The sequence below is a fragment of the Bradyrhizobium rifense genome, assembly GCF_008123425.1.
Classification (GTDB): domain Bacteria; phylum Pseudomonadota; class Alphaproteobacteria; order Rhizobiales; family Xanthobacteraceae; genus Bradyrhizobium; species Bradyrhizobium rifense.
The window spans coordinates 57672-157841 of record NZ_VSSS01000037.1 but is presented as its reverse complement, the minus strand read 5'-3'; the positions used below and the strand labels follow the sequence as shown (position 1 = coordinate 157841).

Here is a 100170-nt window from a genome sequence, read left to right as displayed (position 1 = left end):
TCAGCGACGGTGTGCCACTCACGAAGTCGCTTTCAGCACTCGAACGCCTGCGGACGGAAAGTTCTCGCACTACCTCGTGCTTGACCGTCTCATTTTGGAGTATCCCAAAACGATCATGTGGCTCGGCCAACGTGCTGGGGATGTTCAACCGGCCGACTACAAAGCTGCTGAACGTGCAGTAAGCGTGAGTTTCGACGAGGATTTTGCAAATGCCGAACGCATCTTCGCCCTCGACGGAGTTCGGCGCGCCATGGTCGCTTATTGGGCTGATGCTCTGGCCGATCTTCGCGAGAGGAATGCAAAGAGCGTCTACGCAAGGTATCATTCCTACGATGCGGTGTCGCAGTTGCTCGAATATAAAAGAGCAAGAGACAAGGTGGTGGTAGGCGAGCGATGAAGCGATCCCTTCAACGACGGGAGCGTCTTGGGTGGAGGCCCCCCGCCAACAGCCAGCCCCGGCCGCGCCCTCGCTCAGCCCGATTGTCTGTTGTCAAGGTACTTTGCCCTGCCTCAGCCGGTTGGATCAACTGCTCGGCGATGTACTTCCGGCTCTCATGATCGCCACCGTGCGGAAGCTCGGCACGCACTTGCTCCAGGACCGTCCATGTTCGCCTAGCCTGCGGTGAGACCATGAGCTTCCGAAATCGATCTACAAACCATTGCATCAGCGCTTGTTGAGCGTGGACAAATCGTTCGGCTGACCTTCTCCGAAATGGAAGAAATACTTTGGAGAAAGCTTCCGGCAGCGGCACACAAATTCACCGCGTGGTGGAGCAAGGAAAGCTCCATGAAGGCCGGGCACATCCAAGCAAGGGCGTGGGTGAAGGCGGGCTTTCGGGTTCGAGTAAAGTCGCGTCGTCGAATTCCACCGGGTCTATCAAGATGTCCGGTTTAGCACTTGTCGAAGGCCTTCGCACGCTGGAACAGCACGGTTTGAAGTCCGGTGATGATCAACTTGTTCAACGTCTCACAATCGTTCGGCGACAGGTGGGGAAGCTGGCGCGCTGTCTTCCATTGCTCGATCGCGGCAGAGATCGCGACACGCAATTCGTCATCAGTCGGGCTGGTCATTGGTCGACCTCAATGCGATCGCCTACAGCTTCGCCCCTTTTGAAGCGGATGCAATTGAACCTTCGATGTACCGGTTGAGGGCTACTTCAGCGCGGGGGCGAACGGACGATGCGATCGGATCGGCTCGCTGCCCTATATCCGCTGCGAGTGTGATCTTGCGACCTTAGAGATCGATGGCCGTCACTCGATCACTCTGCTAACTGAGCAAAGACTTTCCCGCTCGTCCTACTCGCCCGCCCTCGCTGTTTTTGAAAGCGCTGCAAGCGAGCGTGAACCGCTTGTCGGGTGCGGCCTAGCCGTTCGCCGACCTCCTCAGCTGTGGCACCTGCGCCAAACAGCGAGAGCAATTCCGCCTCTTCGTCCGGCAACCACGGACTCGTCGATGTGCGATCGTTCGTCATTCGCGATGCCTGCAATGCCTAAATCCGCGGCGGCGCTGGCCGCCGCGGCGGGTCGGGAAAGCGAGCTGGCCGCTCTGAGCGCGGCGGCGCCGGCAAGCGGCCGGGCTTAAGCACGCGATTACCGCGCGTCATCCACGCTGCTAGACGAGCGTAGCTTCGCCTGAGAGCCGGAACGAACCAAGCGGATGCGTCCTCGTGATCCATGCCGCAGAACAATATCCATGAACCATTTAGAAAAGATTGCCGGCTGTTCCCGATCCGTAACCGATCGTAAACGATGCGATGGCAACAAACGGGCATGGAAACCGAACGCCCGCTTGGAACGATACGTCAAGGCATCGGTCGGCAGGAAAAGCGCAGGCCGCTTTTTAATCAGTTTCACCGGCAAATGCTCGATCCTCTTCGTGACCGCGATTGGGTGTCTTCTTCGAAGCTTCCCGATCATCCAGGAACAACGCTCGCTCTTTTGCGAAACGGATGGATGGAGCGACGCTCAACCGGCGAAGGTGTGGAATATCGTATGACCGAAGCCAGTCTGACAGAACTTAGCCGCCCCCGATAATCCGCAAGCCGGTGGGAAACGACGAACATGTCAAAGGCCATGGAATTGATCGTCGCTGGCTACGTGAAGGTGCGGGACCGTCGCGCGCTGACAGACTTGCTGGCACATCGTCGCAAGGTGCTCGCCCAGCTGCAAGCCGTATCAGGCATCAACCCAGAAAACGCAGTAACAGCGATCCAAGATGAATTGGCGCTGATCGAAGCCGGCCTCGAAGAACTTAAACCTCCGCCCGGTTCGCTGCCTGAGAACGAGTGGAGCTAGCGATGCGCGTTAACAAGATCAATTGGGACAAAATCGGCCGGGTAACGGAGCCGGGTCGATATAGGTGCTTTTTTGGATATCTAAACGTCACTTCAGAGGACATTGAGGTGTGGACGCGCTACCCCGATGCGACGTTCACCTTGATCACGCGGCCGACCACTGAGCAATCGGTGGGCGAAGATTACCGTCTAGGCGCGTTCGACATCGGCAATCCTGAACAGTAGGACGGTCCACCGTCGTCGCCTGGGGCACAGCCCCGACGGGCGTTGAGTGCGCGAGCCCGTCTATCCAGACCGCTTTGCCACTTCTGCGACGAGCAAGTCCCGTTCCTGCAAATGAGCCTTTTGGGTCTCAATCAGGGTGTCGAGAATGGAAAACGCGAGAGCAAGATCACGTCCCTCGCGCTTGAGCTGGGCGATGACCCTCTCTTGCTCACTGATGTGTTGCTCGCCTTCGTGAAGACGGCGTTCGGCTACGATCAAGCGCTCGCGCAGGCGCGAAAGCGGCCGCTCCTGCCTCCGCTCCGGTTCGAAGCGGGCGAGACGCCGTGGACCACACCAAACCTCGACAGGGTCGTTCGCCACCGCGGGAGAGCCCAGCTGTAGAGCCTCTTCGGCGTTATTGCAGTCGATCTCTTGCGCGTTCAGTGTCCTACCGCAGTCGTAGAGCGTGAAGATATAGCAGCGCATCGCAGTTTCGCAGCTGTTGTTCAGTCAGGAATTCCAACGCAGGCCTAGACGTTCCTTCTTGGACATTCACCGGCTCAGAACCTTCCGATGCGGCTTCTCGGTTCCCGAATTAACTTCCAGCGCGGATATCAAGCTTAATTTGACGCTTTGATTGCGGCGACGCGTCGGAGGGTTAGCTTTGCGCACCGGACATTGCCCTGTCCGGGAACACCCCAGGCGAAGCCGTCGCGCCATCATATTCGGCGCGGCGGTTTCGTTTGCCCCAGCACGCCCGCGAGTGCGATTTTGAAGAGGCCGTCAAAACAAGAAGCGCTCGATCTCGCCGAGATGCGTCGGCAGATCATCGCTGTGCGAAGCCGGCACTCAGAAAATTTGCGCGTTACGTATCTGCTGAACAGATTGCTGATCAAGATTGCATATCTCACTGAACCAGAGAGCCCTACTCACGCGGAGCAACTGCGCGAAGCGTTCACCCGAACCATGACGGATGTCGAGACCATCACGAGAGAGGACCGCACCGCGCCGCCCGGTAAGGCTAACTAGTAGATTACATTGCAGGAGGCCATTTCTGGGTCGAGCCTACCTGTAGTCGCGGAGGTGCCGATGTATCGCGTAAACGCTGCCTTCGCGGCAAGGGGCCGCCGCTGTCACAAGCGGCGGCCCCGCCCGCGGGCGGTCTAGTAAGCACGCCGCACTACTCGGGGCAGGGATGGCACTCTCGGAGAAAACCGGTGGGCAAGCGCGAGCACTGCGGCTTCGTCGGTTTCGAGCGCGATCTTCTGCGCGAGCATCACATCGCCAGCCGCCAGGGCCCGTTCGGGAACGAAACACCACCCGATCTTAGGCTGTCTTTCTTCATCAAGTTCCAAAACATTGCTCATGGTGCCCTGATGAATTCGATATCGTCGGCCGGTGTGAGAGCCCGTGACATCGAAATAACCCTCGGCATCAAACTGCGCACGCTGATCCGGAGATAGCCAATCGCGCAAAAGACGCCGCGCACGCGCTTCCGGCCCTTTTTGCTCGAAGAAGCTCCAATACAGCGAACGCAGGGCGCGCAAACGCGCACTACCGCCGACGCCGTTGCGCCTGAACAAAAACATTTGCCGTGCCGCGAGGGTGGTTAGCCGCCGACGAGGCGCGGATAGAACAGCGTCTCGTCCGCAGTCGGATCAAATGTCCGTACGGCCTTGAGATCGCCGACTGCCGTCCGAGTAGCAGCGGTAAATCCTTGGTCTGTCAACTTCTTAAAGCGACGCTCAGCCTTGGCCAGCCCCTCGAGGGCGGTTTGGTCAAAAAAGTGTCTGCTGTCGCCTGTGTGGTCCATCACGATCTGAGTAGCCATCGAAGAGAACTCCGTAAGTGCTAACCTACGGCGGAAGAACCTCGCGGCGCCGGCTGGTGTTCCTAGTCTGGGGAAATTTGCTGTGTTTCCCATTAGGCGTCCCTGACCGGCATCGACGAAGCCTGATCCGCCGCGACCTGACCGCAGCGCAGCGCACTGAACTGATCGCGAAGCGGAAGCGGCATATGGAGCCGTGCATCCGGAGACGAAGCACGGCGCAACCGGGCGCCGCGGGAAAAAGATGCCAACGTGGCGTCTTTTACTTCCGATACCGCCGCAAGACAGGAAAACCAGAACGGACCATACAGCGCGACGCGAACCGCGCCAAGGCGCTAGGCCCCGATCTGGACCGTGTTTCAAGACGTCGCGTACCAACCGACAGGACAGCCGTCGTGGCCGCGATCCTGCTCTGTTTGATCTTCAGCCCTGGCTAATCCAGCGCCCCTTAAATGGGGCGAAACGCCGTGATTGCGCAGCCGTGTCCACGGGACTGCCGGGCGGATAGGAGTCGTGCCAAAAGAGGACCTACAAGCGGACCGCCGAATTGGAAAAGCCCGCGGAGAGTAATCGTACTCTGCCGGAGCCCTGAAAGGACATGCCGTAGGGTCATGCCACCCGCAGCGGCTACGCGGTTGCCACCGATCGCGAGCAACCACCGATCGTAGTCGACATCGACATCGGCATGCCGATCGCGGTGGTGCTGCCGTTGGCGTCGACAACGACATGTCGACTATGATGATCGACGCCTTGCTGCCGAACATCATCATTCTGCTGGCGGCCGTAGTCGGAACTATATCCCACCGAGCTGTCGACGGCATTGCTTGGCTCTGGCAATCAAGTGCTCGGCGAGGCGCCCGATGATGGCATTGTCCAATCCGTCTTTCCGCCCTTGCTCCCGTACGGCGGCTACAATGTCCGGAAGCTGCTCGGCCATGGAAATCAGTCCGGCGATCACCTTGTCAGGATCGAGGCGCGTCTCGCGTGCGAATTTCTGCCAATCGCGCAAACCAATCTGGCTGAGCTTGTAATCACCGCCGATTTTCATCGCGAGCTTGATCTTCTGCAGATCGATGTCATCGTAGGGAAGAATGCTGGCGATGTCGTAGAGGGGGGCGAGTCGTACGTGAGGGCCGCCGGCCAGCAGCAGCGAATAGTTCTTGGCATGAGCATCCGTTCCCGCAATCAGCCAATTGAAGCCTAGAGCGTCGACAAACGTGTCAACGTCGACGACGCGATCCGTGGAGTAGGTGCGCAAAAGCTCGATCACGTCGGCAGGGCTTGGTCCGCCATCGTTTTGATACTTTCTGGTCGGCAGGATCCCGAGCGCCTGGCAGATATCCTCCTGGTGGACACGGACAATCTCGTTCCCACTGAACTGCCGGTCGTAGCGCTCGATGACGATGGCGATTTCTTTTCCGAAGCGCATCACCTGGGTGTCGGCGACGGGCAGACCGAGATTGCGGGCGAGTATGAGGCAGATATGTTCATTTTCCGCGTGTCCATCGAAATGGCCGGTCGGCGGTTTGAGGATATGCGTCGTCGGGATGCGCCCGGAGGGAATTCCCCATTTGCCTTTTTGCAGAAGCAAGGCGGTTTTGGGTTGGGCACCCGCAAGGCTGAATTGTCCGGTATCGCGCGGCAACCGCCAGGCGGCGTGATCCTCACGTAAGGTCTGCAGGCGTTTGGCGATCGCCGTCTCATCAAGCCATTCGACCTTGTCTTCGGCCCCGCTTCGCAAGGCCTCCAGCCGATCGGGCGTGACGAACTGAACGGCACCAGCGCAGTCCTCGCCGACATGGGAAATAAGGGCAAACACGTTGCGCGCGGACACCTGAAATCTTCGGGCCCACCGTTCGAGCACGCGTTCATTGTCGGGTAGGAGTCCCCAGAGGAAGGCCTGCACGGCGGAAGGACCGTGCTCTTCGGCCGCGAGCGGCATGGACAGCGACAGCGGATAGGCTCCTTCGGCCTGGCGCCAGTCGTTGTCATAGACAAAGGTGAGCCGGCCGCGGGCGTCATTGCGCACGCGGCCGATTTCCCGACCATCCAGCAGAGCAACAAGTTCGCTCGTCATGCCTTTTTCTTCCTGGCCTTGGCCACGATGGCGTTGATATCGACGGCTGGCCTGGTGGCCCCGCGGGCCGGCGCTTGTTCGGTGCTCGCATCCAGGCGGATGTCCAGGGCGTCAAGGGCGCGAAGGATCAGACCGAGTTCAGCGCGCGCGTGACCGTGCTCAACTTCGATCACCCATTGGCGGCTGACGCCAATGCGTTTGGCAAAAGTCGATTGATCGAGTTTGAGCTTCTTGCGCCGGTCGCGAAGGACGGCGCCGAGTTCGGCCGGTGTGCGTACGAGCATGGGATTTCCAAATGTCAACGTTCGCTTACTTTAACATATGTTGGCGTTCGTTGACAATTTGTAAATGACAGCGATCGATGACATTATAAAAAGTCATCGATCGCTGACATAGGCTCCGCAATTCACGTGTTTTCAATTGCGCCAGGCCGATCGGCACCGATATTCACCAGGGCGCTCGCACCGGCTTCTCATCGATTACGGCACCGGGGGGCACGATCGGCCACTATCGGCGACAATGTCTGAATCTATCAGGCGGTCACGCTCGAGGCGCGACTTTCCGACGGATGACAAAGGCAACGTGATCAGGAGCGACACCCGCCACCCGATCTTGGACGACGGCGTCGTGATCTACGTCGGCGAAACGATCCTTGGCCGTATCACCATCGGCTGAATCACGATCGGCCGCGGATCGACCATCGGCGGGAATGCCTGGCTGATCCGCGACGTGCCGCCGAGCAGCATGGTGACGCAGGCCACCGCGCGGAACGTTCCGAGCGGCGCCTGATCCCTAATCTCATGCCGTCACTGGCGCCTTCCACCGCATGAAGCGCCGCTCCAGTGCCTCCAGAATGGCATTGAACGCCAACCCGATGACGGTGATGCCGAGGATGCCGAAATACATCTGCGGAATCAGGAAGCTGTACTGGCTGTTGATGATGAGATAGCCGAGGCCGGCCTTGGCGCCGACCATTTCGGACGCAACCAGCACCAGCATGGCCGACGCGCTGGCCAGGCGAATACCGACGAAGATAGTGGGAAGCGCCGCCGGAACGATCACCTTGCGAAACAGCTGCTGCCGGGTTGCACCCATGGTCTGCGCCGACTTGATCAGCAACGGATCGACCTGTTTCACCGCGGCAATGGTATTGAGCAGGAGTGGCCAGGCGCAGCTATAGATTACCATCGTGATCTTCGACAGTTCGCCGATTCCGAGCAACAGGATGAAGGCCGGCAGCAGCGCAAGCGGCGCCGTGTTGCGGCAGATCTCGATGAGCTGGTTCACGAGATCGCCGAGCCGGGCATACCAGCCGACGGCCACGCCAAACGGGACAATGAATGCGACCGAAATCAAAAATCCGCTCATGGCACGCAGCAGGCTGGCGGAGACGTCATCATAGAGCTCGCCGGTTTGCGCAAGCTGCCAGCCCGCGGCGATCACCTCCGAGAAGGGTGGCAGGAACACCGGATCGATCAACCCGAGCCGCGGCGCCACCTCCCATGCCGCCAACAGGGCAATCAGCAGCAACGAGCGGTGCCCGAAGGCAGCCAGCCCGCGGGCCGCGGCGCGGATCCGGTCCACCACCGGCGATGCCGGGCTTTCCACGCTGGTGAGTGGCTCTCGGCGCTCGTGCGCAACCTCCAGCAATGTCAGCATATCGAGGCTAGACATGGGTGACCTCCTCCACTTTGCGATCGGCGCGCGCACCAGCGCCGGCGGCCAATTGTCCTTGCTGCGCTTTCAAGACTTCGTCGCGTAACAGACTCCAGACCTCGTGGCGCACGCGGCCGAACTCAGGCAGCGAGCGCACGTCGTCAGCCTCGCTGCGCAGCACGTCCGGAATGTCGATGATCTGCTTGATCCGGCCCGGACGCGACGTCATCACCGCCACCCGCTGGCCGAGCACGATGGCCTCGTCGATGCCGTGGGTGATGAAGACGATCGTCTTGCCGGTGGCGCGCCAGATTCGCAGCAGCTCGCCCTGCAGCGTCTCGCGCGTCTGGGCGTCGAGCGCGGCGAACGGCTCGTCCATCAGCAGCACCTCGGGATCGTAGGCGAGGCTTCGCGCGATCGCGACACGCTGCTTCATGCCGCCGGAGAGCTCATGCGGATAGCGGTCGGCAAAACCGGACAGCCCGACCAGGTCGAGGAAATGCCGCGCGATGTCGAGCCGCTGCTTGGCCTTGAGCCCGGCAATATCAAGCCCGAACTCGACATTCTCAGCGGCGGTGCGCCAGGGAAACAGCGCATACTGCTGGAACACGATGGCGCGGTCCCGACCGGGTCCTGCAATCGGCCGGCCATCGAGCAGAATCCGGCCGCTGGTCGGTAGCGTGAGCCCGCCCAGCAGATCGAGCAAGGTGGATTTCCCGCAGCCGCTTGGGCCAACCAGGGCGAGGAATTCGCCGGAGCGAACATCGAGCGTGATGTCCTCCAGAGCGATAAAGTGGCGGCCTGGTCCGCCGCCCTCGCCGCGCAGGACGAACTCCTTGCGGACATGCTCGAAACGGATCTTGACGGAGGTCATCGGGCCTCCGCCGTCTTTCCGGGACGGAAATAGTTGAACGCATTAGTGTAGGTGTCGGAAGCCTTGACCTGACCCGGCTTGAACAGGCCGTCCTTCACCAGCCAGTCGATCCACACCTGGATTTCGCTGTCCGAGATCACGCCGCCCTTGGACGCAACGCCCGTGCTCTTCCAGTATTTGATCGAGGAGGCATCCTCGTTGCGCTTGCGCTCGGCGATGATCTTGTCGAACCGGGCCCGCACCTCTTCCGGCGGTGTGGTCTGGGCCCATTCGACGGCCCGCGAAATCCCCTCCACCAGCTTGCGCGAGGCATTGGGATTGTCCTTTATGAACTTCTCTCGCAGCACATAGGCGCCGCCGGTGAACTGGCCGAACAGATCGGTATCGTTGAAGAGAGAGCGGATGCCACCCCGCTCCAGCGCCTTGTCGCGCAGAACACCGCCCAGCGCGCTGACCTCGACCTGGCCCTGGCGCAACACTTGCTCGCCGCTGACCGGCGGTATCGCCACCAGCGTGACCTGCCTGGCTTCACCAGCGCTGAGGCCGGACCTAGCCAGGTACTCGCGCAGCACGAACTCCAAATGTGCGCCCAGCGTGTTGACCGCGACCTTCCTGCCGATCAGGTCATGCGCGGTCTTGATCGGGCTGTCGCCCTTCACGAAGTAGCCGTAATAGGTGTTGGCGTCGGAGCCGTAGTAGCCGACCACCGCCTTGACCGGCGCCTTCGCCGCGATCAACTTGAGGATCGCCCCATAGAACGCGCCGCCGATGTCGATATCGCCGGTGACGACGGTCTGGATGTCCTGCGGCCCGCTGATGGTGTTGCCGACCCATTTGAGCTTGAGCGGGGCGAGATAGCCAAGGTCCTCGGCCAGCTCGATAAACGTCACCTGCCCGGCCGATCCCTGGTAGCGGATCTCGGTCTTCTCGAGCGGCGGCTCGGCGAATGCCGGGGCCGTGAGGCCGAGCGCCACGGCGCCCGCCAACAAAACCCGCAACGTGTTGCGGGTGGCCCGTCCCAACCCGGCGCGCCTTGCGGGAAGCAAGCGAAGTATAGCGTTCATCATTGTGACTCTCGTGAGCTAATCAGGATCAAGCGGCTTTGGCGGTCTGGGGCTTGGATGTCTTGACGCGCGTCACACTGCGGCGACCGTCGACGCTGAGCGGTACATCGCCATCGATGGTGGCCCGGCGCACAACGCGGTGCTGGTCGCCATAGTCGTTGACCGCGTAGTGTTGCGTGGCGCGATTGTCCCAGATCGCAACGTCGCCGGCCTCCCAGCTCCAACGAACGGTGTTTTCCGGCGCCGTGACATGCGACTGGAACAGGTCGAACAGCTTCTGGCCGTCGGATTTCGGCAGGCCAACGAAGCGCTGCACGAAATTGCCGAGCACGAGCGTGCGCTCGCCTGTCTCGGGATGGACGCGCACCACCGGATGCTCGGTTTCATAGATCGTTCCGGTGAACACCTCGTCGAAGTGCTTTTTGTCCGCCTCGGTCGCCCGCGTTTTCACGGCATAGTCATAGGCGTTGCTGTGAACGGCCCACAGTTCGTCGGCGAGCTTGCGCAGAGGCGCCGGCAGGCCGAGATAGGCGGCTGCCGTGTTCGACCAGACGGTATCGCCGCCGTAGGGTGGAATCACCACGCCGCGCAGCACCGAGATTTTCGGATAGGCGTCGACGAACGTGACATCGGTATGCCATTGGTCGGCGCGGCCACCGCCCCGGCCCGAGTCCAGCTCCAGGATCGACGTCGTGCCCTTGATCGCACCGACCGTCGGATGGGGCACCAGCTTGCCGAGCCTGATGGCAAAGCGCTCCTGCTCGGCATCGTCGAGATGTCCCTGGTCCCGGAAGAAGATGACCTTGTGTTCGAGCAGCACCTGATTGATGGCAAGGATGGTCCCGTCCGAAAGATCGCCCGACAGTTTGATGTTCTTGATCTCGGCGCCGAGCCTCGCCGCCCGCTTGACGATGTCGGCGCGCGGAATGGCGTTATCGATGGTTGTCGTGTTGCTCATGGTCGTGCTCTCGTCACTGCGATCCCCGTGGAAAAAGCTCCGCCATGCGCCGGTCGCGGAAACGACGGCGGAGATAGATCAAATCATTTCAGGCTAGGGGCCCTAGTCGGGCGCAACGTGCTCCGGCAGACGGCCCGAGCCGGGACATCGGTCACTGGGTTCGGATTGGAGCATGATGAAACGACCTCGCGTTGAGGCCTTTAATGGTACGAGCGATCGATCGTCAGTCAATGAAACGAAACCAGCTTTGTTTTCGGCGACAGGCAACGAACGCTTCGCCGTCGATGCTGACACTGAAATATTCGCAACGATGACCGCCCGCCCGGCTGCAAGAGGAACGTAATTAGACGCGGCGCAACGCACTTCTCGTCCAGAAACGCGATAAAATCGCCAGCTGCCGCCGCTTCTCGTTGTGACGACTGCCCTGGTTTTTCATTGGCGCTCTGCGCGCAAGCTTCATGCTTGCATCCAACTCAACAATGCAAATTCATTTCATCGACATCAGTGTGACTGCAGACGTAGAGTTTCGCTTGCTAAAGCTCCCAATGCACGGACCAACACATGAGCGAACGACGCCAGCTTTCTCTCAACTTCTTTATCTATCCGGATGGTCATCACGAGGCTGCCTGGCGTCATAAGAAGTCCGCTGCGAACCGTATCCTTGACGTCAGCTACTACCAGGAATTGGCGCAGCGCGCCGAAGCGCATAAGTTCGACGCGGTCTTCTTTGCCGATGGTCCGGCGCTGGCGGACAATGTCCGTTATGCCCAGCGGTTTCGGCTCGAGCCGATCACCCTGCTCACTGCGATCGCTTCCGTTACCAGTCGGATCGGCCTGATCGCGACCGCATCGACGACCTATACCGAGCCCTACAACCTCGCGCGGCTGTTCGCCTCGCTGGATCACATCAGTAGCGGCCGGGCCGGCTGGAACATCGTGACAACGAGCACGCCGCAGGCCGCGCAGAACTTTGGCTTGCCCGAGCATCCTCCGCATCACGAACGCTATGAACGGGCGCGGGAATATCTCGACGTCATCACGCGGCTTTGGGACAGCTGGGAGGACGACGCGCTCGTCAACGACCCCATCTCGGGTGTTTTCGCCGACACCGGCAAGATCCACGCGATCAATCACATCGGAAAGCATTTCCGCGTGCGTGGACCCCTCAACATCTCAAGGACGCCGCAGGGACGACCGGTCTATGTCCAGGCCGGCTCTTCCGACGACGGACGTGCCTTTGCAGCGCGTTTCGCCGAGGCGATCTTCACCGCGCATCAGACACTGGCGAGCGCCCAGGAATTCTATGCCGACATCAAGCGTCAGGCGCGCGCCTTCGACCGCAGTGCCGATCAGATCAAGATTTTGCCCGGCATCAGTCCCTTCATCGCCAGCACGCAGATCGAGGCCGATCGGTTGCAGGACGAGTCCAACGAGCTGATCCAGCCCGAGTTTTCGCTGACCCAGCTGCGCCAGATGATCGGTCTCGACCTCTCCGGGTTTGACCTCGAGGGCCCCTTTCCTCGCCATCTGATCGATACCGAGGGCGCCGGCGGCGTCGCCAGCCGTTTCAAGCTGGTGATCGACATCGTTGATTGCGAGAAGCCGACGATTCGTCAGCTCGTGCAGCGCCTGGCCGGCGCCCGCGGCCATTGGGTGATTGCCGGACCGCCGGAGAAGATCGCCGACAACATCCAGACCTGGTTCGAGAACGGGGCAGCCGATGGTTTCAACGTCATGCCGCCCTGGCTGCCCGGCGGGTTTGACATCTTCGCCGAGCAGGTCGTGCCCATTCTGCGCAAGCGCGGCCTGTTCCGGCACGACTACACGGGCACAACGCTGCGCGATCATTACGGCCTGAGCCGGCCGGCCAGCATCTTCTCCAACGCCATTCAGGCCATCGCATAATTCGCCTGACAACACTGATTTGACGATGTCGCAACAGAAGCCTAACGGGTCGCTTTCATTGGGTCGCCGGACGGCGAAGGCGCAAGTGAGGAGAGATTTATCTATGCTCCTCAAAGGAAGCCGGGGTCTGAGCGAGGTTCACTCCCGGTGAACCAGGTTCTCACGGATTCGGCGAATAGATCTGTCCTTCCGCGGCCGTGCCATCCAGACATCTTATTGTGAGTTGTCGCGCCGGGTTTAGCCGGTGGGAGTAATCAAGTCTCGACGGCAAGGAAGAACGACTCGGCGAAGGCGAGATCTGGACCTGCCTCGTCTCGACGCGTGAAGCTCGCGAGAAAGTGGGGGTGCTAGTTGCCCTGTTGTTCTTCTGACGAACGCCAGCACCTCAGGCGTATGGAAGTGTCTCGCCATTCAGCTCGTACGATTGCGCGGAGCTTGAAAGGGTTTGTGGGAAGCGATGTCTTCGCGCTTTCTGGGCTATGTACGTGGCAGTTACTTACGTCTGACCTGCCGCGACGCTTAACTTCTGCGTTTACATGCAAGTTTTTGAAGGATTTCACCACCGCGATTGTGTGAAATTGCGACGTATGCGTTGGAGCTCCAGCGAGAAAGTCGCATCGGGAACGAGCGGGGGGACTGCAGCTCATCGAGCTGACATCTAGCGCGTGGCCGGCCGAGTCGGTCGGCCAAACATCAATCCTCTCTGTTGAACTCTGCTGGCGCGGAACACTCTAACGATGGAGCTCCTAAGATCCGATGGCGCCGAATTTGCCTAATCGAACAACACGGCTCGGAAAGGGCTCTGCCGCGGGTCAGGATGTACTTAGGCGATTCACCTGGGAGATCAGATCTATCAATGTGTGTCTGGACGCACTTCGTTATTTCCAGGCGAATGCGCTCGGTATTACTTACTGGACCGCAAATGATGATCCTGATGGCGCTGACCGAATTGGAACGGAATGACGGGGTTCCGGTCAACGTGGTTGCAAAGTTAATGGAGGTGGGTTCGGCCTTCATCACGAAGCATTCGAAGGAGCTCGAGAATAAACGGTTTGTGCGGCGCGAGCCCTGCACGAAGGACGCCCGAGTCGTACACCTGTCGCTAACAGACAACGCTCGCAAACGTCTTGCGAGCATCGCGGCACAGCAGGAAGAGATCGATCAGTTTGTTTTTGATTATCTCGGCATCAAGGAATTCGCCAAATTGGCTAGCTGCCTCAGCGGAGTCAGGCATCGGCTGGAAAAAGCTCGCCTACAGGCTGAACTAAACTCCTGAGATGAACTGAAACAATTCAAGGACGACGACAAAGATCTGAACGCATCTTTCGCAACCCGTTCACGCGATGGACGGCGCTCTTGGCAATCCCGGTACTCTTTGGCGATGGCGCGCACGCTCCAGTGTGTTGCAGCCTTGGGCTTGCGGGCCAATGTCTGAGTGATCAACTCGGCCACCGCCTCATCCTCAACCGTGGGGGGCCTGCCGCTACGGCATCTCGTCGTAGAGCCCCTCGATCCGATCGGTGATGAAGCGATTGCGTCAGTTGCCGATCGTATGGGGGCCGACGCCAAGCCGCGTCGCCACGACGTCGTTGCTGGGCTCGCGCTCGCATGCCAGCACGATCTTCGCCCGCAATGTCAGTGCCGCCGACAAAGAGCGCGACCGCGTTATGGCCAAAAGATGCGTGCGTTTGTCGCTCGATATCGTGAGTGTCGCCTTTGGGCGTCCGGTTCGCATCGGGCAGCTCCTTCGATCAGGATACCCGAAACAACTGTAATAATTATGCTACGAACTTACGCGGACGGTACACTACCGCCGGCCTGTGCGCGAGGCACAGTCACTCATTTCTATGCCAAATCGGTTGGCTTCCGCCCGAGGAAGAACTTTCCACGGTGCTGGCCTAGCTTGTTAGGTGTGTTGCGCTCGCAAGGTCACAATTGTTCCGTTGGCCTCGAATTCGTTTTTTTGACTTCACAGGGTGGCGAGTCCGGCGTTTGATTATGGCGGACCCTGAGTAAGAGCTTTCATCTCGAAGACGCATTGAGGCGGGGTCCAAGAGATCGCTGTCCAGCGCCAGCGGTCTCTTCGTTAGCTTCATCGGGAAAGGCCGTCCGATGCCGACCCAAGTATGGGCTCTCGCCGCGTCGATCGGCTGGACAGTCGGCGTGGCCGTGATCCTGCTCTATTTGACATTCAGCCTTGGCTAATCCGGCGCCTGTTAAGGGGCAAACGCCTAAACGTCGTTGATTGCGCAGCCGTGTCCGCGGGCAAGCGGGGTGCGACCTTAAAAGGAAGATCTGCTTCCACGTGTCGTGGGGAGTGAAGCGAAACGAGGCATCACGAATCGGAGATTGAAGGGGCGTTCGCCTGAAGAGATAGCCTATGAGGATCCAACGCTCGTTCGAGCGACGCTTCTGTTGGTCGGACCATCATCCAGCAGTTTGGATAGCGCGGCGGGGCCGTATGGCAAGCCGATAACTCTGCGATAAGGATCTCGGGACCCGCAATACTGTCGGGATGATGCTCAGACTCCAACAGGCACCCTACTTCTTTAAGAACCTCGGCAGAACGGTTTCGAGGGGTACGGTACTGAGCGGTCGCCCCACCTCATCTGCGATGACCAAAACCTCCGACACCTCTGGCGTACCGCTCTTGATCGCTTCGGCTAGAAGCTCGCGCGCAGCTAATACGGCCTCATCCTCAGCCGCAGATAAATCTGGCAGCTCTGTTCCTTCCTCATCGAGCGTAATCTCGTCGCCGGCACGTACGTGAAAGTAGAAACGTCCCAAGGCGAACTCCAATTGAACAGAGACCTATTTGGTGGATTTTCGCAGACGTATACCACGCTGGGCAGGAGGCAGCGAGCACCGCCAATTGGGGCTTACGCAACAGTCGGCTCGTGAAACAGGGGTACGTTCGATGCTGTACAGTAACGACATGTCGATATTGATAAATGCAACGAGTCCCGCGTTGACGCTTAAATTCCGCGTTCGAGCGCTTCCTTCGACGGATTTCACCACATCGATGGTCCGATAATTGCGCAGCATTTGGGTCTGCAAGGCCGGTGCGAGCGCTTTGCCGAAGACATCTTCGAAGGCGGCCCCGGATCTTACGGCGGACCGATCGGCCGGTCGAGCGGGGTGCGCAGCATGGCGGTGTTGTCCCGGTCCACGTGGTGTCCAAATTGATGCATTGACCCTTCGTTCGTGACGAGCCAATCAAAGCTGCTGGAGAAAGACGGCTTCCTGGGCGCAAGCCCCCGCACACGCGATGGCCGGGTCGTACAGCTGTCGCTGACGGACAAGACTTCCAAGCATCTCGCGATGCGTCGCCGCAGAACAGGAAGCACTCGATGAATTTGTTTTTGGTGATTTCGGCACTAGCGAATTGACCGAGTTCGCTGATAGGCTCACGGCACTCGGGCATCGCCTAGAGAAAGCTTGCTTGAAAGTCGCTCTAGAGTCTTGAGGACCAAAAACAACTAAGCGCCTTGAGTGGGCGTGCTGTCTTGATCAATGTCTGATCGAATTCCAACCCTCACTATTTCCTTAGAGCAGCGCGGGCGAAGATGGTCGTGGTCGGTCTGCACGACACAAGGCGCGCTGGTTGTGACGGGTTCAGGAAGCAGCGGATCCGCTGCCAGCTATGACGCCAATAGGGCGCTTTTCTATTGCTGCAGAGCGCGCCGTATCGTTTGCGACTTTCGGCTCGAGCGATCCAAGTTGATCAAGGGGCCCTCAGATATGAGCGAATCTTGCACAAAATGATTCTCGAATGCGGAACTTTATTTTCGTAAATAGTTTCCATGCAAAGCGCTCCCGACGAGGCAAGAAAGCCAAACCATGTTTCTCCTCAACCAACACATCGACCACCGCACGCCCCTCGATGCCTCGGACGCCGACACGTTGAGCGTCGAAGCCGCTCGCGAGGTCGAGCGGTTTCTCAAGCTTCGCGATGGTCACAAGGAAACCCCTCTTATTTCTTTGCCAGGCCTTGCCCGCGAGATTGGAGTGGGTTCGATCCATCTAAAGGACGAAGGCCAACGTCTCGGGCTTGGGAGTTTCAAAGCCTTGGGCGGTTCCTATGCAGTGATCCGTCTGGTGCTCGAGGAAGCAACTCGGCAGCTCGGCCGCGATGTTGACGCGTCCGAGCTGCACACACCTGAAGTAAAGACCGTGGCAAGAGGTATGACGGTCTCTTGCGCCACGGATGGCAACCATGGCAGATCCGTTGCTCAAGGTGCCCAGCTCGTGGGCGCAAAATGCGCCATCTTCGTTCATTCAGGCGTGAGCAACGAGCGCATCGCCGCCATCGCCCGCTTTGGCGCGCAGATGATCCGTGTCGACGGCAACTATGACGATTCTGTCGTCCAAGCATCCCGAGTTGCGGCTCAAGAAGGCTGGATTACAGTGTCTGACACGTCCTGGCCTGGCTATGAGCGGATCCCGCGCTTTGTAATGCAGGGATATACCGCCCTTGTGAGCGAAGCACTACGCCAGTTGCCGGAGCCGCCGACACACGTCTTCATCCAGGCAGGCGTCGGTGGGATCGCCGCAGCCGTTGCTGGACATCTATCAATTCTGTTCGACGACGACCGCCCGTTCTTCACAGTTGTTGATCCCTCGCGGGCAGCATGCCTCTACGAAAGCGCGCGGGCCGGGCATTCTGTCAAGGTAGCTCATGGGCAATCGACCGTGATGGCGATGCTCGAATGCTACGAACCTTCGCTCGTCGCTTGGCGCATCCTTTCACGCACAGCGGATGCTTTTATGACTGTCGACGACGAGGACGCAATCAGCGTGATGAACCGTCTGGCAAATCCGAAGGATGGCGATCCCGCCGTCGTCGCAGGCGAAAGTGGTGGTGTTGGCCTTGCCGCCTTATTGAAGGCTGCTTCTGACCCGACCTTGCGTGGCAACCTTGGTCTTGGACCCAATGCACGGGTGTTTCTGATCAACACCGAGGGCGCAACAGATCCTCTCCTGTACGAACAGCTCATCGGTGCGACGCCAGCGCAAGTGACTGCGAAGAAACCGGTCAAGAACAGGTCAATGGATGGGGCGGGCTCGTGAGCCTTTCGTAAGCCGTCCCATCCGTACGCCTTGGGAGACTGGCCAGCGTTCCGCCCTTACAGAAGGCTCATCGCCGCGCAGAGGCCGGCCCCCTGCGTGGCGCAGGGCGTCGTGTCCCTTTGAGCTGGGCACGCGGATCAGCTCACTAAAAATGGGGGTTTGAGATGCGCCGGTGCTCTCTGACTTGTCGGCCGGACTCAAACCCCGCGCTACAAACCTCATCGCGAATTAATCGGGCGCCGGCAAATCGACGCTCACGCAAATTTTGTAGAAGACGCATCCGGGATACAACGGCTTGTTGCGCGTTGCCGCCGTTGATTTAACCGCGATCTCCCTGCAGCATTACGTTTCGCCCGTTGACTGGCTAAGCCGTGTAACGGCAACTTGAGGCGTGGGCCAATCTCTGCAAAACCGGCCTTCAGGTACAATGCTGAGTTCGGGCTACGGCTCCAAATGGGTTGCCTCGGCGCCCCCACTTCGAGCTGGCCCCAGCCTTTTGCCGTACCCAAGCCCACCGCAGCCTCAATGAGGCGCATCGCAACCCCAGACGATCGCTGATCCGGCACCACGTAGAGTTCGGTAATAATACCGTAGGCTCCGCCCGCAAAAAGGGCGGCGCTTTCCGACAACATGATGAGACCGACCGGGCGCGCCTCCGTGAAGGCCAGAAACCCATAGACCCGCTCTTTCATGGCCAGGAGGTCGACAACAAGCCGGGTATCTAGTCCGCCCTGCTTTTGTCCGCCCTCAAGTTCGGCAAGTAGGGCAGCAACCATGTGAGTCACCGTTGTGGCGTCATCGATAGAGACTTCACGCGTGGTCACCATGTCATATCCTCTTCCAAGTTTAACCAACATACGACCTGGTCCAGCGGCGGCATCGGGGCAGGAGGCTGCCGCAGCACCCGATCCAAAACAGATATGCCGCACGGTTGAAGGTCAGATGACGTCGTAGTTCATACCGAGGTGATAGCGTCTTTGTGTCGCTCCTAGCTAAGCTAAAAATCTCTCAGAAAATCGAAAGATACTTGTCGATTATCGTGATGGTCGCACGGAGCAGTCTCTTCTTCTTTGGACTCGCGTGTCGCCCCACATCGGGGCATCGTGTTCATGCTCGGACGTTACACAAGCGAGGCTGACCGCTTGCGAACAGGCTCACGGATTTGGACTACTCTCCCCCTCGTAGAACGCTCGAGCGGCAGGCCGACCAGCGATTTGCCGGATCCAGTCTCGAGCAATCACATTCGACGGCGCCATCGCAATGGCTGCGCGCGTCGCAGAACGAACGCTCATCGGGCCGCGGTAATGACTGAATTTACTCACCTTGTCGAAGATGCTGTTGGGCATCACGAGCGTCCCCGACCTCCTCCTTGCCTGAGATCAATGCTCTCAGAGAATCGTGGCACGCGCGAGTCCAAGGCACACTGTTTTTGGTAGTGTTTAGATAATTCGTTTTTCTAATTTCAAATCGGACGCGCCATTTGTTGCCGCGCGATGAAGAACATCACGGACGCCCGACGAACGCGTGCAACTTGGTCGTTGAGCGCGGGATTGAGGCCGGCTTCTCTCGTGTTCTCCGAATAGACAACGTCCCGTCCTGATGAGCCGGGTTCACGGCCTGCCATCGCATTGCCGTTAAATGCGTTATGAGAGCATCGTCGGGCTGTGTCGCGCGAGATCGTTTTTGTCGTTCACTTTGCATCACTTTACGATCTGTTTGATTGGAAGACCTCTTCTAATGCTTGCGGACACGCGTTACAGCGTGAGCCGGTCACGGCATTTCAGCAGAAGATCGCTTAGATCATCGATCAAGCGGTGGGCTTCTGCGATTCCAGAATCAGGTAGGTGCTGCACGACGAAGATACCGGGCTATGCGCGCCTAGCACTCCTGCCAGCGCGCAAACGGCAAGGATGGGGTAGACGTCTGAAGTAACCTACTACGTCAGTTCGTAGCCCGCCTATGACGGAGCCTGCCCGAAACGGCTCAGGCGCGATTCCTCCTCCATCATTTGATTCGGGATTACTCCATTCTGAGCCGCCGTGACATTCCGCTATCAATGCGTGTCGGCATTCCTCTGCAGCGGCGCGGTCGGAACAATGTGAACGACGTGATAGCCGTTGTCGTGCAGGTACCGTAGGAAGGCGGGCATCATCGCGGCGGTATGTGCCTTGGCGTCGTGAAACAGAATGATCCCCTTCCCCTCGGCATTCAGCCGGCTGGTGATGAGCTTCAGCTCCTGGTCTGGCGTCATTTCCTCCCAGTCGCTGGCCCACAGGTCCGCTCCGAACACGACGATGCCCCGAGACTGGAGTAGCTCGAGCGTCTTAGGGGTCGAGTCGAAATAGGGGAAGCGGAAGAACGGCGTCGAGGGCGCCATCGTCGATACGCCATGGAGCGCCGTTTCGTCGGCCGCAATCCCACGCTCAATGTCCTCTTTTGCCTTCTCGAAGCTGATCTTCGACGCCATCGAATGCGACCAAGTGTGGTGCGCCATGGTGTGGCCTTGCGCAGCGGCGCGCCGCACGAGCTCGGGAAATTGGGCCGACGACTTGCCGACCAGGAAGAACGTGGCTCGGACGCACTCCTGCGCGAGCGCCGCCAGCACCTCTTCTGTGTACGGCGGCTGGGGCCCGTCGTCGAAGGTCAGCACAACTTCGTGGTCGGCCAAGGGCAGCGTCTGGCGAAAGCTCTTCAGTCCGACCCGCGGATATGTCTTGGCGTCAACGACGAGCACGCGCGAGGTCCCGAGCGCGTCCTTACGCGGGCAGTCGGCCGCGCCCGCAGCCATGACGCCGGCAAGCACCGCCATCGTGGCGCTCACGAGGAGCAAGGTCCATCCGTGCAGACATCTGCCATCAAGGTCGTGTCCGGACGGGTGTCTGGTTGCGGCCTTAAACAAGATAGTCCTGCCGTCCTGGCTGGAGTTGCATCACCATGCCGATGGCTTCAGCCACCTCGTTTTCCATTCCGGACTAGCTGATCCGTCGCAGTGGACCTGTGCTCAGATCGGACTACTTCGCTCCCGAGCGCATCAGATTGTCTGCAGCCAGATCATTTGCTGCTTCGTCCAATCGGAATTGGTTTAGCCGCCGGCATTGTACTTTGCCGGTCTTCACAAACGTCGGCTCGTGCAATGGTCACGTTCGCCTCTACACAGTAGCCATATAGCGATATTGATTAATGCAATGGCGCGGCACTGACGCCGGAATTCCGCGTTCCGATGCCGTTTGTCGGCGGATTTCACCCACGACTGTCGGCTTGGGCCGACGGCGCTCCAGCGACCGACAATTACAGCGACTGACCGGCAATACCGTCACCTTCATGAGGCGACGATCTTCCTCGCAGAGGACATGATATCAATCGAACCGCTTAGAAACGGCGGCTTTGCCGCGGAGCCGCCAATGCTGCAGAACGCCTACTGGATGCCGACGTTCAGCGTCCTTCACCGCAGCACGACCATCGGCTCACAATTCCATATGCTCGATGTCGATCGGTTCCTCGTCGTCGGATGCAGCCCCTAAGCGAAGGCAAAGACGAGCAGGCTCGAGCAGAGCAGCGCGAGCCCGGCCGCGGTCAGTGCCAGGAAGCTTCCGGAAACAAAGTCATGATTGCGCATGAAATACCCTCGATTGCACCGCAGAAGAGAGAGCAGCAATCGCTGCGTTGCGCCGGTTGACCCGTTAGCACATAGATTAATATTCAAAACCAGCGCATTATTCCTGCTGTTGTTAGGAAGGAAAGCATTTTTCCAGCGTGGTTACGGCTCGCTCCGCCGTCTTGCGGCGGAGATAAAGAAACCGCGCATGAGAACCGCAGGAGTGTTCGGCGCTCCCGCGTTTGCAGCTCTAAGAGACTCGGTCCGATTGAACACCTAGCATTTACACGCCGATCCGAGAGCAGATGGGGTAACTTGGCTTCGGAAGAAAGGTCGAATTTCAGGCGTGGAGAGCTTGCGACGTTGACGCGCCGATTTAAGCCGCTTGAACCCTGCACAGGTAGCTGTCTAGTTCGTGCTTCAGCCGAGAGCTTTCCTCAGATAGCAGTTCGGCAGACATCAGCACCTGCATCGAAGCCGCTCCGGTATCCTTTGCGCGGTTGGTGACTTCACCGGCGCTCGCTGCCACCTGGGTCGTCCTGGCCGCCGCTTCCTGCAAATTGAACGCGATGCTCTTGCTGGTCGCCTCCTGTTCCCCGATCGAATCGACCACGGTCATGGCGATCTCCGAGATGCGGCTGATGATGACGCCAATTTCGGTAAGCGCGCCGACCGACTCAGTCGTCGCGGCCTGAATGCCGCCAATGTGCTCGCTGATCTCAACAGTCGCGTGCGCGGTTTGCGTCGCGAGCGATTTCACTTCCTGGGCGACAACCGCGAAACCTCGGCCACGATCGCCGGCGCGCGCGGCTTCAATCGTCGCATTCAGCGCGAGCAAATTCGTTTGCCGCGCGATCGCGGCGATCAGCTGGACCACGCTGCCGATCCGCTCCGCCGCGGCCGTCAAATTAACCATGCGCTGGTCGCTGAGTTCGGCCTTGCGAACCGCTCCGCGCGCCATATTGGCCACTTCTTCGACCCGCCGGCCCATATCGACGATGGTTGCCGCCATTTCGCCCGTCGCGGCTGCGACACGTTGGACGTTTTCAGACGCATCCTCCGATGAGGAGGCGACCTCTATGGAGAGTTGCCGGCTGTGATCAGCCGAACTGGTGAGGCTGCGTGCGGAGACTTCAAGTTTTGTGGAGGCGGACGAAACAGTGTCGATCACCTTGCCTACGGCGGCTTCGAATTCGCCGGCGAGCCGGGCGATATCGGCCTTACGCTGCTCGGCAGCGGTACGATCCTGTTCGGCCTTTGCGTCGAGGTCGGCCTGCGCCTTCTCGCGAGCTCTCAGCTTGAACATTTCGACTGCCTCGGCCATCTCGCCAAGCTCATCCTTTCGGCCAAGGCCCGGGAGAACCACATCGAACCGACCGTCGCCGAGCTGGCGCATGGCTGCCGTCATCGAAGCGACCGTTTTGGCAATGCGCTGGCCGAACAGTAAGGCGAGCAGGCCCACGACCGTCGTTGCAAGCCCGATCACCCAGATCAGCTTCCGACGAATTTCTTCAGCTCGCATGTCCGCAGCCCGCGAGCGCGCGTCAGCGGCAGCCATGATCTTCACGAGCGCCGGGCGGATACGGTCGTAGATCTGTGCGAGATCGTCGACCTGGTCGCTCAGCGCTTGCTGCGTCACCATGAACGACATAAAACTCGACTTATATGCGCGGATCAGTTCGAGGATCTGGGATTTCAGCTCTGCGGGTAGGCCGCCCTGAGCGAGCGCGGTTTCGAATTCAACCTCCCGGTCCGCCAGTTGATCGCCATATTTGTCTTCGCCGCGCAGCATGAAATCTTTCTCGTGCCGGCGTATCATCAGCATCAAGATCGTGAGGCGTGGCTGGTTCAGCTCTGCCAGCCGTTGCTCGACGGTGTGCACGGCCTTGCGCAGCTTGCCCTGAAATCCGTCCTCTTCGTTGAAGCCGAGGTTGCTTGCGCTGCCACGAGGTTATGAAAGCGCGTTGCATAGAGACCAATCACCGGCCGCAGGGAGGTCGCCTGCTTCAGCGGGTCATCCTCCGGCAACCCCGTCACAAATACTTCGATGCGACTCAAGTCTGCGAGCTGCCGTTCATAATTGTCCGCATACTTCTTGATCGACACTTCACTGGGCTTGCGCAGGAAGTCGCTCGCGATTTGTCGTGACTCGAGGAAGCTTTGCGACAACGATACGACATCGGCTTTGAATTGGTTGCTGTCGTTCGACGCGCTCTGGACGAGGCTCGCGCAATTCAGGGCGGCGGCGCAGATTGCACCGGTGACGAGGACCCCGGAAATCCCGAGGAGTGCCATTTGGCCGCGCAATCCAATGCGTACGCCACGGCAGCCCTTTGATTGCCCGAAAATCCTCGTAGCATTTTTACTCATTTTACCCCTTCAATAAGTTTTGCCCCAGCGCAGTGCTGGTTATCGCGAGTGCGACGGGCGCATTTCTATATGGAGCTAAACGGGAGAGGACTTCATTCGGTCGATGACAACCTGCCAATTAAATTACATTGATTTCGAAATCCTGAACTCGCAGTGTAGGTGAAGCACCATTGCTCGGCGTCGTGGCGAGCGAACTTTCCCCGACGAGGGTTGCGCCGCGATGATAGGGAGCGAAGCTCGCTGGGCAGAAACGGTCCGACGCGCTACGTAGCCTTGAGGACACGTTGCAGATCTATCAAAGGGAAATCAATTTAAAGGCCGATGAGATGCGAACTGCCAGAACAGGTCGGTAGTAGCTCACGGCGTGCGACACGTTGATCATCTTCGCATAAAAGATGCGAAACATGCGCGAAAAACGCCGCCAAGCGGCGCTCAATTCGGTTATCCGGTCACTCATGCGCGGGATCAAAGATGATTGAAGAGCTCGCAACGGTGATTCTCTCACAAGCTTGGAGCTCTCGATGAGTGATCGATCTGCTCATCTCGATGCTCCTTCAATGGCCCCTTGGGGCGTTTTCCTCCCTGACTTGGCCGCGCGTAATCGTCGCGCGGCCTTTTTCCGCATCCAACAAGGTGCGGGTCGATATGCAGGATTCAGCGGGTCTTAAACGGAAAAAACGCGTGGAACGCTGTTAGGACACGAGGCCACGCCCCGGTTGCCTCATCGAGGCTCCCTTTTTAAGTTCAGGCGACCAAGTCAAGTAAGCAGAGTATCTCTCCTCGTCCATCTCGCGTGCATTCTGTCGGCGCTATGGCCCGTAGATGACCTCGACAGATCGACTGTCTGCGAACGTCGCGGCGCCTCGCCGTGAACGCGCGATCGCCCCTCCTATTAGCCAAGCCGAGCGTTTCGAGTGTCGCCCGCCGCTCCCGAGGCTCAGTGCTGACGTCTCATCCATGACGGGACCGGATCGAGTGGCGTGCGATAGACCTCGGCGTTCTCGGGGCTGGTGACCCAAACCGTACAGCCTTTGGCCTTCAGGTCCGAATGCACAATAGACAGTTCGGTCGCGAGCTGGTCCGCTCGGTCGGAGGCAACCTCGATGTTTTCGAGAATGAGGCCGCCTTGATTCCTGTACTCCTCGTCAATCACAAGATCAAAAGAGTAGTACGGCATCCGAAGGTCTCCCATTTGATCGGATTCGTCCCTTGAGGCTCACCCTTACCTTCACTCAGGCTTCGTCAGATGGTCCAGTCGTTCGTATGGAGAGAGATAACTAGGAGCCGCATCGATTCTACAGACAAGATAGTCGGTCCTCAGAGTTCGGCTTATCTCCATCTCTTGCAGTAACGTTATCGGTTTCCTAAAAAAGCGCAATTCTCCAATCAGGGAGCTCGCATCGGCGAAATTCTGCGCCAACTCAGCAGAATGCAAAGTTTTTCCGTGCGGTCATGGCGTCAACTTTTGGGCCAACGCGGGCAAGGCAGGAGATCGCCAAAATGGCTATGTCACGCGTAAGCTCAGCATCGGTGCGGCCTCGTCCAGATAGCTCACCAGGAGCTTCACAACTGTGATCTGGAAACTCAACTGAGTGACAACATCATGTTGTCTACGCCTACCTCCACATGGTCGGTCCTTCGGAAAGGGCCTCGCGGCCGATCTGTTTGAGGCGGTCGGGCATCGTCTCACCTCTGATGGCGGCTTCCAGAATCTTCGAGGCGACGTAAGTGCGGGCGCCGGTATCATACGGCGAAAGGCTCTCGCAGACCTCGTCGAGGATCGCGCGCAGAAGCGCGGTGGTAGCGGCATCCAACATTTGGAGATCTCCCCATCCCTGGTGAGGAGGATAATGCACATTTCGCGTTTCGCGGTTCAAGTGTGTTTGATCGGGTAAGATATCTGCGACTGCCGCGCCACGCCACAGAGCGGTCTCCACCTTCTCTTTCTGCTTCTCCCAACACACGTTTTCTCGGCTTGTGCCGGTGTTCGATTGTGGCTGTCCAGCCTCGATCGCGCTTGCGTTTCGATGGACTTTACCGCATCGATGACGCGCTTGTGCTGGTCGGCCAAATCGCCGTGGCCGCCATCTTCATCGCCTGAGATGGGCGGCTAATACGTCTGTCATACCGTTCCGATGGGTCCAGCAGTCTCTTTCTGATGAAGGGGTCTGCCTTGTCCGCTAGATCGCGAATAATCCGAGCCCGGTCTCTCAAAAACTGTTCGTCCACGAAAACACCCATTCACTGCAAACTTCAGTATTCTGAGACTATTCAGTCGTTTAGTTGTGAGTCGCGCTAAGGAGTCGGCAACGACAGTATCACGTTGTCGATCAGACGTGTCGAGCCGACATAGGCTGCGGCGCATAGTGCAGCGGTACGCCGCAGAGGACTCTCGGCGGGCTTGAGCGTATCAGCGTCGACAAGCTCAAGGTACTGCAGTCGATCGACCGTATTCAACCGCTCCTTTGCGATCGCAATCAGCTGCTCCACGTCGCGCTCTCCTGAGCGAAACTTATCCGCTGCGGCGAACAGCCCACGGCTGATGGCAAGACCGCGCCGACGTTCTTCCTCGCTTAGATAGCGGTTGCGACTGCTCATCGCCAGCCCGTCCGGTTCCCGGACGGTTTGTACGGTGACGATCTTAATTGGAAGGTTGAGGTCAATTGCCATGCGGCGCACCACCGCGCATTGCTGAAAATCCTTTTGTCCAAAAAACGCGACATCCGGCTGCACCATGTTGAATAGCTTGCCAACGACAGTCGCTACCCCACGAAAATGCCCAGGCCTGAAAGCTCCGCACATTGGTTTTGCGAGCTCGCCCGGTTCGACGAAGGTCTCAAATTGAGCCGGATAGATCTCCTGTATATGCGGCGCAAAGACGATCGCAACGCCGGCATCGCGACACAGCTCTTGATCGCGCAGGAAGTTGCGCGGATAGGTGCTGAGATCCTCATTTGGCCCGAACTGAGTGGGATTGACGAAGATGCTAACTACGGTGACGTCGCATTGCGTCCGGCTGGCCGCGACCAGCGCCAGATGGCCGTCGTGTAGATAGCCCATGGTCGGCACAAGTCCGACGCGTTTATCGGCGCTGCGAACCTCTGCGAGCGCGCGACGAAGCTCTGCGACCGTCGTGATCGTTTGCATGTTGTGCTTTTACATCAGGTTGGATTGGAGGGTGTCCAGTTCGCGACCGTGTCGCGAAGGCCTTCAGGAAGCCGATAGGACTCCTGCGATGTCGGAAATGCACCGTTGCGGACATCGGCCGCCCAACGCGACAGGGCCTCCTGCAACGACTGGAAACCATTGGCATAGGCACGAACAAATTTGGGGCGATGACCTTCAGTCAATCCCAGCACATCGTGAAAGACGAGCACCTGGCCTGAGCAGCCAGGACCCGCACCGATTCCGATGGTCGGTATCCTCAGGGATTCGGTCGCTCGCTCCCCGAGCTCAGCCGGAATACCCTCCAGGACGAGAGCGAAACAGCCGGCCTCCTGTAGACGGTGGGCGTCATCGAGCAGGCGCAAGGCGTCATCGGCCTTCCGGCCCTGCACCTTGAACCCACCCATGACATTGACGCTCTGCGGAGTCAGGCCGAGATGGCCCATCACAGGAATTTCGCAATCGATCAGGGCGCGCACCATCTCGATACGCTTGGCACCCCCCTCGAGTTTGACAGCGTCGGCGCCACGCTGCAGGAAACCTCCGGCATTGCGTATCGTTTCCGCTGGGCTGAGATGGAAGCTAAGAAAGGGCATATCGGCCACGAGCAAGGCACGAGGCTTTGCGCGTACAACGGCTTCGAGGTGATGGTTCATCATCGCCATGCTCACCGGCAACGTATCATCGAATCCAAGACAGACGTTGCCGACGCTATCCCCGACAAGGATGACATCCACGATCGGATCGGCGATGCGTGCTGTAACGGCGTCGTAAGCGGTGGTCATCGCGATACGACGCCCCTCCTCCTTCCATCGCTGCAGGACCGGAATCGTGACGCGTTCAACAGGCAGCTCTGAAATGTGGCTCATCTTAGATCCCGATCCACCCCCGCATGCTTGGAGTCGGCGCTTCCTTGGAAAGGCGAGAGGAAGCTGTCAATGGGGAAATGAAAAAGGAATTACCTCTCCAGGGTCACGGACAGACGCATCGAAACCTCCAATGATCGCGCGATCATCAAATAAGAACTTCTCAGCCGTTCTTCCTCATGCGGAGCGGCTTTGGGTCACGCTTGACGCACACCGCGCGACTCAGCCCAGCTTAAGCCGAGGGAGGTCGCTCAGCCGTGGACGGCTCGTCGGCATGCGCGGCTGTGTTGATCCATGACATCGAGGCCGCCCCAACCTGAAACCAGAACGAAGCCGCACCCAGCAAGGCTGCGAGCCCAAGAGGAACGAGATCTTTCGTGTCGGAATTGGAATCGGCACGCGCTGTAAGGTACGAGAAGGCGATGTCCATTAAGTGGCAGCGTCGGTAGCAATCGTAGTTGCAATATTCTCTCCGCGTTACCACCTCTCGCACGTAACCCGGACCTAAGGACCGAGAACATTCGGTGCAGGTTCTGTCGCCACGCGGGGTTCTTTGATTCACGAGTATAAATTTCATAGCGTGGCCCCGTTAAGCCATGTATTAAGCCGCTCGCAACCAGCGAAGCCATTTATGGTCGGCCTCGCGCCGCGCCTTGAAGCGGTCGACGCATTTCTTGGAGCAAAGGGCCGTTCGCCAGCAGTAATAACGGATCAGCCCGAACCTTCCACCGCATATCGCGCAGCACCTTACTGAACCGCGGTGCAAACTATGAGAGCTGTTGCGCATTCCTCGCCTCCTGTCGGCATTAGGTGGATAGCCCCCCTTTCTTCGCTGCAGCACCATGCCCGCACGTGAAGTGCGACGCTGGCGATGCCTAGTCTCGCGGCATGTGCGGACACCGGGCGCAAGAGTTTGAGCTCTGAATTGCGCCTCCTTGGCGAAGCGGCACGCTCCATCGGGGTGCTTCGCCGGCCAAGTCTTAATTATTGACAGTAACGATATTTCCATCTTGATTAATGCAATGAGTCGCGCGTTAACGCTTAAATGCCGCGTGCGGGCGGCTTTCCTCGACGGAATTCAACTGGCGCCGATGGGGTGCGTACAGCAACTGATCTGTAGCTATATCAGTGCCACCACTTTGCCTTTACGCGGTTAAAGGACGGCAATCCGAAACCCGACGGTCGAACCTTGGGTTCCCGCTCGCTAAACGCGCCAAGCCCGCCTTAAGCTAGCGCATCGGCGGCATCTCTGATGCCGACGTAGATTTCATCAAGATCTGCCCCTGTGACGCAATATGGTGGCATTACATAGATCGTATCGCCGAGCGGGCGCAGCAGCAGATTTCGGTCTTTAAAGAAAGCCTGAAGCTTCGGACCGACACCCGCGAGATAGCCTGCATCCTTCGTTTTCAGATCGAGTGCTGTAATCGTGCCGGTCCGACGGACGTTTGCGAAGCGCGGGTCGGCGCGGAATGGCTCAATTGCCTGCTCTTGCATCGTGGCGACCGACGCCACACGTTGGCGAGATTCCGGATCTTGCCAGAGATCCAGGTTGGCCTTTGCCGCGGCGCAGGCCACTGGATTTGCCGTATATGAACTCGAATGAAAGAACGTACGCGTCCGATCTTTCGAATAATGCGCGTCGAAAATATCCGCGCGACAGAGTGTCACCGCGAGTGGAAGCGCCCCTCCCGTGAGGCCCTTCGAATAGCAGACGATATCGGGGGTGACATTAGCTTGCTCGCAGGCGAACAATGTTCCGGTGCGGCCCCAGCCTGTCATGACCTCGTCGGCAATGAACAGGACGTCCGAGGCCTCGCAGATCCGCTTCATCTCTCTTAGCACCCAGGCTGGGTACATCAGCATCCCGCCCGCCCCCAATATCAGAGGCTCCACAACAAAGGCTGCTGGAACATCGTTGCGACATACAGACTCGAGCGCATCGAGCGTTGCCTGTTCATGACCTCTCGCCGGGAACGGGATTGACGTCACGTCGAACAGCAGGGGCCTGTACGCCGCGTTGAACACACCACGGGCGCCGACCGACATCGCCCCTATCGTATCGCCATGGTAGGAATGTTGCATCACGGCGATGCGCGTCCGCTTCTTCCCGATGTTGTGCCAGTAGCCGAGCGCCATCTTTAACGCGACTTCCACGCTGGTCGAGCCACTGTCAGAAAAGAAGACATACTCAAGTCCACGGGGCGCAACTTTCAAAAGCAGTGCCGCAACCTCCTCAGCCGGATCGTGCGCATAGCCAGCGAAGATGATCTGGTTGAGCTTGCCTGCCTGGTCCTGAATTGCGCTCACGATATGCGGATGGCAATGACCATGCGTGACAACCCACCACGATGACATTGCATCTATGATACGGCGGCCATCCGCGGTGTAGAGATAAGCACCCTGCCCACGAACGACCTTTGTCATCTCGTCCTGAAGCGCGTGTTGCGTGAACGGATGCCAGATCGGCGACTTCGGCTTCGTCGTCATAGCTTGAAATGATCGGCATGGAACGAGGCTTTGAACGCGGCCTGCAGCGTGTCTGCCGTGAGGGAAGAAAGCCAGGGCAATCGCCCTAACCAACGCACCCGCCCGATCTCGCGAATTGCAATCTGAGTCTCAGCATTCCGTTTGCCAATGAAGGCAATCCCAAGAATGGGGATCTGGCGCGTTCGCAGAGCCTCTATCGACAGCAGCGAATGATTGATGGTGCCCAGTGCCGTGCTCGCGCAAAGCACGACTGGAAGCCGCCATCGCTCGAAGACATCGATGTAGAGTGTCTCGCCACTCAGCGGGACCATCAGGCCGCCAGCACCCTCAATCACTAACGGTCGATCCCCGGTGTCCGGCACATCGAGTACATCTGGCTCGATGCGAATTCCGTCAATTTCGGCGGAATGATGGGGCGACGCGGGCGTTTGAAGGCGATAACGCTCCGGCACGATGCGATCGGACGAGAGATTGCCCAGTCGCGCGACGAGCTCAGTGTCGGTCTCTCCTTCAAGGCCGGCCTGAATCGGTTTCCAATAGTTCGCGCCAAGGAGATCGGCGAGCCCCGCGGAAAAGACCGTCTTCCCGATGCCGGTATCTGTGCCTGTGACCACGATCTTCTGACTCATCGAGCTTCACCTCTCGTCTCCTCGAACAGAGCATCGAGCATTGCACGCACGTCATCCTCCCCAGCGTTGAGCGTCAGTGAAATTCGCAAACGGGCCGTGCCCGCCGGCACGGTTGGCGGCCGGATTCCGCGGATATCGAAACCGCGAGCCTTCAATGCAGAGGCAAGTCGCATCGCACGTGCATTGTCGCCAACGATATACGGCAGGATCTGCGAGGTCGAAGGACTTCGCCAACCGCGCAAACCCGCCTCCCGATGCGTGAACGCGGCCAGCTTGGCCAGACGCTGCTGCCGCTCAGGCTCATGTTGCAGGATGAAGAGTGCCTCCCGCACGGCAACAGCCATCAGCGGTGAGGGTGCAGTGGCGAAGATAAAGGGACGGCAGCGATTGATCATGAAGTCGCGCAGCACAGCGGAGGCAGTGACAAGCGCACCAGCTGCACCCAGCGCCTTGCCGCAGGTATGAACGACCAGGAGATTTTCGCGCCCTTCATAGGGGGCGGTGAGCCCCCGTCCCCGCTCGCCGTAAACGCCCGTGGCATGAGCCTCATCCACCATCAAGAACGCGCCGTACCGGTCCGCGATCGCGACCAGGTCTTCGAGCGGTGCGAAATCGCCATCCATGCTGTAGAGACTTTCGACCACGATCCAGACGCGGCCCGTTCCGCCCTCGGCCCGCCAGTCACGAATTGTGTCTTCGATCGATTGGGAATCATTATGGGCGCTTATCCGAAACTCGGCACGGCCAGCGCGCGCGCCTTCATGAATACTGGCGTGCACCAGAGAATCGAGAACAAGCAGATCGCCCCGCTGCGGCAGCGTTGTCAGGACGGCAAAATTTGCGACATAACCGCCACCAAAGAATAGCGCCGTCTCAGCCCCAAAGAACTGAGCCGCCTCTTTTTCGAGAGTTTCGTGTTCGTCGCAATTGCCGCGCAAAAGCCGCGACCCGCCGGCTCCGATCGGTGTGCCGGCTTCGAGCGCGGCGTAAACAGCCTTCTTGATACGCGGCGCGCTCGCCAGCGCCAGATAGTCGTTCGACGCAAAATCGATGCCGGCGCGCGGCTTGAGGCCACGCAGCCGGTTGTCTTCCTTCAAGGCATGCAAGGCCGCGACATAGTCGCCAACTTTGGCCCTCTGGATTGAATTCATTCTTCACTCGCACAGTAGCGGTCGATCTCGCGAAGGTTCTGATGGTAGGGAGGAGCACAAGCTTCAGCATCGGCTTCATGGCTTAAAACCTGACAAGATGCGATTTTCCCGGTCAACTACCACAACGCTCGGGCTGAACGTTTTTGCTTCCGCCTCATCAAAGGAGGCATATGCAACGATAATAATTTTGTCTCCGGGCATCGCGAGTCGCGCAGCCGCGCCGTTCAAGTCTATGGCGCCCGACGCCCGGGGCGCTTCGATCACATAGGTGCTGAAGCGCGCTCCGGTTTCGATGTTGTAGATTTCGACGCGCTCGTTGATCAGGAATCCTGCCGCGTCCAGCAGCCCACGATCAATCGAAATCGAGCCATCACTGTGCAGATCGGCTTCGGTCACCGAGGCGCGAAAGATTTTGCCTTTCATCAAGGTAATTTGCATTTATCGCCTAAACCGGAGTTTGCGCACAGCGTGCTCGTGGAACTGCTTCAATCAGGCAAGCCCGGACGTGACGCCGAGCCGGTCCAGTAAATTCGCGTCGCGGTCGCGCTGCGGGTTTTTGGTGGTCAACAGCACATCGCCGATGAAGATTGAATTCGCGCCGGCCACAATGCACAGCGCCTGCAGTTCATCGCTCATATACTGCCGTCCAGCGGATAACCGCACGACGCTCTTCGGCATCATGATCCGGGTCGTCGCGACCAGGCGTACCAGTGCGATCGGATCGGGACGCTCCGCGGTGTCATTGACCGGCACGCCCTTGACCTCGTTCCACAGGTTAATCGGCACGCTTTCCGGATGGCTGGGAAGATTGGCGAGTAGCACGAGCATGCCGAGCCGATCCTCGACGCGCTCACCCATGCCGACGATACCGCCACAACAGACCTTGATGCCGGCGTCGCGCACGTGTGCCAGTGTGTCGATGCGGTCCTGCAAGGTGCGGGTGGTGATGATCCTATCGTAGAACTCGGGCGAGGTATCGACGTTGTGATTGTAGAAGTCGAGCCCGGCTTCGGAGAGCTGGGTGGCCTGCTTCGACGTCAGCATGCCGAGCGTGACGCAGGTTTCCATGCCAAGGTCTTTAACAGCGCTGATCGTATCGCAGACCTGATCGAGATCTCGATCTTTCGGACTGCGCCAGGCCGCGGCCATGCAGAAGCGCGTCGCGCCAGCGTCCTTGGCGCACTGGGCGATGGCGACCACTTCCGCGCGATCCATCAGGCGGGTGGCTTTCAGGCCGGTATCGTAGTGCGCGCTCTGCGAGCAATAGCCGCAATCTTCGGGACAGCCACCGGTCTTGATGCTGAGCAGGCTTGCTGTTTCGACGTGGTTTGGATCGAAGTTTTTGCGATGAACGCGCTGCGCCTGCCACATCAGGTCGGCAAACCGCAGGCCATAGAGCGCTTCGGCCTCGGCGCGCTGCCAGTCATGGCGGACCGGCGCGCTGTTGCGCCCGTCATTCCGCTCCACTGCCACGGCAGCAACCATAAGTCTCGCCTTCCTTATAATAGATAATCCGGGCGATTATCTATAATGTGGCCGCCCGTTCCTGCCTGCTTTGCCTCTCCAAACATGAAACATAACCGTATGCCGAGCTCAAAGACCGCGAAAGTCTGCAGGCATTGCAGAAATCCTGCAGAACAAGTGGGGCTTATGCCGATCTTCGAGGTCGGCAATGATAGATAATCTATGATGACTGACGAGAACACGACGATTGCGGTGCGCATTGCGGAGTCAATCGGTGAGCGCATCATCAGCGGCGCGCTGCAGCCAGACGTCAAGCTCCGGCAGGATCATGTCGCGCGGGAATTCAATTCCAGCCACGTCCCGGTGCGCGAGGCTTTTCGGCAACTGGAGGCCCGACATCTTGTCGTCGCTGTGCGCCGTCGCGGTGTGCGGGTTGCCCCGCTCGACACCAATTCAGTGAAGGAGATCGCCGAGATGCGTGCTGCGCTCGAAGTGGTCGCGTTGCGCAATGCGGCTTCAAAGCTCACATCCGCCCATTTGGCACGGATCGAGCTCTCCCTGATTGAAGCAGACAATGCCCAGACCATTCAGGAGGTTGAGACGGCCAACCGCGCCTTTCACCACGCGCTGGTGGCGCCCTGCGCGATGCCGCGCCTGCTCGCGAGCCTCGATGGACTACAGCTTGCAAATTCGCGATCGGTGTTTGCAACGGCGCGCAGTGCAGGCTGGCAACCGCGGTCCAATCAGGATCACCGCCTGATTCTGCGGGCACTGCGCGCACGCAACGTCGATCAAGCCTGTAATCTGCTCGCGCGCCACATTCAAACGATTGAGCACCTTGCCCTTCCCGCGCCTGACCAGGAATGAGATCTGGCGAGGTCAGCTGCAGACAGCAAGCCATCGCGAGTCTGTCAAACGACCGACCGACTTGCCGAGCGACATAACCTGCGACGACAGCGTTGCAGCGGGGTCGATCCCAAGATAGTTATGCGATCTACTTCCGTAATCACCCAACGGCCATCCATGATTCGTCACATCGTTCTATTCACCGCCAAAGATAAGGCCGACATCGACCAAATCATCGAAGGCCTGTCGGTTCTCACCAATATCCCACATGCACGCCGGCTCGAGGTTGCTCGCAATCGCAAGACCGACCAGCTCGACAACGATATCGACGTCGTGGTCTATGGTGAGTTCGATAACGAGACGGAACTCGCAGCCTACAAAGCGCATGAGCTATACCAGGAAGCGATCAGGCGGGTACGACCACTCCGGGAGCTGCGGTTCGCAGCTGACTACAATCTATCAACGGATGCGCGTTTCGCCTCAACGACAGTGATAAGCCAAGTTACTCGGCCCACCGCGTCCACTGGCGGGGGTTAACCTGAAAATCGAATTCAAGAGCTTGCGGGTCCTTGGCGAGCGTCGCTCTCGTTGGGGTAAGGATCACAATCGGAGCGCGTCTCCCAGCACGGCAGTCCTCGGTGACTGACTGGCCGATGCACGTCCGCGAGTTACCGTGGATTGGGCCTGTCACAGCGATGCGATGTCTCGCGCATCGACCGCACCTTACGTTTCTCGATAGCGCAGCAAGGCATGAGTTGCTCGGGCGCTACTCATTTCTGACCTGCGACCCCTTTAGCACCTACATGGTCGCGAACGGACAGGCGAGTTGCAACGGAGAGGCTCTCGAGGGCGATCCATGGGAAGTCCTTCGCACCCTGCTCGCCAAGTATCCGCAAGAGCATCGCCCCGATCTCCCGCCGTTCCAAGGAGGTGCGGCCGGGTTCTTTGGTTACGATCTGAACAGGACTCTGGAGCGATTGCCGGCGCCGGCAATTCCCGGTCAGCGTTTGCCGCAATCCATCCTGCATTTCTATGACGTGGTCATCAGCTTCGACCACCGTGACGACAGATGCTGGATCGTTTCTACCGGATGGCCGGAGCAGGATCCCGCACGTCGCGCCGAGCGCGCACGCTGTCGAGCCGACGAGTTTGCAGCAGCATTGCTTGCGGGCCCAAAGACGTCGTGGAACGACTTCCCCGGCCGAACTGCCGCATGGCATTCGAACTTCAGCCGTGAGGGCTACATTGCGGCGGTACAGCGCGTCATCGACTTGATTCTGGCTGGAGAGGTCTTCCAGGCTAACATTGCGCAGCGCTTCAGCGCCCGCCTGTCGACCTCATTTGATCCTCTTGCCTTCTACTGCCAGCTGCGGTCGTTGAACCCGGCTCCCTTTGCGGCCCTCCTGCGCTACGGCAAGCTCACCATTGCATCGAGCTCGCCGGAACGATTCCTGAGGCTCGACGGACGACAGATCGAAACGCGCCCCATCAAAGGCACGATCGCGCGTTCTGCTGATTCCAAGGAAGACCAGCGTCGCGCTGAAATCCTAGTCACGTCCGAAAAGGACCGTGCCGAGAATACTATGATCGTCGACCTCATGCGCAACGATCTGTCGCGCGTTTGCACTCCGCATTCGATCGACGTTCCAGTGCTGTGCGGCCTCGAATCCTACGCCTCAGTGCACCACCTCGTATCGATCGTTACGGGTGAACTTGCAGACGACCAAGACGCTATTACCCTGCTTCGAGCTTGCTTTCCCGGAGGCTCCATTACAGGGGCGCCAAAGGTGCGATCGATGGAAATCATTGCGGAAATCGAGCGGGCGGCGCGATACGTCTATTGCGGGGCGATTGGCTTTATCAACTTCAACGGGCACATGGACACGAATATCGCGATCCGCACTGTCACGATCGACGACGATCTGGCCGTGTTTCATGCGGGTGGCGGCGTGACGGCGATGTCGGATCCAGAGGCCGAATACGAAGAGATGCTCGGCAAGGCGGAGCGAATCTTTGACGCGTTTCGTGCTGAAACATCCGGTGCATCTTGATTGTCATCATCGACAACTACGACTCCTTCGTCTTCAACATTGCCCGCTATTTCCGCAAGCTTGGTGAAGCAACGGAAGTGATCCGGAACGACGTGGTCGGCGTTAGCGATCTTGTTGGCCTCAAGCCACGCGCAGTAGTTATCTCGCCCGGTCCCTGCGGTCCAGCTGAGGCCGGAATATCCACCGCCGTCGTCCGCGAACTTTCGGGTCAAGTCCCTATTTTAGGCATCTGCCTCGGTCACCAATGCATTGGGAGCGTTTTCGGCGCTCGAGTGGCGCGTGCACGTCGCCCTATGCATGGTCGATCCTCCTACGTAACTCATGATAGCCGAGGGCTATTCAAGGAACTCCCGTCCCCACTTCGCGTCGGGCGCTACCATTCTCTCGTTGTCGAGGTCGATGAGTCATGCGCGTCGCATCTCACGGTGACAGCGCGTTCGGAGGAAGGCGAGGTCATGGCCCTCGCACATCGATATCACCCAACTATTGGTGTGCAGTTCCACCCTGAATCGATACTTACCCAACAAGGGCACGTGCTGCTGCTCAACTTCTTGCGACTCATATAGTCTTCCAGGGGGTGAGGAGCTGAAGTTGCGTCACACGCATGGGCTCCCGGCCTGCTCAGAATCCCGTTCCGAGCGGTTGATCTCTTCGATTTGAGTAGAGCGACGCCGCCGCGTTCGTTCGACGGCACCAAAAGCGTTCAGCATGCCGAGTGTGCCGCCCATCAGGATGGCAAGGAAAGTTGCCGCCGCAGGATCCCGATTGAGAGTGCGCGCCGACAACGATGCGGCTGAGGACGCGCGGCCGAGGTAATTGCTGCCGAGCGGCAGCGCCGAGCACAAGCGCGCGAACAGTCATTGTCGACCGGCGCGCCGATGTTGTGAGGGGCGATGTACGGGACGTGTGATCGCCATCAGGCGGCAACGATGCTAGCGCCGATTCGTGCCTGCGAGCGGACCGCCCCCGGTGCGACCGGGGCGAGCGCTTCGACTGCAGCAATGGTCTGATCAGTTTCAATGATGACCGCGCCTCGGGTCAGATGGGATCCCGGCGATATAGACCAGCAACCCAAGGAAGAGATAGACCGAGCAAAAGATCATGACGCAGACCTGGATGAGCGGTATGTCGCGTGTCGAGACCGGTATCGATCAGACGGTGCCCACAATCGACAGTTTCAGACCGCTCTTGCTCTAACACTTGGCCGCTGGTGGCCCAAGGTCTGGCTTCCTTCAGATGCGTGCGATACGGACCAGCGTTGGCCTCATCACGAAAGCGGCCAACGATTTGAAGGCGGATTGGCAGCCCACTGGTAGTTTGTGCCGAAGCCAGAGCGCTTTGTTCTCGACATGAGGGCTGCTGTACCTGGGGCGAACTCTCTGACGAAACTGGGAGCACTTCTCGAGCAGCAGCGCCAGAACTGCAATTTTTTCTGCCACCGCATGTCAAGCTGATCACGCAGCGCCAGCCCGCCGGGCGTTCTGCCGGATGAAGCTTCATCCACTCGGCGAGCTGCGGCGCACCCATCAGACAGGACTGCATCGAGACGTCGGCGAAGTCCGAGGTGGTCACGGCCTGCTCGTGGCAATTTGCCGGAGAGGAGAGACCGCAGAGCACAGCGATGATCTTGATCACGACTGGAGAGCCCCATCGCTGCGATGGGCATTTGCCCGGATGATCTTGATGGCTTTGGCCACCGTGCGCGGATGCAGGCCTAGCGCGTGGATCACTTCCTTCTTCTTGCAGCCGAGATTACACTCGAGGTAGCCGCGCACACGCTCGACGTTGAATGCCTCCAGCTCCTTGGAGCCGGGGCGCAGGTTCAGCGCTTCAATGGTACAGAATTCGGGGAACATGTTTGAAGCTGCCCACCCGGTCATGCACGCAATTCGCGTTCAGCGGTAGCAGCCGATCGGGCGAATGCCTTGGCCGCATCAACATGCCAAGCTTTCTCAGCACGCCGCTCGTAGTCGTCGGCAAGGGCCTTCAGCTGACCCGCAATCGCTGAGTCGGTCTTGGTTTGGGCTGCGCGGAACAAAGTCCGTGCTGTCTCCAAATATGCCTTGCCTCGCAGTGAGATCTGGACCATCACAAAGCCCTCGCGCGGTTCTCTGGCAGCTGGTTGAAGGTGATCTGGAGCCAGCCCACCCAATTGCGGTCACTTTCCCTGCAAGCTCTGAAGCGATCGACGCACTTCTTGGAACAAAGAGGCGTTCGCCACGAGTTGTGCCGGACGAGACCAAACTTGCCATCACAAACTGCGCATCGCGCGACACTGCCAGATCTAAGATTTTCGGAGCAGTTCGGCATTGTAGTCTCCTCTTGGCTTCATCGCAGCTGTTCGTCGATCATTCCTTTTTTCACGATCGCACTTGATGAGCCTGTGCGCGTTTCCAACGCATGCAGCCTAAGACGATCACGATCAGCAGCTCAATTGAACGTAGGTAATCGTCCGGCATCTAGATGGGTGACGGAACAATACGAAGGTTTAGGGCGCTCCTCCTTAAAGCCGACCACTTCCGCAATGGGTCTTGGTTGTGTGGAAACGGATAGCTCAGAGGCGGCCGTGGTCGACAATCGTTCCAGGCCGCCAATGTTTTCGCTTCGGAGCGTCTAAGTAGCCGGCCAAGGTGGTTAAGCGACGCGCGGCGTCGCCTTTGGCGCACTTCGCCGCCTTCAACTAGCGCGGATGGCTGCAATCAGGCCCGGTTTGCCGACGATGTTCATCGCCCTTGTGAGGTTAAGCGCGATTATAGGAAACGACGATGGCCTCTTGCAGGCCGAGCACGAAGGGATGATCGCAGCAGCGGCGTACGGAGCTTCTAACGACCGAAAGCAGGCTTGTTCAAATCTAGGGCGATTTCGCCTTAGGCGCTTGGGCGGACGCGTCATCCGCCGGTGCCGATGGCGTTTCAAGGAACGGTCGCATTTGTGCCGGCTTGATGGCGATCACAGTGCCCTTAAGGCCAAATTTGTCGTAATAGCCAAACGTACATGTATTGGGGCCGGCCGAAGCGCGCTCCTCCTTTGTGTAGAGGTTTGCGTCCGAGAGTTTGCCGGACAATACCACCGTCTCGCTGGGCTTGATCTCGACGAAGGTCTTGATTCGCTGTTTGGTATCGTAGGTCACGAAAGTGAACAGGTGCCGGCTGGGGCCAGTTTCGTCTCCGGTGCAGACAAAACTGCTCTGCACGCTTGCGAGTGAGTATCCGTTATTGAACAGAATGACGCGCTGTATCTGGATGTATTCGGTGACCTTCTTCACTTGCTGTTCGGTTGGACGGTCATCGAGCCCGACATTGATAATGTCTGGATTAAGCAGATATCCCGTGACCTTTGCATCATCGAGTTTCAAAACAGGCCGAAAGTCGTTCACCCACCCGGCCAAGCTGACGACCAGCGCCGTCAGAGCTGCCGGCAACGTCAGATAGTCGCGCAAGCCGAGAAGACGGCTGAGCCTTGTCGGCTTGACAAGGTTCGCATGACAAACTGGGCACACTTGAGCTTTGTCGGAAATGAGACTGTCGCATTTCGGGCAATTGATATGTGTCAAGGTCTGCTCTCACAGTTCAAGGAATGAAATAGAAAGGATTGGGCATATTGAATTTCATTTCAGAATGACCTTTCGCGAGGACACTTTCCCAGGCGAACGCCTACGTAGCGAACAGAGATGCAGCAATAGTCCCCATGATCTTGGGATGACTTTGGGATGATTTTGGCAAGCATCCTCGTCTCCTCCCCCGCGCTCGCACATCGATACGATCAAAAGTTGCGGCTTTTATGTCGTGCATCTGGTCTCTAGGTGGCCGCCACACGCTTCGAAGCCGTATGATCTGGGTCTCTCACTAAGTGGATGGACTTGTTTGGTGCCGTAGTCTCGCCTGCCGCAGTAATAAATATGGTCCGCATTGAAGCGTGATGAGTCGCTACCGCCTCATGACTGCATATGATCAGATGGCAATGCGACGCCGCACGATGCGGCGTTGACCCGCAATTAGGACGACGCAGGTTGCGATAAGACATCCTATGCGCCTTTATCGCGAACCGCGCGCAGGCGCGCGGCGATTTCCTCGCCGGACACAGTCTCCACATAAGGTAGGCCGAGCGCATGCAATGCGAACCGGTGCCCGATTTCGGCAATGATCTCCTGCCAAAGTCGAGGGTCCTTGAACAGCTCGTGTTCGCCGACAATGCCGCGCTTTGTGAAAACAGCATCGATAATGCGACTTAACTCGCGCTCTCGTTGCGTTTCGACGTGATGTCGCAACGCGCCTTCAAGACGTTCGCGAGCCCGTTTCAGCTCGTCGGTATAGTCGGGGCTGTCGAGCCATGCGAAGTCGATTTCAACCTCGTCGGCAATCGTGTCGGACCACTCCGCCGGCTCGAGCGGATTCGAAACCAGCGCGATGCGCGCGTTCGGCGTGCCGCCGGTTTCGGCCAGGACGATGTGCCAGCTTATAACGTTGTAGAGCGTAAAATGAGCAACGACGCGTCCCGACTCATTGCTGCGGACGTAAATGAGATTGAAGAACTTGCCGAAGCGGCGCACCAGCTCTGTCGCTTCCGGCAAATAGCGCGAATCGAGATGCGCGCGCGTCAGGTTGAAAGCCTCATCTCCATCCGTGATGAACCGGCGGACGTCGTCGTATTGCGGCAATTTGACTTCGTCGCTGCCGGTGAGAGTCGCCCATAGCACCAGGGCCGATTTTGCGGCGGAACGAACCGCTATTGGTCCTCCAAATCCGAGTGCGTGATGGACGGTTTCCGGCCGACGTTCGACGTAAGAGCCGGTGGTTGATTTCAAGATCTGAAATACCTGCTCCTCAGTACAGCGAAGTTGCGCGGCAATGTGCGGAACGTATGGCTCTATTTCCTCGACTGATTTGGTCGTGATCAGAAGCTCGAAACCTCCGTTTTCGAGCTTGCGGATTGAGAACGGTTTCGCAACTAGCTCGGGTGTGCCGTCATTCATCAGATTGATGACGTCGCCGCCGGACTGGATCTTTCGCAGCATCGTCGGTTCGCCGCCTGTACCCGAGTCGAGCTGGAGCATATTGCGCAGGACGGCGACCTGCTTGCCGACCTCGTTGTCGATTGTGCTTCCGAATTTCCCATTGCACATTGAGCAATCGACGCGCCTGGTCGTTTTGCGTCCTCCAAGTGCATTGAGCAGGATATGCTCAGGCTTGGTGCCCTCGGTTAGTTCATTGTCGCAGAAAATGCACGTTGCCACTTGCTCGCCCCGCAATTTAAGCGCCTGCACGTCGGCTTCCCGGACCTTCTGAAGCGGTGGCGGTTCGTTCTGCGCCGCCTTTAGCTGGACGCTTGAGCCGGAGCGTAAAGCTTCCCTTTTCGCCCAACTTGGCAACAAAAGACCAATCCGACCTTCGGCCGTCAATTTTCAGCTCGATGTCGAGTGAATCAACCTCGAACCAGCCAATTGCCTCAGGCATGTTGAGTGATTCCTTCAAAGATAAATCACCTTTTTGATTTGAGGCTTGACTGTAATTTTGGCACCGGGATTTCGCGGGCTGAATCGCCCATGATTACGTCGTCCCGCCCGCCCATCTTGTTGTTGTCTGGGTCTTTTGGCGTCCTTGACGGGTATATTCTCGTGGCTGATAACGAGTACCGAGGGCATGTTATTCTCCTCAAATTGTTACTTGCGGCATTCTAAGCTCTTCGTGGACGTGATAGTCGGCGCGCTAAGCGGATCACTGCATCCGCGTCGAGAAGATCTTCGAAATAACATGCGCGAAATCCCGAAACCCTTGAGCGCGTTCCTGTCAATCTCGCAGCCGGTGACGCCTTCGACTAGGTAGGTCATTGTTGTCCGCTCAACATAACCGATGTCTTGTCGAGTTCCACCACATCATGAGCCGTATTGGACGGCTCAGCTCCATCTGATACTTGCCTTTGCATCGTCGGTTAGCGCCAGAGAAATTCGTTGTAACAAGGTCTTTCGGTGGATGGAGGACCAGCCATTTATTTCGTCCACCTTGGCGGGTCTCCTCAATTTGACTGGAGCTCACCGCGCCTCTAGCCGATCTATCACGCAATTCGCCCATTGCTTCGGTCGAGTACGGCCTCGAGGCTGTTTAGCTCTGTATCGTTGCCGCAGTCCTTGAGTATGTTCGGAAATTGCTCCCGCATGGGCTTGGACAGCACCCAACCCAGTGGTGGCACGATCGGTGCATTGCCGTTTTCCGAGACCTCGCACATGGCTAAGTGTGAAAAATGAGGTTCGGCGCGCGCTCGGCTCCACCTTTGAATTGGTGCTGGATCCTGAGTGTTGGTAACCGGAGCAAGCAAGTTGAGTCCTTTGGACTGCAACTTGGCTTCAACGCGTGAGAGTTCCCGCTCGTCGCACACGGAAGCCGCTAGTTCAGCTGCCGCCAAGGTACCGTGAGCCTCGCGGACCGCCGTCACGCCTAGCAGAGGTGCTGCCAGCTCATTCAGATACGCTACAACGAAGCCCTCGCCATCGTTCTTCTCCCAGCGGCCGGTCTTCGCGTTCCAACCACTGTCCCTGAACTGCAGGAAATCCGACGTTGTCGCCGCCCCAACGGCAGGCATGCTGGTGGTCAACACGCACCCCAGCTTTTCGTCTTCGCGTATTCTCACTCGTGTACGCTCTTTGGTGAGAGTCGGGTCGCTGCTGATCTGCAGAACGATGAGCCTGACAGCCCCGACGCCTCTCTTTGCTTCGATCTGCGCGCGGGCTTCCCTAGCCAACTCCAAGGCGGTTACCGCACCGTAATTCTCGAAATAGCCGCCATCGATAACGTAGCCGCGGTTCGTCTCGCCGGAAAGGAAACTGGCCCCTCCCTTTGGTTCGAGCTTTCCAGCCGGCGACACATATGTGAATCTGGCGCTATTGTGGGCTGCCGTGCTCGCGCGTATATCTGACCCAAGGAGATCAAGTTCGTCGAATGTATCGAGAAAGACATCACGTTCAATCTTGAGATTGCTGGCAATTATGCGGCGTCCTGTTTCCTGATGCGTAGCGTTCAGAAGAAGCGAGGGTGTCCAGCGCTTGCTCGCGCTATTGATATCCGGAAAGAAGCTCAGGAATGAGTGAGCAAGATAGCCAGAACTGCCTTTTTCTAACGAGCGCTCGAGGGCTGTGCCGCGATCTGGCTGGCCGAGATCTGGGAGAAAATTTGAGGGGCCATCGACGAAAACCAGACTTGCAATGGCACCGGCCAGAAAATCGGATTTCAGGAATTCCGTCGCTTTAGCTTGGCTGCCGAACGCTGATCGGCCATGCAGAGCTGCCACGTATTCCATCGCGCCAACGCTTCCTCCGGAGACTCCGCTTATGGCGAAGATCAATTCCTCAAGGTTTTCACCGCGCGCCTTGAGATCGGCCTCAAGACGTTCGAGCACAGTAAAGGCCGCTATTGAAGGCTACCGATCCCTCGCCGAAATGGTCATAGGCGCCTGTCGCCGGCGATGCCATAGACAATCCGCAAGTCGGTGCGCGTCCTGAGGAAACCGATTACGATGTCGCCAAGCTCGATTTGCATTCGGTGCGGCCACGACAAAAAATGGCACTTTCTCAGAATCAAGCGACTCTTGTGGCTTACAACCGTCCAATCGCGTGCGGCTGTGCGGCTCCTCTCTTCTTGAACGTTGTGCTCGATACAACATAACCCGAATACTCGGAAAATTCGAAAATTCACCGTACCGGCATGGAAATCCCTTTTTCGTGGCCGGTATGATCTTTGGGTTGAACGCGAGGTGAGATTAGCCAATCCGGCTCACCGCTCCTTAATTTCTTCGTACGAAGCCCGATCGCTTGGAGTGCGCCCTGGGAGGCTTCTGGTTGAGCTTGGTCGCAACCTTGGACACGCTGATGGCGATTCCCCAGGTAAAAGTGATTAATACCTTCCCGCTTGTCATGCGGGACTTCGATCCTGTCGCCAAGCAGATCGCTCGGGACCCGGCCTGCGGAGTCTGTCGAGGCGAAAGGTTGACATGAGAGTATTGACGGGCATTCAGAGTTCTGGAAAACCGCATCTCGGTAACATTATTGGCGCCGTGCTGCCGGCGCTTGCCGATGGTCAGCAGAGCGGCAATCCAGCCTTCCATTTTATCGCCGACCTGCATTCGCTGACGACCTCACGGGAGGGCGCGCTCCGGCGCGAGAATACTTCCAGCGTCGCGGCAGCGTGGCTTGCCTTTGGGTGTGACCCCAACAAGGATGTTCTTTATCGCCAGTCCCGCGCTCCGGCGGTGACCGAACTTACGTGGTACCTGTCCTGCTTTACGCCAGATGGCTTGTTGGCGCGTGCCCACTCCTTCAAGGACAAATCTAGTAATCTGTCCGACGTGAACGCCGGGCTTTTCATTTATCCGGTGCTGATGGCGGCCGATATCCTCCTCTATCAGGCGTCGCGCATTCCTGTCGGAAAAGACCAGAAACAGCACATCGAGATCACCCGCGATATCGCGAAGGTTTTCAACAACCACTACGGCCAGACCTTTGTCTTGCCCGAGCCGGTCATCAGGGAAGAGATCATGACAATACCTGGCCTCGACGGGCGCAAGATGAGCAAATCTTACAACAACTACATCGATATTTTCCAAAGCGATAAAGGGCTAAAACAGGTCATCTGCCGTATCGTGACCGATAGCACGCCGGTCAACGAACCAAAAAACCCCGATCAGTGCTCCGTATTTGCTCTCTATCGCGCGGTGGCCAGTGAACAGGAGACCGTCGATATGCGAGAGCAATATCTCGCGGGCCGAATCGGTTATGGCGCTGCTAAAGATCAGTTGTACAAAATGCTGCTGAGCAAGTTTGGCGATCAGCGCGAACGCTATTCGACGCTGATGAGCCGTCCCAAAATCATCGAAGAAGCACTGCAGGCAGGCGAGACGAAGGCGCGAGCAGTAGCGCAAGAAACGATCGTTGCGGTGCGAGATCACCTCGGCTTCTAGGCTAAAGCCTTTCCGAGAGAACTATCCGTATTCGAAATCGCGCCTTTGCGGCCTGCACTCTAGCTATGCATAAGCGCCGGCTCATCGGCGTACCAATCCGGCTGTAACCCCCGATGCCGATTCCAGTCGAGTCCTTTCTCAACGGTGCTCAACAAGGTCCGCAACTTCGCCGGACGTTGGGATGGTTTCAACTGACGTGTATGGGAGTTGGAAGCACCGTCGGTGGTGGGGTTTTCGTTCTCACCGGGGAGGTCGCCGCCCGCTACGCCGGCCCGGCCGTGGTTCTTTCTTTTCTGTTCGCTAGCTTGGTCTGTCTGTTTGCCGGACTGTGCTACGCCGAATTTGCAGCGATGATCCCAAGATCGGGCAGCGCCTATACCTACGTCAGCACGACCTGGGGAGAGGCCGTAGGGTGGCTCGTTGGCTGGACCTTGATTCTCGAATATCTCTTCGGCTGTGAACTCATCGCTATCGGCTGGTCGGGTTATCTGGATTCGACGTTGGCCAGTCTGTAAGCATCCGGTGAGGTCCTCACCGGAGGGAGACGCTGGGTACGACCGTTTCAGCATAGCAAAGTCAATTGTTAGCTTTCACCTTGGCGAAGCTGCAAGCTGACGGAGAGAGCCGATCTGATTACGACAGATGCGGCAGGGGGCGTAAGCGGATGGCCCGTCGCAAACCTAAATTTCTTCTAGTGTGCCGTCGCGTCAGTCTTGCGCTCGGCAGAGCACAGGTAGAGCTGAAGCAAATATGGATCAAGGCGCCCCACACGGTTGCCGGTGCGGGGCGCATGGCCTTGCAGGTTGCAGGTCATCAGCTCTCAACGGGCTTCGACCATTTCCGATTCTTGGAGGATGTTTTCCCTCACCACACCAGCGTGCCTAACCGCCGCTCAGGGAAGAATCGCACAAAGCTACTTCGCGGAGCCGGCAGCTAATTCGGCCGGCTATGGTGCCGGTCAAGGGCACTCGCAATCGCAACGTCTCGCGGCCGATGCCGACTACCACGATCACGATGACGTGGTGCTCGGCGCAGCGGCAACGCTGTCACATTTCATAGAAAGCCGCAATTCAACTCATTTTCAAAAGAGCTTGAATCGTACGTAAGGTCATATTGTACTCTATCGATCGCGTAGGGCTGCGCCTTGGTTGCCGCAATTGGGACGACATTCATCGCGAACGTGTCGACTTATAGACACAGTACCGCCTGGCATGAGTGATGCTTGTTGAAGTAGACGAGACGTTAGACCCAAACCCATCGATGCAAGCGCACGCGGCAGCCGCCCGATCCTGCTCGACCAGGCGGGAGAGAGCCATGGCGCTTTCTTCATCTTTCGCGGTCGCGCTGGCAACGGTGCCGTGTCGCGCTGATGGGCGACGAACGAAAATGATGCATGAGCGAACTGGCATGAGGGATACAACTCGACGGTCACCCTCAAGATTACTTATTCCAAACGGGAAAGCGCGGAAGTGGATAATATCAAATCGATGACTCTACAGGAGCTGCGCTCTGCAGTCACTGGCGGCAGGGTCTTGGAGATAACTACGACAACGGGCTGTGTCGTCGGATGTTCTTATTGCTCGCAGGACAGGTTTGCCCAACGGCAAAGAGCGATATCCGACGTGAAGCATCTTTCTCTGCAGGATTTCAAGCGATGCCTGGCGCACGTACCAGTAGCTGTCGACATTAGCTTTTCCGGGTTTTCGCAGCCTTGGCTCAATCCGGCTTGCACCGAAATGGTTAAGCATGCCTACGCATGTGGCCACGGAATCCGGATTTTCACAACCCTTGCCGGAGTGGATGGGCAGGATCTAAGGCGCTTACGTGCGCTGCAGTTCCGCGTTTTCCTGGTGCAGGTTGTTGATGACGGCACGTCCATGGATAGTGGTCTCGTCACGCGCAACTATGTCGATTTGATACGCCAACTTGTCGACGCCGACATTTCATCACTGCTCTTCATGGTCATGGGCGAGGTTCATCCCGAACTTGTCGGCATCATTCCCGACGAAGCGCTGGTCCGCTTGCGTCCGCCTCGCAGGAGAGCTGGCAGCGGCGAGCTCGAGATGGTTAAAGCACGACCGCCAATCGTTGGAACACTAACGTGTCCCGACGAACGGCAATATCGTAATGTTCTTCTTCCAAACGGCGATGTTACTTTCTGCTGCAAGGATTTTGAGCGACGACACGTCTTGGGCAACCTCCTCCGCGACAGGTACGAGGATCTCTTCGAAGGGGCGACTTTTCGCAACATTGCCGATCGCATGAACGGAACGGACGGCTTTCTGCTTTGTCGATCGTGTGAATTCGCTGAACCAATAACGTCCAAGAGCTGATCTTTGAGAGCAGTTTGGCCGCTGCCTGATCGAAGCGAATCGCGAGTCCTGGCGAAGCTCGGCCTTTCAGCTCATCATTACCCAGCCGCGGGGACGACCCTCCGATGAACGGAGGGTCGCCATGGACCGGACTAGCATTTTGTTGGTCGCCGGTCTGCTGGAGGTCGCCTGGGCTACCCGGCGGAATCTGATTGTTATTTCCGTGCCACGCCCTTGTCTTGTCAGGCCCTGGAGAACCCCATCATTCTTCTGAGGCGAATGCCGCTCTCTCTCGAACTCAAAAGGCGGCGTCTTGGCATAACCGCGAGTCCATGGTTTCCAAGAATCAGGGCCGAGATGGTATCGTTCCTGCCGAGCTCGCGACTTTGTGTCTTGCGCCGTTCGCGCTTACGAGAGTTTGAGACCATCTTACTCCTTTGAGCATGGTCGGGAGAACGTGGCGCCAAACCGGACGCTAAAGTGAACATGGATCAACTTGCGCCCGGCAAGCCTGCCATCTGCGGAAAAGCGGCGTCGGCCTCGCCGCTGCTTGGCCGACGTGTCCTGCCGTGATTTCCCTTGCTAGGCTGTTAACGTACGCACACGGGCAAGGCCGCGGGATTGTCGCAGGCGCGCGAGCGCTGGCGGGTTTATGATGTGGCGCGAGAGGTTCAGGCGTCCTGCTGATCGGCGGGCATGTCGGCTTGGCGCAGGCGCTTCCATTCCCAGGGCAGCAGTTCGTGCAGACGCGAGGCGGGAAGATCAGCGATGCGAGCGAGGACGTCGGCGAGCCAGGCTTTCGGTTCGATGTCGTTGAGGCGTGCGGAGGTGATGAGGGTGAGCATGACGGCGGCGCGGTCGGCGCCGCGTTGGGAGCCGGCGAAGGTCCAGTTGCGCCTTCCCAATGCGATGCCCCGCAACGCTCTTTCGGCCGCGTTGTTGCTGAGGCAGATCCTGCCATCGTCGAGGAAGCGGGCGAAGTCGTCCCAGCGCCTGAGCATGTAATTCATGGGCTTCAGGACCTCGGAGGAGCACGAGAGGGGTTCGCGCTCGAGGAGCAGCCTGGCATGCATGTCCTCGAGAAGCGGCTTGCTCTTTTCCTGGCGCACGGCGCACCGCTCGTCGGCGCCGCGGCCGTTGATGGCGCGCTCGATCTCGAACAAAGCGATCGAGGCGTCTGACCGCCTCCAACGCGATCGGCGAGACCGGTTTGCCCCTGTGGCCTTCCCGGGCGTTCTTCTCGATGTCGGCCAGCTCGAAGAAGCCCCGCCGCGCATGGGCGAAGCAAAACGCCGGCGTAGTCGGCAGCACCTTCTTCTGCGGATCGAACAACGGCTCGAAGCCGTTGTAGCAATCAGCTTGCAGGATACCGGCGAAGGCGGCCAGATGCTTCTGTGGATGCTCGCCTCGACGGTCGCTCGAGGCGTAATAGACCGCCGCCGGTGGCGCTGGCCCGGCGAAGGGCCGGTCATCCCGCACATATGTCCAGATCCGACCGGTCTTGCACTTGCCCTTCGCCAGGATGCGGATGGTGGCGTCGTCGCCATGCAGGCGCTCGGCAGCAAGCACATGGCGTTCGATCAAGTGGAAGAGCGGCATGACGGCGAAGGTCCCGTGGCCGACCCGGTCGGCCAGCGTCGACAATGGCAGGTCGATCCCCTCGGCCTTAAAGCGCGCACTCTGGCGATTGAGCGGGATGTGCATGCCGAACTTGTCGAACAGAATCGTCGCCAGCAATTGTGGGCCGATGAAGCCGCGCGGCGTGGCATGGAACGGCGCCGGCGGCTGGCTGATCTTCTCGCAATCGCGGCAGGTGAACTTTTCGCGCACTGTCTCGATGACCTTGAAGCGGCGCGGGATCTCCTCCAGCGTCTTGGTCACATCCTCGCCGATCTTCGCCAGCCGCGATCCGCCGCAGCAGGCGCAGCTCGTCGGAGCCTCGATAACGATGCGCTCGTGTTCGATGTCGTCCGGCCAGGGCTTGCGTACCGGCCGCTTGCGCGTGAAGGCGCGCACGCTCTGGGTCTTCGCCGCCGCGGCCTGAGCCGCAAGCTCATCCTCGCTCGCCGTGGTGGCGAGTTCTTCGAGTTCCAATTCCAATTGTTCGATCAGACGAGCCGTGCGCTCGGAGCGCTGCCCGTACAGTTCGCGTTTGAGCTTCTCGATCCGCAGCTCGAGATGCGCGATCAGCGCCTCGTTGTCCGACAGCTCCGCCCGCGCGTTGGCGGCATCCGCGACGGCCACATCGCGTTCAGCCTGCAACGCCTCACGCTCGGCCAGCAGCGCCATGTAGGCACTCGCGAGGTCCGAAGGAAGAGCGCCCGGCTTCGATGTCATGAAGCCATTGAATCAGATCAGGCTGCAGATTCAATCGTAAAAAGGCTATCCAACTCGCGTTGGACGCCGTGTTTCTTGAGGATTGCCCAGTCGATTCCAGATAAGAGATAACTCAACTGCGCCGGAGAGATCGTCACTGCTTCGCCCGCAACCGAAGGCGAGATGAATCTTCCTCTCTCAAGTCTTTTTGTAAACAGGCATGCCCCCTGGCCATCATGCCAAATCACCTTCAAAAGATCGCCGCGTTTTCCCCTGAAGCAGAAAAGACCACCGCCCATGGGGTTGTGCTTGAGCACCTCCTGCACGCGGAGAGCCAGGCTCGGAAAGCCGCACCGCACGTCGGTGTGGCCAGTCGCCAGCCATACCCGCACGCCCGTGGGGATCGGAATCTTCGCCGATCCAGAGCCTCGACGATGCGGCGAAGCGCCTCAACGTCGACCCCCGCATCGACAATGACGCGCCGCCCGCTCGTCAACTCGACCTCAATTCGCTGCTCGGTCGAAAGCGCCGGCGCGCTCCGCGATGAAAGTGCCGCCGATGGGACTGGCCTATCCTCTGCGACAACCGCTCTGACAAAGCCAGCCTCGGATTTGGCCCGGTTCGCTACCAAGCCCCTCCGCCAGGTCACCAGCAGAGAACGCGACAGACCATATCGTCGCGCCGTTGCCGCAACCAGACGCGGCTCGGACATGCTTTCCAAAACAATCCGCGCCTTCTCCTCCTCCGACCAGCGTCGTCGCCGGCCCGTCTCCACCACTTCAAGTCGATTCAGCGCACTGATCGTATGACTGTCCATACGCACAGTTCTCAACCATTAGACCACCCCGTCGCAAGGCGTCTCTCCTCGGAGGCTTACCTGTTAACGAAGGATTCCCTGATCCGCCAGCGCAGCGCACCGCGCGCGCTGCAACTGAGCACCAAAGCTCAGAACTGCGGATCTTGTGCTCACTATAAAGACCCCCGAGCTTGATGCGGCCGGGGACTGCGACCGGGCGTGCATAGCGGCTCCGCGTCGGCGATAACCGTTAAACGGAGGACAAAGGAACTACGCCGCGACTTTCGACGCGGTTTTGACCTCTCTGCAGGGACCGTCCTCAAAGCGCCCTGAACCCTCACACGCCGTCGGCAGCTCCTCTCAAGTCCGCGTCCGAACCGATCCCGGCATGTCGATCCTTCGCTGGCTCATTCAGGAGCCCGGCGAGCCTGAGGCCTTCAAGGACTCCTTCGATGCGCTGTTCGCGAATGATTGCGGCGAGCAGCAAAACGGCCTCCTCCCGATGGACGGTGAAGCAGACGTCAGGCGCTTGCGGAACCAAGAAGTCCAGCAAGTCCGGAAGGTCGACAACATGGTGGCGTAAGGTCGAGACCGCATCATTGGCGAGATAGGTCGCCAAATCCGCATTCGCCGGCGGATCAAAGTCCAAGTCGACCTCGGCGCGCTTCTCGATCGCCTGTCGGATCAAGTCGCCCTGCCGTCTTGCATCCATCGAGAGTATGAGCACCGCATCCGCGAGCTTCTCGCGCGGCAAGCTTCTCAGTTCGGCTATGCATGCCTGGATGTCGCCAACCGAACTCTCACGGCCTACCTCTACTCGCAAGCTGTCGAGCAGCATCCGCGCGTCAGTGGCTGCCCTGCTCCTTTGTACTCGAATCATCATAATGCTCTCCGGCCGGCGATATATCCCCACGATACAATGCGTCGCGCGCTTGTTTTGGATCCGCTCGCTTTGGCTGTCTTCGGGAATATTATGGGGGGAAGCAGCGAAGCTGCGGTTGTCCACCATGCAAGGGCCGGCCCGCGGCCCCGATTGAATGTGCTCGGGTGAAATCTCGAGTCGCGCGCATCTCGTTGCATCGCGGCAACGCCGCATCCTGCCAAAGCCAGGCCCTCCCCTGAAGCTTCAACCAAACTTGAATAGCACACCGTAACCGCCCCGTGGGTAGCTCCACTTGATATCACCGCTTTCTTCGCAGATCACCCGGCAGGTGCCGCACTCGAGGCACCCGTCGACTGTAACCTCAACATGACCTTTATCGTTGAGATCGTAGCACCGTGCTGGGCAAGCCTTCAGCATCGATAGCAGCTGCGACGATGGCGTGGTGTGCGGCCGCACCTTGATATGGGCGCGGCCGGAATCAACAAGATAACGGTTGTAGAATAGTTTGTCCTCGACACGTTGGGATGGCTCGCTCGGCATTGATTCTGGCTCCGTCAATCGTCGTTGTCATTGCTTCGTGATCAGCGCCAGGCCCGGGCAATGCGAAGGGCATCGCTGAACAGTCCACTCCACGATCGCGCCTTGATGAACGAATTCAGCATCAGCTTCTCTTTCTCGAGCTTTGGTGTACCGTCGACGCGCAGGTAATCCTGCATCGCCTTCGAGAAGAGCTGCGGATATGTGAGAAAGAAGTTCTGCGAGTGGGTATGCAACAGTGCCGGCATATCCTTGTACTTCTTCAGGTCCTTGATTACGAAGGACTCATTCAGCATCTTTTTGTAAAGCGAAAGATTTTTCGCCGTCATGGGATCATTGCGCGATCGGATAAGACAGATCGCTTCCGCCGCGATACGGCCCGACGTCATCGCCAGATTAGACCCCTCGCGATGGATGGCGTTGTTGAGCTGGGCGGCGTCCCCGACGACGACCCAGCCCTCACCACAAAGCTGCGGGATCGCCTTGTACCCACCTTCGGGGATCAAGTGCGCGGAATATTCCTTTACTTCCGAACCCTCGATCAGCGGTGCGACGGAGGGGTGACGCTTGAAACCCTCGAGCAAGCCGTAGGGCGTCTCCCCGGTACGCTGGAAGTCGGCAACAAGACAGCCAATACCGAGCGAGATACATTCCTTGTTGGAATAGATGAAGCCCATGCCGGTCATGCCGCGGGAGATGGTTCCGGCAGCTTCGATGACGAGTCCCTCGTCGCCTTTGAGATTGAACCGAGCATCGATTGTCTCGCGCGACAGGAAATGCATCTCCTTGACCGCGAGTGCCACCTTATCCGGTTTCAGTCGCCCTCTTAACCCCGCACCCGTCCCGAGCACTCCGTTCACCCCCTCGGCCAGCACGACGACATCTGCATGGATTTCACCGCCATCGCGGTCTGTGCGCACCCCGATCACCCGCCCATGTGAATCCTGGAGGAGCTCGGTCACCGTGGTCTCGCACAGGACCGTGGCGCCGGCCTCGCGGACCTTCTGCGAGAACCATTTATCGAACTGAGCGCGGATGATGGTGTAGCGGTTCGGCTTCTCCTCATTGAAATCATCGGAGCGATATTGAAGCCCCGTGTGCGAACGCTCGTCCATGATCCAGAAGCGCTGCTCCACCAGATGCCGCTCAAGCGGTGCATCCTCGCGGAAATCAGGGATCAGCTTCTCCAGCATATCGGCATAGAGGATGGCCCCTTGCACGTTCTTCGACCCCGAATACTCGCCGCGCTCCAGCTGCAGCACTTTCAGGCCGCGCTCGGCCATGGTAAGCGCCGCCGCATTCCCGCCCATGCCAGCACCGACGACGATCGCGTCGAATTTTTCCTCGATCATAACAAGCTCCCTAGCCGGCGATGCGGTCGTGCGAGTGCGGCGACAGCCGCGCGCGGAATGCAGAGGTCAATGCCGGCAACAGTCGAAGGGCGTCGGTGACGATACCGATATGGGCGAAGTCGAAGATCGGGGCGCTCTTGTCGGTATTGATGGCGACGATGAGGTCGCCACCCTCCACTCCGACGCGATGCTGGATCGCCCCGGAAATACCGGCCGCGATATAAAGCTTTGGCCTAATGGTTTTGCCAGTCTGGCCTATTTGTCGGTCCGAGGTGACCCAGCCCTTCTGGACGAGCGGCCGCGAACAGCCATATTCGGCGCCAAGCACGTCGGCGAGCTGCTGTACCAGTTGGAAGTTCTCAGGTGATCCCAGACCGAGCCCTCCAGCGACGACCACGTCCGCATAGGCAAGGTTGGACTTTTTAGAATCGCGGTCCGGCAGGAAGGAGAGGACTTTTGTGACGATATCTTCTTCTACAAGCCCGAGCGGATGCGAGATGACGCGCCAGACGGCGCCCGTCACGCGCTCGGGGGTCGGCATCACGCGCGGGCGGACGGTTGCCATCTGTGGACGATAGTTGAGTGTATAGATCGTGCACAACAGTGAACCGCCAAACGTCGGCCGCGTCGCCGCAAGCGAGCCGTCGGGATCGACATCGAGCTCGGTGCAGTCGGCGGTTAGGCCGGTGAGCAGTGTGGTTGCCACTGAGCCGGCGAGATCCCGGCCGAGTGTAGTTGCCCCTAGGAGTAGGATTTCCGGCTTGTACGTATTGACCAGCTCTGACAGGGCCTTGGTATAGGACTCATTGCGATAGTCGGCCAAGAGATGGTCCGCGACGATATAGGCGAGGTCGGCGCCGTAGCAGAAGGATTCGGCGACTGCCTGCTCCGTTGTCTCCCCGACCGGGCCGATGACAACCGCGGCGAGGTCGACGTTGAGCTTGTCGGCGAGCCGGCGGCCGGCACCCATCAGCTCCCAGGAGACGGGGTGCACAACCCCGCGTTCCTGCTCGATGAAGACCCAGACGTGCTTATACGCCTTAAATCGTTCGGGCAGCTCCCTCTTGGTCGCTGCGCGACCACCACCCGCGGCCGGCGCTGCGCCTTTGGGTCCGGTGCTCATCATCTGTACTCCCATCCGTTGTTCAGTAGCGGCTCGCCAGCGGGGCGCGCTCCGCCCCCAGCTTTGAATTCGCGCTTGAGGATTGCTTCAGTCAAAAGTTCGGCCGGGTGCCCGCCGCCATTCAGTCAGCACCGCCTGGCAGCTGCGCGGGGCCGAGACAGACATTGCTCGAAGTGTCGACGACCACGGAATCACGCGTTTCGGGTTCTCCGCGCCAGTCACGCGAGCCGATCGATTGGTCCCTTCATCTTCGAGATGCAATCGAGCTGGAACGGCTCGAGGATGTGGCAGAGGCTCGGCTGATATCATTATCCGCCACGTGCTTGCCGGTGAAAACGCGATCCATTGCTCCGAATGCCCTCGAGATCTCGCCGATTGCAGCGACAAGCCCGCAACTCTTGCCGAGAGCACGAGCGCCGGGGTCAAGCCGCCCGTCAGCGGCGCCGCGCGACCGGCGCAGGAGGGCAAGGACTGCCCCCGCGAAACCTCGGCCATAGATCGGCCAACGGGGGTGATTTCGTCGATGAACCTTTGGCGCGGATCACGCCCAGCGTTCAGCTCAGCCAGGTCGGAATATGCGACCATCGCTTTGGCGTCGCGACGCATCATGGTGCCGACAGGCAGCGCGCGCGAACCTGCGCGGCGTCAAAATCACAATCGATGCGGACCAAGATGTGCATGCGCTTCTCCAGACTGGCTGAGCATATGTCAGCAATTGTCGTACCAATTGCGTAGGCGATTAAAATTGGGCGCCAATACAGACTCTTACGGAAGGAAATTGGTTGGCAGCCTCTCACGACGATCGGAACATTCGAGAACCGAGTCGAGGCGTGTCCGGAATGCGACAGAAGATAGTCATCCGAATCTGGTGCGCTTTCCTCGCCAAATGTGCGCTTCCCGCTGCCGGCGTACCATTGCAGGAGATAGGTGCGCCACGGGCACCAGCTTGAAAGGATGGACAAACCAGCGCCCAGTCGTGATTGGCACTTAAGGAGAGCGGAGTAAGTGTTAAAGCTGCGGATCCACGAGGCCACTGCAACTTCCGTTTGAATTGCAACTGTCAGCTCCGAACCTTCACGGTCCAGAGCACGAGATGTAAACTCGATTCACTCCAAGGAACCGAGCTGGACCAAGGCTGGATGCTTGTTCGGTTGTGGCGCTGCCGCATCCTTGAGGACCTTGAACACGCGCTGTTCGATCGGGGAGGACGTGACGAAGTCGGCATAGGCGCGCTCAAGCGTAGCCTTACAACGCAAGGCGATGTCAGGATCGGATGGACCGGTCAACTCCTCACCCGCAAGATACTGACCCATGCGACGCAGGATGTGAAGCCGCGCCACGTTGATGATTTTCTCGTCGTACTCGACGCCGAGCAGTGCAAAAAACTCCTCTGCCGCCGAGGCCTTCTTCAATTGCGAAAGGATGCCGTCCGTCATCATTCTCAACCTCCATCTAGATCCGCGCCCAGAAACCATCCGGGCCGAATGTTTCAACTTGATCGCGCGGCCCTGGCTGACCAGCCGATCACGCGCCCTTGACGAGGGAGCCCTCGTGAATGTCGTGCCAGATTGCTACCACCGTTCCGGGCAACCGGCTCCTGTGCTCGATGGCATGCTTGCGGACGCGCGCGAGGATGGTTTCGGTTTGCTCGGCGGTGACCGACAGCTGCAACTCGGACAACAGCGAAGTGATTGCGGCAAACCCTGAATGCTTGGCGATCACAATGCGGTGGGAGCGGCCGCCAAGCAATCGCAGGTCCAGCGCGGTCTTTTAAACGGAATCATCGAGACGACGCAGATGATCCCGCCGTCGTCCGGCCATCCGGCTCTCCCCGCTCTCCTCGCCGAAGCAAAGATCAAAATCATTGCATTCCGTGCAGACCGGCGTAGTACACATCACCAGGCCGTCATCTTCGCATAGCATGCGATAGAAGAAGCGCTTCCAACGCATCTTCTTGGAGTTGCGAGCCGCTAACGACCCGAAATGGCGCGTCAGGAGGCGGGACAATTCGTCGCGCTTCCGCAGACCGAGATCTTCCCACAAGTGATTGGGCTCCATGGCGCGCCGCGCGATCATTGTCGCCAACCAGCCGCCGACCTCGCTATGAGTAGAACGATGCGCTAGCAGGAGGTCGCGCACCATAATTGTCTCGTCAGGAGCCGATAACGCGGACTGTTCGCGCCAGGTACACCTTCTGACCGGGCTGGACGGGAAGTATTGCACTAGGAGCGCATTGAGCTCCTGGTTAGTCAAGCCAGCCTGTTCGGGAAGTTGGCCGCCATCCATAGCGGATGCGGCGAGAACGCAGGCGAGCACATGGCGATCGAAATCGTAATTATCGCTGATATCGACTTCTGTTGGATGGCGTCCAGTCAGAAGGCCGTAGAGCTTACTTGCATTGCGCTGCTCGGCGACGTGAGCCGCCGATACAGGAGGTGACACCGTATCGGCCAATTGTCTTTGTGTACCAATCATGAAGGTCCCCCCAGCATCTGAGTGGACGATGTCGGCCTTCCCGGGTCGAGAAGGCCGACATCATGAACTATGCCGAAACAGCGGCGAGCTCGGCGGCGGTCTTGCCGACCAAGCTCTCGTCGACGGGCTTGAGGATGCCGTGCTCCATGAGCATGTCCTCGAGCTCGTCCATGCTGATCGGCGTCGGGATAGCGCCTTGTCCAGCATTATTGTGGATCTTGGTCGCGAGATTGCGATAGTGATCCGCCTGCTTGGAATCTGGCGCGTATTCCAGCACCGTCATGCGGCGCAGCTCCGCGTGCTGAACGACATTGTCGCGCGGCACGAAGTAGATCAGCCGGCTGCCGAGCTTCTTGGCAAGAGCATCTGCAAGCTCCAGCTCCTTGTCGGTCTGCCGCTCGTTGCAGATCAGGCCGCCGAGGCGCACGCCGCCGGAATTCGCATACTTCAGAATACCCTTGGAGATGTTGTTGGCGGCATACATCGCCATCATCTCGCCGGACATCACGATGTAGATTTCCTGCGCCTTGTTCTCGCGGATAGGCATCGCGAAGCCGCCGCAGACGACGTCGCCGAGCACGTCGTAAGAGACGTAGTCGATGCCCTCATAGGCGCCATTCTCCTCCAGAAAGTTAATGGAAGTGATCACGCCTCTTCCGGCGCACCCGACCCCCGGCTCCGGACCGCCGGACTCGACGCATCGAATGTCCTTGTAGCCGAGCTTGATGACGTCCTCGATTTCGAGATCCTCGACGCTGCCGGCACTCGCCGCCAGGCTCAGAATGGTGTCCTGCGCTTTGGCGTGCAGGATGAGGCGGGTCGAGTCTGCTTTGGGATCACAACCAACGATCAGAATCTTTTGGCCCAGCTCAGCAAGGGCCGCTAGCGTATTTTGCGACGTCGTCGATTTACCGATGCCACCCTTGCCATAAAACGCGATTTGTCTCAGCGAAGACATGTTGCTCTCCATCAACCGATTGCCAACTTTTTCGCGCCGAACGCGCGAGACTGTTTCTCTCTCAGAAACGTGGGCACACGGGCTTCGGGAAGGAGGCCATCGCTCGCCATCGGCGTCGCCATGCCCTCAGCCCTCACTCGTTGTTGCTGCATCCATTTAGCAACTGGCGTGCCATTTCGTTCGCAGGTGCGTCAAGCGCCTGAGCATGCTGGACTAATCGCGCGGCGTGCGAGACCGGATGCCGTTGCGGACGCGACAGCGGCAAGGGCTTTGACAGAAACCGGACAAAGCCCTTTTGACAGAAACCGGACAAAACCCTGGCGCATTGATTCCATTACGAGCGCCCGGCGACAGGGCGCGGAACGGGGAATGCCGGGCTTTAGCCCGAGGCGATGAGGGGATCGTACGGTGCAGATCGGGTTCGAGGACACCGCCATCATCAAAGGCGAATGTTTCAAGACCGGCACGGTGGGTACTTGCCGTCAGAGCGGGTGGCATATCGCTTGCTTTGCTAGGCCCGGAACGCAGTTTCCGCGTGACGCGATGTTGTAGTGAGGACAATATGTCTGGAATTGGAAGTAAGTTGCCGCCGTTCGAAATCACAGGCGTAAAGCCCGGCTTTCACCTGCCAGAGGAGAACGGGCAGAGCGCCTTCGAGACGCTGTCTGAGACGAGCTTTCCCGGCAAATGGAAAGTGATCTTCTTTTACCCGAAGGATTTCACATTCGTCTGCCCAACCGAAATCGCTGAGTTTGCCCGCCTATCCAAGGATTTCGCCGATCGCGATGCAGTCGTACTTGGTGGCTCGACCGATAACGAGTTCTGCAAGCTCGCCTGGCGGCGTGAGCACAGGGACCTGCACCGTCTATCGATCTGGCAGTTTGCCGACACCAAGGGCGCACTGGTCGATGGCCTTGGAGTGCGCTCGCGTGAAGGCATCGCGCATCGCTACACCTTCATCGTCGATCCTGAGAATACGATCCAGCATGTCTATGCGACAAGCCTCAATATCGGCCGCAGCCCAAAAGACACGCTACGCGTTCTGGATGCGATACAGACTGATGAGCTCTGCCCTTGCAACCGGGAGATCGGCGGCGACACGCTTAAACTTGCCTGAGGCAACATGTCGATCGTGCAGTGGGAGGAGCAGCTCCCGCATTCGAGGGACGTCACACTCGGTACCGTCTAACGTGGAGGCCATTTTGGATCCGCTACCCGGCAGAACCGCATCGAACCGACCGTCGCTCGAGTTGGCGCATGGCTGCCGTCATCGACGCGACGGTTTGTGGCGATGCGGCAAACCAACAGCAGGGCGAACAGGCCCATGAGCATCGTTGGAAGCCCGATCATCCAGATCAGCTTCCGCCGAATGTCTTCAGCTCGTATTTCAGCAGCCTGCGAATTGAGTCCGGCCGACAAGTCGGAGAGCAGCGGCGCAAGTCAACCCCCTCATTCAGAACGAGCCGATCCGCCTGCCCAGCTTAAAGGTGTCCGCCACAACATCAAGAGCATCCAGGCTGGAAAGTCACCGAGCCGGTCACGCTCGCGACGGTGTCCCTTCACCAAGTAGCTGATATGGGAGGATCTCGTCGACCGCGCAGAGTTGCTCAAGAGCAATCCCGTCGTGCTTCACCTGATCGATACCCCGACCCACAGCTACGATGGGTCCCGGGCGAGCTTCTTCGATGCGCGGACCATCGACGATATCGTCGACCCGATCGAACTGTTCGCGCCGCTGTCGGCCGATTCCTCGCAGATCGCGCCGTCGTCGCTGCCCAGCGATCGCATTTGACGAGATGTGCACTTGCCGCGCGTATGCTGCAGAAACGCCATTCTACGACGCCCTAGGGAACAACGCGTTTGTTGATTGCTAGAAGTGATTGCCGACGAGGCGGTTCGCCGGCTGAACGCTATCAAAGTTATCCGCGACCACATTGGCGAAGTGTGCCCATTCTCGACAACCTAATTCGCGTTACCGAGACATTTACGTTATTCTGGCGCGTTGTCCTACACTATTTATCAGCGGAGTGCACTCCAAGCAGCTGCTCGCCAACTCCCGTCTCGCGATCATGAGAAATATTGCGAACCCGCTCACGGCGCAGAGGGAGAGTGAGCCATCAGCCGAGTTGAGTGCACTGCCGTGGCATCCGCTGCGAAGAAATTTGCGCTCCAGCGAACAGGCAATCGTTCACTGCCCGCCCGAGTTGGACCGTCGGGAGGACGCCGTGCGTCAGACTTTTCGATGGATGAGCGTCCTTAAGCGTGTAACAGCGAGCCAGGCGAAATTGGAGTCGGCGTTGTAATCGCCGCTCGGTCTGTCGTTTGCTGCGAGTTGCCATTCTGCCAGTCGGCGCCAAGTTATGGTGCGGTTTCGTGCGCAATGTCGTGTTCACGACATGCCGGGGTTGACCTTTGGCCAGAACGTGCGCCCCACGTTTGTTCTGCGTCCAGTTGGCGCGTAGCGTGGCCGTGCGCAGGCCGCCAGCAGTTGGCCCGGTCTTTGCTCAGTTGCTTGCCAAACGGTGTGCGGTTTCCCGCTTTTGTCGGGATTGTCTGTCACAGAACGTGGCTCTCTGTGGAACGAAAAGGCGATGCGATGAAGAACTGGAGTTCGGTGACCGCCGAGGTGGGAAGCACCGCGGCTGGTGCCTTCGATTTGATGACGCGCACCGCACTGGCTGTCGAAACGTATGATAGCGCGGATGGTAACCTTCGGTACGTTCCTGAAGAAGGGAGCGTCCTTGCCCGGGACACAGTCAGGTCGGATCGACCAGCCAGCTTCACGCTTCAGAACGGCCTGCAGGTCGCGGTGATTGCGGATCATCGGACGCCCGTTGCGACTCAGATGATCTGGTATAAGGTCGGCTCCGCCGACGAGCCACCCGGCAAATCGGGGCTTGCGCATTTCCTCGAACACCTGATGTTCAAGGGCACATCCAAACACCCGGCGGGTGAATTCTCCCAGACCGTGCAGCGCTGCGGCGGCAAGCAAGGCGGCTTCACCGGCACCGACTATACCGCCTATTTCCAGCAGGTGCCGCGCGAGCAGCTCGGCAAGATGATGGAACTTGAAGCCGACCGCATGACCGGTCTCATCCTCAAAGAGGAGAACGTGCTGTCCGAGCGCGATGTGGTGCTTGAGGAACTCAATAAGCAAGTCGCCAACAGGCCGGATGCGCAGCTCGCCGAGCAGATGATGGCGGCGCTTTACCTCAACCATCCCTACGGCCGCCCTGTGATCGGCTGGCGTCAGGAGATCGAAAAGTTCGATCGCGAGGACGCGCTCGCCTTCTACAAGCGTTTTTATGCGCCGAACAACGCGATCCTGATCATCGCCGGTGACGTCGATGCAAATGCGATCCGCCCAATGGTGGGAAAGATTTATGGCCACATCCCCCCGCAACCATCAATTCCCGCGGAACGCCTGCGACCGCAGGAGCCGACGCCGGCCGCGCCGCGTACCGTGACGCTGACCGATCCCCGCGTCGAGCAGCCAGCCTTGCGCCGTTATTATCTCGTGCCGTCGGCTCACCCCGCCGGCGAGAGTCCAGTGCTTGATGTACTCGCGCAATTGATGGGTGGCGGCGCCAACTCACATCTTTATCGCGCGCTGGTAATCGACAAGCAGATTGCGATCACGGTGGAGACAAGCTACGAGCGTACCTCGCTCGATCCTACGCAATTCGAGATTTATGCGCTCCCGAAACCCGGCGTCGGATTCGGGGAGATTGAGTGCGCCATCGACGAGGTGATAGCCGATATTGCGCACATGTGCGCGCGCGCCGAGGATCTCGAGCGGGCCAAGACGCAGCTGATCGCGCAAGCAACCTACGCCCAGGACAGCCAAGAAGAGCTTGCGATCCGGTATGGTGGTGGGCTCACGACTGGGCTCAGCATCGACGAAATCCGAGGCTGGCAGGACGGCATCCGCGCCGTCACCGCCGACCAGGTGCGCGCGGCAGCTGGGAAATGGCTCGACAAGAAGCGCTCCGTGACCGGCTATCTTATGAAAGAGTCAACGCGGAACCACCAGGAGAAGCGATCATGACCGATTCCGTCACACCTCGTGCGGTCTTCGCCGGCGGAGCCTCGCTCTCGACCGCAATGCACGCCTCGCCACGTTCACCTTCCGCGGCCGGAACGCGTGGCGCGACCAAGATCCAGCGCCTGGTGTCATCTTGCGGTATAGTAGCCTGGTTCGTGCAGGACGCCACTGTCCCGTCGATTGCGATGAAATACGCATTCGGCGGCGGCGCGACCCAAGACCCCACCGATAAACCCGGCGTCGGCTACATGGTGTCTGGCCTACTCGGTGAAGGCTGCGGCGATCTAGATTCGCAGACCTTTCATGAGCGGCTCGACCGTCGCGCGATTGAGCTGAACTTTGAATCGACCCGCGATCACCTCCGCGGTGCCTTGCGCACGCTCGAAGACAACAGGGACGAGGCCTTCGACCTGCTACGGATGGCATTAACGTCGCCGCGTTTCGACGCGGCCGATGTCGAACGGATTCGTGCCAGCATGCTTGCGAACCTTCGGCAGGACTCGACCGATCCTTGGTCCCTCGCCAATCGCAAATTCCTCGAAGTCGCCTTTAACGATCATCCTTATGCTCGGGAGGCCAGAGGCACGATCGAGAGCGTGCCAAAGATCGAGGTCGCGGATCTCAAGGGCTATGTCCGACGCGTGATAGCAAAAAACACACTCAAGATCGCGGTGGTCGGCGACGTCGATCCGGAGGCAATGTGCAAATTGCTCGACAGGACTTTTGGCGGCCTGCCGGCCATGGCGGAGTTGGCGCCGGTGCCCGACGTGGTCGCAGCAACACCGCCGCAGCGTGTCCTCATTCCGCTCGATGTGCCCCAGACCGTTGTGACCTTCGGCGGTCCCGGCGTCCGCCGCAGCGAGCCCGAGTTCATGGCGGCCTATGTCGTCAACCACATCCTTGGCGGCCCCGGTCTAGCGTCGCGGCTGTTCCGTGAAGTCCGAGAGAAGCGCGGGCTGGCCTATTCGGTCCATGAGCGCCTGGTCTGGATGGATCATTCCGCCATGTTTGTCGGCAATAGCGGCACCCGCGCCGATCGCGCTGACGAGACGGTCGAGCAGATCGAGAATCAAGTCCGCCGAATCGCCGAGGAAGGACCGACCCAGCAGGAACTTGACGATGCAAAGTCTTACCTGAGAGGCTCACAGATGCTGGCCCTCAACGCTTCCTCGAAGTTTGCGCGAACGCTGCTGCAGCATCAGCTTGATAAGCTGCCGATCGACTATGTCAAACAGCACAACGCCGTCGTCGATGCAGTGACGTTGGAGGACGCCAAGAGGGCCGCACAGCGGCTGTGGGGCCAGGGTCTGCTCACCATTATCGTCGGCCGCTCTCCAATGGGCGCAGCCAGGTCGACCACTGTGCCATCGGCCGCGACTTCCTCACCGGGCGCCGAGCAGCTAAGCGTCCCGCCAACGCCAAAAATGCCGGCCAAACCCAATTAGTTTAGGCAACGCCCGCAGAGCTTCGCGCCTCGCTCTCCGCTCCGCCCCCTTGGGTGAAAACTTGAGAGTGGTGGCCGTGCGCATAGAAATCGAACTCAAATAGCCCCCGAGCGCATGTTCGGGCTTCAATAAGGATCATGATGCCCTCACACCGAGCGACCGCCCTTTTCGTTGCCGCACTTGTTTGCACGACCTCGCTGTCAAGCAGCGGCCTCCGCGCCCAGACTACGGTTACCTCCGAACGCCCCGCCAGCTTCACGCTCGACAACGGCTTGCAGGTTGTGGTGATCCCTGATCACCGCACGCCTGTCGTGACGCAGATGATCTGGTACAAGGTCGGCTCCGCCGACGAGACGCCGGGCAAATCCGGGCTCGCGCATTTCCTCGAACATTTGATGTTCAAGGGCACCGCCAAGCACCCGGCCGGCGAGTGCTTGCAGACCGTGCAGCGGGTCGGCGGCGACCAGAACGCCTTCACCTCGGTCGACTACACTGGCTACTACCAGCGCGTGCCGCGCGAGCAGCTTCCTGCCATGATGGAGTTCGAGGCCGACCGCATGACCGGCCTCATCCTCCAGGACGAGGACGTGCTGCCCGAGCGTGACGTCGTGCTGGAAGAATACAACATGAGCGTCGCCAACAATCCGGACGCACGGCTGGCCGAGCAGATCATGGCCGCGCTTTACCTCAACCATCCCTACGGCCGCCCGGTGATCGGCTGGCACCAGGAGATCGAAAAGCTCGACCGCGATGATGCGCTCGCGTTCTACAAGCGCTTCTACGCCCCAAACAAGGCAATCCTGGTGATCGCCGGCGACGTCGACGTCAAGGACATCCGCCCGCTGGTGGAGAAGAACTTCGGTCCGATCCCGTCGCAGCACGCGATCTCCGAGAAGCGCATCCGGCCGCAGGAGTCGATGCCGGCGGCGCCGCGCACCGTGACGCTGTCGGATCCGCGCGTCGAACAGCCCGGCCTGGGCCGCTATTATGTGGTGCCGGCGGGCGCGACGGCGGCAACCGGCGAAAGCCCCGCGCTCGATGTGCTCGCGCATTTGATGGGCGGCGGCGCCAACTCCTATCTCTACCGCGCGCTGGTGATCGACAGGGGGCTCGCGATCAGCGCCGGCGCTGGCTACCGGCGCACGGCGCTCGACCCCTCGCAGTTGTTGATCTGGGTGACCCCAAAGCAAGGCGTCGAGTTCGCGCCGATCGAGGAGGCGATCGACAAGGTGATCGCCGACCTCGCGCAGAAGACCGCACGCGCCGAGGACCTCGAGCGGGTCAAGACCCAGCTCATTGCCGAAGCGATCTACGCCCAGGACGATCAGGTGATGCTGGCGAGGTCGTATGGCGAAGCCCTGACCACCGGTCTCAGCATCGACGATGTCAGGAGCTGGCCGGACCGTATCCGTGCCGTCACCGGCGAACAGGTGCGCGACGCCGCGGCCAAATGGCTCGACAAGAAGCGATCGGTGACCGGCTATCTCATCAAGGATACTGCGCCGAAACATAAGGAGAAGCGCTCGTGACCTATTCCCTCACCCGCCGCGCGGCGCTGATCGGCGGCGCCTGCGCCGCGATGCCGACGGTGTCATCCGCGCCCGCGCAGGCTGCGGCCAAAATCCAGCGGCTGGTGTCGCCCGGCGGCATCGAAGCGTGGTTCGTGCAGGACGCGACCGTGCCCCTGATCGCGATGAAATATGCCTTCAGCGGCGGCGCGAGCCAGGATCCGGCCGACAAGCCCGGCGTCGGCAATCTGGTCGCCGACCTGCTTGACGAAGGCTCAGGCAATCTCGATTCCAAGACCTACCATGAGCGGCTCGACCGCCGGGCCATCAAGTTGGGCTTCTCCGCGACGCGCGATCACTTCCGCGGCTCGCTTCGCATGCTCAAGGACAACAAGGACGAAGCGTACGACCTGTTGCGGATGGCGCTGACCTCCGCGCGGTTCGAGCCGACCGATGTCGAACGCATCCGCGCCCACGTGATCTCCACCCTGCGCCGAGAATCGACCAATCCGTCCTCGCTGGCCTACCGCAAGTTCCTCGAAGTCGCGTTTGGCGATCATCCCTATGGCAGGCCGGACACCGGTACGCTCGACAGCGTACCGAAAATCGAGATCGCCGACCTGAAGGATTATGGGCGCCGGATACTCGCCAAGGATACGCTACGCATCGTCGTAGTCGGCGACGTCGATCCCGACACGCTCGGCAAGCTGCTCGACAAGACCTTCGGCACCCTGCCGGCCAAGGCTGAACTGACGCCGATCCCCGATGTTGTGGCGGCCAAGCCGCCGCAGCGCGCCTTCATCCCGCTCGACGTGCCGCAGACCGTCGTCACCTTCGGCGGACCCGGCATCAACAGGCACGACCCGGATTTCATGGCGGCCGATGTGGTGAACCACATTCTCGCCGGCGGCATGTCGTCGCGTCTCTTCAACGAAGTGCGCAAAAAGCGTGGGCTGGCCTATTCGATTTCTGAAGCGCTGCTCTGGATGGATCACTCCGCGCTGTTCATCGGCAACACCGGCACCCGCGCCGATCGCGCCGGCGAGACCGTCGATGCGGTCGAGACGGAAATCCGCCGCATCGCCGAGGAGGGCCCGACGCAAAAGGAGCTCGACGAGGCCAAATCTTACCTCAAGGGCTCGCAGGTGCTGGCGCTGGACACCTCCTCCAATCTAGCGCAGACGTTGTTGCAGTATCAGCTCGACAAGCTGCCGATCGACTATATCGAGAAGCGCAACACCATCGTCGACGCGGTGACGCTTGACGACACCAGGCGGGTCGCAAAGAAGCTCTGGGGCGACGGCCTGCTCACCGTAATTGTCGGCCGCGACCCGCAGGCGGCCGCCCAGCCGACAGCGGCGACCCCGAAGTCGAACTGACGTTCCTAGGCGCACCTCCGTTGCGGTTTATCCCTGTCCCTAACCCCTCCCCCGCGAGGGACCAAAAGGGGGGGACATGAACGGGGTGCGCACCTCACAGGACGTTGCAGATGACTCCGAGGTCATTGGGATCAGTAAGGGGCGCATTGGCGGACGGACTCCCTGCCGCCTCCCTCCCCCTTTGACGACCCTTTGACGGGATCCCCGAAGGAGATTGTCCTAGAGGGGGAGCATCGCAGCTCCGCCCGCCGGGGTTCTCACAGAACATGGCGTGCGAATTTCCGGCACCTCGCTCTTCGGCAGTTGGTTCGCAGCTTTCACTGCTATCTGTTCAAGTTTCGTGTCCCCATCTGGCCGGCTCTCCCGTCCTCGTCGGGGGAGATGGCCATTGAAGGGCTTGCCTCCGCCCGCCGCTCAAACGGCTGCGTGCGGAGTTCAAGCTAGTGGTTCATCATAGTGATTTTGACGTTTTGATACCGAGCCATTCGAGAATGGGCAAGTTTTCCGGTGGCAAGAGAATCTCGATACTTCTGGGGACGCCGGGTTGACGTCGGATGAAGCCGTTCCGTTCGAGGGTGACGATCATCTGGTGGACACTCGGCGGGCTGACGCGGAAATGGCGCTGGATGTCGGCTTGGGCGACCGGCCGAATCGCCCAGTCGAGCGCCGCCGGACCGCGATCGCCGGGCGGACCGGGATGGACGACAGGCACAGCAGGCTGCGCCAGACGTCGTTGGGAAATCGCCTGCTTCAGGAACGGCGCGATCACAAGATCCGGCCGATGCAGCGACACGCTCTCGCGCGTGACCTCGGCATGGATGTCGAGCTAGACCGCGACATCGTGGCCTCGATCCCTGAGCTCGACATGCAGCCGCTGCGTCAGGCTGTTGAAGGAATGCGACAGGAGCAGGATGCGCATGATTTGCCTCAACAGATTCTCGGCAATTGCTCGCCCGACGGCCAGTCGACGATCCGCCCGCCGCCGAAGCTCGTGGCCATCTGCACGAAATGATGATCGTCGGCCACGGCCTCGCCGATGTCGGCGGCGTCGCGGCCAAGCGGATGCGCCCGCATCGCGGCCAGCACTGGAGCAGCATTTTCGGGCGCCACGATCGCGACCAGCTTGCCCTCATTGGCGACATGGAGCGGATCGAGCCCGAGCAGCTCGCACGCTGCCGCGACGCCCGGCTTGAGCGGGATCGCCTCCTCGCGAAGATGGAAGCCGAGGTCGGACTGCTGGGCGATCTCGTTCAGCGTGGCGGCAAGCCCGCCGCGGGTGGGATCGCGCATCAGGCGGATGCCGCGGCCGCCGGCTTCGACCATCTTCGCGACGAGATCGTTCAGCGCCGCCGAATCCGAGACGATCTCGGTCTCGAAGGCGAGATTCTGCCGCTTCGACATGATCGCCACGCCGTGATCGCCGAGCGTGCCCGAGATCAGGACGCGATCGCCGACGCGGGCATTCTCCGCCGAGAGATCGAGCCCGTGGGGCACGACCCCGACGCCGGCGGTCGAGATGAACAGGCCGTCGGCCTTGCCGCGCTCGACAACCTTGGTGTCGCCGGTGACAATGTGAACGTCGGCCGTGCGCGCAGCCTCGCCCATCGATTCCGCGATCATCTTGAGGTCGGCGAAGCGGAAGCCTTCCTCGATGATAAAGCTTGCAGAGAGGTAGAGCGGGCGTGCACCGGCCATGGCGATATCGTTGACGGTGCCGTGCACTGCAAGCGAGCCGATATTGCCGCCGGGGAAGAACAGCGGCGAGACCACATAGCCGTCGGTCGTCATCACCATGCGCCCGGCACCAACGTCGAATGCCGACTGGTCGTTGCCGCGCGCCAGCCATTCATTGCCGAAGGCCTCGTGGAACAGACCCGAGATCAACTGCGCCATGGCCCGGCCGCCCGAGCCGTGGGATAGGTCGACGCAGCCGTTCCTGATGTCGAGCTTGCGCTGGTAGGCCTTCATGACACGCGCCTTTGCTGGTGGTCGCGGAAGCGGCCATGGGTCCAGTGTGCGGCGCAGGCGCCTTCGGAGGAGACCATGCAGGAGCCAATAGGCGTCTCCGGCGTGCAGACGGTGCCGAACAGCTTGCAGTCGACCGGCTTCTTCACGCCGCGCAGGATGGCGCCGCATTCGCAGGCGGGATTGTCGTCGACGCGCAGCTCGTGCATGTCGAAGCGCACCTCGGCGTCGTATATGGCGTAAGGGCGCTTCAGCTTCAGCCCGCTATAGGGAACCTGTCCGAGCCCCCGCCATTCGAACTGATCGCGCAGCTCGAAGATGTCGGAGACCTCCTCCTTGGCGCGCAGATTGCCGTCGCGGTTCACCGCGCGGCTGTACTGGTTCTCGACCTCGTGCCTATCCTCGTTGACCTGCCGCACCAGCATCAGGATCGCCTGCATCATGTCGAGCGGCTCGAAGCCCGCGATCACCACGGGCTTGCCGAACTCCTCGGCAAAGAACTCGTAAGGGGCCGTGCCGATGATCGTCGAGACATGGGCCGGCCCGACGAAACCGTCGATCTCGACCCGGCCGATGTTGCGGATGTCGGGACTTTCCAGGATGTTCTGCATCGCTGGCGGCGTCAGCACGTGGTTGCAGAACACGGTGAAGTTTTCGAGCTGCTTCTTCTCCGCCAGCCGGATCATGACTGCAGTCGGCGGCGTCGTGGTCTCGAAGCCGATGGCGAAGAACACGACCTCGCGTCCGGGATTGTCCTCGGCGATCCGGATCGCGTCGATGGTGGAATAGACCATGCGGATGTCGGCGCCGCGCGCCTTCGCCTTCAACAGCGATGTGCCCTGCGAGCCGGGAACGCGCATCAGGTCGCCATAGACGCACAGGATGACGTCCGGCCGCTCGGCGAGCCGGATCGCCATGTCGATGCGTCCGGCCGGCAGCACGCACACCGGACAGCCGGGGCCGTGGATCATCCGCACGTTCTTCGGCAGCATGTCCTCGAGGCCGTAACGCGAGATCGCGTGGGTATGGCCGCCGCAGAATTCCATGAAGCGATAGAGCTTTTGCGGATCGGCTTCCGCGCGGATCGTTTTCGCAAGCCCGAGCGCGATCTCCTTGTCGCGAAACTCGTCGGCATATTTCATGACGCGGCTCCCTGCCCCTCGGCGCTAAGCTCGCGCAGCAGCTCGAGCGTCCGCATTGCCTCCTCCGGATCGATCTTCGTCAGGGCATAGCCGACATGGATGATCACATAGTCGCCGACGGCGAGATTCTCGATCAAGGCGACCGATATCTCCTTGCTCACGCCGTCGATCGAGACGATCGCCATCTCGTCGGGCAGGAGCTTCGTGACCTCAGCAGGTATCGCGAGACACATCAGGCGGTTCCTTCCAGGCCGTACTGTTCGAGTTGGAGCGCGGCGATCCAGGCCTGGCCGAGGCTGAGACCGCCGTCATTGGGCGGCACTTGCCGCGGCAGCAGCGGCAAGAGACCGGCGGCGATACAGCCGCGCTCTATCTCGCAACTGAGGATCGCGTTGAGAAAGCAGCCGCCGCTCAGGGCGACGGTCGTGACGCCGGTCTCGCGCGCCGCACGGGCGATCCAGTCGACGCAGGCAGCGGCGAGCGTGCCATGGAACAGCCCGGCCCCCTCGACCGGATCGATGCCCTCGGCCGCAAGGCGCGCAAGCAACGGAAACAGGGACAGCACCCCATCCTCGATCGTCCAGCCGTCTTTCATGGAGCGCGGCGCGCGAACCCGCGCCTCCAGTTTCATCGCGGCTTCGCCCTCATAGCTCTGCACCTGGCAAAGACCGAGCAGCCCCGCCGCCGCATCGAACAGCCGGCCGGCGCTGGTCGTCACCGGTACGCCCGGCTGGTCGAGCAAGGCATGGAGACGCGCAGCCTGCGGCTGCGCCGCAAACCGGGTCGCGATCGCGTTGCCGCGGGCCAGGCCATGCAATGCGCTTGCAGCCATGCGCCACGGCTCGCGCGCGGCGCGATCGCCGCCCGCCATCTTCATCGTCGCCAGATGGCCGAGCCGCCGGAACTGCGCGCGCTCGCACAGCAGGAGCTCGCCCCCCCAATTGCCGCCGTCGCTGCCCTGGCCGAAGCCGTCGAGCACCAGCGCCAACGCAGATCCTGCGAGGCCATGCTCCGCCATCACGGAGGCGGCATGGGCATGATGGTGCTGGACTGCGATCAGTCGCCGCCCGCTCGCTTCGGCGAAGCGGCTCGAGGCTATGTTCGGGTGCAGATCATGGGCGATAACCGCCGGCTCGACGTCCAGCGTCGACAGCAGGTGGCCGATGGTTTCTTCGAAGACACGGACGCCTTCGGCGGTGCCGAGGTCGCCGACGTGCTGGGAAACGAAGGCCTCGCTGCCGCGCGTGACCGTCACGGTCGACTTCAACGCGCCGCCGACCGCAAGGATCGGCGGCACCGGTCGCGCCAGCCGAACCGGCTCTGGCACGTAGCCGCGGGCACGGCGGATGAATTGCGTCCGGCCGGCGACGACGGCCGCCACGGAATCGTCGGCGCGGGTGACGATGTCGCGATCATGGCTGACGATGAGGTCGGCGATGCCGGCAAGCCGCAGCTCGGCCTCGCGATTGTCGGTCAGAAGCGGCTCGCCGCCGGGATTGGCGCTGGTGGCGACGATCGCCCAGCTCTCGCCGGCGAGCGGATACGCCGCATCCAGCGCCTCGAAGATCAAATGATGGAGCGGAGTGACCGGCAGCGCGATGCCGATCCGCGCCAGCTCCGGCGCGATCGCCGGCGAGAGCTGATGGCGCGATGTCATCAGCACGATCGGCCGCGGCGACGTCTCGAGCAAGGCGAGCTCGGCAGCATCGGCGTCGGCGATGCCGGCGACCGCGTCCACCGAGCCGACCATGACGGCAAACGGCTTCTGGTCGCGCTGCTTGCGCTGGCGCAGGCGCTGCACGGCCGCCTCGTCCCGGGCATCGCAGACAAGCTGATAACCGCCGAGCCCCTTGACTGCGACGATCTTGCCTGCGGCGATCGCGGCAGCGATGTCCTCGATACCGTGGCTGAGCCGCGGGCCGCATTGCGGGCAGGCGATCGCTTCGGCATGGAAGCGGCGGCTGTCGGGATCGGCATAGTCGCCCGCACAGGCCTTGCACATCGCAAAGCGCTTCATGGCCGTGGTCGCGCGGTCGTAAGGAAGCCGCTCGGCAATGGTATAGCGCGGACCGCAATGGGTGCAGTTGACGAAGGGGTAGCGATAGAACCGGCCGGCTGGATCGAACAGCTCGCTCAGGCATTTTGGACAGGTCGCGGCATCGGCGACGATGCGTGTCGACACCCTGCCCTGGTCGCTCGCGCGGATATAAAACCCTTCGCTCGCCACCGCCCCGACCGGCTGCACCGAGATCTCGTCGATCCGGGCGAGCGGCGGCTTTTCCAGCGGCAGTGCCCTGACGAAGTCCGACGCGCGCTCGCCCTCGACCTCGATGACGACGCCATGGGAATCGTTGGCGACGAAGCCGCCGAGGCGGTAGCGCGTGGCGAGGCCGTAGACATAGGGGCGAAAGCCGACGCCCTGTACCGCGCCGCGCACGTGCAGGCGCAGCCGCCGTCCGTCCCGCGCCGTGGCCTCGCCGCCCATCGTCACTCCGCCGCCGGCATCGCGGCAGGCGTCGTCGCCGCCATCCGCTTGCGGATCCAGGCAAAGAACGTCGCAAAGCCTTCGCCGGTGCGCGCCGACACCGTCAGCACCTCGATCTTCGGGTTGACCCGGCGCGCATAGTCGATGGTCTTCGCCAGATCGAAATCGAGCACGGGCGCGAGATCGATCTTGTTGATCAGCATCAGCGACGAGGCTGCGAACATGTCGGGGTATTTCAGCGGCTTGTCCTCGCCCTCGGTGGTCGAGAACACCACGATCTTGCAGGCCTCGCCGAGATCGAACGCCGCCGGGCAAACCAGGTTGCCGACATTCTCGATGAAGAGCAGGCCGCCGTTCAGCCAGGGCAGCCGGTCATAGGCCTCGCCGACCATGGCGGCGTCGAGGTGACAGCCCTTGCCGGTATTGACCTGGATCGCCGGCACGCCGGTCGCGCGAATGCGCTCGGCATCGTTGGAGGTCTGCTGGTCGCCTTCGATCACGCCGATCGCAAAGCTTGCCTTCAGCTCGGACAGGGCGCGGACCAGCAGCGAGGTCTTGCCGGCGCCGGGGCTGGAGACCAGGTTGAAGGCGAGCACGCCGTCGGCCGCGAAGCGGGCGCGGTTGTCGGCCGCAAGCCGGTCGTTCTTGTCGAGGATGTCGCGCTCGACCTGGATGATGCGGTCGCTGCTCATGCCGGCGATCTTCTGGCCCGCGGGATTGGCGCCGCAGTCGAGCAGCCCGGCCTCATCGGGGGCGTGGTCGTGGGCACCACCGTGGTGATGGTAGTGACCGTGGTCGTGGCCATGACCGCGGTCATGATGATGGTGCCCTCCGTGCTCATGGCCATCGCCGAGATCAAGATGATGACCAAGCGCATCTTCGATCGATGCCTTGCCGTCGTTGCAGCCGCAGACCGTACACATCAGTCGACCTCCAATTCCCTTACGCGCAATTCTTCGCCGCCCGTCACCTGCAATTGGTAGCCGCCGCAGGACGGGCACAGCTCGTAACACTGCCCGATCTCAACGGTTTTGGAACAGGCCATGCACCAAGCCGTGCCGGGCGTCTCGACGATCTCGAGCCGCGCGCCTTGCGCGATGGTCCGCGCGGCCACGGCCTCGAAGCAGAATTTCAGCGCCTCCGGCACGACATGGCTCAGCGCACCGATCTCCAGACAGACGACGTTCACCTTGGTGAAAGCGCGCTTGCGCGCTTCCTCCTCGACGATACCGACGATGCCTTCGCACAGCGCCATCTCATGCATGGCCGGCCTCGCGAAATTGCAGGCTGAAGCCGACGCAGGGATCGAAGGAGCCGACCAGCGCGCGAACCGCGTCCTGTCCCTGCCGGCCGGTCGCGAGCGTCGCGCCCTTGAGGCTCCTGACCAGCGGTCCGCGGGCGTGAAAATTCCACTCGGTCGGTGCCAGAAACTCGAAGTTGACGACGCGATCCTCGTCGTCTAGTGCGACGGCGTGATGAAGGCGGCCGCGTGCGCATTCGACCGCGGCTGCCCCCTTGCCCGCGCCGAGCCGGTAGCTCGCGACGACGCCTTCATCAAGATCCGCATCGCCACGATCGAGCCAGGCGCAGAGCCGCGCGACCTCGGCAATCCGCGCCTTCAGACGCGCGGCGGAGCCCGCTTCCGCCGCCGAGACCGCTTCACGGCGTGCCCTGCGCGCCCAGACGCCGGTTTCCGGAATCCGGCCGCAGAGGTCCGGCGCATCGGAATAGGCCGCACCGTCCGCCAGCAGACGCGTGACGATATCCAAATCGTCCGCCACCGTCAGGAAGGATGGATCGGCCTCCGGCTCTGACACCAGCTTGCCGTGGCATCCCGCGACGGAGGCGGCGAGCGGCCTGCCCGGCGCTAGCGTCTCGTCTTCTTCGCCGGCGATCCCCATCGCGCCGAGCGCGGCCTTGATCTGCACCACGGCGTTGCGATGCAAGGCCGGCGGGACGGCCTCGTCCGCGCCCCAAAGCAGCGCGCTTGCCTGCATTACGGCGCGCACCGCCGGAGCGTTTGTGCCGTCGAGCGCGAGCCGTCCGACAAACAGGCCGCGCAGCAGTTCGGTCAGCCGCTCGACGACGACTGCGGTGACGCGGCGCCGCACCGTTGCGGGAGCCGCCTCCCGCCCTTGCGCGGCTTCCACCGCCGACTGGAACGCCACGTGATGGGCGATCGAGCACAGCGAGAACAGACGCGGCAGCACCGGAAGCAGCGAAGCCGCGGGCTTTCCCGCAAACAGCCGCGTCAGCGGCGGCCGGTTGCGCGGCTTGATCGCGACGTCGGCGATCGTGGCGCCGGACAACAGCACCGTAATATCGATCTCGTTGCGGAACGAGAGACTCATGCATGCCGCTCCATCAAGACACCCCGCAGGAAGTTACGCCGATCGATCGGGCTTGTCTCGGGCTCGCGGCGGCGAACCGCCTCCTCGCTGTCCGCCGGCAGCATCAATTCGGCAAGCGCGGCTTCGGCCGTCGCTCGCGCGGCATCCATGTCGGCGAATTGGAACATCGGCGAGAACAGCGAGCAGCTCGCGTTCCGGCCGATCCGGGCGATCTCGCTGAGGGTGAATTCGATATCGCCCGCGGGAAAACGCATTCGCACGGTCGCGTCCGAGGTGGCTGGCGTCACCGCGCCCGCCGGCATCGCCACGTTCATGAACCACGGCGTGACCATGATGCCGACGATCGTGCCGTTGAAGGGACGGAAACCGACCGCCTCGATGCCGAGCGCATCGTTGTAGATGGGTAGATCGCGCATCGCGCGCTCGCCGATCTCCCGGTAGCTTGCGGCCAGAAGCTCGCCCCACGCCGCGGCGTCGGCGTCGCCGGCAGGACCTGACGCACTCGCTGGCACGCTGCCTGTCATGTTTCGATCGCCATGAACTTGGACTTTGGCGCGTCGCAATTCGGGCAGTGCCACTCCTCCGGCAGCGCCGCGAACGGCGTGCCCGGCGCGATCTGCGCTACCTCATCGCCATCCGCCGGATCGTAGACGGTCCAGCAGATACCGCATTCCAGCCGCGTGACGTCGGCGACGTCCTGGCGCACGCCAATATTCTCGAAGGCGCTCATTTGAAGTAGGCCTCGATGATTTCCTGCAGCCGCTCGGCGGAATCCTCGAAATCCTCGTCCGCTGCCAGCGCAACCGTCGGCACGCCGCCGACTTCGAGCGTATCGAGGATGATAGTGTCCATGGCGTTGAAGAACTGCACCGACCAGACATTGCGGATGCCGGTGGAGAGCGCCCGGCAGGTGCCGTAGCCGCGCGACACGAGCTGGATCGGTCCGTTCCGGATCGTGTGCTGCAGGAAGCTCATGTCGACCGGGCTCATCGGCAGCAGCGTGAAATTTATGATCTGCGAGCGAATGCCGGGCCGCCAGGCCTGTGCCCGCTCGCGGATTTCGGCGAGCACCGGCAGCACGTTCATGGCGCCCTCCGGCACCTGCCCGATCTCGAAATCGGCGGATGTCAGGTCGGCAGCCGCACGCTTGACGATCTCGGGAACCGCGCCGATCTCGAGATATTCGGAAGTGGCGTCGGTCTCGAGCCGCACACGCCAAATTCCCGCCAGCACCGATTCCTGAATCTGCGCCAGCGATCCGTCCGGCAGCGCGACGACGCCGGCGACCTCGCCTTCGCCGAGCACGTCGGCCACCAGCTTGCTCTCGAGATCGTTGAGATTGGCCAGCCGAAACAGTCTTGTCGGCGCGTTCGCCTTTTGATCCGCGATGGCATCCGCGATCCTCGAGAGCAGCGCGACCGCGTTCGGGCAGCTCTTTGCAAGCTCCGCACTGTCGAGCGTTGCAAGCTTTGCGAGCGCGCCGGCCGCCGTCAGGCTGCCCTTCGCTGCATTGAGACTCTCGTCGCCGATCGGAAACACGTTGACTGGTTGCTCGGCGCCTTCGGGCGCATCCCAGAAGCCGGCCTTCATAGCCCGACCTCTTGTGCGCGATGCTGGGGAACGATGGTGACGGCGACTGCGGCACCTTGCCCGCGCGGCCGGTCGATCAGCTTGGTGATGCGGTCGGCATAGACCGACCAGTCCTGGATCTTGGCGATCAACCCCAGCGTCTTGCCGTTGGCGACGAAGATCAGCGTCGGCTGCACCCGCACCTCGAAGCGCTCGCCGAGCACACGCTCAGCGTCGCGCGCGATGATCGCACCGCGCAGCCGATTGCCGAACGCTGCGATAAGCTCGGGCAGCACCACGGCGACATCGATTGCCTCCGGAAAGCGGTTGGGATCGCCCGCCGACAGCAGCACCGCGACCGCACCGGCCTCGTTCGCTCCGCCAAGAAAATGATCGACTGTCGCAGCATCGACCTCGGGCAGACCACTCCGCGCCAGATCATGCTTTCCCACCTGGAATTCCATCGAACCTCTCCTGACAAGCTTGTGTGTTTGCCGAACTAGAGGTTAGCAAGCCACGTGCCAGGATCGGTTATCACATGTTCGGATTTATCCCATTGATCCAGATCATGTCTTTCTTGGCGCCGACTGTAAGCCAGGCTTCAATGGAAAGATACTTGCCATATCTGGTGAGAGCTGTCTTTGCAGGTAGAAATCGATCTTCCAGGCGCACAGCGGCCGCCGAGGCCGGCCGGTCACTGATGTCGTCAACGCATCAAACGGGAGAAGCAGCGGCGATCCTAGTCGGACCGCAGGTGCTCGGGTAGTTGCGGCTCGCGGTCGATGAGGTCGGCGAAGAAGCGGTCGCAATCCTCGCCGTCGAGCGCCGCGCTGAGACCTTCGATCGCATTCGCGATCAGGCGTGCCTCGTCCTCGTCCAGCAGCCGGATCGCGGTGTCGATATAGACCAGCACCTTGGCGCCGACCGGAGGATTCGAGAGCAGCAGCACAGAGACGGGGCGCTGCTCGCCGCGATACGCGCACAGCGCCGAGATCCCGTCGGTCTCGACAATCGTCATGGGCAGGCCGAGGCACATGGGCAAGTCTCCGGCAGTGTGGCCGATCAGGCCGGCCGCGTCTCGTAATGGAGATGATCGATGTCATTGGCGAGCAGCCGCTCGATATCCGCCAATGGCTCGGCGCGTTGGCTCACCGTGAGGCCCCATTCGGCCAGGATGGCGCAAGCGAGATTGATCGCCGGCGCGATCTGGTCGCGCACAGTCGGCGTCAGCGGCCCGCCCCAGTCTTCGAGATCGAGCGGCTGGCAGCCGATCAGCACCAGATGTTTCGGGCAGCGGCCGAGCAGGTCGGCCGCGCTGATGACTTCCTGGAAGCCGGTCTGGTGCAGGCTCATCTTCTTGGCGCCGGTGAAACGTGGCACCTCGTCGTCACGCACAAGCTTCAACTGGCCGGGCTCGAGGCCATAGTCGATCGCGTCGAACACGATTAGGCGATCCGCCTCTTCCAGATAGTTGACGAGATAGAGCCCCTGCGTGCCGCCATCGAGAATGGTGACATTGTCGGGTACGGCGTAGCGGCGGTGGAATTCCTCCACCGCCCGGACGCCGAACCCTTCATCGGCCCACAGGATATTGCCGATGCCGAGCACCAGGATGCGATCGTCTTGCGAGAATGTCGGTTTCACTTGGCGTTCCCGTTTCAGTCGCGGAATTGCCGTTCGCCCGAGATCATCGAGGAGATGATGCTCTGGCGCGACATGATGTCTTCGCGGATCGCGGTGTAGATGTGCACCATCACGAACACGACCAGCGCCCACATGCCGAGATGATGCCAGGTGTGCACGTCCTGGCTGTTCGGCCAGATCGCAAACACCCAGCCGAACAGCTTATGCTGCCAGCTATCGATGCCGGTGCCTTCCGAATAGAGCGCAAACCCGGTGACGATCATGAAGGCCACGAACAGCGTGAATCCCGTGAACATCGCAATCTGCGCCAGAGGATTATGGCCGACATACAATTTGGGCTCGCGCTCCAGGAACGCGTACCAGCGGATTTCATGCAGCACTTCTTTCCAGAACTGCCTGCGATGCAAGGGCAGATAGAAAATCTGCCGGGAGTGGTGGTTGCCGACGAAGGTCCAGAGAATGCGGGCGAGGAAGAACACCGCCAGCACTTGCCCCGCCGAGAAATGGGCAAACCGGATGTAGCCCATCACGAAATTGTCGGACGCCTCGCCCGCGACCGTCGGCAACGGCGTTCCGATCAGATAGCCGGTCCCCATAAGCACGATAATCGAGAACGCGTTCACCCAGTGACAGATCCGTACCGGCGCTTCGTAGACATAGACGCTAGAACGACCCACCGCACGTTCTCCGGAAGCATCGGCTGCGATCGCCGCGCGGTCGGGCCTGGCGTCCGAGGCGGGAGCAACTGCATCCATCATGATCCTCTCCTACCTGACCTTGACCTTGGCGAGCTCCTGGCCGTCCGGGCTCATGACGTGCGTCGAACAGGCCAAGCACGGATCGAAGGAATGGATGGTGCGCAGGATCTCCAGCGGCTGCTCGGGATTGACCATCGGCGTGTTCATCAGCGACGCCTCGAAGGCGCCAATATTTCCCTTGGGGTCGCGCGGCGAGCCGTTCCAAGTCGTCGGCACCACGCACTGGTAGTTGTCGATCTTGGTGTCCTTGATCTTGACCCAGTGCGCGAGCGCGCCGCGCGGCGCCTCGGTGAAGCCGACTCCCTTGGCCTCCTTCGGCCAGCTCTCCGGCTTCCACTTGTCGACATTGGCGGTCGAGCTGTCGCCGGCCTTGATGTTGGCGACGAGCTTGTCCTGGAAGTAGCGCATCTGGCGTCCGGCCCAGACGGATTCGAGCGCACGCGCCGCCGTGCGGCCGAGCGTCGAGAACAGCGCCGACATCGGCAGGTTCAGATCCCGAAGGAACTCGTCGACGGGATCCTTGAACTCCGCCTTGTTCTGCGCGTAGCCGACGACCCAGCGCGCCAGCGGGCCGACCTCCATGGCGTGACCGCGCCAGCGCGGCGCCTTGATCCAGGAGTACTTGCCGCCTTCGTCGAGCTGCTCGATCGCCGTCTTGGTGCCCTTCGCGTTGGGTCCCAGCACGTAATTCGGCTCGGTGACGCCGTCCCAGGGATGAAGTCCCTTGGTCTCGTCGGGATATTTGTACCAGGAGTGCACCACGAACTCCTGGATCTCGTCGGGATTGGCGTGGTCGACCGGAAGCACCTCGGACAGGTTGCCGTTGATAATGGCGCCGCGCGGCAGCTTCAGGCTCTTGGCGGAATAGTCGTTGGCATGTTCTGGCACATCACCATACGAGAGCACGCTCTGGCTCGAAAGGCCGCCGCCATAGAGCCAATCCTTGTAGAATGAGCCGATCGCCGCCACATCGGGGAGATAGACCATTTCGTTGAACTCGATCAGACGGTCGATGATCGAGGAGATCAGGTTCAGCCGTTCCATGTTGATGGCGCCGACAGCGCCGGTGCCGTCGACATTGATCGGACAGGGCACGCCGCCGACGAGCCAGTTAGGATGCGGGTTCTTGCCGCCGAAGATGGTGTGAATCTTGACGATCTCCTTCTGGAAATCGAGCGCCTCCAGATAATGCGCCACCGCCATCAGATTGGCCTCGGGCGGTAGCCTGTAGGCTTTGCTGCCCCAATACCCGTTCTTGAACGGACCGAGCTGCCCCGACTCGACGAACTTCTTGAGACGGGTCTGCAGATCCTTGAAATAGCCGGGTGACGACAGCGGCCAGCTCGAGATCGACTGCGCCAGCGTCGAGGTCGCCCGCGGATCGGCCGAGAGCGCGGAGACCACGTCGACCCAATCCAGCGCGTGCAGGTGATAGAAGTGAACGACATGGTCGTGCACTTGCAGCGCGAGCTGCATCAGATTGCGGATCGAGTTGGCATTCTCCGGAATTGTGATCCCAAGTGCATTCTCGACCGCGCGGACCGAAGTCAGGGCATGCGTGCCGGTGCAGACGCCGCAAATCCGCTCGGTAAACGCCCAGGCGTCGCGCGGATCGCGGTTCTTGAGGATCACCTCGACGCCGCGCCACATCGTGCCGGTCGATACGGCGTTACGGATGATGTTGTCGGAATCGACGTTGACCTCGACCCGCATGTGACCTTCGATGCGGGTGACCGGATCGACGACGATGCGCTTGCCGGAATTGTCGAGCTTGAACCCATTGGGTGTCTGGATGCCCATCGCTATCTCCCCCTGAACTCGATTAGTGATCTTGGTTCGCATCGTCGCGCTTGTTGGCGAGGCGCTTCGCCGCCGTCACCGCGGCATGCGCCGCGACCGCCGCGCCGACGGCGCCGGCTGCCGCCATGCCGATCTGATCGGCATTCTTCTCGATGCCGAACTGCTTGATGTTGGTGAGGCGGTCGTAGAATGAGCCCTTGTCCCAGAAGCCGTCCTCTGAGCATCCGATGCAGCCATGACCCGACTGGATCGGGAAGGAGACGCCGCCGTTCCAGCGCACGGTCGAGCAGGCGTTGTAGGTGGTCGGCCCCTTGCAGCCCATCTTGTAGAGGCAATAGCCCTTGCGCGCGGCCTCGTCGTCCCACTCCTCGACGAACTGCCCCGCGTCGAAATGCGGGCGCCGGTAGCACTTGTCATGAATGCGCTGCGAGTAGAACATCTTCGGTCGGCCCTGGCGATCGAGCTCGGGCAGCTTGCCGAAGGTGGTGATGAAGGTGACGACGCCGGTCATCACCTCGGCGATCGGGGGGCATCCCGGCACCTTGATGATGGGCTTGTTGGTGATCACCTTGTCGATCGGAGTTGCCTGTGTCGGATTGGGCTTTGCCGCCTGCACGCAGCCCCAGGAGGCGCAGGCGCCCCAGGCGATGATTGCCATCGCGTCCTCGGCCATCATCTTCAGCTTCTCGACGAACGGCTTGCCGCCGTCGATGCAGAACATCCCGCCTTCGTTCAGCGGCGGATTGCCTTCCACCGCGAGGATATACTGGCCTTTGTGCTTGGCGCGGGTCTCCTCGAGGATGGCTTCGGCCTGGTGGCCCGCAGCCGCCATGATGGTGTCGTCGTAGTCGAGCGAGATCATCGACAGCACCGCATCCTTGACCAGCGGGTGCGCGGAGCGGATGAAGCTCTCCGAACAGCAGGTGCATTCGAGGCCGTGCATCCAGATCACGGGCACGCGCGGCTTAGTCTCGAGCGCGTTCGCGATGCGGCTCGCCGCCAGCGGTCCGAGGCCGAGGCTCGTCGCCGTCAGGCCGCAGAATTTATGAAAGCACCGACGCGTGATGCCTTGCCGCCTGATCACGCTGTAAAACGTTTCCGTCGCCGCGCCCATGAATGCTCCCGCCTTCGGCTTTGACTTTTCGATGACGCAAAGGGTAGCAAGAAGCAGGCCAACAGCCTGGAGAGATTCAAAAGTGGAGAGATTCCATAACGTTGCGAATTTGAACCACTTTCATGAACGGTACGCGAGGACGCTGCCAACACGAGAAGAGGAGACAATTCGATTTGCAGCCGGCAACGAAGTTTCCGGTCAATGCGCGGTGCACACCATGCAGGGATCGAACGAGCGCACGATGTGCTGGATCGCAACCGCAGGCGGTAGCGCTCTATCTTGCCGTCGCGCACTGCCATCCAGTGCCCGAGACTGCCGCGGGCGGCGTCGACCAACCCGACATAGCTTCCGTCGGGGAGCTCGCGCGATTTGTCGCAGAACGGCTCCGACAGCCGCAGCGCGCGCGTCCACTGCTCCATGGCAAGCGCGAGCGCGCGGTCTCGATCAGCCGAGGACGTGATCGGGGAAATCGATCTGAGCACTGGAGCGCTCATTCAGGAGCGGCGGACCGACATTGCCTATGGCTGGAACGACACCACTCAAGGTATGCGTCTCGTCTTCGAGTTCAAGCGCATGGGACGGCAAAAGAAGCACCGTAACCATTATCTGCTCGAACAAGGCCTCGGTCGTTTCGTCACAGGCATCTACAGCCGCCGACAAGCGGTCGCCGCCATGGTGGGCGTCCTTCTTGATCCGGAGCCTGATGTGGTCCCGCCGATCAGGGAAGCACTGGAGGACGCCGCCCTCGCAACCGCATTGCGCCTTAAGCCTACCTCCGGCGGCGACCCGATCGCGAGGCCGTCCAATATGTTCAGGGCGGCAGATTTCGACACTGAGCACGAACGAGATCCGTTGCTGGCTCGCACGCACGGCACGATTCGAGTTTCACACTTTTTTCTCGCCTTCGGTTATCCGACAAGCACCCTAAAACTGAAGACAACCTGACGAGGTCTCATAGAGTCCCGCCTAGGCGGGCTCAAAAAACGACAACGGAACGTCTCGGCGTTGCCGAAGACACTCGATGCCTCTGGCATGTCCGATGCCAATAAGCACCTGTAAGAAAGAAACGATGATGAATCATCTCCAGCAGCTCCAATACTTGGATGATGACCTTCGATGAGTGCCGACGCTTGACAGCGCTCCCTCCACCATCTGCTGCAGGCGGGGCCAAGGCTGCACTCGATGGCTACGAGTACCAACTCGCCGTCTCGGTGTTGGCGGCTCTGCGGTTGATGTTGATCACCAAATCGGCGACGAGGATCACGCTCGAACCCGCCAACGAGGAAGATCTGGAGTCGGAGCTCGACCAACGACGCCTGGCCGTGTCCAACCTAGCGCGAACGTCGCAGACGGCTACAAACTCGTCGTGCAGGTGAAGCTGCGCAACAGCGGTCCCTGGTCAATCACCGACTTCGACGCGTTGCTCAAACACGGTACCACCCGTCGGCCGGCCAAACACCACCTCGACGATCCCGGCACGCGCTATCTGCTGATTACCAATGCCGACGCCACCGGCGTGGCCCGCGACCTGCTGGTCCGCGGCTTGGAGGAATGGCCGGAAGAGCGGATTTTCCCGGCCAGCCTGTCAGGGACCCGACCCCATGGACCGGAGGGGCGGATCGGCATCTGGGGCGTTCTCACCGAGCGTCTCTTGGACTTGGAGATTAACGACATCCTCGGCTCCCTACTGCGGTTGCCCCAGAGCCGACGAACCGAATGCCGCGCGCGATTGCGCGACGAAGCTCTGCTGCGAATGCGCGGAACGAGCCCGGGCGTATGGACGCGCGAGGACTTGCTGAGCCTGATCCGCGGCTGTGGCGGCTATACGATGATCTCTAAGGATCTGCTCGGCTGCGCGACGTCGCGGAACAAAGGCACATGCGACAACCGCCTGAATATCAGGCGAGACGCTCTCGAAGCCTCGGTGCTCAGTGGCCTCCGGACGCACTTGATGGAGCCCGATCTATTCAAGGAATTCTGCGACGAGTTCACCCGCGAGGTTAATCGGTTGCGGATTGAGCGTGGAGCGGGCCTCGCTGCCATGCGAGACGAGCTCCCGCGCATCGAACGCGAACTGGGAAAGCTGCTGGCTGCTATTAAGGCTGGCGGTCCGATCGAAGCCATCGTCGAGGACATGAAGCGGCTCGAGGCCCGAAGGGCGGTACTGAAGGACCAGCTTGCGAATGCGGAAGAGCCGCCACCCCTCCTACATCCGAACATGGCGGAGATCTACCGTCAGCGGATCGCGGCGTTCTATGAGAGCCTGCAGAACGAGGATGGGAAGACCGAGGCGGCGGAAGTCTTTCGCACGTTGGTTGATCAGGTGTGCCCGACAAGGCTGAACTGGCGATCGTCCTGCGGGGCGACCTGGCCTCGATCCTGCGGTTCGCCGCAAACAAGAAAAACCCCGACGTCCTTTCGGAGGCCGGGGTTTTGGTTGCCTTGCTTTCGCAAGAATCGTTGGTTGCGGGGACACGCAACACCCGATTCCGGCGAAATGGAACGGGTGTTCTCGAAATCGGGATCTCGCAAGAAATGATGGTCGTGGGGGCTCGTATTACCCGGTTTTTGCGATTGGTGGAAACAGTCATTCCGCGATTGGCTGCCTAGACCATTGCCTTCAAAGGTGGAAGTCACACGTTCGCATCGTGTTTGGTGCGCCACATCGTTACAAAACTGGCACTCCAAAAACTGTCGATCGGCGTTCAAATTTGGCTCGGACACGCTTGGCAAACACGTTGTGCAAGCGCATTCCCTCCTTGAGCTCTTCCGGCGCTCACTGTTCGCCGTGCTGCCAGTCCGCAGGAACATAGAGACAAAACTTCCAAAAGCTCGAAATCTCCGCTCCGCCATACTTGGCATCTTGTCGTGCGCCCCAGAAGAAGCGTCTCCCTCCGAGGTGCCCCCCGCAGTTTTCCTCATTCACGCGAGGTACCCAATGGCGCGGCACGTCGGTCGAAATAGCCTCCAGGGAACGCAGTCATCGGAGGGATTGGCGTATATGGATGCCAGAGCGCGAGCCCAACCAGCCGCGCGTCCAGCCGCACAATCAATTTGCGAGCGATCATGTCAGCTATCGCAGCCTCAATCTCGGCCTGCATTACATTCGTCCCGCTGAGCTGTTCGCGCAGGCGGGTTTCAGGCGAGCCTTCGTCCGCAGCCAGAAGAATTTCCCGCGCGAGGCCCCTGACCCGGTGTTCGCGCTCGACTGCAATGGCTCGCGTATCCTCGACTATGATCTCGTCGCCGCTGTCCCGCATCGACAGCATAGACAACTTCGGCTCGTACCAGGCTTTCAGCCAGGCATCGATACCCTTGGCGACAGCGCTTAGCCCCGGGCGGCGATTAGCGCTGCCCGCCGCGAAATGACCGCCGACATCATCGTCTTCACTGTCTTCGAAGTAGTAAACCTGATCCGCCAGATCGCGCTCCGACAACGGATAGACGTAGCGATAGGAGACGGCCGGGCGCAGCTTCAATCCATGTTTCTCGGCTGTGTAGTGATAGGGGCTGTAGCGCTGGTACCGCAAACGCACCGCAGGTCCCGGCTGTAGATGATGCAGCAGCGGTAGCAAAGGAGCCATTTCCGCATACCATGCGTCGCTCTCGCCGGGGAAGCCCCACAGCAAACTCCAACTGACCCGCACACCGTTCTGACGGCACCACTTCAAGAGTTGGACATTATGCGCTGAGCTCGTTCCTTTGCGCATCAGCTTCAAAACACGGGTATCCAGGCTCTCAATACCCGGTTGGATCCAGCGGACGCCGGCGGCAGCCAGCTTCTCCACTTCGTGGCGCTTCAGGTTGGCTTTGACCTCAAAGAAGATCGCGAGCTTCTCGGGTAGCGCGGTGAGGCGAGGCAGCGCCTTTTTAAGGTAGTCAGTGGCCAGAATATTGTCCACCGCTTCGATCCGCGACGAACCATAGCGCGCCGACATCTCAATCATCTCCTCTGCGGCCTGCCTCGCGGGTTTCTGGCGATAGGTCATCGATCCGCCGTTCAGCCCACAAAACGTGCAGTGGCTCCGCTCGCCCCACCAGCAGCCTCGAGAGAACTCCATCGGCAGCCCGGCATGGATGCGGTCGGCGTAGAGCGACGCGTTGAGCTCGGCAAAATAGTCCGAGAAATCGGGCAGCGGCAGGTCACCCATGTTCTCGATCACTGCGCGGGGCACTAAGTCGCGCGTCGACGCAGCGGGATAACCGGCCTCGCGATGCGCCGGACCGAAAACGCCAAATGGCAGGTCAGCAGGCGGAATGTCTCTGCCGCGATTAAGGATGTCCCAACACAGCGGGCCGATCAGTAAGTCGGCCTCGCCCGACACGACATAGTCGACCCATGGGAAACGCATGTGAGTGCTCCGCCCCATTACCGACTCGCAGTTTGCGCCCCCCATGAGAGTGACAAGATCCGGTGAACTCGCTCAGTCGGCGCAGCAACGCGAGCGAGGGAACATGCTGGGTGAAGGTCGAGCTGCACCCGACCATGGCCGGCCGCTGCTCCAATATCTTGTCAGCCGTCCAATCAATAAACCCGCCGATGAGCGAGCGCAGCCTGAGGAGATTCGCGCGACGCTCGGCCAAAGAGTTGCCTGCGTGTATCGGGTTGCGTTCGAAATAAAGGTCCAGGAAGGCGCTTTCTTCAGGCTCGAAGTCGGGAAAAGCAACGCCCGCGAACAGCCAATCAACCAGCGCCTCCTCTGGCGGGCAACTCTCAAGAGGCCCATAGTCGGCAATGCCTATGTATTCCAAAAACCAGATGTTGGGATATGCTATCGTGGCTTGCAGGCCAGCCTGGGTCAGTGCTGACTTCAGCAGACCAAGCGCCAACGACGGTCTTTCGACTGCCGACATAGGCATGTTGACTAAGACGATTGGCACATCGATACTCATGTGATGCCACATTATTTGTGGTAGGCTAGGCGCCTTCGCCCGGCCACAGCGTCATGCGCTGGACGGCAATGCGAACTTCTGCGCGGCGCCGTGATTGGAGCCGTGAACATGAAGTCAACTAATTCAGCGAATGCCCTAGGCGGCGCGCTTCGAGCCATGTTTCCGTGTCACGTTCGTTGCCTGGAGACTGGAAAGCATGAACGCGCTAGTCCAGCGGAGGGTGCTAGAGCCGAGCCGTGAATGAGCCGACACACCGCTTCGCTCCCGACATTAAGCGGCGCCACGCCAAGGATCAGGTCGGATCGAGCCGTTCTTGACGAAGAGCGTGCAGCGTTCCAGTCGTACTCGCCGATGTGCAAAAAAAGAGGACTTGGCTCGAAGCCGCGAGCGCGGAAGTCCTTCGGTCGCGTCCAGCGCGGAGCAACCAAAGCCCATCCGGCGGAGCTCAGGCAGGTGGTAGACCGAATGAGTTCGAGCTGCCTAGGAGAGCCCGGCACGCCAAGAACAGGTTCTGCGGTCACGTCGATTCCGCGCGCCATGAAGCCGCGGACGGTGGATGCGAAACGGCTTGCCACCCCAGTCCACACTGCGAGATGGTAAGATGCCGCAGCTCCTCCATACTGACGTAGTACCTCAGTGCGAATCGGCATGATCTACGTCCGTGCGGGAGCCTGCGTAATTGGCAGCTTCGATGCGGCTCGTCGCCCAATTGCTGGTCTGCCAGGCGAAGCGGTCGTCGAGGTCGTCTTCGATTACCCCGGCCGCGTACAACCGATCGAGCAAGTCAGCGACTGCAAGTACGCTCGTTCCGTCAGTCGTGACCCGCATAACCAGCTCCGACGCTGTGCAGTTACCGAACGCGATGAGATCGCCAACGGAAATCGGAGCGACGTCGTCGGGCACCCGGTGTTCCATGTTGCGGGCGCGGAGCTGGAAGTACCGGTTCCCTGCTTTGTATTGCAGGTCTCTGCGGAAGCGGATCGGCAGGTGGGGGCTGGGCTCTCGAGCATATACTGGTCGATCATGCTCTGCAGACCCTCCCGGAACTCGTCAGGCGTCCTGAAGAAACGTTCACCCAAGATGCGGTAACCGAGAGGCCAGCGTTCGCTCCCCGGTACCGGCGTCACCAGTTGCAAACGTCCCTGCTGCATATTTACGAGGAAGCCGGAAACACACGCGATCGTGGTATGGTCGCGTTCCAGCAACGCGATTGCATCGTCTTTGATGGCGGACCTGAGCTTCCCCTTCCCCTTCCGCTCGCGCGCGCGTCCGGCGAAAGCCTTTGCGGTCGGCGCCTCCTTGCCCTGCAGGATGAGTTCGACCCCTAGCAGCTCCTCTGGCGAAAACGTCATATGAATCTGATTGAGATGTGCTTTGCTCAGCACGGAGAAACGATTCGGCGTGGTGCCATACAGGTTGAACAGTCTGAGCACGCGTCTGGTGAGTGCCTGATCTTTGAGCGGCGCAGCGGTCGTTGTCTGCGGCAATGCGCCCGTGATCCGATAGTAGTCGAACAGAAAGCGATCGTAGTGTGGGTTGTCCATAGGATCTGTAGCCCAGTAGCAGAAGCCAGTACGGGCTGCCGAACCAAACACCTCGCGCGCGACGCCAACTACGCCACGCCAACGCTCTGCCTGCTCTTTGCTGTAGTCGTAATAGCCTTTGAACCGGCCGGCAGAGAGGCCACAGAACCAGCAACCAACGGTGCAGCCTTCGCTCAACTCGAAGGCGATGATCGGGTACGTGACCGATAGCGATGATGCGCCCAATTCGTCGTTGCAGCGCCGGATTTGGCGCTCGCGCCAGGCATGGAAACGAGGGTTAATCGTCGACATTTCGCCTTCGTCGCGCAGGAGGTCGCGATGGCGCAACATCTTGCGCAGATGCTCGTCCCACATCGTAGCCAGCGGCCACTGGGCAGACTCCGGCTTGAAGCGGTATTTTTGGTAGTCTCCGTGCCAGAGCGGCAACATTTCCATTGGGTCAACTTCGATGCCGTAGCGCTCTGTTACCTTACGAGGGGCGTCGACGTTCTCCGAAAGCGCCTTGCGGAACTCCACGTCACCGGCTAACCGCTCCGTGAAGCGCTTGACGTGCGACAGGGTGCGCAGTTGCTCGGGGGTGCGACGGACAAAACTCTGTCGGTAGTGTTCGGTGGCAGCGCGCGTCATCACGTTACGGATAAACCTTGAAGCAGCATCTTATAAGCCTAATGGCAATGATCTCACCCCGGACGAGGCCTGCTTTCATGTTCTCGTCGCACTTCTCGTCTCCTTGAGCACGAGCCAATGCGGTCAGAGCGAAAGGCATGTCAGGCCACGACCGCAACAACAACAACCAGAACAACAGCGACGGGCTCGACTGCCGAGGCGAAGTTAAAGTGCGCTTCCGCGACCTGTACGCCGCTCGTGGGCACCTCCGCAGCGGACCTGGCCAACCCGGCGGCCTGCACAACGCCGCTCGAGATCGCAACACTCGAATCAAGGTTGGCGCCGGCAGTCGCATCGAGCTGCTTACTAATCAACTCCTGTCGACTTCGACACCGGATGTAACTCTTCGCTTCATCAAGAGTAAAATTGTAGCCGTGACTTTTTCCGACCGCTACAATTGATGCAAGACCTGTAGCACTCGGTTTTGCGTTTTCGAGCAGATTGCCCGTTTTCCCTAGATCGTTGACAAATCGCTCTATCTCAGTTCCCGACACAGCCAGTCTCCACGTCTTCGCTTAATGTTGCCAAACTATGCACGATGCCTTCGCGGGCGATCGACGCCGACAGCGCGAACAAAGCAAGCAACGCGCCAGACTGACAATTGCTGATTTTTCGCTTTGTCTGACGTCGTCAACACGACAACATTGGTTTGAAACCGACAACCGGCCCACGATGCGGGACAAGATTTTGTTGTCGGTCTCTAATAAAGTCGTCCGTTCTTTAATCGCGGGCAACAGCAAACCGAGCGGCCCAGTGCAGGGCGACGGCATGCAGGACGCGGCATCAACCCGGGCTATGGCTTTACGCGCCAGCGCAGAGGACATTCGGGTGGCACCTCCCGTTACTGATCGCTTGACCAAACCGACTCAAAACAGAATCCAGCAATCTCTTGAGGTTGCTGGGCTCTTTCGATTGATTTGGTGGCGGGGCCCGAAACGAACGCCAGATCAAAGACCCTCGTTTGTGGTTTCCGTGCTTCCGGGAGCCCAGTGATAATCGGTTCCGAGGGGGCGGACGAAGGTTCTCACCACGGTTTGTTCACGATCATTCACTTGAAGCCGAACCAATTCAGCGCAACGGCCCTGGTCTGAGTCAGGCGTGGATGGACTGATCATTGAAGCGCTCTGATCGCGGGACTTGTCGATGCTAATGCTGACTAGCACCCTGCCCAACAGGTGGCGCGTTACCGCGTCGGCCGCCGCCGGCTTGGCATGATAGAACCCTAAGGTCGGGCTGCGCGCCACCTGCCCTCTTATACAACTCAGACGGCGAGCTGATCGTCTCCGAGCTCTCGTCGCGGTTCAGGCGCTCGTGCACTGCCCTGCTGGCCTTGTGACCCGAAAGCTCTTTTGCTCGATTTGCACGTACTGCAGGTCTTCCATCTTTTGCGGATGCCGTTGCGGTCAAGCGCCGGAATTCGTTCCTTATTGATGGGATTCCATATCGAGAGGTTCATGTTCTTGATTTCCTCGGTAGGGACATCCGAAATCAGGCAATTGTTCGGATCGCCGGTAACCCGCCCCAAGTGTAGTGTCATGCATCATCCAGGCATGACCGCTCTATCCGCGCGAAGATCGAGTTCGACACCGTGGAAACCGTGCTGAAGCGCGTTGTCGGCCGCTGAAATGGTGTTTTCGAGAATGCCCTTGGAATTAACAAATAGACCGCGGTGCGGCAGTATTTGCTTCCGATGCGGATCGATGTCGCGGGTCTTGGCTTCGGGGCCGGTCAGGAAGAGATCCTTCCCGTAACCGGAGGTGTCGATTTCGGACTTTGCGTCGCCAAGAGCGGGCCTATCCAGACCAAAGCTGGATTTCCAAGGGCCTTGTTGCCGGCCAGCAGCCACTCGGTGATTGTCTTATTGACGGTGCCATCGACGGGATCGTTCGGATCATTGGAGCCAAATGTTTGGATTGTCTCGCCACATGCGGGAACCGGTAGAGAGATGGCTTTAGCGCCCGGCTGCACCCGGCCGATTTGGGTTTGCAAGCCAGCCTTCCGCTCGTCTCCCGCGTTCGCATCGGTGACACTGCCAGCCGCAGTTGAGGCGACAACCATGGTCCCAATCAACCCTAGCCGGGTCAGTTGCTTGCGCCAGCGGCGCATACTGAAAGCGAACACGTTGCGAACGGCGCCGCCACGCAGATCTGTCACGTTGGCGGCGGTGCCCGAAGAGTTGAGCAGAACCGTCCGTTGCCTTAACATGAGCGCTCTCTGTCGGTCTCAAATGTCGCTTGTGGTTGCTGTTGCGGTGTGGAGTCTACGAGCCTTCTTGACGAGGACGACGGATCACCCTCCGCGTTGGCGCCTCTTCAAGAGAGAAATGAGCCCCGTAGATCTGCAGAATGTTCGGATCAGCCGCGCAAGAGCTGTCTATGGCGCATCCAATTTTGGGAGGGAACGCCTGTGCTTCGCTGAACAATGCGGTGGAGCGTAACAGTAAGGCGGCCGATTGAATGCCGGTGGTCCTTCGAGAGCGAGTTTGTTGCGTGTAAATGTGAGATCATTGCCCTCAGTCAAGAGGGTGAAGATAGCGCGCGTCCGCGCGGGCAAGTTCGTCATACCTCAAAAGCTCGAAGACCTCGTCGAGCGTCGCAATATTGGGCTCGATACCGGCAACGCCTTCTTCGGCAATGATACGACGGCAGATCTGCTGCATTGCCGCTATTGCAGCTCGCACTGAGTGGTTGGCCCAGATCACTGTTGAGATGCGGGCATTACGATACGCAGAGACTGGTGTTCGATAGTATGTCGTTGGCACGATCACGACGGGCAATCGGCTTTGCCAGGTGCGCGTGAAGGAAAGAACCTCGTCCGCGGTGCTCTTTCGCGAGTGAATGAGGATCGCATCCGCACCCGCGTCTGCGTAAGCGTGAGCGCGTAGAATGGCTTCGTCCATTCCATGCCCCGCGATCAACGCCTCGATCCGGGCCACGAGGACCAAGTCTTCCGCGACTGTATCCTTAACTGCCCGCAGGCGGCCGGAGAATTCGTGGATATCGGCGAGGGGATGACGATCGCCAATGAGCGAGTTCATCTTCGGAAAGCAGCTGTCCTCCAGCGCAACGCCCGCAGCGCCTCGTTGACGGAGCTTGCGGGCAAGGAGGCGTGCATTGTTGAAATTCCCGAAGCCGCCATCGCCGTCAACCAGAACAGGAAGTTTGCTCGAGTCCACGATCCGCTCGACTGCATCGACAAGTTGGCACCATGACGCTTCGTTGACATCACGATACCCAAGAGAGGAGGCAATTGAAAGACCGGACGCCCAGAGACCTTTGAACCCTGCGCGCTCGGCGATCGCAGCGGAGAGGCCGTCATGCGCTTCCATGAGGAAGGAGAGTTCAAGATTGGAGCACACCTGTGCACGCAGCACTTCTGCGGGCGAGGATGTGGTGCATCGATCAGGACCGTTGGCGAGTACAGATTGTGGTTTACTTTTCATGCCGAACACCTCAGGAGCGACGGTTGAGGAGCCCGACTGAGCAGCCCAACCTTCAATCGGCAATCACTCGGCTTTTCTGACATCTAGATCAATTAGCAGGCTTGATAGTTGACGGGGCGTTCCTCGCCCGTCCGGTCGAGGGCGATGGCCCTCTCTGTGGATCGACGCCACCTACGTGAAGGTGCGCCAGTAGGAGCGCAATGTCTCGGTCGCGGGGATCGTCGCGATCATCGTGCAGGATGGTCGGCCGGAAATCCCCGGCATGGATGTCGGCCCATCCGCGGATAGCGTTCCTGCGCAGGCTCGCCAGGCGAGGTCTGCGCGGCCTCAAGCTAGTGAGTCTCGGACGCCCACGAGGGCATCAAGGCCGCCGCCAAGTGCTGAACGCCACGTGACAGCGCTGCCGAGTGGAGGTTGTTGAAACGAGTTCGCGCGGACTGATTCCGTTTTCCTTGTGATTGCGGTCGGAGTGGCGCCACACGCTGAAGGAACAGGATCAGTTAGAGCTGTTCGTCACCTCCTCGCTTCGCAAGCAAATCCCCGACGACCTGTGGCGGTTCGGGTCGATCGCGTACTCTATTCTTCTTGGCTACACCACGAAGTCTCACTGTTATTTGTTCGGCGATGGCCGGGCGATTATCCGGAAGTCGCTGTAGGGTTGATGCTCGCTGCGCTGTCACTGGGCATCGTCGACGATCGGAGGCTCAAGTCAATGTCGCCATCCGATGGTTCGTCGGCTAAGGACCGCATGACGCTCTTCCCGACCACTCCAGCTTGATACGCATCCGCGAGCGGTGGGGTGCAGTGCGCCACCGCATGATCTTCAAGCGGGGCGGGCGGGGCCCGTCTCAAGGCGAAGATCGCGACCGCCGAGGTCCTTCACATCGATGCATCGCTTATCCGCACCACTCTGAGCTCAATAAGCATCGTCGGTGGCGCGGGCGGCACTCTCAGGATCGGACGGCGGCATGTTTCAACCGCCTTGTGCATCGACATGCTTGCAAATGATAGAAGCCATCGCCAAGGGCCACTCGAGACGTGCTCGACTCCGAGCACCGTAGAGCCGCAACTCTCGTCTCAATTCTAACGACTTACGTTTGCGCTCGGGTCAACTACCAACGCTAGTATTTGATCTACTGATGGGAGCAAGCTATTTGACGGATGAGCATCGGGCTACGCAAACATCAGCTGCGAGGAGTTCAGCATGCAAACTCACTCACAATCTGTTCTGGCCGACGGCCGCGATCGACGCGTTGGCTCCTCGGTTCCAAAATACTGTGTGCTCAGGTCTGCTCCAACCGCGCCCCTCCTTGTAAGTGCATGAAGGGCACCTTGGCGCGATGAAGAGGTCGCCGGTGTCAATAAACGCTTAAGCCCCATTTGGCTACGACGCGGTTGTCAAACGGGAAGAGTGATATCCGCCGAGGCAGATCGCATCCGGCGGCGAAGCGGTTGCGATCACCTTAACAAACTCGACAATCGATGCAGGAGGAGCGCACATGTTGGCGCAACGGATGTCTTTGCTGTCAGGTTCGGGCACCGCCGCCGCCCGTGAGGCGGCTAAGATAGCTGCCGCGACCGGCCGTCAGATCATCGATCTGGCCGCCGGCGAAGTCATCATCGAGCCACCATCATCCGTGCGCGAAGGAGCGATTGCCGCCATCAATGCCGGGGCGAACCGGTATACCGATTCGATCGGCCTGACGCCGCTGCGCGGCGCTGTCGCCGCAAAGCTGTCTGCGGAAACAGGCATCGGCTGGAATACGGATAACATCGCTATCACTGCGGGTGCAAAGCAGGGCCTGCTCGACGTTGCCTTGGCCGTGTTCAATCCTGGAGATGAGGTCATCATCATTCGCCCCTGCTGGCCGACATTCCCGTCCCAGGTTCTTCTCGCTGGCGCAAAGCCCGTGTTCGTTGATGTTCGCCCTCCGACATATACTCCTGATATTGTCGCAATTCGCGCCGCTGTCACCCCGCGCACGAAAGCCGTTATCATTAACTCGCCGAACAATCCGACCGGCGCAGTCTATGATCGAACGACTCTACAAGCTATCGGCGATCTCGCGATCAACTATCAGCTCTGGATCGTTTCCGACGAAAGCTACTCCAGCTTCGTATTCACCGGTTCGCGCCATGAGTCGATCGTCATGGCGCATCCCGGCGTCCGTTCAAGGACAATCCTGGTCAACGCCTTCTCAAAAGAGCTGGCGATCACCGGTTGGCGCCTGGGTTACTTCGCAGCTCCTCCAGAGATCGTTTCCGCGGCCAAGAAGCTGCAGAGCCATACGACCTCGAATGCCAATGTAATCGCACAGCACGCCATCCTGCATCACCTTCAAGTCGGCGACGGCAGTTTTGAACGAAAGATGCATGAGCGTCTGTCCGACGCTCGTAACAATGGTCTTCGCATCCTCTCTGGCCTGCAGGACGTAAGCTCGCCGGGCGCCGACGGCTCGTTCTTCTTCTATCTCGATCTCAGTAGGCTTGTCTCAGCTTTGCCAGCCGGCGGCCACCTTCGATCCACCGACGACATTGCACGATTGCTCCTGGAGGAAGCCGATGTGGGAACCGTTGCCGGCGGTACCTTTGGCGACGTGAATGGCCTGCGTCTCTGCTTCGGTGCTCCGCCAGACCTGCTGGAGACGGGACTGAAACGCGTCGTCGAGACCCTGAACAGCCTCAAGACCAGGCAACCAGCCTGAAGCTTGCCAGAAGGACGTTTGAAAATGCTCAATGGTACGCGGGCGGTGATCCTTGCCGCAGGAATGGGCTCGAGGCTGCGCCCCTACACGGAATTTGTTCCGAAACCTTTGGTGAAGGTGAACGGAACTTCGATGCTGCACAACGCGCTGCATCAGTTGTCTGAGCTCGGGGCTCGCGAAGTAACCATCGTCGTGGGTTATCGCGAGGAAGCCATCGAACAGTCCTGTGGCCATCGATTCGAGGATGTCGACATCGAATATATCCACAATCCCATCTTCGATCGGACCGGCAGCGCCTATTCCCTATGGCTAGCGCGAAACACAATGCTTGCCAGCGACACCGTCTTTCTCGAAGGCGATGTGTTCTTTGAGCGCGAAGTCCTCGAAAGAACACTTCGAACGGTCTCATCTACCAAGCAGAGCGTGGCGGCTGTGGCGGCGTTCAACGCAGCAATGAGTGGCTCCGCCGTCGAGCTGGCTGACGATGGTTCTGTCGTCACGTTCGTCATGAACCAGACGCCCGTCGAGGCCCGGGCCAGGGGTCTCTTCAAGACCATCAACCTGACGCGCTTTTCCGCAGAAGCCTCGCGCGAACAGCTGGTGCCAGCATTGCACCAGGCTGTGGAAAGCGGGCATCGTACGGTCTATGTTGAGCAGGTCCTCGCACGGCTTGTCGAGCAGCGAGAGCTGCAGCTTTCAGCGGCGGATTGCAGCGATACCCGCTGGTTCGAAATCGATAGCAAAGATGATCTGCGCCTAGCGGAGAAGATTTTCGCGCCGTCGACGGGAGCAAGGCGATGATCGGGTATCTCCGTGACTACGCAAATGCCATCACCGCCCTCGCCTATCTGTTTGCCGTTATTGGGCTGTTCCTGGCCTTAAACGGCAAGATAGAGCTCGGCGTTGCGGCAATGCTCTGGACCTGGTTTTTGGATCATTGGGACGGGCATGTTGCCCGCAAGACGAGCCATCTTCGCCGTCGAGGTGTGCCGGAGTTCGGAAAGAGCTTTGATGGATTTGCCGACTTCTTTCATGGAGTCGTGTTCCCGGCTGCAGTGATCATCCTTATCAGTCAAGGAACTGCCCTGTCGCTCGTCGCGAGCGTGCTTCTCGTTTTAGCGGGTGCCATCAGGCTCAGCTATTTCGAGAACGTGGGTCTTACTGCCGACGCTCGGTTCACGGGCATCCCCGTTTCGTACGATACGCCACTTCTTGGGATGCTCCTCCTTTCACGGTCGCACTTTCCTGGCGACCTCTTTCCGACCGCCGTGGCGATCGCTTTCATCATTCTTGCAGTGCTTCATGTCACAACTGAGATTCGGGTTCCGGCTATTCGGGGGATCGCAGTCCCAATCGCCACCGCCTTCGCGATCGCGGGCTCTATCAGTTTGGTGATGATCTCCCGATCTGGCCTTCAGCACTAGGATCAGCGGCCAATTCATAAGGTTATGACTAGCGAGAGCGAAATGAACGATCTGACTAAGCTTGGACAAGCGCAGCCCTTATCACCCAAAGTGATACCGATCGATTTTGGTCGGAATTTTCCACCTCCCAGCTCCGTGGTTCAACGCGCTTTGACGGACACGTTTGCCGCCCTTGGACGTGCAAATATCGCGGATGCCATTCGCTTTCCGCGCTTCATAGGAACTGTGGGCGACCGAGACGCGGGAGCAACGTGGCTTAGTCGGCGGCTTGGTCAGAAGCCGAGCGTAGAGCGTGTCGTACTCGCAAACGGCTCGCAGAGCATACTGGCGATGTTAATGGCCCGGTTCGTCAAAGCCGGCGGTGTCCTTCTAACGGAAGAGCTGACCTATCCAGCAATCAAGCCACTTACGGCGATATTCGGTATCGAGCTTCACGCTGTGTCAATGGATGTTGAAGGGATCGATCCGGAGAGTCTTGAGAAGGCCTGCGTTGAGCTGGGCGAGAATGCTCGGGCCCTCTATTGCATGCCCACACTGCATAACCCAACATCTGCAACAATGTCTGAGGCAAGACGCTCAGACATTGCGACGGTGGCTCGTCGACACGATCTTTGGCTCTTTGAAGATGATATATATGGCGTGCTGCCGGAAGAGGCGCCTCCTCCACTTTCTCTCTATGCGCCCGAGCGCAGCTGGTACATTTTGGGACTAAGCAAATCCCTCGCCGCGCAGCTTCGGGTGGCGTATGTCGTAGGTCCCAACTCGGACATCTCGCAAAATGTCTTTTGGCCTGGAGTGCGGACCACGAATTGGATGGTCGCACCGCTGGTGGCAGAGGTCGCATCGTATTGGCTCGCAAATGGGATCGGCTCAGAAATACTGCGATCGGTGCGAACGGAGACCCTGAGGCGCCGGGCCTTGGCTGCGTCGATCCTTCCGCGGATGCAGCTATCTCCAAGCGCATTCAACTATCATCTTTGGATCAACTTGCCTGAGGCATGGCAGCTTGACGCTTTTGTTAAGGCGGCCCTCGATGCTGGAGTGGTTGTTGGACCGGGCGATTCCTTCGCCGTTAACAATCAACAGGGCGACCGCAAATTTCGGCTCGGTCTAGGCGCGCCGTCGGATCAGGATGAACTTGTTCGAGGGTTGAAGGCAATTGCATCTCTCATGGATGCGCCTGCGGATCGGGAGTTGAACCAATGAAGGGCCAGGTAACGCAAGCTCACGTAACAAGTCAGTTCCCCACCAGCGATACTGATCTGCACGTTTGTCTCATTTCCGAAGAAGGAGGCTTTGACCTCCGGACTTCGGAATTGGCACCTGCACCTCCGAAACCAGTGCCGGCCTATCTTGACGCCAAGGCCCTATTTCACGTCGGCGCCTACTGTGGATCGGTCCTGGCGTCCGTCGGTACGTTTACTCTCGAAGACATGGATTCGGATCAAGGAAGTCAGTCATCCGGGCGCAGTTGGAGAATTCGTGGAATGGCAACGGCAAGAGATTTTCGTCGCCTTGGGTTTGCCAGTGCCGTACTCGACCATGGTCTACGTGAAATCCGTAAGCGTGGTGGGCTCCTGGTATGGTGCAACGGGCGAACAACGGCCCGCTGGTTTTACCGACATCATGGGTTCGAACAGATTGGTGGCGAGAGGCAGGTGCCGGGCCTTCAACCCCATTACCGCTTCAAAAGAGCTATAGGACAGCCGCATCATTCTTAAGCGATGAAGCTAACGACGGGCGCGCCGGGCTGCCTTGGACTCTACCCAGCTGCCCGTCCAACACCCTCATTGGCTCGGTGTGGAACCGAACGAAAACGTCTTTGGAGAACTCTCATGCCGGCACAGATTTCAGCGAACTCCGTTGGATGGGAACATTATCAGACACTTGGTGAGCACTACGACAAGGAGCGACCGGGATATCCTATTTGCGCAGTTCGTGAGATTGCGTCCGGGGCTTCGTCTTTGCGTCCCTCTTCCAGCCGAATAGTCGACGTGGGCTGCGGGACGGGTATCTTCACCCGAATGTTAGCCGATGCTCTCGACGGATCCTTTGAAGTGCTTGGTCTGGAGCCCAGTTCGATAATGATTGAGCGCGCTATTAAAGCAAGAAAGACCGGTCAGCCAGTTCGGTTCGTCCAATCTCTGGCCGAGCAACTTCCGTTCGGCGATCGAACCGTTGGCGTTATAACGGCTGCTGGTGCCGCACAACTTTTCGACCGGATGCTCTTCTACGCAGAAGCGCACCGCGTCCTGGTAGATAATGGTCTCCTCGCGATATTGCAGAACAAGCGCTGCCACGAGATCGGCTTCTTCCAGTCCTTCGAGTTATTCCTCGAGAAGTTTGTTCCCGGCTATCGAACAGGCACATACGCGGATGCTGGGGGCGGACATTCGGTCTCCGACTTCGAGGCTGAACTTGCCTCAGATGATCGATTTTCAAACGTCATGGTCCAGAGATGGGATTGGCCAAGAACGTTTACTACCGAGAGCTTTGAGGCATTCGCTTTGTCAACAATCCAACTCAAAATGGCGCGGACGACGCACGGTAACGACCTCATCAAGGAGCTACGGTCAATCTTGTCGGACCATTGTGACGCAGTTGGCACCATTGATGTGACCTACAGTACCGAACTCACAACTGCAGTACGGACCGTGCAGTAATTATATTCCGTATGCGGAGACACCATGCAGCCGTCAAGAATCTGGTCCGAAATCGACTTTCAGAAAGAAGGCAAGGCTACCGGCTATCTTCGCGTACCGATCTCGACCAATGCCTCAGCATACGGATGGATCCCAGTTCCGGTTGCGAGCATCAAGAATCGCTCTGGCCCTCGGGTCTTATTGATTGCAGGTAGCCACGGCGATGAGTGGGAAGGCCAGATCATGCTCATAAAGCTGATCCAGTCGCTGCAGGCACAGGATATTCAGGGGCATTTGATAATCCTCCCCGGTGCGAATGCGCCCGCGGTTGCGGTAGGCCAAAGAGTCTCTCCCTTGGATGATGGAAACCTAAATCGTAGCTTTCCGGGGGATCCAAATGGGACCCCGACGATGATGATCGCCCATTTCATCGAAACGGTCCTATTGCCAGGCTGCGATTTGGTTTGTGACTTTCATTCGGGAGGAAGCTCGCTGGAATACCTGCCTTCTACAGTGATTGTTGCTCCGAAGTCCGCTTCTCAACTCTTGGATCTCCTCCGTGTATTCGGCTTACCTGTTGGGTTCGCAACCGAGGCATCGACAGGCGGAGATCGCAGCTTGACCGGCGCTTGCGATCGCGTGGGGAGCGTCGCTTGTCTTTCGACCGAATTGGGTGGTGGGGGAACCGTTTCACGTAATTTGCTACGCGCTACAGAGGATGGTCTTGCGCGCGTTTTGCATCATATCGGTGTCCTGACCGCTGCCCCGAAGGCGCCCCGTCTTGGTTCCACCCAACTTCTCTATCGCGTTCGACCGAACGACTTTGTCTACTCTCCTGCAAACGGTCTATTCGAGCCGCTTGCAAGTCTTGGAGATACGGTCAGCGATGGTCAGCAGGCGGGGCGCATTCACTTTACTGAAGAACCTTGGCGGAAGTCAGTCACAGTTAACTTCGGGAAGGGTGGCGTCGTTTTGTGCCGGCGTTTTCTGGCGCGGGCAACCCTTGGTGATTGTCTGTTTAATGTCGGGATGACATGGACGCCCGAATAGCGTGATTGAGCTGCGAGATAGGAATTGTCATGACGTTAAGCCCTCAAACTCGGTCCTTAAGCGATCAGCTTCGGTCTAACGAGAAGCAACGCCGTGGTTGGATCTACGACGCGTTGGGCGTCCAGCCGATCGTCAATTGCGCTGGGACGAGGTCGAGTTTTGGTGGCAGCAATCCGATTCCGATAGTTGACCGGGCTATGAAAGCTGCGGGCGAAGCATTCGTCGACATGGATGAACTCGCCGAAGGCGTCGGCAGATACATCGCCCAGCTCACTGGAGCAGAATGGGGCGTGGTGACGGCCGGAAGTGTGGCGGCACTTGCACTGGCGACCGCCGCATGCATC

The 100170-nt window shown here is 59.8% G+C and carries 96 protein-coding genes and 6 pseudogenes (1 of these 102 cut by a window edge); 36 read left to right on the top strand and 66 right to left on the bottom strand.

Going from position 1 to position 100170, the window contains the following annotated elements:
- Both FXB40_RS24735 and FXB40_RS50430 read left to right on the top strand, forming a co-directional pair.
- Positions 1–397: pseudogene (locus FXB40_RS24735) on the top strand (GIY-YIG nuclease family protein); the annotation flags it as partial.
- Between the two features lie 246 nt (positions 398–643).
- Positions 644–895: a DUF7662 domain-containing protein gene (locus FXB40_RS50430; protein ID WP_430648007.1), complete on the top strand. Its 252-nt coding sequence runs from the start codon at positions 644–646 to the stop codon at positions 893–895.
- On the opposite strand, the gene FXB40_RS24730 is transcribed toward FXB40_RS50430, so the two are convergent.
- Entirely contained in the window at positions 892–1071 is a 180-nt protein-coding gene (locus tag FXB40_RS24730; RefSeq protein ID WP_007600516.1) for a hypothetical protein, read from the bottom strand. The two genes, FXB40_RS50430 and FXB40_RS24730, sit on opposite strands and share 4 nt — an antisense overlap.
- Positions 1072–1693: 622 nt before the next feature.
- On the opposite strand from FXB40_RS24730, the gene FXB40_RS24725 reads away from it, so the two are divergent.
- From FXB40_RS24725 to FXB40_RS24715, 3 genes are all read left to right on the top strand, one after another.
- Entirely contained in the window at positions 1694–1996 is a 303-nt protein-coding gene (locus FXB40_RS24725) for a hypothetical protein (RefSeq protein WP_148774777.1), read from the top strand.
- A 65-nt stretch (positions 1997–2061) separates the two neighbouring features.
- Positions 2062–2295, top strand: a complete 234-nt coding sequence (locus tag FXB40_RS24720; protein WP_148774776.1) for a hypothetical protein — start codon at positions 2062–2064, stop codon at positions 2293–2295.
- A gap of 2 nt (positions 2296–2297) precedes the next feature.
- On the top strand, positions 2298–2519 hold the full coding sequence (locus FXB40_RS24715; RefSeq protein WP_007600502.1) for a hypothetical protein: 222 nt from the start codon (positions 2298–2300) through the stop codon (positions 2517–2519).
- Between the two features lie 60 nt (positions 2520–2579).
- On the opposite strand, the gene FXB40_RS24710 is transcribed toward FXB40_RS24715, so the two are convergent.
- The 9 genes from FXB40_RS24710 to FXB40_RS24660 all read right to left on the bottom strand — a co-directional run bounded on the left by FXB40_RS24710 (position 2580) and on the right by FXB40_RS24660 (position 10955).
- Positions 2580–2984 (bottom strand): hypothetical protein, encoded by a 405-nt coding sequence (locus FXB40_RS24710; RefSeq protein WP_148774775.1) that lies wholly within the window; start codon positions 2982–2984, stop codon positions 2580–2582.
- 677 nt (positions 2985–3661) lie between these two features.
- A complete protein-coding gene (locus FXB40_RS24700; RefSeq protein ID WP_148774774.1) occupies positions 3662–4087 on the bottom strand; it encodes a hypothetical protein in 426 nt (141 codons plus the stop codon).
- A 20-nt stretch (positions 4088–4107) separates the two neighbouring features.
- Entirely contained in the window at positions 4108–4329 is a 222-nt protein-coding gene (locus tag FXB40_RS24695; RefSeq protein ID WP_148774773.1) for a hypothetical protein, read from the bottom strand.
- A gap of 790 nt (positions 4330–5119) precedes the next feature.
- Positions 5120–6403, bottom strand: coding sequence for a type II toxin-antitoxin system HipA family toxin (locus FXB40_RS24690; RefSeq protein WP_148774772.1), 1284 nt, complete (start codon positions 6401–6403; stop codon positions 5120–5122).
- Positions 6400–6687, bottom strand: coding sequence for a helix-turn-helix domain-containing protein (locus FXB40_RS24685; RefSeq protein WP_148774771.1), 288 nt, complete (start codon positions 6685–6687; stop codon positions 6400–6402). The genes FXB40_RS24690 and FXB40_RS24685 overlap by 4 nt, the downstream gene beginning before the upstream one ends.
- Before the next feature lie 514 nt (positions 6688–7201).
- Positions 7202–8077 carry an ABC transporter permease gene (locus tag FXB40_RS24675; RefSeq protein ID WP_187437116.1) on the bottom strand — a complete coding sequence of 292 codons (876 nt, stop codon included), beginning with the start codon at positions 8075–8077 and terminating at the stop codon, positions 7202–7204.
- Positions 8070–8933, bottom strand: coding sequence for an ABC transporter ATP-binding protein (locus FXB40_RS24670; RefSeq protein ID WP_148774770.1), 864 nt, complete (start codon positions 8931–8933; stop codon positions 8070–8072). The genes FXB40_RS24675 and FXB40_RS24670 overlap by 8 nt, the downstream gene beginning before the upstream one ends.
- A complete protein-coding gene (locus FXB40_RS24665) occupies positions 8930–10000 on the bottom strand; it encodes an ABC transporter substrate-binding protein (RefSeq protein ID WP_246207902.1) in 1071 nt (356 codons plus the stop codon). Before FXB40_RS24665 ends, FXB40_RS24670 begins: the two co-directional genes overlap by 4 nt.
- A gap of 25 nt (positions 10001–10025) precedes the next feature.
- Positions 10026–10955, bottom strand: coding sequence for a TauD/TfdA dioxygenase family protein (locus FXB40_RS24660; RefSeq protein ID WP_148774768.1), 930 nt, complete (start codon positions 10953–10955; stop codon positions 10026–10028).
- Positions 10956–11516: 561 nt separating this feature from the next.
- Here FXB40_RS24660 and FXB40_RS24655 point away from each other — a divergent pair.
- The 3 genes from FXB40_RS24655 to FXB40_RS24645 all read left to right on the top strand — a co-directional run bounded on the left by FXB40_RS24655 (position 11517) and on the right by FXB40_RS24645 (position 14635).
- Positions 11517–12860 (top strand): LLM class flavin-dependent oxidoreductase, encoded by a 1344-nt coding sequence (locus FXB40_RS24655; protein ID WP_148774767.1) that lies wholly within the window; start codon positions 11517–11519, stop codon positions 12858–12860.
- Between the two features lie 922 nt (positions 12861–13782).
- Positions 13783–14136 (top strand): MarR family winged helix-turn-helix transcriptional regulator, encoded by a 354-nt coding sequence (locus FXB40_RS24650; RefSeq protein ID WP_246207900.1) that lies wholly within the window; start codon positions 13783–13785, stop codon positions 14134–14136.
- Positions 14137–14380: 244 nt separating this feature from the next.
- Positions 14381–14635, top strand: a complete 255-nt coding sequence (locus FXB40_RS24645) for a hypothetical protein (RefSeq protein ID WP_187437115.1) — start codon at positions 14381–14383, stop codon at positions 14633–14635.
- A 766-nt stretch (positions 14636–15401) separates the two neighbouring features.
- Here the strand turns inward: FXB40_RS24645 and FXB40_RS24640 are convergent.
- Positions 15402–15647, bottom strand: a complete 246-nt coding sequence (locus FXB40_RS24640) for a DUF6894 family protein (protein ID WP_148774765.1) — start codon at positions 15645–15647, stop codon at positions 15402–15404.
- A 1053-nt stretch (positions 15648–16700) separates the two neighbouring features.
- Between FXB40_RS24640 and FXB40_RS24635 the strand changes: the two genes are divergently transcribed.
- Positions 16701–17930 (top strand): diaminopropionate ammonia-lyase, encoded by a 1230-nt coding sequence (locus FXB40_RS24635; protein ID WP_148774764.1) that lies wholly within the window; start codon positions 16701–16703, stop codon positions 17928–17930.
- A 254-nt stretch (positions 17931–18184) separates the two neighbouring features.
- On the opposite strand, the gene FXB40_RS24630 is transcribed toward FXB40_RS24635, so the two are convergent.
- From FXB40_RS24630 to bioB, 14 genes are all read right to left on the bottom strand, one after another.
- On the bottom strand, positions 18185–18757 hold the full coding sequence (locus tag FXB40_RS24630; protein WP_148774763.1) for a GNAT family N-acetyltransferase: 573 nt from the start codon (positions 18755–18757) through the stop codon (positions 18185–18187).
- Between the two features lie 327 nt (positions 18758–19084).
- Complete coding sequence (locus FXB40_RS48735; protein ID WP_210352182.1) at positions 19085–19276, bottom strand: hypothetical protein; 192 nt, start codon at positions 19274–19276, stop codon at positions 19085–19087.
- Positions 19277–19983: 707 nt separating this feature from the next.
- Positions 19984–20739, bottom strand: coding sequence for a polysaccharide deacetylase family protein (locus tag FXB40_RS24625; protein ID WP_187437114.1), 756 nt, complete (start codon positions 20737–20739; stop codon positions 19984–19986).
- Positions 20740–21901: 1162 nt separating this feature from the next.
- Complete coding sequence (locus tag FXB40_RS24620) at positions 21902–23407, bottom strand: methyl-accepting chemotaxis protein (RefSeq protein ID WP_148774761.1); 1506 nt, start codon at positions 23405–23407, stop codon at positions 21902–21904.
- Entirely contained in the window at positions 23374–23895 is a 522-nt protein-coding gene (locus FXB40_RS24615) for a hypothetical protein (protein ID WP_148774760.1), read from the bottom strand. Before FXB40_RS24615 ends, FXB40_RS24620 begins: the two co-directional genes overlap by 34 nt.
- Positions 23896–24832: 937 nt before the next feature.
- Positions 24833–25072, bottom strand: a complete 240-nt coding sequence (locus tag FXB40_RS24610; protein ID WP_148774759.1) for a hypothetical protein — start codon at positions 25070–25072, stop codon at positions 24833–24835.
- A 439-nt stretch (positions 25073–25511) separates the two neighbouring features.
- Positions 25512–25712 (bottom strand): hypothetical protein, encoded by a 201-nt coding sequence (locus FXB40_RS24605; protein WP_148774758.1) that lies wholly within the window; start codon positions 25710–25712, stop codon positions 25512–25514.
- A gap of 478 nt (positions 25713–26190) precedes the next feature.
- A complete protein-coding gene (gene panC / locus FXB40_RS24595; RefSeq protein ID WP_148774756.1) occupies positions 26191–27042 on the bottom strand; it encodes a pantoate--beta-alanine ligase in 852 nt (283 codons plus the stop codon).
- 14 nt (positions 27043–27056) lie between these two features.
- On the bottom strand, positions 27057–27929 hold the full coding sequence (gene panB / locus FXB40_RS24590) for a 3-methyl-2-oxobutanoate hydroxymethyltransferase (protein ID WP_148774755.1): 873 nt from the start codon (positions 27927–27929) through the stop codon (positions 27057–27059).
- Positions 27930–29150: 1221 nt separating this feature from the next.
- Positions 29151–30416 carry an adenosylmethionine--8-amino-7-oxononanoate transaminase gene (locus tag FXB40_RS24580; RefSeq protein ID WP_148774753.1) on the bottom strand — a complete coding sequence of 422 codons (1266 nt, stop codon included), beginning with the start codon at positions 30414–30416 and terminating at the stop codon, positions 29151–29153.
- Positions 30413–31045: a dethiobiotin synthase gene (gene bioD / locus FXB40_RS24575; RefSeq protein ID WP_148774752.1), complete on the bottom strand. Its 633-nt coding sequence runs from the start codon at positions 31043–31045 to the stop codon at positions 30413–30415. Before bioD ends, FXB40_RS24580 begins: the two co-directional genes overlap by 4 nt.
- Positions 31042–32196 carry an 8-amino-7-oxononanoate synthase gene (locus tag FXB40_RS24570; protein WP_148774751.1) on the bottom strand — a complete coding sequence of 385 codons (1155 nt, stop codon included), beginning with the start codon at positions 32194–32196 and terminating at the stop codon, positions 31042–31044. The genes bioD and FXB40_RS24570 overlap by 4 nt, the downstream gene beginning before the upstream one ends.
- Before the next feature lie 75 nt (positions 32197–32271).
- Positions 32272–32634, bottom strand: coding sequence for an aspartate 1-decarboxylase (panD, locus tag FXB40_RS24565; protein WP_148774750.1), 363 nt, complete (start codon positions 32632–32634; stop codon positions 32272–32274).
- Between the two features lie 51 nt (positions 32635–32685).
- Positions 32686–33681 carry a biotin synthase BioB gene (gene bioB / locus FXB40_RS24560; protein WP_148774749.1) on the bottom strand — a complete coding sequence of 332 codons (996 nt, stop codon included), beginning with the start codon at positions 33679–33681 and terminating at the stop codon, positions 32686–32688.
- A gap of 201 nt (positions 33682–33882) precedes the next feature.
- Here bioB and FXB40_RS24555 point away from each other — a divergent pair, with 201 nt between their 5' ends.
- The 4 genes from FXB40_RS24555 to FXB40_RS24540 all read left to right on the top strand — a co-directional run bounded on the left by FXB40_RS24555 (position 33883) and on the right by FXB40_RS24540 (position 37123).
- The gene (locus FXB40_RS24555; RefSeq protein WP_148774748.1) at positions 33883–34527 is read left to right on the top strand and encodes a GntR family transcriptional regulator; all 645 of its coding nucleotides are present in this window, start codon (positions 33883–33885) and stop codon (positions 34525–34527) included.
- Between the two features lie 156 nt (positions 34528–34683).
- Positions 34684–35043, top strand: coding sequence for a Dabb family protein (locus FXB40_RS24550; protein ID WP_148774747.1), 360 nt, complete (start codon positions 34684–34686; stop codon positions 35041–35043).
- Positions 35044–35159: 116 nt separating this feature from the next.
- Entirely contained in the window at positions 35160–36557 is a 1398-nt protein-coding gene (gene pabB / locus FXB40_RS24545; RefSeq protein WP_187437118.1) for an aminodeoxychorismate synthase component I, read from the top strand.
- Complete coding sequence (locus tag FXB40_RS24540) at positions 36554–37123, top strand: anthranilate synthase component II (protein ID WP_148774745.1); 570 nt, start codon at positions 36554–36556, stop codon at positions 37121–37123. Before pabB ends, FXB40_RS24540 begins: the two co-directional genes overlap by 4 nt.
- A gap of 871 nt (positions 37124–37994) precedes the next feature.
- Here FXB40_RS24540 and FXB40_RS50155 read toward each other — a convergent pair.
- From FXB40_RS50155 to FXB40_RS24505, 6 genes and pseudogenes are all read right to left on the bottom strand, one after another.
- A pseudogene (locus FXB40_RS50155) lies at positions 37995–38192 on the bottom strand (hypothetical protein); the annotation flags it as partial.
- Positions 38189–38413: a hypothetical protein gene (locus FXB40_RS24530; RefSeq protein ID WP_148750447.1), complete on the bottom strand. Its 225-nt coding sequence runs from the start codon at positions 38411–38413 to the stop codon at positions 38189–38191. The gene FXB40_RS24530 and the pseudogene FXB40_RS50155, both read right to left, overlap by 4 nt.
- A gap of 20 nt (positions 38414–38433) precedes the next feature.
- Complete coding sequence (locus tag FXB40_RS24525; protein ID WP_246207897.1) at positions 38434–38646, bottom strand: hypothetical protein; 213 nt, start codon at positions 38644–38646, stop codon at positions 38434–38436.
- 762 nt (positions 38647–39408) lie between these two features.
- The gene (locus FXB40_RS24515; protein WP_148774742.1) at positions 39409–40110 is read right to left on the bottom strand and encodes a hypothetical protein; all 702 of its coding nucleotides are present in this window, start codon (positions 40108–40110) and stop codon (positions 39409–39411) included.
- A gap of 471 nt (positions 40111–40581) precedes the next feature.
- Entirely contained in the window at positions 40582–41955 is a 1374-nt protein-coding gene (locus tag FXB40_RS24510; RefSeq protein ID WP_148774741.1) for an HNH endonuclease, read from the bottom strand.
- Between the two features lie 653 nt (positions 41956–42608).
- On the bottom strand, positions 42609–43946 hold the full coding sequence (locus FXB40_RS24505; protein ID WP_148774740.1) for a hypothetical protein: 1338 nt from the start codon (positions 43944–43946) through the stop codon (positions 42609–42611).
- A 591-nt stretch (positions 43947–44537) separates the two neighbouring features.
- Between FXB40_RS24505 and trpS the strand changes: the two genes are divergently transcribed.
- The 4 genes from trpS (at position 44538) to FXB40_RS24490 (ending at position 47836) form a co-directional block, all read left to right on the top strand.
- Positions 44538–45503 carry a tryptophan--tRNA ligase gene (trpS, locus tag FXB40_RS24500; protein WP_148774739.1) on the top strand — a complete coding sequence of 322 codons (966 nt, stop codon included), beginning with the start codon at positions 44538–44540 and terminating at the stop codon, positions 45501–45503.
- Positions 45504–45616: 113 nt separating this feature from the next.
- On the top strand, positions 45617–46018 hold the full coding sequence (locus FXB40_RS24495) for an amino acid permease (protein WP_148774738.1): 402 nt from the start codon (positions 45617–45619) through the stop codon (positions 46016–46018).
- Positions 46019–46357: 339 nt separating this feature from the next.
- The gene (locus tag FXB40_RS48090; protein WP_187437113.1) at positions 46358–46609 is read left to right on the top strand and encodes a hypothetical protein; all 252 of its coding nucleotides are present in this window, start codon (positions 46358–46360) and stop codon (positions 46607–46609) included.
- Between the two features lie 516 nt (positions 46610–47125).
- A complete protein-coding gene (locus FXB40_RS24490) occupies positions 47126–47836 on the top strand; it encodes an SPASM domain-containing protein (RefSeq protein WP_246207896.1) in 711 nt (236 codons plus the stop codon).
- A 650-nt stretch (positions 47837–48486) separates the two neighbouring features.
- Here the strand turns inward: FXB40_RS24490 and FXB40_RS49920 are convergent.
- The 12 genes and pseudogenes from FXB40_RS49920 to nifH all read right to left on the bottom strand — a co-directional run bounded on the left by FXB40_RS49920 (position 48487) and on the right by nifH (position 58255).
- Positions 48487–48924: an IS66 family transposase gene (locus FXB40_RS49920; protein ID WP_347339777.1), complete on the bottom strand. Its 438-nt coding sequence runs from the start codon at positions 48922–48924 to the stop codon at positions 48487–48489.
- A 7-nt stretch (positions 48925–48931) separates the two neighbouring features.
- A pseudogene (gene tnpC / locus FXB40_RS24485) lies at positions 48932–50104 on the bottom strand (IS66 family transposase); the annotation flags it as partial.
- Positions 50105–50169: 65 nt separating this feature from the next.
- Complete coding sequence (gene tnpB, locus FXB40_RS24480) at positions 50170–50490, bottom strand: IS66 family insertion sequence element accessory protein TnpB (RefSeq protein WP_347339775.1); 321 nt, start codon at positions 50488–50490, stop codon at positions 50170–50172.
- Positions 50382–50948, bottom strand: coding sequence for an IS66-like element accessory protein TnpA (gene tnpA, locus FXB40_RS24475; protein WP_347339774.1), 567 nt, complete (start codon positions 50946–50948; stop codon positions 50382–50384). Before tnpA ends, tnpB begins: the two co-directional genes overlap by 109 nt.
- A gap of 316 nt (positions 50949–51264) precedes the next feature.
- Positions 51265–51936, bottom strand: a complete 672-nt coding sequence (locus FXB40_RS24470; RefSeq protein WP_246207894.1) for a hypothetical protein — start codon at positions 51934–51936, stop codon at positions 51265–51267.
- Positions 51937–52053: 117 nt separating this feature from the next.
- Positions 52054–52350 carry a ferredoxin family protein gene (locus FXB40_RS24465; protein WP_148774735.1) on the bottom strand — a complete coding sequence of 99 codons (297 nt, stop codon included), beginning with the start codon at positions 52348–52350 and terminating at the stop codon, positions 52054–52056.
- A 41-nt stretch (positions 52351–52391) separates the two neighbouring features.
- Positions 52392–53699 (bottom strand): FAD-binding protein, encoded by a 1308-nt coding sequence (locus tag FXB40_RS24460; RefSeq protein WP_148774734.1) that lies wholly within the window; start codon positions 53697–53699, stop codon positions 52392–52394.
- 10 nt (positions 53700–53709) lie between these two features.
- Positions 53710–54825, bottom strand: coding sequence for an electron transfer flavoprotein subunit alpha/FixB family protein (locus FXB40_RS24455; RefSeq protein WP_148774733.1), 1116 nt, complete (start codon positions 54823–54825; stop codon positions 53710–53712).
- 1103 nt (positions 54826–55928) lie between these two features.
- Positions 55929–56261: a nitrogenase stabilizing/protective protein NifW gene (gene nifW, locus FXB40_RS24450; protein WP_148774732.1), complete on the bottom strand. Its 333-nt coding sequence runs from the start codon at positions 56259–56261 to the stop codon at positions 55929–55931.
- Between the two features lie 85 nt (positions 56262–56346).
- Entirely contained in the window at positions 56347–56571 is a 225-nt protein-coding gene (locus FXB40_RS24445) for a hypothetical protein (protein ID WP_148774731.1), read from the bottom strand.
- A gap of 21 nt (positions 56572–56592) precedes the next feature.
- On the bottom strand, positions 56593–57297 hold the full coding sequence (locus FXB40_RS24440; protein ID WP_148774730.1) for a nitrogen fixation protein NifQ: 705 nt from the start codon (positions 57295–57297) through the stop codon (positions 56593–56595).
- 67 nt (positions 57298–57364) lie between these two features.
- Positions 57365–58255 carry a nitrogenase iron protein gene (gene nifH / locus FXB40_RS24435; protein WP_148774729.1) on the bottom strand — a complete coding sequence of 297 codons (891 nt, stop codon included), beginning with the start codon at positions 58253–58255 and terminating at the stop codon, positions 57365–57367.
- A 562-nt stretch (positions 58256–58817) separates the two neighbouring features.
- Here nifH and FXB40_RS24430 point away from each other — a divergent pair.
- The 6 genes from FXB40_RS24430 (at position 58818) to FXB40_RS24410 (ending at position 66632) form a co-directional block, all read left to right on the top strand.
- A complete protein-coding gene (locus FXB40_RS24430; RefSeq protein ID WP_148774728.1) occupies positions 58818–59372 on the top strand; it encodes a peroxiredoxin in 555 nt (184 codons plus the stop codon).
- A gap of 507 nt (positions 59373–59879) precedes the next feature.
- Complete coding sequence (locus tag FXB40_RS48085) at positions 59880–60047, top strand: hypothetical protein (RefSeq protein ID WP_187437112.1); 168 nt, start codon at positions 59880–59882, stop codon at positions 60045–60047.
- A gap of 804 nt (positions 60048–60851) precedes the next feature.
- Positions 60852–62303 (top strand): M16 family metallopeptidase, encoded by a 1452-nt coding sequence (locus FXB40_RS24425; RefSeq protein ID WP_430647988.1) that lies wholly within the window; start codon positions 60852–60854, stop codon positions 62301–62303.
- Positions 62300–63745, top strand: a complete 1446-nt coding sequence (locus tag FXB40_RS24420) for a M16 family metallopeptidase (protein WP_187437111.1) — start codon at positions 62300–62302, stop codon at positions 63743–63745. Before FXB40_RS24425 ends, FXB40_RS24420 begins: the two co-directional genes overlap by 4 nt.
- A 140-nt stretch (positions 63746–63885) precedes the next feature.
- Entirely contained in the window at positions 63886–65274 is a 1389-nt protein-coding gene (locus FXB40_RS24415) for a M16 family metallopeptidase (RefSeq protein WP_148774727.1), read from the top strand.
- On the top strand, positions 65271–66632 hold the full coding sequence (locus tag FXB40_RS24410; RefSeq protein ID WP_430647985.1) for a M16 family metallopeptidase: 1362 nt from the start codon (positions 65271–65273) through the stop codon (positions 66630–66632). The genes FXB40_RS24415 and FXB40_RS24410 overlap by 4 nt, the downstream gene beginning before the upstream one ends.
- A 451-nt stretch (positions 66633–67083) precedes the next feature.
- Here the strand turns inward: FXB40_RS24410 and FXB40_RS24405 are convergent, their stop codons facing one another.
- Positions 67084–67260, bottom strand: coding sequence for a LexA family protein (locus tag FXB40_RS24405; RefSeq protein WP_347339776.1), 177 nt, complete (start codon positions 67258–67260; stop codon positions 67084–67086).
- Here FXB40_RS24405 and FXB40_RS50150 point away from each other — a divergent pair.
- Entirely contained in the window at positions 67177–67644 is a 468-nt protein-coding gene (locus FXB40_RS50150; protein ID WP_347339778.1) for a hypothetical protein, read from the top strand. The two genes, FXB40_RS24405 and FXB40_RS50150, sit on opposite strands and share 84 nt — an antisense overlap.
- On the opposite strand, the gene hypE is transcribed toward FXB40_RS50150, so the two are convergent.
- The 17 genes and pseudogenes from hypE to FXB40_RS49275 all read right to left on the bottom strand — a co-directional run.
- The gene (gene hypE / locus FXB40_RS24400; RefSeq protein WP_148774726.1) at positions 67560–68600 is read right to left on the bottom strand and encodes a hydrogenase expression/formation protein HypE; all 1041 of its coding nucleotides are present in this window, start codon (positions 68598–68600) and stop codon (positions 67560–67562) included. The two genes, FXB40_RS50150 and hypE, sit on opposite strands and share 85 nt — an antisense overlap.
- A complete protein-coding gene (gene hypD, locus FXB40_RS24395) occupies positions 68597–69739 on the bottom strand; it encodes a hydrogenase formation protein HypD (protein ID WP_148774725.1) in 1143 nt (380 codons plus the stop codon). Before hypD ends, hypE begins: the two co-directional genes overlap by 4 nt.
- Complete coding sequence (locus FXB40_RS24390) at positions 69736–69972, bottom strand: HypC/HybG/HupF family hydrogenase formation chaperone (RefSeq protein ID WP_085398637.1); 237 nt, start codon at positions 69970–69972, stop codon at positions 69736–69738. The genes hypD and FXB40_RS24390 overlap by 4 nt, the downstream gene beginning before the upstream one ends.
- Complete coding sequence (gene hypF / locus FXB40_RS24385) at positions 69972–72224, bottom strand: carbamoyltransferase HypF (protein WP_187437109.1); 2253 nt, start codon at positions 72222–72224, stop codon at positions 69972–69974. The genes FXB40_RS24390 and hypF overlap by 1 nt, the downstream gene beginning before the upstream one ends.
- 2 nt (positions 72225–72226) lie before the next feature.
- Positions 72227–73147 (bottom strand): hydrogenase nickel incorporation protein HypB, encoded by a 921-nt coding sequence (hypB, locus tag FXB40_RS24380; RefSeq protein WP_148774723.1) that lies wholly within the window; start codon positions 73145–73147, stop codon positions 72227–72229.
- Positions 73147–73488: a hydrogenase maturation nickel metallochaperone HypA gene (gene hypA, locus FXB40_RS24375; RefSeq protein ID WP_148774722.1), complete on the bottom strand. Its 342-nt coding sequence runs from the start codon at positions 73486–73488 to the stop codon at positions 73147–73149. The genes hypB and hypA overlap by 1 nt, the downstream gene beginning before the upstream one ends.
- Entirely contained in the window at positions 73481–74575 is a 1095-nt protein-coding gene (locus FXB40_RS24370) for a nickel-dependent hydrogenase large subunit (RefSeq protein WP_148774721.1), read from the bottom strand. Before FXB40_RS24370 ends, hypA begins: the two co-directional genes overlap by 8 nt.
- Complete coding sequence (gene hybE / locus FXB40_RS24365; RefSeq protein ID WP_148774720.1) at positions 74572–75099, bottom strand: [NiFe]-hydrogenase assembly chaperone HybE; 528 nt, start codon at positions 75097–75099, stop codon at positions 74572–74574. The genes FXB40_RS24370 and hybE overlap by 4 nt, the downstream gene beginning before the upstream one ends.
- The gene (locus FXB40_RS24360) at positions 75096–75305 is read right to left on the bottom strand and encodes a rubredoxin (protein WP_148756122.1); all 210 of its coding nucleotides are present in this window, start codon (positions 75303–75305) and stop codon (positions 75096–75098) included. Before FXB40_RS24360 ends, hybE begins: the two co-directional genes overlap by 4 nt.
- A complete protein-coding gene (locus FXB40_RS24355) occupies positions 75302–76165 on the bottom strand; it encodes a hydrogenase expression/formation protein (protein WP_148774719.1) in 864 nt (287 codons plus the stop codon). The genes FXB40_RS24360 and FXB40_RS24355 overlap by 4 nt, the downstream gene beginning before the upstream one ends.
- Positions 76162–76608, bottom strand: a complete 447-nt coding sequence (locus FXB40_RS24350) for a thioredoxin domain-containing protein (protein ID WP_148774718.1) — start codon at positions 76606–76608, stop codon at positions 76162–76164. The genes FXB40_RS24355 and FXB40_RS24350 overlap by 4 nt, the downstream gene beginning before the upstream one ends.
- Positions 76609–76883: 275 nt before the next feature.
- A complete protein-coding gene (locus FXB40_RS24345) occupies positions 76884–77180 on the bottom strand; it encodes a HypC/HybG/HupF family hydrogenase formation chaperone (RefSeq protein WP_148744597.1) in 297 nt (98 codons plus the stop codon).
- A gap of 26 nt (positions 77181–77206) precedes the next feature.
- Positions 77207–77788, bottom strand: a complete 582-nt coding sequence (locus FXB40_RS24340; protein ID WP_148774717.1) for a HyaD/HybD family hydrogenase maturation endopeptidase — start codon at positions 77786–77788, stop codon at positions 77207–77209.
- A 14-nt stretch (positions 77789–77802) separates the two neighbouring features.
- Positions 77803–78546, bottom strand: a complete 744-nt coding sequence (cybH, locus tag FXB40_RS24335) for a Ni/Fe-hydrogenase, b-type cytochrome subunit (protein ID WP_148774716.1) — start codon at positions 78544–78546, stop codon at positions 77803–77805.
- Between the two features lie 9 nt (positions 78547–78555).
- Positions 78556–80346 (bottom strand): nickel-dependent hydrogenase large subunit, encoded by a 1791-nt coding sequence (locus tag FXB40_RS24330; RefSeq protein ID WP_148774715.1) that lies wholly within the window; start codon positions 80344–80346, stop codon positions 78556–78558.
- Between the two features lie 22 nt (positions 80347–80368).
- Complete coding sequence (locus FXB40_RS24325; protein ID WP_148774714.1) at positions 80369–81460, bottom strand: hydrogenase small subunit; 1092 nt, start codon at positions 81458–81460, stop codon at positions 80369–80371.
- 198 nt (positions 81461–81658) lie between these two features.
- A pseudogene (locus tag FXB40_RS49275) lies at positions 81659–81911 on the bottom strand (nickel-dependent hydrogenase large subunit); the annotation flags it as partial.
- 5 nt (positions 81912–81916) lie between these two features.
- Here FXB40_RS49275 and FXB40_RS24315 point away from each other — a divergent pair.
- Positions 81917–82405 (top strand): hypothetical protein, encoded by a 489-nt coding sequence (locus FXB40_RS24315; protein WP_430647977.1) that lies wholly within the window; start codon positions 81917–81919, stop codon positions 82403–82405.
- 421 nt (positions 82406–82826) lie between these two features.
- Positions 82827–83999: an ATP synthase subunit B family protein gene (locus FXB40_RS49270; protein ID WP_246207892.1), complete on the top strand. Its 1173-nt coding sequence runs from the start codon at positions 82827–82829 to the stop codon at positions 83997–83999.
- Positions 84000–84378: 379 nt separating this feature from the next.
- On the opposite strand, the gene FXB40_RS24305 is transcribed toward FXB40_RS49270, so the two are convergent.
- The 3 genes and pseudogenes from FXB40_RS24305 to FXB40_RS24300 all read right to left on the bottom strand — a co-directional run bounded on the left by FXB40_RS24305 (position 84379) and on the right by FXB40_RS24300 (position 88524).
- Positions 84379–85830 carry a RiPP maturation radical SAM C-methyltransferase gene (locus FXB40_RS24305; protein WP_246207890.1) on the bottom strand — a complete coding sequence of 484 codons (1452 nt, stop codon included), beginning with the start codon at positions 85828–85830 and terminating at the stop codon, positions 84379–84381.
- Positions 85733–86353 carry a RiPP maturation radical SAM C-methyltransferase gene (locus FXB40_RS49265; RefSeq protein ID WP_246207888.1) on the bottom strand — a complete coding sequence of 207 codons (621 nt, stop codon included), beginning with the start codon at positions 86351–86353 and terminating at the stop codon, positions 85733–85735. The genes FXB40_RS24305 and FXB40_RS49265 overlap by 98 nt, the downstream gene beginning before the upstream one ends.
- Before the next feature lie 633 nt (positions 86354–86986).
- Positions 86987–88524: pseudogene (locus FXB40_RS24300) on the bottom strand (radical SAM family RiPP maturation amino acid epimerase).
- A 137-nt stretch (positions 88525–88661) separates the two neighbouring features.
- Between FXB40_RS24300 and FXB40_RS48075 the strand changes: the two are divergent.
- Positions 88662–88964 (top strand): hypothetical protein, encoded by a 303-nt coding sequence (locus FXB40_RS48075; protein ID WP_187437108.1) that lies wholly within the window; start codon positions 88662–88664, stop codon positions 88962–88964.
- A gap of 1139 nt (positions 88965–90103) precedes the next feature.
- Here FXB40_RS48075 and FXB40_RS48070 read toward each other — a convergent pair.
- Positions 90104–90409 carry a hypothetical protein gene (locus FXB40_RS48070; protein ID WP_187437107.1) on the bottom strand — a complete coding sequence of 102 codons (306 nt, stop codon included), beginning with the start codon at positions 90407–90409 and terminating at the stop codon, positions 90104–90106.
- Between the two features lie 666 nt (positions 90410–91075).
- Positions 91076–92005 (bottom strand): phosphoenolpyruvate mutase, encoded by a 930-nt coding sequence (aepX, locus tag FXB40_RS24285; protein WP_148774710.1) that lies wholly within the window; start codon positions 92003–92005, stop codon positions 91076–91078.
- Between the two features lie 116 nt (positions 92006–92121).
- Here aepX and FXB40_RS49260 point away from each other — a divergent pair.
- The 9 genes and pseudogenes from FXB40_RS49260 to FXB40_RS24240 all read left to right on the top strand — a co-directional run.
- A pseudogene (locus tag FXB40_RS49260) lies at positions 92122–92377 on the top strand (transposase); the annotation flags it as partial.
- A 1127-nt stretch (positions 92378–93504) separates the two neighbouring features.
- A complete protein-coding gene (locus FXB40_RS24275; protein ID WP_148774709.1) occupies positions 93505–94710 on the top strand; it encodes a pyridoxal phosphate-dependent aminotransferase in 1206 nt (401 codons plus the stop codon).
- 24 nt (positions 94711–94734) lie between these two features.
- Positions 94735–95511: a phosphocholine cytidylyltransferase family protein gene (locus FXB40_RS24270; protein ID WP_148774708.1), complete on the top strand. Its 777-nt coding sequence runs from the start codon at positions 94735–94737 to the stop codon at positions 95509–95511.
- Entirely contained in the window at positions 95508–96134 is a 627-nt protein-coding gene (locus FXB40_RS24265) for a CDP-alcohol phosphatidyltransferase family protein (protein ID WP_148774707.1), read from the top strand. The genes FXB40_RS24270 and FXB40_RS24265 overlap by 4 nt, the downstream gene beginning before the upstream one ends.
- A gap of 42 nt (positions 96135–96176) precedes the next feature.
- The gene (locus FXB40_RS24260) at positions 96177–97340 is read left to right on the top strand and encodes an aminotransferase-like domain-containing protein (RefSeq protein ID WP_187437106.1); all 1164 of its coding nucleotides are present in this window, start codon (positions 96177–96179) and stop codon (positions 97338–97340) included.
- On the top strand, positions 97337–97855 hold the full coding sequence (locus tag FXB40_RS50425; RefSeq protein ID WP_148774705.1) for a GNAT family N-acetyltransferase: 519 nt from the start codon (positions 97337–97339) through the stop codon (positions 97853–97855). Before FXB40_RS24260 ends, FXB40_RS50425 begins: the two co-directional genes overlap by 4 nt.
- Before the next feature lie 114 nt (positions 97856–97969).
- On the top strand, positions 97970–98797 hold the full coding sequence (locus FXB40_RS24250; RefSeq protein WP_187437105.1) for a class I SAM-dependent methyltransferase: 828 nt from the start codon (positions 97970–97972) through the stop codon (positions 98795–98797).
- A gap of 24 nt (positions 98798–98821) precedes the next feature.
- On the top strand, positions 98822–99826 hold the full coding sequence (locus FXB40_RS24245; RefSeq protein WP_148774703.1) for a succinylglutamate desuccinylase/aspartoacylase family protein: 1005 nt from the start codon (positions 98822–98824) through the stop codon (positions 99824–99826).
- Between the two features lie 197 nt (positions 99827–100023).
- On the top strand, positions 100024–100170 hold the start of the coding sequence (locus FXB40_RS24240) for a hypothetical protein (RefSeq protein ID WP_148774702.1). Its footprint extends 1314 nt past the window's final position; 147 of the gene's 1461 nt are visible here — the first part of the coding sequence; it begins with the start codon at positions 100024–100026; its stop codon lies off the right edge, out of view.

Coding starts and splice junctions, on each gene's coding strand:
- FXB40_RS24730 (WP_007600516.1), bottom strand. CDS start 1,071: ATGACCAGCCCGACTGATGACGAATTGCGTGTCGCGATCTCTGCCGCG.
- FXB40_RS24725 (WP_148774777.1), top strand. CDS start 1,694: ATGAACCATTTAGAAAAGATTGCCGGCTGTTCCCGATCCGTAACCGAT.
- FXB40_RS24720 (WP_148774776.1), top strand. CDS start 2,062: ATGTCAAAGGCCATGGAATTGATCGTCGCTGGCTACGTGAAGGTGCGG.
- FXB40_RS24715 (WP_007600502.1), top strand. CDS start 2,298: ATGCGCGTTAACAAGATCAATTGGGACAAAATCGGCCGGGTAACGGAG.
- FXB40_RS24710 (WP_148774775.1), bottom strand. CDS start 2,984: ATGCGCTGCTATATCTTCACGCTCTACGACTGCGGTAGGACACTGAAC.
- FXB40_RS24700 (WP_148774774.1), bottom strand. CDS start 4,087: ATGTTTTTGTTCAGGCGCAACGGCGTCGGCGGTAGTGCGCGTTTGCGC.
- FXB40_RS24695 (WP_148774773.1), bottom strand. CDS start 4,329: ATGGCTACTCAGATCGTGATGGACCACACAGGCGACAGCAGACACTTT.
- FXB40_RS24690 (WP_148774772.1), bottom strand. CDS start 6,403: ATGACGAGCGAACTTGTTGCTCTGCTGGATGGTCGGGAAATCGGCCGC.
- FXB40_RS24685 (WP_148774771.1), bottom strand. CDS start 6,687: ATGCTCGTACGCACACCGGCCGAACTCGGCGCCGTCCTTCGCGACCGG.
- FXB40_RS24675 (WP_187437116.1), bottom strand. CDS start 8,077: ATGTCTAGCCTCGATATGCTGACATTGCTGGAGGTTGCGCACGAGCGC.
- FXB40_RS24670 (WP_148774770.1), bottom strand. CDS start 8,933: ATGACCTCCGTCAAGATCCGTTTCGAGCATGTCCGCAAGGAGTTCGTC.
- FXB40_RS24665 (WP_246207902.1), bottom strand. CDS start 10,000: ATGATGAACGCTATACTTCGCTTGCTTCCCGCAAGGCGCGCCGGGTTG.
- FXB40_RS24660 (WP_148774768.1), bottom strand. CDS start 10,955: ATGAGCAACACGACAACCATCGATAACGCCATTCCGCGCGCCGACATC.
- FXB40_RS24655 (WP_148774767.1), top strand. CDS start 11,517: ATGAGCGAACGACGCCAGCTTTCTCTCAACTTCTTTATCTATCCGGAT.
- FXB40_RS24650 (WP_246207900.1), top strand. CDS start 13,783: ATGATGATCCTGATGGCGCTGACCGAATTGGAACGGAATGACGGGGTT.
- FXB40_RS24635 (WP_148774764.1), top strand. CDS start 16,701: ATGTTTCTCCTCAACCAACACATCGACCACCGCACGCCCCTCGATGCC.
- FXB40_RS24630 (WP_148774763.1), bottom strand. CDS start 18,757: ATGGTGACCACGCGTGAAGTCTCTATCGATGACGCCACAACGGTGACT.
- FXB40_RS48735 (WP_210352182.1), bottom strand. CDS start 19,276: ATGCCCAACAGCATCTTCGACAAGGTGAGTAAATTCAGTCATTACCGC.
- FXB40_RS24625 (WP_187437114.1), bottom strand. CDS start 20,739: ATGGCGGTGCTTGCCGGCGTCATGGCTGCGGGCGCGGCCGACTGCCCG.
- FXB40_RS24615 (WP_148774760.1), bottom strand. CDS start 23,895: ATGAGTAAAAATGCTACGAGGATTTTCGGGCAATCAAAGGGCTGCCGT.
- FXB40_RS24610 (WP_148774759.1), bottom strand. CDS start 25,072: ATGCCGTACTACTCTTTTGATCTTGTGATTGACGAGGAGTACAGGAAT.
- FXB40_RS24605 (WP_148774758.1), bottom strand. CDS start 25,712: ATGTTGGATGCCGCTACCACCGCGCTTCTGCGCGCGATCCTCGACGAG.
- panC (WP_148774756.1), bottom strand. CDS start 27,042: ATGCAAACGATCACGACGGTCGCAGAGCTTCGTCGCGCGCTCGCAGAG.
- panB (WP_148774755.1), bottom strand. CDS start 27,929: ATGAGCCACATTTCAGAGCTGCCTGTTGAACGCGTCACGATTCCGGTC.
- FXB40_RS24580 (WP_148774753.1), bottom strand. CDS start 30,416: ATGACGACGAAGCCGAAGTCGCCGATCTGGCATCCGTTCACGCAACAC.
- bioD (WP_148774752.1), bottom strand. CDS start 31,045: ATGAGTCAGAAGATCGTGGTCACAGGCACAGATACCGGCATCGGGAAG.
- FXB40_RS24570 (WP_148774751.1), bottom strand. CDS start 32,196: ATGAATTCAATCCAGAGGGCCAAAGTTGGCGACTATGTCGCGGCCTTG.
- panD (WP_148774750.1), bottom strand. CDS start 32,634: ATGCAAATTACCTTGATGAAAGGCAAAATCTTTCGCGCCTCGGTGACC.
- bioB (WP_148774749.1), bottom strand. CDS start 33,681: ATGGTTGCTGCCGTGGCAGTGGAGCGGAATGACGGGCGCAACAGCGCG.
- FXB40_RS24555 (WP_148774748.1), top strand. CDS start 33,883: ATGATGACTGACGAGAACACGACGATTGCGGTGCGCATTGCGGAGTCA.
- FXB40_RS24550 (WP_148774747.1), top strand. CDS start 34,684: ATGATTCGTCACATCGTTCTATTCACCGCCAAAGATAAGGCCGACATC.
- pabB (WP_187437118.1), top strand. CDS start 35,160: ATGCACGTCCGCGAGTTACCGTGGATTGGGCCTGTCACAGCGATGCGA.
- FXB40_RS24530 (WP_148750447.1), bottom strand. CDS start 38,413: ATGTTCCCCGAATTCTGTACCATTGAAGCGCTGAACCTGCGCCCCGGC.
- FXB40_RS24525 (WP_246207897.1), bottom strand. CDS start 38,646: ATGGTCCAGATCTCACTGCGAGGCAAGGCATATTTGGAGACAGCACGG.
- trpS (WP_148774739.1), top strand. CDS start 44,538: ATGAGAGTATTGACGGGCATTCAGAGTTCTGGAAAACCGCATCTCGGT.
- FXB40_RS24495 (WP_148774738.1), top strand. CDS start 45,617: ATGCCGATTCCAGTCGAGTCCTTTCTCAACGGTGCTCAACAAGGTCCG.
- FXB40_RS48090 (WP_187437113.1), top strand. CDS start 46,358: ATGTTTTCCCTCACCACACCAGCGTGCCTAACCGCCGCTCAGGGAAGA.
- tnpA (WP_347339774.1), bottom strand. CDS start 50,948: ATGGACAGTCATACGATCAGTGCGCTGAATCGACTTGAAGTGGTGGAG.
- FXB40_RS24470 (WP_246207894.1), bottom strand. CDS start 51,936: ATGGTGGACAACCGCAGCTTCGCTGCTTCCCCCCATAATATTCCCGAA.
- FXB40_RS24465 (WP_148774735.1), bottom strand. CDS start 52,350: ATGCCGAGCGAGCCATCCCAACGTGTCGAGGACAAACTATTCTACAAC.
- FXB40_RS24460 (WP_148774734.1), bottom strand. CDS start 53,699: ATGATCGAGGAAAAATTCGACGCGATCGTCGTCGGTGCTGGCATGGGC.
- FXB40_RS24455 (WP_148774733.1), bottom strand. CDS start 54,825: ATGATGAGCACCGGACCCAAAGGCGCAGCGCCGGCCGCGGGTGGTGGT.
- nifW (WP_148774732.1), bottom strand. CDS start 56,261: ATGATGACGGACGGCATCCTTTCGCAATTGAAGAAGGCCTCGGCGGCA.
- FXB40_RS24440 (WP_148774730.1), bottom strand. CDS start 57,297: ATGATTGGTACACAAAGACAATTGGCCGATACGGTGTCACCTCCTGTA.
- nifH (WP_148774729.1), bottom strand. CDS start 58,255: ATGTCTTCGCTGAGACAAATCGCGTTTTATGGCAAGGGTGGCATCGGT.
- FXB40_RS24430 (WP_148774728.1), top strand. CDS start 58,818: ATGTCTGGAATTGGAAGTAAGTTGCCGCCGTTCGAAATCACAGGCGTA.
- FXB40_RS24425 (WP_430647988.1), top strand. CDS start 60,852: ATGAAGAACTGGAGTTCGGTGACCGCCGAGGTGGGAAGCACCGCGGCT.
- FXB40_RS24420 (WP_187437111.1), top strand. CDS start 62,300: ATGACCGATTCCGTCACACCTCGTGCGGTCTTCGCCGGCGGAGCCTCG.
- FXB40_RS24415 (WP_148774727.1), top strand. CDS start 63,886: ATGCCCTCACACCGAGCGACCGCCCTTTTCGTTGCCGCACTTGTTTGC.
- hypE (WP_148774726.1), bottom strand. CDS start 68,600: ATGAAGGCCTACCAGCGCAAGCTCGACATCAGGAACGGCTGCGTCGAC.
- hypD (WP_148774725.1), bottom strand. CDS start 69,739: ATGAAATATGCCGACGAGTTTCGCGACAAGGAGATCGCGCTCGGGCTT.
- FXB40_RS24390 (WP_085398637.1), bottom strand. CDS start 69,972: ATGTGTCTCGCGATACCTGCTGAGGTCACGAAGCTCCTGCCCGACGAG.
- hypF (WP_187437109.1), bottom strand. CDS start 72,224: ATGGGCGGCGAGGCCACGGCGCGGGACGGACGGCGGCTGCGCCTGCAC.
- hypB (WP_148774723.1), bottom strand. CDS start 73,147: ATGTGTACGGTCTGCGGCTGCAACGACGGCAAGGCATCGATCGAAGAT.
- hypA (WP_148774722.1), bottom strand. CDS start 73,488: ATGCATGAGATGGCGCTGTGCGAAGGCATCGTCGGTATCGTCGAGGAG.
- FXB40_RS24370 (WP_148774721.1), bottom strand. CDS start 74,575: ATGAGTCTCTCGTTCCGCAACGAGATCGATATTACGGTGCTGTTGTCC.
- hybE (WP_148774720.1), bottom strand. CDS start 75,099: ATGACAGGCAGCGTGCCAGCGAGTGCGTCAGGTCCTGCCGGCGACGCC.
- FXB40_RS24360 (WP_148756122.1), bottom strand. CDS start 75,305: ATGAGCGCCTTCGAGAATATTGGCGTGCGCCAGGACGTCGCCGACGTC.
- FXB40_RS24355 (WP_148774719.1), bottom strand. CDS start 76,165: ATGAAGGCCGGCTTCTGGGATGCGCCCGAAGGCGCCGAGCAACCAGTC.
- FXB40_RS24350 (WP_148774718.1), bottom strand. CDS start 76,608: ATGGAATTCCAGGTGGGAAAGCATGATCTGGCGCGGAGTGGTCTGCCC.
- FXB40_RS24345 (WP_148744597.1), bottom strand. CDS start 77,180: ATGTGCCTCGGCCTGCCCATGACGATTGTCGAGACCGACGGGATCTCG.
- cybH (WP_148774716.1), bottom strand. CDS start 78,546: ATGATGGATGCAGTTGCTCCCGCCTCGGACGCCAGGCCCGACCGCGCG.
- FXB40_RS24330 (WP_148774715.1), bottom strand. CDS start 80,346: ATGGGCATCCAGACACCCAATGGGTTCAAGCTCGACAATTCCGGCAAG.
- FXB40_RS24325 (WP_148774714.1), bottom strand. CDS start 81,460: ATGGGCGCGGCGACGGAAACGTTTTACAGCGTGATCAGGCGGCAAGGC.
- FXB40_RS24305 (WP_246207890.1), bottom strand. CDS start 85,830: ATGGGGCGGAGCACTCACATGCGTTTCCCATGGGTCGACTATGTCGTG.
- FXB40_RS49265 (WP_246207888.1), bottom strand. CDS start 86,353: ATGAGTATCGATGTGCCAATCGTCTTAGTCAACATGCCTATGTCGGCA.
- FXB40_RS48075 (WP_187437108.1), top strand. CDS start 88,662: ATGTCAGGCCACGACCGCAACAACAACAACCAGAACAACAGCGACGGG.
- aepX (WP_148774710.1), bottom strand. CDS start 92,005: ATGAAAAGTAAACCACAATCTGTACTCGCCAACGGTCCTGATCGATGC.
- FXB40_RS24275 (WP_148774709.1), top strand. CDS start 93,505: ATGTTGGCGCAACGGATGTCTTTGCTGTCAGGTTCGGGCACCGCCGCC.
- FXB40_RS24270 (WP_148774708.1), top strand. CDS start 94,735: ATGCTCAATGGTACGCGGGCGGTGATCCTTGCCGCAGGAATGGGCTCG.
- FXB40_RS24265 (WP_148774707.1), top strand. CDS start 95,508: ATGATCGGGTATCTCCGTGACTACGCAAATGCCATCACCGCCCTCGCC.
- FXB40_RS24260 (WP_187437106.1), top strand. CDS start 96,177: ATGAACGATCTGACTAAGCTTGGACAAGCGCAGCCCTTATCACCCAAA.
- FXB40_RS50425 (WP_148774705.1), top strand. CDS start 97,337: ATGAAGGGCCAGGTAACGCAAGCTCACGTAACAAGTCAGTTCCCCACC.
- FXB40_RS24250 (WP_187437105.1), top strand. CDS start 97,970: ATGCCGGCACAGATTTCAGCGAACTCCGTTGGATGGGAACATTATCAG.
- FXB40_RS24245 (WP_148774703.1), top strand. CDS start 98,822: ATGCAGCCGTCAAGAATCTGGTCCGAAATCGACTTTCAGAAAGAAGGC.